Below are 113,095 nucleotides of genomic sequence, written 5' to 3' on the forward strand. Positions count from 1 at the left end.
ACCTGGCAACCATTATTAACGGATGCCAAAATCAATCACAATTGGCACTGGCTTATCAAACACCCTGTTGAGTTCTCAAAGAACAAACACACACCGAGTTCGCGACCGATTCTCTCGATCCCGTCCTGCGGGGCACAACTTGTCCAGCTTACTCGGTCGTTTTCGCGCTGTCAAGCCGGTATTTTCGGCTTTCTTTCGCTTCGCCCGAGATCCAGCAACTTGGACGCGATGACTCGCTTCCGTTTCTTGCTAGGAATCCTGCAGACCGGCCGGATTTCCGTCGCTCCCGTGAGGGGCTCTCGGATCATCCCGCCCGGCTCCTGCCGGCTTGGTTACTTTACCCGGTCGGCTTCGCAATCTCAAATCCGGTCTAGCCGGTAGATCGCACCGCCCGAACCCTCCACCAGCAAACTGCCTGGTAGTGGTGCCTGCGTCCCCCCGGTCGTTTTGTCCGGTGTTCCGCTTGCAGAGAGAAAGTTACGTTGGACGTCCCCGAAACGCAAATCAGGGTTGGTCCATGTCCACTTGCTCCGCTTGTGGCGGACGCCAGCAGGGTGAGTGCCCACGTCGTGGTCGCCCTGGAGCAGGACACCGACCTTCCAGGACGATCCACGTCCTGACCTGCTCTTCCACCCCGGAGCCGTCCACTTCGCCGCCGGATCGTCGGGGCGTTGAAGGCGGTTCGTTGCCCGGGGGTCGCAGACGCGGCGGCAGCGGAATTACTACCTGAGCGAGTTCTCCGCGCCCCGCAAGCCTTGAGTCGCCGAACCCTCCGAACGCTGGACGAGCTGGAGCCGACTCGCCGCTCATCGCAAGGTGCAGGGGCCCTCTGGGTGAACCACGTCGACGCGATTGGCCCGTGCGGCGGTCACTGGGAGCCGAGGCACGCAGGGTGATCCGCAAAGGGCTGCCCCACGATCTAAGGAGGGGCGGCGCCTACCCAGCAGCGATCAGGAGGCTGCCGCGGGGTTCTCTGTGGTGTCGGCTGCTGACCCAGCGACCTGAGCAGGGCGGCGGGTCAGGACCTGGGGACCGGAGTCCGTGATCGCGACCGTGTGCTCCGAGTGCGCGGTGCGGGAGCCGTCGGCGGACCGGATCGTCCAACCATCGCGGTCGTACATGATTTTGTCCGTCGAGCGGCAGAACCACGGCTCGATGGCAATCGTGAGGCCAGGCTCGAGTCTCATGCCGCGCCCGGCGCGCCCATCGTTGGAGACGTGCGGGGACTCGTGCATGGTGCGACCGATCCCATGGCCACCGAACTCGCCGTTGACGCCGTAGCCGTACGAGCGGGCGACCTCGCCGATCGCATTGGAGACGTCACCCAGTCGACCGCCGGCTTGGGACGCGGCGATGGCGGCCTCCAGCGCGACCTCGGTGGCCTCGATCAGCTTGAGATCGGCCGGATCGGGGGTGCCGACGATGACGGACACCGCGGAGTCGGCTACCCAGCCGTCGACGCCGACCGCCATGTCGATGCTGAGCAGGTCACCGTCCTGGAGGACGTAGTCGTGCGGGAGCCCGTGCAGCACCGCGTCGTTGACCGAGAGGCACAGCACGTTGCGGAACGGACCGCGGCCGAACGAAGGCGCGTAGTCCCAGTAGCAGGACTCGGCGCCGCGTTCCTTGATCCGCCGGCGGGCGAGATGTTCGAGGTCCATCAGGTTGACGCCGACCGCGGCGACGCCGCTGAGCTCGCCGAGCAACTCCCCGACGAACTGGCCGGTCACCGCCATCCGCCTGATCTCCTCGGCGGACTTGAGCTCGATCACGAAAGCCTCCCTATCGATGTGCGGTATTTTTATACCACGCTTCCAGAGGGCTATCCTGCTCGCATGGTTCGCCAGCCGCTCACCCCCGAACAGATCGCAGCGGGCCAACGTCTCGGAGTCGCCCTCCGGGCCGCGCGCGCCGGTCGAAGCCTCGTCGAGGTGGCCCTGGCAGCCGGCATCTCCCCGGAAACGCTACGCAAGATCGAGGCAGGCCGCCTCCCAGCGCCCGCCTTCGGCACGGTCGTCGGCCTCAGCCAGGCGCTCGACGTACCCCTGAGCGATCTTGCCGAGGTCTGGCTCGCCGATCTGCCCGTCCGTCAGGCGTCCTAGCGACGAGTCGTGCTGCGAATCAGGTGGACGGATTGACCGAGCACCTCGCGCAGCACCCGGAGTTGTCTAGGGCTCCAGATCGGGCTGTAGGACTCCATCTTGTAGACCCACGGCACCACGGCGGCGAAGAGTTTGTCGTGGCATGTCGCCCCGACCGCGCCGCCGCCGTTCCATGGGAGGGACGTGCTGTGCGCGACGTCGGCTCCCCAGTTCCACAGGTCCAGGGCCGCCTGTGGGTCGATGGCCATCCGCTTTCCGCGTAGCCAGTCCTGCGCCGGCTCCAGGTCCGTGACCTCTACTACGCCGTCGTCGCCGTCCGCGCTGGGCCAGTCGCGCGCGGACGCCATCGCGCGGCAGGCGTCCTCGGACGCGAAGGTGTGCAGCTGGCCGGCTCGGCCCGCGATGCAGTCCTGGCCGGCGGGGTCTGAGCCGTACCACAGGTAGACCAGGCGTCCGTCGAACTGGATCCCGGTCACCCAACCCTCGACCGGGACGAGCTCGGCACCGCGTCTCGACAGATCCAGTCCCACGATCTACGACACTGCCACACCTGGGCACGCGCGTACGCGTACAACACAGCGCGAAAGGCCCGGCCCCCACGTGGCCGGGCCTTCGTCGAGAGCTGTCAGGCGGCGGTGCGGCGGAGCTTGATGATGCTCTCCGCGAAGTGCCAGAGGACGATCACGATCGTTGCCACGATGGTGACGGTGGCGACCGTGTCGAGGTTGTCGGGCTGGCTGAGCCAGTCGAAGCGGGCCACGAGCTCGGGGCTGAGCAGGCGGTCGTTCTGCATCAGGAAGATGACTGGGATCGCGAAGGCCAGGTCCAGCACCGCGCTGGTCACGACCAGGGGGAGGGTCCAGCGGCCGACGCGGTACTTGGCGATCTCCAGACCCACCGTCGCGATCAGGACGACCATCAGGAACGGCAGCCAGAAGCTCCACAGCGCCGGGTTGAGGATCGGCAGGTGGCCGTCGCCCGCCCGGGCCGGGACGAAGGACAAGAAGTGCTGGAGCGGCAGGTACGCGGTGAAGATGACGAGCCAGCCGATCGAGACCGCTGCGTCCGCGAGGGTGATCTGCCGCTCCGGGCGGTCCTGCGGGAGCTGGTCGACCGTCCACGCCGGGAGGTCGAGCTTGGTGTTGGTCCGTTCCAGCACCGCGAAGACCAGCGTGACCCAGAAGGCGATCTGCACGGCGGTCTGGATCGCCGCGCCGATGCCGGCACCGACCGCCCCGCCGACGTTGTCGCCGTCGGTGGCCTGCACCAGGCCGGCCACGACACCGACGAGCGCCGGCACGAAGCTGAGCAGGAGTTTGAGCAGCCGCCACCAGGCCAGGTAGTAGGTCGGGCCGATCAACTGCAGCCGGCGGTCGGCATAACGCGCGGCGAGCTGAGCCGGGTCGCCCAGCTCGGTGAGCACCTCCCGCTCGGCGGCGGTCGTGTCCTCGCCGCCGGCCGCGCGGCCGTCGATCATGTCCTCGATCGAACCGCGCAGCTCGGCCGCGATCTCCTCGCGGCGCGCGGCCGGGACGGTGCGCAGGGTCGCCGCAACGTAGCGGTCGGTGAGGGATGTCATCGTTCCACTCCTTGGATCAGTGCGGTCATCGAGGTCTGTACGGCGGCCAGGTCGGCGATGAGCAGGGTCAACGTGGACTCGCCCTCCGCACTGGTCCGGTAGAACTTGCGCGGCCGGCTCTCTTCGGTGTTCCACTCGCTGGTCAGCAGCCCCTGCTCCTCCAGCCGGCGAAGCAGCGGGTAGAGCGTGTTGGCATCCACCGGGAAGCCGTGGGCCGCGAGTCGTTGCAGCAGGGCGTAGCCGTAGTCGGGGTGGCGCAGGGCTACGAGGCTCGCCACGACGACGGTCCCCCGCCGCAGCTCTTGGAGGTGGATCCGCAGGATCTCATCGCTCGCCATGCGTCACACCATACTGTGTGGCACACACCAATGTCTAGAGGCACATCATCGTGCCGGTCAACCATGTTGTGTCGGGCCGATACCGTCGGGGCCATGCGAGTAGCGATGGCGACCGCCGCGGCCGAGCCCGGCCGGGTCAACGAGGACTTCTTCGCGGCCGGCCCGACGGCCGCCGTGCTGCTGGACGGTGCCGGGATCCGAGGGATCGAGGAGATCTGCCGGCACGGCGTGGCCTGGTACACGACGCGGCTGGGCGGCGAGCTCGTCGCCCGGTTGGCGCTCGCCGACGGACGCGACCTGGTGTCGCTGCTCAGCGAGGCGATCGACGCGGTGGCCAGCTCCCATCGCGACACCTGCGACCTGACCGACCCGAGCAGCCCCTCGGCCACGGTGGCCATCCTGCGGCTGACCGGCGACCGGGCCGACCACCTCGTACTCGGCGACTCGGTTCTGGTGCTCGATCGCGGCGACGCAGGCCTGGCCGTCGTGCACGATCGCCGGGAGCTCGTCGTGCGGGAGCGCTTCGGCTCGGCCTACGAGGCCGCACCCGAGGGCAGTGCGGAGAAGGACCGCGAGCGCGAGAGGTACGTGACGGCGTTGCGGGCCAACCGCAACCAGCCGGGCGGCTTCTGGCTCGCCAAGGATGACCCGGCGGCGGCGGCCGAGGCGATCATCGGCAGCGAACCGATCCTCGACCTCACCGACGCCACGCTGCTCACCAACGGCGCCAGCCGCCTCGTCGACCGGTTCGGCGCCGCCGACTGGCCGAGCGCGCTGGCGATCGTCCGAGCGCACGGGCCCGCCGAGATCATTCGCCGGGTACGCGCGACGGAGCAGGCCGGCGGTATCGCCCGCGACGACGCGACGGTCGCGCATTGCGCCGGACTGGCCGACTGACCTACCAGATCACCACTGACCCGCCGGCCGAGCGGGCTCGGTTTATGGCGTCGGCGATGTTGGTCAGGCGTTGGGTGAGGAAGTCCGGGTCGCGACCGACCGACGCGGAGACGTAGCCGAGGTTGTCGAGGAGCAGGACACAGTCGGCGTCGAGGGCGTCGAGTTCGGCGGCCGTCTCGGCGTACACGTCCTGTGTCGCCAGCATCGGCAGCATCCTCGCTCCCAGCGCCACCACGCAGGGCGCGCCGTAGATGCCGGTGCGTGCGGTCGTCGGGCCGGCCAGGTCGGACCCGGCCGGACCGTCGAGGAACAGCATCTCGCCGGCCGGGCCGCGGACGTACGCGTGCACGAGGAGGCTCATCATCGTCGATCGTTACACATCGACGACGCTCCGCGTACACAACTAAGAGGTTGTGCAACTGATTGGTTGTGGATATGGTCGCAGGGTGACCACCGACGAGCTCAGCCTGGTCTTCGCCGCTCTGGCCGACCCGACCCGCCGCGCCATCCTGGAGCGGCTCGCGCGCGGCGACGCCACCGTCAACCAGCTCGCCGAGCCGTTCGCGATGAGCCAGCAGGCCGTGTCGAAACACATCAAGGTGCTGGAGAAGGCCCGCCTGGTGCAGCGCACGCAGGTCGCGCAGTCCCGGCCGTGCGTGCTCGACACCGTGCGCCTCGACGCCGCGGCCGGCTGGATCGCCGAGCACCGGCGGGTCTGGGCCGAGCGCTACGACCGCCTCGACGAGCACCTCGCGCGCTTGCGCGTTGGAGAGGAGTCCCGATGACCGACACCGGCGAGCTGACCTACCGCCGCGTCCACGACGCGCCGCCGGAGCTCCTCTTCGACTGCATGACCCAGCCCGCGCACCTGACGCGTTTCTGGGGCCCGACCGGCATGACGACACCGCTCGACGGCATCGTCGTCGACCTTCGGCCGGGCGGCGCGTTCGAGACGACGATGGTCAACGATCGCGACGGCAGCAGCTACACGATGCGCGCGACGTACGTCGAGGTCTCGCGGCCCCACCGGCTGGTCTGGATCGATCCGGAGTCGCACGGCGGAATGCGGACCACGGTCACCTTCAGCGCGCTCGGCGACGGCCGCACCGAGGTGGTCACCCACCAGACCAACGTGCCGGAGGCATACCGCAGCGCCGAGGCCCAGGCTGGGTTCCAGACGAGCCTGGACCGCTTCGCGGCCTACATCGAGGGGGGAACGTCATGAGCAAGGTGATTTCTGACGACGGCACGACCATCGCGTACGAACGCAGCGGCACTGGGCCACCGGTGATCCTGGTCGACGGCGCGATGTGCCACCGCGCGTCCGGGCCGATGCGCGGCTTCGCGGCGGCACTTTCGGAGCATTTCGCCGTGTACGCGTACGACCGGCGGGGTCGGGGCGAGAGCGGAGACACGCAGCCGTACGCGGTCGAACGGGAGCTCGACGACCTGCGCGCGCTGGTGGCCGCGGCCGGCGGGACCGCTTACGGCTTCGGCATCTCGTCGGGCGCCGCCCTGCTGATCGCCGCGTCGGCGGCCGGGATCGAGTTCGGGCGGCTGGCGCTCTACGAACCGCCGTACGTTTCTGACCGGGACCCGTCCTACGCGCCACGGCTGGCCGAGCTGCTGTCCGCCGGCCGCAACGGCGACGCGATCGCGCTGTTCATGACCTCGATCGGAATGCCCGCCGACATGGTGGCCGGGATGCGGACCCAGCCGTTCTGGCCGGTGTTCGAGGCGGTCGCGCCGACGCTGGCCTACGACAACGCGGTCATGGGCGACAGTTCGGTTCCCCTGGTGGCCGCTGGGTCGGTGACGGTCCCGACGCTGGTGGCGGCCGGAGGGGCGAGTCCGGCCAACCTGCGGGCCGCGGCCAAGGCGGTGGCGGAAGCGGTGCCGGGTGCCGAGCACCGCGAGCTGCCGGGCGAGACGCACGACGCGTCCCCGTCGGTCCTGGGTCCGGTGCTGGTGGAGTTCTTCCGCGGCTGACGTCAGAGGTGTTCGGGCCGGACGCCGAGCCCCACGACCCGCGCGGCCAGGCGCTGCAGCCTAGGCGTGCGGTCGAGCAGGCGCATCGGGCCGGGGATGTTGACCGGGCCGGTCAGGTGCAGCAACGGATCGACGATGCGCCGTTGCGCGAGACGCTGGCCGGCCTGGGTCACGGCAGTCGGGAAACTCCGCCGGCGTTGCACCCTCGCGAGGTCGTTGTCGCTGAAGGTGCCCGCGGCGAGCGCCGGGCCGAGTATCCGCGCTGTCGCCACGGCGTCCTGGACGGCCAGGTTGATGCCGACCCCACCGATGGGCGACATCGCGTGCGCGGCGTCGCCGATCAGCAGCGCACCGGGCACGGACCAGTCGCGCAGCCGATCCAGCCGCACGGTCAACAGCCGCACGTCGTCCCAGCTCGCGACCTCGCCCACCCGGTCGTGCAGATGCGGAGCCCGGGCGGCGATCCGGTCGCGGAAGGCGTCGAGGCCCTTTTCCCGCACCTCGTCGTAGCCGCCCTTGGCGATCACGTACGCGCACTGGAAGTAGTCGTCCCGGTCGATGCAGAGCATCAGCCCACCGGCGCCGACCCGCATGTCGAGCCCGACCGGATCGCCGGGCCGCCGGGAGACCCGAAACCAGAGCACGTCCATCGGCGCCCCGAACTCCTGGGACCGCAGGCCGAGCTTGGCGCGGACCACGGACCCACGCCCGTCACAGCCGACGGTGAGCCGCGCGCGGACCTCCTGCCTGTCTTCCGTGCGAACGCCGACGACTCGACCGCCGTCGCCCCGGAGCACATCGACCACCTCGGTCGACCGCACCAATCTGAAGGTGGGCAGCTTGGCCGCTTCGTCGGCGAGCAGGTCGAGAAAATCCCACTGCGGCAGGAAGAGGACGTACGGGTGAGCGCCCGGCAGCCGACTGAAATCAGCGACCCGCACGGTCCCGTCGTCGAAGGTGGCCCGCAGTGCGTCGACCTTGCGCCCAGGGCGCGCGGCCAGCGCCGCTCCTAGGCCGAGCTCGTCGAGCAGGTTCAGCGTCGACGGATGAACGGTGTCGCCGCGGAAGTCCCGCAGGAAATCGGCGTGCTTCTCCAGGACGACGACGTCGACACCTTGCCGGGCGAGCAGCAGCCCGAGCACGACCCCGGCAGGCCCGCCACCCACGACACAAACGGTTGCCTCGACGTTGACCCTCCTCGATGGAAGCCAGCCCCAGGCTATGACCCACCCGGCCCCAAACACAACGAACTTGCGGAGAGCCCCGCAGACTCGCGTGATCCACTCGCGATTGGATGGCCACATGATGATTCCGTCGCTCGCGTTCAAGCTGCTCCATCGCATGCGCAGCGTCTACTGGCGGATCGCCAAGCCGACCACCTACGGCGTGAAGGCGCTGATCATCCACCCAGCCGACACAGACCGAGTCCTCCTCGTCCAACACAGCTACGGCGACACGTCCCTGTGGAGCCTGCCCGGAGGCGGTTACAAACCAGCCCGAGAGACCCCGGAGGAAGCAGCCAGACGGAGTGCGTCGAAGAGCTACGCATCGAGTTGGACTCGTCGGCCCTTGTTCTGGAGGAACACCTAACCGACACCCACGGCAAACAGGGCCATCTAAAGATCGTCCGCCTGCACGCGACCGCAGAGTCGATCAACCCAAACGGCGAGATCTCCAGAGCCCGCTGGGCGGCCGCCGACCTCACGGACCTACCGGACAACGCAACGGTCTCCAAGTGGGTGCACTCAGCCCTGAAGCAACATCACCGCGGCCTCAGCTAGTCGGAAGCCTTGGTTGGCAGAACCCCTCGGTCACGCAGCCAGGCTTCGAGTTCCTCGGCGGTGCCGCTCAACGGCGGCGCGTCGTCGGTGAAGTACGAGTAGGGCGCGATGGCCACGCCCTCAACGATGCGACGCGGATCGTCCTCGGGCGCGGCCGGGTCCAGTCGGTGCGCGGACAGCGACGCCATGGAGAAGATGGTGAAGCCGGCCCGCAGGTTGAACCCGATGTCGGACGGAGTTCCGGGGTGCCCTTTGGCGGCCAGGTCGGCCGTCACCTCGGCCCTGAATCGGTAGGTCAGCTGCACCCCGTCGAAGAAGACCTGGTCGTGTTGGCCATAGCCGACTTCGATGAGCTCAACAGCGTCGTCCTGGTCGTACGTCAAGACGAGCGTCGGGTCCACCGAGTCGTAGACGGCTCTGGTGTGAACGCCGGCGTGAGCTGGCGACCCGAGCCGCCGCTCAACCACCTCGCGCGGGTCACCGATCTTCGCCGCGTCAACGCCGACCCCAGGGATGATCTCCATCCCCCGAGTATCAGTCGACAACTGCCAGCGCAACCCAGTCGTGGCCGCCGTGGAGGATTTCCTCAACGCTATTCGCTGGCCGCGTTGACACCCAGGAAGTGAGTGAGGTGGGCGGCCAGGCGGGTCATCTCCTCGCCCGCTTCTAACACGAAGACCGCCCTGGCGGACCAGGCCGTGCCCTCCAGGTCGAGACCCCGTGGCCGAAGGCTGACGCCCAGCGACACATACCCTCGCCCGTCGTGCCGGGCATCGAGTTCGAGGCACGAACCCCGCCCCAACCCCGCCAGTCAGCCGCGAGCCCCTGAACAAACCCGGACAGCGTCGTAGCCGGATCGGCATAACAGCCATCGATCTTGGCCGCCGTCGAAGCCGTCATCCCCAGCTCATGCAGCTCAACGGCAACTGCGAAGACGTAGCCATCGCCATAGGGATCCCGCGGCGGATGAACGCTCTCGCTCAAAGGGCCCGCCGCAACCACTGGAACGTGGGGTGTCCGGGGCTCGGCCCCGGAGCCGGAATGCGGAATCGCTCATGTCCGCGGTCTAGGCGGACATGAGCGATGGAGCGGGTGACGGGAATCGAACCCGCACTGTCAGCTTGGGAAGCTGATGTTCTGCCATTGAACTACACCCGCGAGCCAGGCCACTCTACCCAACGTGCGCAGGTTGCGCACCAACCCCCTCGGTGAGGGGCGTGGCAAGGGCCGGGGCGAGGGTTTCGGCCGTTCCTTCACATCATGCTCATCAGTAACGTCCTTCACATCTGTTCCACGGGGAGGAAGAGGTGAGCAATGACGCTTCAGGGAACACGTTGGGCGTGGCGGGCGGCTACGACCGCGGGTGCCGCGCTCGCGCTCGTGCTCAGCGCCGGCGCTTCCGGGGTCGCCAGCGCTAAGAGCGCCGCGCCGGCGGGCGACGTCTGTGTCGCCGGGCAGGGCAGCAGCAGCGGCAGCAACCTCAAGGTGCGCAAGGGCGCGCAGCGGCACGACCCCAACGACCTGTCGGCGGCCGAGGTCGCCGCAGCAGAGGTCGAGTTCGACGCGGCCGCCGCGGCGCGCAGTGGTGGGGTTGCCGACGAGCGGGCTAAGAAGGTCACCGTCCCGGTTGTCGTCCATGTCGTGTCCGCCGACGGCACGCGGGCGACCGGCAACATCCCCCGGTCGATGATCGACGCTCAGATGAACGTGCTCAACCTTGCCTACGGTGGCTACACCGGCGGCGCGGCCTCGTCCTTCGCGTTCAAGCTGAAGAAGGTCAACCGGGTGGTCAACCCCGCCTGGTCGCCGATCCTCGCGGAGACTCCCGCCGAGGTGCAGATGAAGAAGAAGCTGCGTGAGGGCGGGCCGGAGACGCTCAACATCTACATCGGGATCGTCGACCCCGGGCTGCTCGGCTGGGCGACCTATCCCGAGCGGAAGATCACGAAGTATGACGGTGCCGTGATTCTGTCCGAGTCGCTGCCCGGTGGGACCGCCGTGCCCTACAACGAGGGTGACACCGCCACCCACGAGGTCGGGCACTGGCTGAACCTCATGCACACGTTCGAGAACGGGTGTGAGGGCAAGGGCGACCACGTCGCGGACACTCCGGCCGAGGCCGACGCTCAGTTTGAGTGCCCGATCGGCGCCGACACCTGTGCGGCACCGGGGCTGGACCCGATCCACAACTTCATGGACTACACCGACGACGTCTGCATGTATCAGTTCACCGCGGGCCAGGTGAAGCGCATGAACCGCGCCTGGAACGCCTTCCGCGCACCATAAGGCGTAAGGAACGAGACCGCCGCCGGCGCCGCGAAAGATGAGCGGCGCCGGCGGCGTCTTAGTTGACCGCTTCGGCGAGCGCCAGGGCGGGTGTGCGCAGCGCCGGCCTCGCACCGGAGCGGCGCGGGGATGATCGTCGACGCTGGCCCGACGGGTCGAGCCAGATGCGCACCTCAGGAGCCGTGCCGCGCTGGGACAGCATCGCCGCCTCGACGGTGAGCTCGAAGAGCCGCCAGTCGACCCGGGGCTCGGCACGTAGGTTGACGGCGATGGCCTGGATCCGACGCGGATCGGTGACCGGCTTGGCCCGCCCGGCGACATAGGCCTCGTCGTCGCTGTCTTCGGGTGGGAACGAGTGCAGCGCGTAGCGCCCATCGCGCTCGAGGTCGCGCCGTTTGGGTGAGTCGACGACGAAGCAGAAGAGGCCGTCATCGGTGATCACCGGTGAGACCGGGTGCACCCGTGGACCACCGTCGGCCCGGACGGTCGCCAGGTAGCCCAGGCCGGGCCCGTATTGGTGCAGGAGGGCGTGGATCGCCCGCGCAAGTCGCGGCTCATCGGACGCGAACTCAGACCAGGAAGCCATGGAGTGATTCTATCGTACATACGTACGAACCATAGGGTGATTCAATGCTGCTCTCCGACCGTGACCTGGTCACGGAGATCAAGTCGGGCGCGTTGACGCTGGAGCCGTTCGAGCCCGCGCTGGTGCAACCGTCCAGCATCGACGTGCGCCTTGACCGGCTGTTTCGGGTGTTCAACAACCACCTCTACACCCACATCGACCCGGCCACCCAGCAGGACGAGCTGACCTCGCTGGTGGAGGTGCCGGACGGTCAGCCGTTCGTGTTGCACCCGGGCGAGTTCGTGCTCGCCTCGACCATGGAGGTCATCTCCCTGGGTGACAACCTCGCCGGGCGGCTGGAGGGCAAGTCGAGCCTCGGCCGGCTGGGCCTGCTCACGCACTCGACCGCGGGCTTCATCGACCCGGGCTTCTCCGGCCACGTCACGCTGGAACTGTCGAACGTGGCCAACCTGCCGATCATGCTCTGGCCGGGCATGAAGATCGGGCAGCTCTGCATCTTCCGGCTCTCGTCGCCGGCCGAGCACCCCTACGGCGCCGCGGTCTACGGCTCGCGCTACCAGGGCCAGCGCGGCCCGACGCCCAGCCGGGCCTGGCAGAACTGGCGCACCTGGCCAACCGCGCCAGGCGCGTAAGCGAGAACACGAAAGCGGGGGCCCCGAAGGGCCCCCGCTCCGAAAGAAAGCCGCTAGCGCTTCTTAACCGACCGGTATCCCGTGATCGGCATGTTGCTGACGCTGGACACCTGCACCGGCTCGCCGGCCCGTGGCGCGTGCACCATCTTGCCGTTGCCGATGTAGAGCCCGACGTGGCTGATCGGACTGTAGAAGAAGACCAGGTCACCGGCCCGCGGACTGGATACCGCATAGGTCTCGTCCCACTGGTCACCGGTGTAGTGGGTCAGCGACACACCAGCCTTGCCCCACGCGTAGAGCGTCAGGCCGGAGCAGTCGAAGGTGCTCGGCCCGTCGGTGTTGAAGACGTAGGGCTTGCCGACCTGCTGACAGGCGGTCCGGACCGCGGTGCCCTCGGCCGTCGTGACAGTCGTGATCTTCGGGCAGTTGGCCACGTTGACCCGCGTCGGCGGCAGCGAGGCCTCGAGCTTCTTGATGTCCGCGGCGATCGTCTTCTTTCGCGCGGCCAGCTCGGTGTCGGTCTTCTTGTTCTCGGCGACCAGGGCGTCGAGCTTGACCTTCTCCGCGTTGAACTTGTCGCGGGCGGCCACGACGTCGGCGATCTGCGCCTGCTCGTGCCGCGCCAGCATGTCGATCATCGCGAGCTGGTCGGTGATGTCGCTGGTGTTGCCGCCGCTCAGCAGCATCGTCAGCTCGCTGCTCGGGCCGGCTTTGTAATGCTGCGCCGCGATAGCGCCGATTCGATCGAGTGCGATGTCGGCCTGCAGCGACAGCGGGGTGATTTTCTTTTGCAGGTCTTTTGCTTTCCTTTGGTTTTTCTCAAGTTGCGAGTGAACCTTGTTGTACTGCTCGATGACGGGCTCGAGCTGCCGCCATTTCTTGTCGATTTCGGCCTCGATCTGCTGCGGGCTCGGCTCGGCAGCAGCGAGACCTGCCGGGAGTACGGCAGCGACCAGGCCGAAGCAGACGGCCAGCAACACGTGGACAAACGGCCGGGACGCGCGCAAGGCGATTGCCTCCCGTAGTGAGACGAATGGGCGTGGGGGGTACGCCGCCGAGGAAAGACATTAGAGAGAAGCGAAAGCGCCCGCAAGGCCGCATTCGCTGTGCTGTCAGGCGGGTACGGGCGGTGTAACACCAACGCCGGGAAAGCCCGAATTGCCCTGTCCGACAACCGCATTCAATACATCGTCGAGAGTCACTACTCCCAGCGGCGCCCGACCGTCACTGACCAACACCATGTGCTGTCGCTCACGCCGCATCGACAACAACAGGTCGGCCAGAGAGCGATCCGGCGGTACGACGGTGAGCCCTCGCACGACCTCCACCGGCACCGGCGCGGTCCGGCTGGCACCCGCGTACCCGAGGATGTCCTTGACGTGCACGAAGCCCAGCACCCGACGCGTGCTGCGCTGCACGACCGGGAAGCGCGAGCGCCCGGTGTGGGTGGCCAGCACCTCCAGTGACGCCGGCGACACGTCCTCGGCGACCGTGGTGACCGACGACCACGGCCGCATCGCGTCGGAGGCGGTGCGGTCGTGCAGGGCCAGGGCGCCGGTGATCCGGGCGTGCTCCTCCGAGCCGAGCAACCCCTCCGTGCGCGCCTGCGAGACCAGTCCGGCGAGCTCCTCGGCGGTGAACACGGTCTTCACCGCGTCGGCCGCCTCGATCCGCCACAGCTTGAGCACGAGCCGGGAGACCCACTTCAGCGCGACCAGCAGCGGCTTGGTCGCCACGCAGAACGCCAGCATCGCCGGGCCGAGCCAGAGCGCCGAGATCTCGGGTCCGGCGATGGCGATGTTCTTCGGCACCATCTCGCCGATGACGGTGTGCAGGTAGACCACGATCATCAGCGCGATGACGAACGCCACCGGGTGCACCGCGGCCTCCGGCAGCCCGACCGCGTGGATCGGGCTCTCCAGCAGGTGCGCGATCGCGGGCTCGGCGATCGCACCGAGGCCGAGCGAGCAGATGGTGATGCCGAGCTGCGCGCCGGCGATCATCAGCGGGATCTGGTTCATCGCCGAGAGCGCCAGCCGGGCCCGCCGCGACCCGGCGGCCATCGGCTCGATGACGGTCCGGCGCGACGCGATGAGGGCGAACTCGCTGCCGACGAAGAACGCGTTGCCGAGGATCAGGACGGCCGTGACCAGCAGATTAAGCATGATCGGCCTCCGGGCAGACCACGCGTACCTGCTCGACCCGGTGCCGTTCGACCTCGACGACCGTGAACTCCCAGCCCGTCTCGTGGATGGTCTCGCCGGCCACCGGGATGTGCCCGAGCCGGGCCATCAGGAAGCCGGCGAGCGTCTCGTACGGGCCTTCGGGCAGCCGGAAACCGGTCATCTCGGCCAGCTCGTCCTCGCGGAGCATGCCGTCGACCAGGAAGGTGCGCTCGCCGCCCGGCACGGTGAGCTCGACCGCGCCCGTCTCCTCGATCACTTCCAGGTCGAACTCGTCGGCGATCTCACCGACCAGTTCCTCGACCAGGTCCTCGACGGTCACCACGCCGTCGGTGCCGCCGTACTCGTCGACGACGATCGCGAGGTCCGCGTCCGCCGCCCGCAGCGCCGCGAGCACGCCGTCCAGGTTGAGGCTCTCCGGCACGTACACGGGTTCGCGGGCGACCGCGGACACCGACGTGGTCGCGCGCCGGGCCAGTTGCACGCCGAGCGCGTCCGGCACCGCGGCGACGCCGGTGACCAGGTCGAGGGTGTCCTCGTAGACCGGGAACCGGGTGCGCCCGGTCTGCCGCGCGGCCTCGAGCAGTTCGGCGACGGTGGCCGTACTCCGCAGCGCGATGACGTCGACCCGGGGTGTCATGGCCTCCGCCGCGCGCTTGTCGCCGAACCGGATGGTCCGCTGCAACAGCATCGCGGTGTCGCTGGGCAGGGCGCCGGCCCGGGCGGAGATCGCGGCGAGCAGCCCGAGCTCCTCAGGCGAGCGGGCGCTGGCCAGTTCTTCCTGAGGCTCGACGCCGAGGCGCCGGACCACCCAGTTCGCGGAGGCGTTGAGGCCCGCGATCAGCCATCTGCAGCTCGCCGAGAACATCCGCAGCGGGACCACGGTGCCGAGCACCACGGACATCGGCCGGGCCAGCGCCGCATTCTTCGGCACCAGCTCGCCGAAGAGCATGGAGAGCAGGGTGGCCAGGGCCAGGGCGAGGATCGTCGTCACCGTGCGGGTGGATTCGTGCGCCAGTGGCTCGATCACCGGCCGGAACAGCTTGGCCAGCGCCGGCTCGGCCAGATAGCCGGTGAGCAGCGCGGCGATGGTGATGCCGAGTTGGGCGCCGGAGAGCTGGAAGGACAGTTCGGACAGTGCCCGGCGCACCGTGGCGGCGCGCCTTTCCCCGCCGGTCGCGCGCCGGGCGATCTCCGCCCGGTCGACGGTGACCAGGCCGAACTCGGCTGCGACGAAGAACGCGTTGGCGCCGGTCAGAAGCACGAACCCGACCAGCGGAAGGATGGTGGTCAGTACGACGTCGATGATCGGTTCACCTCGGCCGGGATTGTTTCACGCTTGCCTTCCTGAGGTTTTCCGCAGTGCGGCCGGTGGTCCGCCGCATGGTGAACGGCCGGTGGCGTCCATAGCGTCGATCGCATGATCATTGCCAGTGCCCCCCAGCCCACCGACGGAATCGCCGGCTGGGCCGTCGACCTGATGGACCGGCTCGGCGCACCCGGCGCCGGCCTGGCCGTCGCCCTCGAGAACCTGTTCCCGCCGCTGCCCAGCGAGATCATCCTGCCGCTCGCCGGCTTCACCGCCAGCCGCGGCGAACTCAGCCTGCTCGCGGCGCTGTTCTGGACCACCGCCGGCTCGGTCGTCGGCGCGCTGGCGCTCTACCTGGTCGGCGCCGCGGTCGGCCGGGAACGCGTCCGCGCGATCGCCACCCGGTTGCCGCTGATCCGGCTGCACGACATCGACCGCACCGAGGCCTGGTTCGCCCGGCACGGGACCAAGGCGGTGTTCCTCGGACGGATGATTCCCATCTTCCGCAGTCTGATCTCCGTGCCGGCCGGCGTGGAGCGAATGCCGGTGCTGACCTTCCTCGCCCTGACCACTGCCGGCAGCCTGATCTGGAACACCGTGTTCGTGCTGGCCGGCTACCAACTGGGCGAATCCTGGTGGCGCGTCGAGGCGTACGCCGGCGTGCTCCAGAAGGTCGTGATCGGGGCCGTCGTCGTGCTGTTGGCCTGGTTCGTCGCGACCCGCCTGCGCCGCCCGATCGGCCGCCACGGCAGCCACTAGGGGTGTCTCGTGGATCGGGGTGGTGCTGCGGCGAGGTCCAGGCGGCGTCCGACCGTGCGCGGAGGCCGGTCGGATACCGGTGTTGTATCTGGCCGGTCACCGCGTGCGGTCGGTCGTCGTCTGGGCCCGGCGCGGTGCCGCCCTGATCCACGAGACACCCCTGGGGGGACGCAAGATCGGCGCCATCGACGTACCCTTTCGGCACCGCTACCGTAGGTGCGCTCTGCTCTCTTTTACCCTTGGGGAACAACCGATGGCGACCACTCCCCGTCTGGTTCTACTGCGCGACAGCCGGTGGCCCGACGTGCCCGGCGTGTGCTGCTGGCGCGCCGCCGCCGAGGCCGCGTTCGGCGCCGCCGGCACGGCCGTCGCGGATGCGACCTGGGAAGGTCCGAAGTACTTTCCGCCCGGTTCCGAGCCACCGAAGCCACCGCCGCCCCCGCCGGTCAAGGGTCGCGCGGAGTGGCTGCCGATGCCGGTGCGGCGCGGCGTGCGGCTGGTGCGGAAGGTCGTCCGCAAGGTTCACCGGCTGGTCACCCCGCCGCCGCCACCACCCCCGCCGCCGCCCCCGCCGCCGCCACCGGCGGTGCCCGGCCTCGAAGGTGCCGCGATCGTGGTCGCCGAGTCGCTGGCGGCCGCCGTCGCCGCGCTCAAGGGCGGTGCGCCCGGCGACCGGCTGTGGGCTCTCGCGCTGGCGCCGACCCGCACGGTGCAGGGCGGCTCCACGTCGTTCGGCACCTTGGTCAACGAGCTCGCCGACCGGGTCGCCGGGTTCGTGACCGACAGCGAGCTCGGGCGGGACGCGGTCGAACGGGCCGCGACCAGCGGACGCCCCCGGGTGGTCGTGCTGCCCCCGCTCGCGGCGGACCGGGCCTGTCCGTCATGTGCCGACGCGGCAGTCCCCGCGCTGCCCGAGCTGGACCCCGACACCACCGCCGCCGTCGCGCAGCTCGCCGCCTGGCGCCACCCGAGCGACACCTACTCGGGCCCGATGGCCCGCCGCCGGGGTCTGGCCGCCGACTGGGGGCCCACCGGCTGGCTCGACTGGAACCAGGACGGCCGCAGCCTGCCCCGGCCGGGCCTGCCCGACGCGCAGCCGGACTGGACGGCCGCCGCCCAGGATCGCGGTGCCCGCGAGGTTGTCGCGGCGACCCTGCCCGTCGACTCGGCTTCCGCTCGCGCGGGGCGGAACGTGCTGATCTCCGGCTTCGACCTCAAGTTCATCCGCGAGCTGGGCAGCCGGCTGGACCAGCGCGGCGACCTGGACGTCTCGCTCGACGAGTGGCGGATGATCCGCACGCAGCAGTCGCCCTCGGAGCAGACCGAGGACCTGCTGCTCAAGGCGGACACGGTCGTCGCCGAGTGGGTCCGCCCGAGTGCCGTCTGGCTGACCGAGCGCAAGCAGCCCGAGTCGAAGCTCATCCTGCGGCTGCATCGCTTCGAGCTCGACACCGCGTACCCGAGCAAGATCGACATCGACAAGGTTGATGCTGTGGTCTACATCGCTCCCGCGCTCGGCCCGCGGATCCGCGACGAGATCGGGTGGCCCAAGGAGAAGCTGGTCTACATCCCGAACTACCTCGACATCGACTGGCTCGACCGGCCGAAACTGCCCGACGCCCGGTTCGCGATCGGCATGGTCGGCACCGAGCGCTTCCTCAAGCGCCTCGACCTCGCCCTCGACGTGGTGGCCGCCGTCCGCCGCGAGGACCCGCGGTTCGCGCTGCACATCCGGTCGATGAACCCGCAGGACAACCAGTACGTCTGGGCCAGCCGGGACGAGCAGGAGTACGCGGGCTGGTGCCAGGACCGCATCGAGCGCGACCCGCTGCTGCGTGGCGGGGTCACCTTCGAGGCACCCGGCCGGGACATGGCCCGCTGGTACCGCCGCGTCGGCGGTTTCCTTTCGATGAGCGACATCGAGGGCGTGCACCTGGCCGCGGCCGAGGCCATGGCCTCCGGCGCCGTCCCGGTGTTCCGGCCCTGGCCCGGGGTTCGCGAGGTGTACGACGACCACTGGATCCACCCGTCGGTCGACGAGGCGGCCGCCGCGCTGCTGGCCAACGCCGACCCGGACGTCTGGGCCGAGCGGTCGGCCGCGGCCAAGGCCGAGATGCGCCGCCGCTACGACCCGGCCGCCGTCCTGACCGCCTGGACCGACCTGGTGCACGGCGACGTCGACAAGGCCCGCGAGCCGTTCGCCTCGTACGTCCGGATCTGATTGACGGGCTCCTGACCCACGGGTCAGGAGCCCAGGTAATGCAGGACCGCCAGCACCCGGCGGCTGTAGCCGGTCGTGTATGACAGGCCGAGCTTGTCGAAGATCGCGTTGACGTGCTTCTCCACCGCGCTCTGCGAGACGTGCAGTGCGGCGGCGATGCCGGCGTTGGTGTGGCCCTGCGCCATCCGGTCGAGCACCTCGGCCTCGCGCGGGGTCAGCCGGCGCAGCGGGTCCGTGTGCGAAGTGCGGGCGAGGAGTTGGCGGACCACCTCCGGGTCGAACGCGGCCCGCCCGGCGGCCACCCGGTCCAGCGCGTCGAGAAACTCGCCCACCTCCGCGACCCGGTCCTTGAGTAGATAGCCGACCCCGTCACTGCGCGTGGTCAGCAACTCGACCGCGTACCGGCGCTCGACGTACTGGGACAGCACCAGCACACCGACGGACGGCCAACGGCCGCGGATCTCGACCGCGGCCCGCAGCCCGTCGTCACGGTGCGTCGGCGGCATCCGGACGTCGGCCACGACGACGTCGGGCTGATCGGCGGCGACCGCGGCCAGCAACGCCGGCGCGTCGCCGACCTCGGCCACGACCTCATGACCCTCGTCGGTCAACAACCGCGCCAGGCCAGCCCGGAGCAGAACAGAGTCTTCCGCGAGGATCACGCGCATGGCAGCACCGCTGTCACAGTGGTCGGACCGCCGGGTGGGCTGTCAACGATCAGCGATCCGTCGAGGGCCGCGGCCCGCCGGGCCAGCCCGGACAGGCCTCCACCGGACGGGTCGGCACCGCCGGGTCCGTCGTCGGTGACGGTCACTCGTACCCCCTGCTCGATCCGCCCGACGGTGACAGTGACCCGGCTGTCGGGCGCGTGCTTGGCCGCGTTGGTCACCGCCTCGGAGACCACGAAGTACGCGGCCGTCTCGACCGCGGACGGCAGCCGGTCGACCGGGCAGTCTACGGAGACCGGCACCCCACCGCGCTCGGCCACCCGGGACAGCGCCTCGGCGAGGCCGAGGTTGTCGAGGTCGGCCGGGTACGCGCGCCAGGCCACGTCGCGGAGTTCCGCCAGGATCTCCCGGGCCTCGTCGTGCGCCTGCCGGACGAGCTCGTCGGAACGGTCGCGGTCGGTGCCGCGCCGGGCCTGACCGAGCAGCAGGCCGAGTGCGACCAGCCGCTGCTGGACCCCGTCGTGCAGGTCACGCTCGATCCGCCGCCGCTCGGCGTCGACCGCGGCGACCACGCCCGCGCGGCTGGCCGCCAACTCGCTGATCCGGCGCTCGTAGCGGGCCCGGTCGCCGGGCACCAGCAGCCGCCCGGCCAACCACCGGTCCAGCGCGGCCACGCCGAGGAAGCCCTGCACGGCCAGGAAGAGAAGCACGAGGCCGCCGACCACCTGGGCGCCGACCAGGAGCGCGCTGCTGCGGCCGACGAACAGGTCGCGGGCCCAGACCGCGCCGGTGCCGAGCCCGTAGAGGAAGAGCAGCGCGACGAACCCACCGAGCAGACCGACAGCCCAACGGATCGCGAGGTACGCGACCGCGCGGCGCTCGGTGTAGTCGTCCAGCGCGTCGACAGCGCCGCCACCGGGCAGGAACGCGGCGATCCGCCAGCGCTGAACCTCGACCAGGTGGCGGGCGGGCCGCTCGATGGCGGTGGGCCGGCGGCCGCGGGTCAACTCGATCAGGACGACCAGCGCGGCCCAACCGAGAAAGGCGAGCTCAGCGACGGCGGTGGCAGCGCCGACGACCACGCCGACGAACAGCCGCCCGCCCGCGCTCAGCACCGCTCCCATGCGCTGCACGCTACCGCTGCGGTTTTCCACACCCCCTGGGCTGTGGAATTCACTCAGGTGTGTAGGCCAGCAGTTTGAGGTCGTTGACCGCCGCGGGCTCGTCCACCTCCGCCTTGACCGTGAAGTCCGGACCGAGCAGCGTCAGCTTGCCCGAGGTCCGCACCAGGATGTCGCCGTTGGGCTGGAAAAGGATCGCCTCGACGTCACCCCGGACCGGCAGGCCCACGTTCTCGCCCGTACGCACGTCGATGATCGTGTCCGCGATCAGATCCCGGGCGATGTCGGAGTCTTCCTCCTGACCCTTGCGCTGCCATACGGAGATCAGACCGCCGTCCGCCGACATGCTGTACGGGTCGCAGCTACGTCGCTGCGCGTAGTTCGCCTGCACGTCGTCACTGCCGAACCCGGGGACGACACGGACGTTGCCCCCGTCGGGATCGGCCGTCGCGAGCTTGCAGTCGCCGGTGGCGTACCCGATGTGTTTCCCGTCGGCCGACCACATGAAATGGATCGCCGACCGCTGGTCCTCCAGCGCGGTGAAGCGGCCCGTCGCGATCGTGACTATGCCCTTCGTGACCTCTCCGTCCGGGCCCTTCGCCAGCAGCAGCCGCTCGGAGTCCGGCGACCACGCCGGCTCGTACCCGTAATATTTGGCGCCCTGGAACACGGTGCGACGGTTCTGACCGTCGCGGTCGGTCACGACCACTTTCCCGCTCTTGTCGACGAAGGCGACGCGCGCACCGTCCGGCGACACGCTCGACGCGTAGGCGTCCTTCTCCAACACCGTGTCCACACCGGACTTCGTGACCCGGACCAACTGCTCGGAGTTGGCGTAGTACAGCCAGCCGGGCAACCCGGCGATCGAGCTCGCGGCCGGAGTGGCGCTGGGAGAAGGCGAAACGGACGGCAGCGACGTCGGGACGGTGGCCGGCGAGGGCTGGTCCGGCCCGGTCAGGCCCACTTGCCAGGCCAGGCCGCCGGCCAGCACCAGCGCGCAGGCCGTGGCGGCACCGCTGATGAGCGCCCGGTTGCGGCCGATCCGCTTCGAGCGGGCCAGCGACCGGTCGACGAAGTCCACCGGCTTCGCCCGGTCACCGATTTCCGTCAGGCTGTCCCGCAGCAGGTCGTCGTCGTCGTTCATCTTCCGGTCCCTTCCGTGGTCCGGAATCGCCTGAGCTCGGGTACGAGCTTGCGCAACTGCTCGAGTGCCCGCGCGGTCTGCGTCTTGACGGTGCTGACCGATACGCCGAGCAGCTCCGCCGCCTCGACCTCCGTGTGGTCCTCGAAGTAGCGAAGCACGACGACGGCGCGTTGCCGTGGGCTGAGCGACCGCAGCGCCCGTTCGACGGTCATCCGCCGCGTGATCGACTCTGAGTCGTCGTCGCCGCGGCGGTCAGCCGGTTCGGGAAGGTCGCCGGAGAGCACCTCCGTCGTCCTGCGCCGTCGCCACACGGAGACCTGTTGGTGATACATGACCCGGCGGGCGTACGCCTCGGCGTTGCCTAGCTCGTGGAGTCGGGACCAGGCCCGGTGCGTACGCGCGAGGGCCTCCTGCACCAGGTCCTCGGCCAGGTGTTGGTCACCGGTGAGCAGATAGGCCGACCGCAGCAGGGCATGGCTTCGGGCTCGCACGAACGCGACGTACTCGTCCTCGGCGACAGCCACGCTCGATCCGATCGACGACGAATGATGTGCGGGCCAGGATTCTAGCCCCGCCAACGCCGTTGTCTGGACCTGCACCGGATCTCCCCTGGTCGAGGCTGCCCCGCAGCGCCCCCGTGTGCGCTGCGGGGCAGCGGGCTCAGTTGGACCTGTAGGTGAGCAGTTCGAAGTCCTTGACCTCGGCGGGCTCGGCCACCTCCGCCTTGACCTTCCAGTTCGGACCGAACAGGGTCAGCTTGCCGTTGGTACGCACCAGGATGTCGCCGTTGGGCTGGAACAGGATCGCCCTGATCTCGCCCCTGACCGGCACACCGACGTTTTCCCCTGTGCGGGTGTCGACGATCGCGTCCGCGATCAGATCGCGGGCAATGTCAGAGGAATCCTCGTCGTTCGTGCGCTGCCACACCGAGATCAGACGACCATTGGCCGAAATGCTGTACGTGTCGGAACTCCGCCGTCGCTGCGGGTTCAGCCGCCTGTCGTCGCTGCCGAACACCGGCACGACCCGAGCGTTACGCCCGTCCGGATCAGCCAGCACGAGCCGATAGCCATCCACGTACCCGACGTGCTTTCCGTCAGCCGTCCACAGAAACCCCTGCCCGAGGCTTTGACGCTCCCAAGGTGTGAAACGGCCCGTCGCGATCGTGAGGACACCGACCGTGCGCAGCCCGGGGCCGCGGTTCTTCGCGATCAGCAGTCGCTTCGAGTCCGGCGACCACGCCGGCTCGAACCCGGCGCGGTCGGCACCCCGAAACACCGTGCGACGGTTCCGGCCGTCCCGGTCGGCGACCACCACGTTCCCGGCCTCGATCGGGCTCCCGTCGATGAAGGCGATATGCGCACCATCCGGCGATACGTTCGCCGCATACGCGTCCTTCTCCAACACCGTCTTCACATCGGGCCCCGTGACCCGAACCAACCGCTCGTGTTCGAGGTAGTACAGGCGACCCGGGATGGCAGCGGCCGGCGACGACGCGGTCCGTGACTGGGCCGCCGAAGTTGGGGCCGAGATGGACGGTGCTGAGGACACCGGTCGACTTCCGGCGGGCGTCGGGGTGGGCTCGCAGGCGGCGGTCAGTGCGACCGCGGTGGCAAGGACGGTCCAGCGGGCAATACTCCGCGAAGAGATCGCGTTCATGAGGGCACCGTTTCTGAGAAGAGAAAGGCGTCGCCGGCCGGGCGTCGTGCACATCGTGTGCACACACCAAGACGCGACCTCGTTCCCAGAAGGACGACGGGCCGTTCGGCTCGCTTTCGCTCAACCGAAAGGTCAGCCCGCGGCGGCGGCCTCCGGCTGGGCCGCGGCCGGGCTTTCCGGCTTGACCGAGCGCAGCAGCACCGTGGCCACGTCGACGACCTCGACGCCGTCGGTGGCACCAGACGCCTGCTTGGCCGTGACACCGTCGCTGATCATGGTGAAGCAGAACGGGCAGCCGACCGCGATCGTGTGTGCGCCGGTGGAGATGGCTTCCTCGACACGCTCGATGTTGATCCGCTTGCCGATCCGCTCCTCCATCCACATGCGAGCGCCACCGGCGCCGCAGCAGAAGGACCGCTCGCTGTTGCGGGGCATCTCGGTCAGGTCAGCGCCGCCGGACGAGGCCTCCAGCACCTCGCGCGGCGGGGTAAAGACCCGGTTGTGCCGGCCCAGGTAGCAGGGGTCGTGGTACGTGACGCCGCCGTCGACGGGCTGCACGGGGGTCAGCTTTCCGGACGCGACCAGGTCGGCCAGGAGTTGGGTGTGGTGCACGACCTCGAAGCTTCCGCCCAGGGCGCCGTACTCGTTGCGCAAGGTGTTGAAGCAGTGCGGGCAGGACGCGACGATCTTCTTGACGCCCGCCTCGTTGAGCGTCTCGACGTTCTGCTGGGCCAGCATCTGGAAGACGAACTCGTTGCCCATCCGCCGGGCCGGGTCGCCGGTGCAGGTCTCGCCCTCGCCCAGGATCGCGAAGTCGACGCCGGCCTCGTGCAGCAGCGTCGCGACCGCCCGGGTGGTCTTCTTCGCCCGGTCCTCGAAGGCACCCGCGCAGCCGACCCAGAAGAGGTATTCGAAGTCGTCGCCCGCGCCGGCCCGCTTGACCTCGAAGTCCAGTCCCTTCGTCCAGTCCTCGCGGGTGTTCGGCGGCGCGCCCCAGGGGTTGCCCTTGTTCTCGAGGTTGCGCAGCATGACGCCGGCCTCGGACGGGAAGGACGACTCGATCAGCACCTGATAGCGGCGCATGTCGACGATGTGGTCCACGTGCTCGATGTCGACCGGGCACTGCTCGACGCACGCGCCGCAGGTGGTGCAGGACCAGAGCACGTCGGGGTCGATCACACCGCCGTCTGCCGCGCCGCCGATCAGGGGCCGGTTGGCCTCCGCCATCGCCAGCACGTCGACGCCGACCAACTGCTCCGCGGCGGCCTTCTCCTCGCCGGTCAGGTCCTTGCCGCCACCGGCCAGAAGATAGGGCGCCTTCGCGTACGCGTGGTCGCGCAGCGAGAGGATCAGCAGCTTGGGCGAGAGCGGCTTGCCGGTGTTCCACGCCGGGCACTGCGACTGGCACCGACCGCACTCCGTGCAGGTGGAGAAGTCCAGCAGGCCCTTCCAGGTGAACTGCTCGACCTGGGCGACGCCGAACTGGTCCTTCTCAGGGTCGGCCTCCTCGAAGTCGAGGACCGCGCCGTTGGAGGTCATCGGCCGCAGCGCACCGAGGCCGGAACCGGCCGGCTTGGCCGGGTCGCGCTTGAAGAAGATGTTCGGGAAGGCCAGGAAGCGGTGCCAGGCGACGCCCATCGTCACGTTCAACGAGATCACGATCAGCCAGGTCATCGAGATGACGATCTTGATCGCGGCGACCACCGGAGCGCCGGACTCCCACGCCGGCAGCACCGAGCCCAGGCCGTGCGAGAGCGGCGCGGCCCAGGTGGGGAAGTCGAGATGATCGTTGGCGGCCTTGAAGCCGCGGATCAGGAACCCGCAGACCAGGACGCCGACGATGATCCACTCGACGAAGTAGCCCTGCCACATGGTCGAGCCGGTGAATCGGGACAGGCCACGCGCCTTGCCCGGCCGGTTCCGCAGCCGCACCGAGATCAGGTAGAAGATGCCGATGATGCCCAGGATGCCGAGGATCTCGGTGACGAAGCCGAACACCACCCAGTTCGACAGCCACGGAATGTGGCCTGTCGGCGAGGCCACCTCGAAGTAGGCCTCCAGCACGAGCAGGGAGAGCACGACGAAGGCGACCATCACGAACCAGTGCGCCGCACCGATCGCGGACCACTTCAACATCCGGGTGTGGCCGGCGGTCTCCTTGAGCATGACCTTGGTCCGGGCGCCCCAGGAGCCGAGCCTGGCCGGGTCTGGCTGGCCGAGCCGAACGACGGCCAACATCCGCGTGACAGCGCGGACCGCGAGCGCGACCGCGACGAGCGTGATGAGACCAGCGATGGTCGTACAGATGATCTCGACGACGCCCATACGCGCAGCCTCCGTTGGCCTAGGTGTGGCTGAGGACCAGGCTACGGCACTAGTTACTTGTCAGTAACGTGAGGTGTGCCGCACCTGGTCTTCAGATCACCTTAGTAAATCGGAGATCAGCGCCAGCGGCTGAACACCGCGAGCGAGGCGACCATCGCACCGAACCCGATCGCCAGGTTCCAGTAGCTCCACGACGCCACGGGGTAGTCGGTGTCAGAGAGGTAGTAGACCACCAGCCAGGCGATGCCGAACGCGATCAGTGCGACGCCGGTCACCGGGAGCCACCGCGGGCTGGGCTTGCGGCTCGCCGCGACCGACGACGGGCGTACGTCGGTCGGAGGGGTGTAGACCTTCTTCTTGCGAACCTGCGACTTGGGCACGACGCTCTCTCCTGGTTGTGGTCCTCGCTCGGGCCTGTCAACCGGCGACGGTCCATGGCCAATAATGTTCGCCAGCTAGCGTAATCAACGCGGCGCGTCGCGGCCATGCACGGGCGGCACCGGGTTATGGGAATAATCCCGGCAACCGGATCGATCAGCGTGTACGGAGGAGGAACCGGTGCGGAACTCGTCTGTCTGGCGGGCAGGTCTGCGCCGGGTGGCGCGGGTCCGGAAACCCCGCAACGTCTGGTCGGCCCTGGTGCCGCTGATCGCGCTGGCCGCCGGGCTGCTTTTCACCACGACAGCCCGCACCGCCGACGGTACCGCGCTGCGCGAGGATCGCCGCCCCCGGCTGGCCCAGGTGGTCAACGAGGAGCGCGACCGGGTCACCGCCAGCCAGCAGCAGGCTCGCGAGCTCGCCGAGGCGGTCAAGACCCAGACCGACTCCCTGGCCCGCACCGACGGGCCGATCCGGGCGGAGAGCCAGCGGGCCCAGGGCATGGAACCTGCCGCCGGGTTCACCGCTGTGCACGGCCCCGGGCTGACGGTCCAGCTCGACGACGCGCCCCAGCGGGCGGGCGACCGGCCGAACGGGGTCCGCCCCGACGATCTGGTGGTCCACCAGGGCGACGTGCAGGCCGCCGTCAACGCGCTCTGGGCCGGCGGTGCCGAGGCCATGTCGATCATGGGGGTCCGGGTTTTGTCAACCAGCGCGGTACGCTGCGTCGGCAACACCTTGCTCCTGCACGGACGTGTCTACTCACCACCGTTCGTGATCACGGCGATCGGTGATCCCAGCGCGATGCGACAGGCATTGGGAGAATCCGACGGCGTACGTCTCTTCAAAGACGCTGTGGACCACTTCCAGCTGGGCTATCAAGAGACGGTGGAGAAGGACGTGACGATACCCGCGTTCGAGGGGTCTAGCGCCCTCCGATCAGCGAAGGTGACTTCATGAGGCTTTTGCCGTCATGACGGGCGATCAGAACGGCCGTCACCGTGCGCCTGACACCAACGACGCCACCGCGGTCATCCCCCGCATCACTGAGCGGCCCAAGGACGCTCCGGTGCGCCCGGCACCGACCGCGCGGCCGCACCCCCGCCCGCTCGACTTCCCGGCCGACGCCCGCAATCCGGTGCGGGATGTCCCGGTAACCCCCGGCCCGACGCTGCGCCCGCCGGCACCCGAGCCCGGCCCGGACGTGACCGCGGTCATTCCCAAGGTCATGCCGCCGGCAGCGACGCGGGTCACAGCCCCTGACGCGACGGCGGTCATCCCAAAGGTCACGGTGTCGCCGGCGCCCGCGCGGGTCGTCGCGCCCGACGCGACCGCGGTGATCCCCAAGGTGGTCGACGAGACGGCCGTCATACCCAAGGTGCCGAGCCCGAAGACGCCGGCCACCCAGTCGCCCGACATGACCACCGTGATGGGCGCGGTGCCGCCGGCCCCGGCCAAGCCGGACCCGGCCGACCTGCCCGCGCCGGTGGCGCCGCGCCGGGGCGAGCGCGTGGTGCGCCTGCGGGCGGAGAACGTCGGCGACGACTACAAGAGCGTCTACTCCGAGCTGACCCGGCCGACCGTGTGGTCGCGAATCCGGTCCGGCATCCGGGTCGGCGGCGAGCTGATGATCACCTTCGGCCTGGTGGTGCTGCTCTTCGCGGCGTACGAGGTCTGGGGTGTCGGAGTCGTCCAGGGCGGCAAGCAGGACTCCCTGGCCAACGCGCTCGAGCAGCAGTGGGCCAACGAGCCGGGCGACGACCCCACGGTCGGCCCGACCGCCGGCACCGGCGGCCTCGGCTCCAAGATCCACGGCATTGCGAAGCTATACATTCCGGCCCTCGCCCAGGAGTGGGTGGTGGTCGACGGGGTAACCCAGGCCGACATCCGCTACGCGCCGGGCCACTACCCGGACACCGCGCTGCCGGGCCAGATCGGCAACTTCTCCGTCGCCGGACACCGCAACCGGGCCACCTTCTGGCGGCTCGACGAGCTCAACAACGGCGACTCGATCGTGGTCGAGGACAAGGAGAACTGGTACGTCTACCACGTGGTGAAGACCCGGATCGTCAAGCCGACCCAGGTCGAGGTGGTCGCGCCGGTGCCGATGCTGCCAGGCTCGAAGCCGACGAAGGCGATGGTCACGCTGACCACCTGCAACCCGAAGTTCGACAACTACCAGCGCCTGATCGTGCACGGCGAGCTGGTGCGCAGCCAGCCGAAGTCGCAGGGCGACCCGGCCGAGCTGAAGGGCTGAACGATGTACGCGTGGATCTGGCGCAAGCTGCCGTTCGACGGCGTCTTCGGCAAGCTGCTGACCTCGCTCGTACTGATCACGGGCATACTCGCGCTGTTCTGGTTCGTCGTGTTCCCGTGGGCCGAGCCACTATTGCCGTTCGACGACGTGCAGGTGACCCAGGAGGGCGGCGTGCCGGGCGCACCGGGCGCCGGCGACCCGGGCCTGATCGGCCAGTCACCCGACCCGCGCGAGTCCGGCCTCGACGACCACGACATCCCGTACTCGACCGCGACCGACAACCCGCTTCCGAGGTAACGCCATGCGCGTGCTGGTGATCGACAACTACGACTCGTTCGTCTTCAACCTGGTGCAATATCTGGGCCAGCTCGGAGTCGAGTGTGACGTGCGCCGCAACGACGAGCTCGACGTGGCCGATGTCGGCCGCTCCGGCGCCGCCGGCGTGCTGCTCTCACCCGGTCCGGGCACGCCCGAGCGCGCCGGGATCTGCATCGACGTGATCAAGGAGTACGCGGGCGAGCTGCCGATCTTCGGCGTCTGCCTCGGCCACCAGGCGATCGGCGCCGCGTTCGGTGCGACCGTGACCCGGGCACCGGAGCTGCTGCACGGCAAGACCTCGCTGGTGCACCACGGCGGTGTCGGAGTGCTCGGTGGGCTGCCTGACCCGTTCACCGCCACCCGCTACCACTCGCTCGCGGTGCTGCCGGAGACGCTGCCCGACGAGCTCGAGGTGACCGGCACCACCGAGTCCGGGGTGGTGATGGCCATGCGCCACCGCACGCTGCCGATCGAAGGTGTCCAGTTCCACCCCGAGTCGGTGCTGACCGAGGGCGGCCACCTGATGCTCGCCAACTGGCTGGCGGCGTGCGGCCACCCTGAGGCGCTGGAGCGGGCACCGGAGCTGTCGGCCGAGGTCGACGCCCGCCGTCGGGCCGCGTTCGCCGCCGCCTGACCGGCGGCGGCGCGTGCCGCTCAGTTCCTGTGCGCCCGGTCTTCGCCGATGATCGGGTTGCCGCCGCCGATGCCCGGCAGGATGTCGCCGATGCCACCGTTGTTGCCGCCCGGGGGGTTCGAGGTCGGGTCGCCCGACGGCTCGTTGTCGGGCTCCTCGAACACCGTCACGGTGATGGTCACCGTGTCGTTGAGCTTGGCTTCCTGATCGGCGTTGGGGTCCTGGTCGATCACCTTGTCGGCCAGGTTCTCATTTTGAACCTGCTGGCCTTCCTCGACGTCGACCTTGAAGCCGGCCTGGCCCAGCAGGGCCTCGGCGACCTCTCGGGACTTGCCGACCACGTTCGGCACCTTCTTGAGCTGACCGTTGGAGATCTCGACCTTGATCTTGGTGCCGGGCTTGACCGAGGTGCCGGCCTTGTCGACGCGGAGGACGGTGTTCTCCGGCTGCGAGCTGTTCACCTCGTCGAAGTCGGCCACGAGTTTGCGGCTCTCGAACTCGCGCTCGACGTCGGCCTTGGTCTGGCCCTTGAGGTTCGGCACCTCCACCGTGCCGGGACCGGCGCAGACGGTCAGCGTGACCCTGCTGTCCTTCGCCGCCTTCGCGCCGGCGGCCGGGTTCTGCTCGATGACGGTGTTCTCGCGGCACTCGGGGTCTTCCCGCGGCGTGGTCTGCACGTCGAAGCCGGCAGTGGTGAGCGTCTGTTGGGCCGTGGCGACCGGCTGGCCCAGCACCGAGACCACCTCGATCTTCTCGCCCCGGGCATTTTGCACCAGCAGGCCGGCCACCAGCGCGATCACGGCGAGCACGCCGAGCACGCTCAGCACGGCCAGCACCCAGTTGGAGCGCTTGCGTCGGTGCGCGTCGCCGACCGCGGCGGCCGGGATCGTGCGCGTCGCCGCGCCCTGCGGCCCGCGGACCACGGCCGTGGCGGCGTTGGCCCCGCCCATCGCCATGGTTTCCTGGTCACGCATCACCGGGGTGGCCATGACCGGCCGCCCGGTGGCCGCGCGCAGGACGTCGGCACGCATCTCGCCGGCACTCTGGTAGCGGTTGAGCGGGTTCTTCGACAGCGCCTTGAGCACGATCGCGTCGATCGGCGGCGTCACGTCGCGGTTGATCTCGCTCGGCGCCCGGGGGTCTTCCCGCACATGCTGGTAGGCCACGCTGACCGGGCTGTCACCGACGAACGGCGGGTGCCCGCAGAGGAGCTCGAAGAGCACGCAGCCGCCGGCGTAGACGTCGGAACGGGCGTCGACCGGCTCACCGCGAGCCTGCTCGGGCGACAGATACTGCGCCGTCCCGATCACCGCGCTGGTCTGCGTCATCGTGGTCGCGCCGCTGGCCAAGGCCCGGGCGATGCCGAAGTCCATGACCTTGACCTGGCCGTTCTGCGTGAGCATCACGTTGCCGGGCTTGATGTCGCGGTGGATGATGCCGTGCCGGTGGCTGAACTCCAGCGCGGCGCAGATGTCGGCGGTGATCTCCAGAGCCCGGCGCGGCTGCAACCGGCCCTCGGCGGCCAGCACCTCCTTGAGGGTGCGGCCGTTGACGAACTCCATGACGATGAACGGCAGGGTCTCGCCCGTGGGGGCGATCTCCTCACCGGTGTCGTAGACGGCGACGATGGCCGGGTGGTTGAGCGAGGCGGCGTTCTGTGCCTCACGCCGGAACCGCATCTGGAACGTCGCGTCGCGGGCGAGGTCGGTGCGGAGCATCTTGATCGCGACGTCCCGGCCGAGCCGGAGGTCACGGCCACGGTGCACCTCGGCCATGCCGCCGTATCCGAGCAGCTCGCCGACCTGATACCTGCCACCCAGCAGGCGGGCCTGCGTCATCTCGTCAACATTCCTTCGCTTGTCATCCCGATGTGGAGGATTCGCTCTGCAAGACGGTACGGGGCATTTGCCGCCTCGGTTCCACCGACCGGTAGATGAAGCGGGGTCGTTACCTTCCCCGCGGGAGCCATCGGGGGGGCGCCGTTGTTTTCCGTGCTGTTCTTTTGGCTGAGCTGGTAGGAGATGACACCGGCACAGATCAGCACCAACGCGCCGAGTATCACCGCCAACACGATCAGTAACCGCCGCCCTCCGCTGCTTGGTGCAGCGGCAGAGGGCACCGACGCGTAACCGTATCCTGCGTGAGCTTGAGGCCGGTTTGCCGGCACGCTCGGGTAGCCACCGCGCGCTGCCGGGCTATTCACAACGGGTGACGCGGGTCGGTGCGGCGGGACCGGGTTGCCACCGCGCGGCGCGGCCGGTTTGACCGGGCCGGGCACGGTGGCCCGCCCGCTCGGTGCCAGCGCGGGCGAGGAGGGCGCGCCCGAGATCGGCCCGACGGTGGGCGGGGACGCCGGCGTGAGCGGTCGGTGCACCTGGTTGTGCTGGGCCGGGGCCGCCAGGGTCGTCGCTGCCTGCCGCGACACGGCCGAGAACGCCGACGCGCTGGGCCAGCGGGCGGTCGGGTCCTTGGCCATCGCCCGGTCGACGATCGACCGGATCGCCGGCGGGATGTCACCCGGCAACGGGCGAGCGGTCTCCCGGACGTGCTTCATGGCGATCTCGAGCGGGTTGTCGCCCTCGAACGGCCGGCGCCCGGACAGGCACTGGTAAGCGACCACGCCCAGGGCGTACACGTCGGAAGACGGGGTGGCGATCGCGCCGGCCGCCTGCTCCGGAGAGATGTAGGACGCGGTGCCGAGCACCGAGCCGGCTGCGGTGAGTTGGCCGACGATGGCCGAGCGGGCGATGCCGAAGTCGGTCAGCACCAGCGTGCCGTTCGGCCGCACGAGCAGGTTGCCGGGCTTGACGTCGCGGTGCACGATGCCCTTCTCGTGCGCGGCCTGCAGCGCGTCGGCCGCCTGGGCGACGAGGGCCATCGTGCGGGCCGGGGTGAGCCGGCCGACCCGGCTCAGGGTGCGGGACAGCGCGTCGCCCTCGACGTATTCCATGACCAGGAAGGCGATCTGCTGGTCGCTGCCGTAGTCGTAGACGTCGACAACACCGGGGTGGTTGATCGTCGCCATCGTGCGGGCCTCGCCCCGGAACCGCTCGGCGAAGCCCGGCTCGTCGAGCAGCGCCGGCAGCAGGATCTTGACCGCGACCGTGCGGCCGAGCACCTCGTCGGTGCCGCGCCAGACGTCGCCCATGCCGCCGCCGGCGATGCGCTCGTCGAGGCGGTACCGGCCGCCGAGCATGACCCCGGGACTGATCACCTCAGCTACCCTCCGCGTCGGTGACCACCGCGCGCATGATCTGGCCGGCGATCCGGGCCGCCTCGCCACTGCCGCCGCTGCCGGCCTCCTGGAGGAAGACGGCGACCGCGCTGACCGGCTGGCCGTCCTTGATCGCGAAGCCGATGAACCAGCCGTGGTCCTTGCGGTCCGGCGCGGACTGGGCGGTGCCGGTCTTGCCACCGACGACGATGTTGTCGATCTGGGCGTTGCGGCCGGTGCCGTTCTGGACCACGTTGACCATCATGTCCCGCAGCTCACCGGCCACATCGCTGCTGACGACGGAGCCGTTGAGCTCCTTCGGCGTGGCCGTGTAGTGCGAGGTCGTGCGGTCGGGGCCGAGCAGCTTCTGCACCAGGTACGGACGCATCTGCCGGCCGTTGTTGGCGACCGCGGCGGCGATCAGCGCACCCTGCATCGGGGTCATCCGGACGTTGTTCTGGCCGATGCCGCTCTGCGCCAGCGCGGCCGGGTCATCCCCGCCGTCCGGGTTCTTGATCTCACCGGTCTCGCTGGTGGCGACCGGCAGGCCCTCGGCGTTGAGCCGCCCGCAAGTGAGGTCCGTCTGACCGAAACCGAACTTGCGCGCCTCTTCCTTGATCTTGTCGGCGCCGAGCGTCACCGCGAGTTGGGCGAAGCCGGTGTTGCACGACTCGGTCAGCGCCTCGCGCAGGGTGACCTGGGACTCGGGGCAGATCGACGCGGCCGCGTTCCGGATGTCGGTGCCGGACGTCGGCGCGCGGTAGACCGGGCCGGCCGGGATCTGGGTCTGCTGGGTGTAGCCGTTCTCCAGCGCCGCCGCGGCGTCGATCACCTTGAACGTCGAACCGGGCGGGTACGTCTCGCTCAGCGCGCGGTTGATCAGCGGCTTGTCGGGGTCGCCGTCGAGCTTGTCGAAGGCGGCCTCGGCTGCATCCGTGTCGTGGCTGACCAGCGGGTTCGGGTCGAAGCTCGGCATCGAGACCAGGGCCTGCACCGCGCCGGTCCGCGGGTTGATCGCAACCGCCGCGCCCTTCTCGGCACCGACCCGGTTGTTGGTCATCTCCTTGAACGCCGTCTCCTGCGCGCGCTTGGAGAGGCTGAGTAGCACGCTGCCGCCCGGCGTCTTCTCACCCGTCCACAGGTCGGAGATCCGGTCGGCGACCAGCGCGTCGGAGGTGCCGGCGAGGAACTCGTCCTCGCTGCGCTCGATGCCGGTGGCCGCCAGGTTGACCGGGTTGTAGCCGACGACGTGCGCGTACGCCTCGTCCGCCGGGTACTGCCGAACGTATTTGAGCTCGCCGTCGGTCGGCTTGCTGGTGGCCAGCGCGGTGCGGCCGGCCTCGATCACGCCGCGCTCCCGCTCGTACTCGGCGATCTGCACTCGGCCGTTGTAGTCGCTGTTGCGGTATTCGTCCGCCTTGTAGGCCTGAACCCAGTTGAGGTTGGCGAAGAGCAGCGCGAAGAGAACCAGGACGACGACGCCGACCCGGCGCAGCGGTGCGTTCACGGCTTGATCACCTCCGTGGGCGCCCCGTGCAGTTGCGCGGGGGCACTCGCTGTCGCGCCGCTGGGTCGGGCCGAAGCCGACCCGTCGACCGGCCGCCGTGCGGCGTCGGAGACGCGCAACAGCAACGCGATCAGCATCCAGTTGGCCATCAGCGACGAGCCACCGGCGGACAGGAACGGCGTGGTCTGGCCGGTCAGCGGGATCAACCGGCTGATTCCACCCACGATGACGAACACCTGGAGGCCCAGCGTGAAGGCCAGGCCGCCGGCGAGCAGCTTGCCGAACGAGTCCCGCACCGCCAGGCCGGCCCGCAGGCCGCGCTGGACGATCAGCAGATAGACGATCAGCAGCGCCGAGAGCCCGAACAGGCCGATCTCCTCACCGAGCCCGGCGAAGATGAAGTCGTTGTGCACCTCGGGGATGATCGTCGGCTGCCCACCGCCCGGCCCGGTGCCGAACAGGCCGCCGCTGCCCAGGCCGAGCAGCGACTGCACGAGTTGGAAACCCCGCTCGTACGGGTCGGAGAACGGATCGAGCCAGATCTGGGCGCGGTCGTAGAAGTTGGCGAACGGACCGCCGACCGAGGCACCGAGCAAGTAGGCGCTGTAGGCGCCGCCGAAGAAGAGCAGCAGGCCGATGATCAGCCAGCTCACCCGCTCGGTGGCGATATAGAGCGTGACCACGAACATGCCGAAGTAGAGCAGCGAGGTGCCGAGGTCCTTCTCGAAGACCAGGACCAGCAGACTGACGGCCCAGACCGCGAGCACCGGACCCAGGTCGCGGCCGCGCGGGAAGTCGATGCCGAGCACCCGCTTGCTGGCCAGCGAGAGCACCTCGCGCTTACGCACCAGGTAGTAGGCGAAGAAGGCGAGCAGTGCCAGCTTGGCGAACTCGCCGGGCTGGATCTGGAAGCCGCCGACCCTGATCCACAGCTTGGCGCCGTTGATCTCCGAGAACCGCCCGGGCAGCAGGGCCGGGATCAGCACCAGGACGATGCCGCCAAGGCCCAGCGTGTACGCGTACCGGGAGATCGCCCGGTGGTCCTTGATGACCAGGAGCACGATCGCGGCGAACAGGACCGCGATCAGCGTCCAGGCGAGCTGGCGGCCACCCGTGCCCGCGAAGATGGGGTACGTGAGCCGCTCGGCGGCCGGCGCCTCGGCCAGGTCGAGCCGGCGCAGGAACGCCACGCCGATCCCGTTGAGCAGGGCGACGGCCGGGATGAGGGCCGGGTCGGCGTAGGGCGCCGTGTATCGGACCACCAGATGCAGGCCGAGGAACAGCGCGCTGAGGATCGCCGCCGGCACCCAGAAGTTGCCGGTGATCGTGTCGAACATGGTGACCTGGATGGTCGCGCTGTACGCGGCGACCAGCGCCATCGCAAAGCCGAGCAGGGCGAGCTCGGCGTTGCGACGGGTCTGGACGTCACGGACGCGCGGAAGCTCACCCGTCGCCGCGGGTGTGTTAACCGAACCGGCCTGCGAACTCACGATGTCAGTTGGACGGCCGGCAGTCCGCCGGATCGATGACCGGCGGGACGGTGTCGGTTGGCGTCCCGTCCGGCACCGCGGTAGCTGAGCCGACGCCGGTCGGCGGAGTGGTGGTCGGCGCCGTCGCGACGACCGTCGGGGTGACCGGCGGAACCGTCGGCGTGTTCAGTTGCTCACCGGCGACGCCCGGGGTCGGACAGGCCGGCTTGAGGTTCGGGTTGGTCGGGTCGTCGGTCGTGAGCTCCGACAGCCGGCGCTGCGCGTCGGCTTCGCTGTTGGCCTGGATGCCCTGCTTGACCCGCTCCTGCGCGACCGAGGTGAGCTCGTTGAGGCTGGTGGCGCTGGTCGACTGGACGCTCGACAGGTCGACACCCGCGATCTGGCCCGGCACGCCGCGGAACACGGCGAGCTGACCTTCCTCGGTGGCACCGACGTAGAACTGCTGCTGGGTGACTCGCCAGCCGGCCCAGAGGCCGCCGCCAAGGATGATCAGCAGCACCCCGAACAGCACCGCGGTGCGCAAAGGCCGTCGGCGACGCCGGTCGGCATCGTCTTCGTGTGCGCCGCCGCGGCCGTTGGCCTCGGCCGGAAGGTTCTGGTCGGGCACCGCCGCCCGTGGAGCCGAGAGCGCCGCCGAGGCGCGAGCGGCCGGGGTGTCGGGGCTGGCCGAGGTGGTGTTGCCCCGGTCCCGGGCCGCCGCACCGCCGACGATCGGCGCCTGCTCGACGATGTCCTGGTCGGTCGCGTCCGCGATGACCACGGTGATGTTGTCAGGGCCGCCGCCGCGCAGGGCGAGCGCGATCAGTCGTTCGACGCACTGCTGCGGGTCGACGAAGTCGCGCAGCGACTCGGCGATCGTCTCGGCGCTGACCACGCCGGAGAGCCCGTCGCTGCAGATCAGGTAGCGATCACCGCGGAGCACCTGACGGACGGAGTATTCAGGGTCGATGTCGCGGCCGTCGAGCGCGCGGGTGAGCAGCGACCGCTGCGGGTGGCTGCTCGCCTCCTCGGCGCTGATCCGACCCTCGTCGACGAGCATCTGAACGTACGTGTCGTCCTTGGTGATCTGCGCGAACTCGCCGTCGCGGAGCATGTAGGCGCGCGAGTCACCGATGTGCACCATGCCGATCTTGCTGCCCGAGAACAGGATGGCGGTGAGCGTGGTGCCCATGCCCTCTAGCTGCGGGTTGGCATCGACGGTGTCGCGCAGTTGTTGGTTGGCGGTATCGACAGCCGTGCGCAGCGCGTCGACGAGAGCGTCACCAGGGACGTCCTCGTCGAGCGGGGCCATGGCTCCGATGACGATGTTGCTCGCGACGTCACCGGCGGCCATGCCGCCCATGCCGTCGGCAACGGCGAGCAGCCGCGGTCCGGCGTAGACGGAGTCTTGATTTCCGTCCCGGATCAGACCGCGGTCACTGCGGGCCGCGTAACGCAGTGTCAGTGTCATGGCCGTAACTCGAGTGAAGTGCGGCCGATACGGATCGGCACGCCGAGGGGGACGGGGGTCGGTCCGGTGACCTTAGCGCGATCGAGATACGTCCCGTTCGTCGAGCCCAGGTCTTCTACGAACCACTGCCCTGACCTGGGAACAAGCCGGGCGTGACGCGCCGACGCGTAATCGTCGGTGATCACCAGTGTCGAGTCCTCGGCGCGGCCGATTGTAATCTGGCCGTCACCGAGCGTGATTCGTGTGCCGGCAAGCTGGCCCGCGGTCACCACTAGCTGGTGAGCCGCGCGGCCCCGCTTCACCTTCGCCGGCCGCGTTTGGCCGGTCGACGCACCCACCCCGCGTGGTGCGGCGACCAGCCTGCTGGATCGGGCCCCGGCGAAGAGGTCACGCCGGATCACACCCACGACCGTGAACACGAAGATCCACAGCAGAATGAGAAATCCGATCCGGGCGACTTCGACGACGAAATCTCCGGCCAACGGGCTAACCGTCCACGCGGAACGTCAGCGTCGTCGTGCCGAGCTGGATCATGTCGCCGGGGTTGAGCGCCACGGCCGAGACACGCTGGCCGTTGACCATCGTGCCGTTGGTCGAGCCGAGGTCCGTCAGGACGACCTGCGCACCGTCGAAGTCGAGTCGGGCGTGTCGCCGCGAGATCCCGACGTCGGGGAGGCGCAGGTTGGCCTGGTCGCCCCGGCCGATCACGGTCGAGCCCATCTGCAGCGGATAGGTTCGTCCATCGCCGGAGACCAGCCGGATGTTGCGACCACCGGCGCCGCCACCACCGCCATGCATCGGCGGCTGCCCGTAGCCCTGGTCGTACGGCTGCTGATAGCCGCCACCACCACCGCCACCGGGCGCGTCGTAGCCCTGTTGCACCGGGGCGACGTCGCCGCCGGTGTAGACCTCGGCCGTGACCCGGAACATTCCGGTGTCCAGGCCGTCGCCACGCTCGATCTCGACGATCACGTCGCCGTAGACCGTCCACGCCTGCTCACCGATGAACTCAGCCTGCGACTGCGCGAGTTCCTGGGCGAGCGCGGCCGCGTAAGGCGCCAGCCGGCTGTGGTCATAGGGAGATAGGTCAATCACGTAGCGGTTCGGCACCAGAGTCCGCCCGCCGGCCAGGATAGCCTTGTGCGCCTCCGCCTCCCGCTGCATGGCGTTGAGGATCTCCACAGGGTGGACGACCCCCTTGAACACCTTGGCGAAGGCCCCTTCGACCAGGCCTTCCAAACGCTTCTCAAAGCGTTGCAGCACGCTCACCGGCTCCTCCTCGGGTTCCGAGGCCATGATGGTATCCGGCCGGGGCACATGCAGTCCGCATGGCGACCGACCGACTGTCTACGCCAGTCTCCGCAGAACGCCGTGGGAGCGCTGCCGCGCGTGGCGTCTGGGCGACCGTAACCCGCCACCGGAGTGGCGGGCAGCGTCGTGTTAGTCTTCCCAGGCGCCGCGAGCGGTAACCGCCCACGGCCACCGGCAGGCATAGCGTAATATGTGCCGGCAGCTGTTCCAGGGGAAGTGGCGGAATGGCAGACGCGCACGGTTCAGGTCCGTGTGCCCGAAAGGGCGTGGGGGTTCAACTCCCCCCTTCCCCACCATGACGTTTGGGCTCCGCGATTCGCGGGGCCTTAACGTTATGCACCCCCATTGCCGAGCAGCACCTGGAGTTGGCGTGTCCGTCGCGTTGGTGACCGGTTCCGGAGGCTTGATCGGCTCGGAGGCCACCCGGCACTTCGCCGGCCTGGGTCTCGACGTCGTTGGCATCGACAACGACATGCGGCGCTACTTCTACGGCGAGGACGGCTCTACCGCCTGGAGTGTCGCGAGCCTTGGCAAGGACCTCGGCACCGCCTACACGCACTACGAGACCGATATCCGGGATCGCGCCGGGCTCGAGCAGATCTTCAAGAAGTACGGCTCCGACATCGCTGTGGTAATCCACACCGCCGGCCAGCCCTCGCACGACTGGGCCGCGAAAGAGCCGTTCACCGACTTCGACGTCAACGCCGTCGGCACCCTCAATGTGCTGGAGAACACCCGCGCGCACTCGATCGACGCGCCGTTCATCTTCTGCTCGACCAACAAGGTCTACGGCGACCGGCCCAACAGCCTGCCGCTGGTCGAGCTCGAAACTCGTTATGAAATCGCGCCCGACCACGCCTACGCGGACGGCGTGACCGAGGACATGTCGATCGACGACTCCATGCACTCGATCTTCGGCGTGAGCAAGGTCGCCGGCGACGTGATGGTCCAGGAGTACGGCCGCTACTTCGGCATGAAGACGGCCGCGTTCCGCGGCGGCACGCTGACCGGCCCGGCCCACTCGGCCGCCGAGCTACACGGCTTCCTCGGCTACGTGATGCGCTGCGTGATGGAAGAGCGGGTCTACAACCTCTTCGGCTACAAGGGCAAGATGGTCCGCGACGCCATCCACTCCCACGACGTGCTGACGGCGTTCGAGGCGTTCTTCCGGGCCCCGCGCTCCGGCCAGATCTACAACCTGGGCGGCGGCCGGCACTCCAACACCTCGCACATCGAGGCGTTCGCCCTCGCCAAGGAGATCTCCGGCCGAGAGCCGAAGATCAACTACGTGGAGCAGGCGCGGATGGGCGACCACCAGTGGTGGATCAGCAGCATGGCCCGCTTCCAGGACCACTACCCCGACTGGACGCAGACGTACGACGTGCCCATGATCCTTCGCGAGATCCACGACGCGAACGTCGACCGCTGGGTGCCCGGGTCGTGATCGACAAGGGCCGGCACAGCGTCCTCGGCGTCCTGGTGGACGCCGTCGACTACGAGACCGCGACCGCCCGAGTGATCGAGGCGGCGCACGAACGCCGGCCCATGGCGCTCACCGCGCTGGCCGTGCACGGCGTGATGACCGGCGTGCTCGACCCGCCGCACAACGCCCGACTCAACTCGTTCGACGTGGTCACGCCCGACGGGCAGCCCGTGCGCTGGGGCCTCAACCTGCTGCACGGCACCGGGCTCACCGACCGGGTCTACGGCCCGACGCTGACCCTGCGGGTGCTGGCCCGCTGCGCGGCCGAAGGGTTGCCGGTCTACCTCTACGGCTCGACCGACGAGACGCTCGCCCGCCTGGTCCCGGCGCTGGAGAAGATGTTCCCGGCGCTCAAGTTCGCCGGCCACGAGCAGTCGAAGTTCCGGATGGCCCGGCCCGGCGAGGCCGTCGAGATCGCCGACCGGATCCGCGCGTCCGGCGCCCGGGTCGTGCTCGTCGGGCTCGGCTGCCCGCGGCAGGAGATCTTCGCGTACGCCATGCGCCCGCTGCTCGACATGCCGCAGCTCGCCGTCGGCGCGGCCTTCGACTATCACGCCGGGCTGCTCCGCAAGCCGCCCGAGTGGATGCAGAAGGCCGCCCTGGAGTGGCTCTGGCGACTCGGCCTCGAGCCGCGCCGGCTGTGGCGCCGCTACGTGATCCTCAACCCGGCCTACCTGAGCCGGCTGTTCGCGCAGAAGCTCGGCATGTGGAAAGCGACCCCGCCGCCACCGGCGACGGAGCCGCTCTCCGAGTTCCCTGTCTAGAGCGTCAGCGTCCAGTTGTTGATCTGGCCGGCGTCGCCGGCCAACAGGTCCTGCACCCGCAGCTTCCAGTTCCCGTTCGCCGACTCACCCGACACGTTGACCGTGTAGGTCTTGGTGACGTTGGGGACGGTGTCGTACGGGCTGGCGGCCTTGAGGCGGTACGACGTGCCGTCGGGAGCGACCAGGTCGATCAGCAGGTCACCCCGGAAGCCGTGCACGATGTCGACGGCCACGCCCGACGTCGCCGACGCGTTGCGGTCGCAGCCCAGGATCCAGTTCGAGCTCGTCACCGCGCCACCCCGGTCGGGGATCGCCACGTCGACGCCGTTGCTGTTGGAGCAGCCGCCCGACCCGGCGACGACCGTCAGCGTGTAGGTCGCCGAGCGGGTGCCTGACGTGCCGGTGCCCGTCACCGTCACCGGGTACGTGCCCGGCTCGGTGTCGGCCGAGGTGCTGATGGTCAGCGTCGACGAGCCGCCCGAGGTGACCGTGGCCGGGTTGAAGCCGGCCGTGGCACCGGTCGGCAGGCCGCTCGCGGTCAGCGCGACCGACTGTGTGGGACCGGTGTTGCTGGTGCCGACCGTGACGGTGGTCGAGCCACCGGCCAGGATCGCGCCCGAGGTCGGCGTGGCCGAGAGCCCGAATTCGCTGGCTGGCGGCGCGTCCTTGATGAAGAGCAGCCGGTTCGGCGTGCCGGTGCCGATGTTGGTGATGAGGTCCGGCGTCGAGTTGCTGACCAGGTAGTCGCGGACCTGCTGGTTGTTCCAGGTCGGGTTGGTCGAGAGCACCATCGCGGCCGCTCCCGCGACGTGCGGGCTCGCCATCGACGTGCCGCTGATGGTCTCGCTCGCGGTGTTGCCCGTCGCCCAGGACGAGGTGATGTTGACGCCCGGTCCGAGGATGTCGACGCAGTTGCCGAAGTTCGAGAACGAGGCGGCGCCGTCGTTGATCTGCGTCGCGCCCACCGTGATCGCGTTGGGCGTGCGGGCTGGCGAGTAGTTGCAGGCGTTCTGCCGCCGGCCGAAGAGGTCACCGTTGCCGGCCGCGACCGCGAAGGTGATGCCGGAGTTGATCGCGCCGTTGACCGCCGCGTCGAGCCCGGCGCTGGCTTCGCCACCGAGGCTCATGTTGGCCACCGCGGGCTTGACCGCGTTCTCGGCGACCCATTCGATGCCCCTGATCACCTCGGCGTCGGTGCCGTTGCCCTCGCAGTTGAGCACCCGCACCGCGACGAGCTGGACGCTCTTCGCCACGCCGTAGGTGCTGCCACCGACCGTGCCGGCCACGTGCGTGCCGTGCCCGTGGCAGTCGTCAGCCGTACCACCGTCGACCGCGTCGAACCCGCTCTTGGCCCGCCCACCGAACTCCTGGTGGGTCGTCCGGATGCCGGTGTCGATGATGTAGGCGTGCACGTTGGCCGCGCCGTTCGGGTACGTGTAGGACTGGTTCAGCGGCAGGTTCCGCTGGTCGATCCGGTCCAGCCCCCACGACGGCGGGTTGGCCTGGGTCCCGTACGCCCGCACCGTGTGGTTCTGCTCGACGTAGGCCACGCTCGGATCGGCCGCTATCTTCTTCGCCTGCGCCGCGCTGGCCTTCAACTCGAAGCCGCGTAGGGCGGTGCGGAAGGTGTGGAGCACCGTGCCACCGACCCGGAGCGTCAGCTTCTTGGCCTTGCCGGCGACGGCCGTCGGCGCAACCGCGTTGTCCTTCAGGACGACGATGTAGCTGCCGGCGACGGCGGTCGCCCCGCCCGCCCGATGCACGATTCCGGTCGGGTCCGCGGCGGCCGCGGGCGCTGCGAACGCGACCACAGTCATGGCGCTCACCGCGACCAGAATGGACTTGCGTGGGAGTCTCATCTCCCGTTCTCCCCTCCTGTCCGCAGACTGGCCGCCCCGTTTGTGACATGGCTGTCCGCAGACCGATGCTGAGGCTATGCGGCAGAGGAAGACATGAACAGATGTCTGTTAGTCAAGATCGGGCAACTCTCGGCCAAAGAAAAGCGGCCCCGGCCGCCGGAGCCGCTTTCCCTTGTGCGCGGGTATTAGAGGGTCAACGTCCAGGTGTTGATGTAGCCGGTGTCGGCGCTGTAGACGTCACGCACCCGAAGTTGCCAGTTGCCATTGGCGGATTCACCGGACAGGTTGACGGTGTACGTCGCGTTGACGTTGTCGGCACTGTCCAGCGAACTGCTGTTCTTCAGGCGGAACGCGGTGCCGTCCGGAGCCACCAGGTCGATGACCAGGTCGCCGCGGTACGTGTGGACGATGTTGACGGCCACGGTCGACGAGCTTGACGGAGCCCGCCCGCAACCGGAGACGGCGATCGTACTGGCCACATTGGAGTTGTTGTCCGGGATGGCCACGTCAGTTCCGTTGGTGCCCGAGCAGCCACCACCCGTGCCACCTGTCACCGTGAGCGAGTAGGTCGCGGTCCGCGCGCCGGCGGCGCCCGTGCCCGTGACCGTCACGGCGTAGGTCCCCGACGGTGTCGAGGCCGAGGTGGTGATGGTCAGCGTCGACGAGCCACCCGACGTGACGGAGGTTGGGCTGAAGCTCGCCGTCGCGCCGGACGGGAGGCCGCTCGCGGAGAACGAGACGGACTGCGCCGAGCCGGACGTGGTGGCGGTGCTGACCGTCGTGCTCGCCGCGCTGCCCGCGGTCACCGAACCGGCGGCCGGTGACACCGAGACGCCGAAGTCGTTGGCCGGCGGTGTGCCGTCGTTGACCACGAAGAGCAGCCGGTTCGGGGTCCCGGTGCCGGGGTTGGTCACGACGTTGGGTGTCGAGTTGTTGACCAGGTAGTCGCGTACCTGTTGGTTGCTCCAGCCGGGGTTTGCCGAGAGCACGAGGGCGGCAGCTCCGGCGACGTGCGGGGTCGCCATCGACGTACCGCTGATGGTGTTCGTCGCGGTGTTGCTCGTCGACCAGGCCGAGGTGATGTTGACGCCCGGTCCGAGGATGTCGACGCACGTGCCGAAGTTCGAGAACGAGGCCGCGGCGTCGTTGTTCTGGGTGGCGCCGACGGTGATGGCGTTGGGCACCCGGGCCGGCGAGTAGTTGCAGGCGTTCTGCCGCTGGCCGAGGGCGTTGCCGTTGCCTGCCGCGATCGCGAACGTGACACCTGAGTTGATCGCACTGTTCACGGCGTTGTCGATGGCGGTGTTCGCGCCGCCGCCGAGGCTCATGTTGGCCACCGCGGGCTTGATCGCGTTGGCGGTCACCCAGTCGATGCCGCCGACCACCTGCGCGTTGGTGCCGCTGCCCTGACAGTTGAGCACCCGCACCGCGACCAACTGCACGCCCTTGGCCACGCCGTACGCGCCGCCGCCGACCGTGCCGGCCACGTGGGTGCCGTGCCCGTTGCAGTCGTCGGCCGCACCGCCGTCCACGGCGTCGAAGCCGCTGGTCGCCCGCCCACCGAAGTCCTGGTGGGTGGTCCGGATGCCGGTGTCGACGATGTACGCGTGCACGTTCGACGCCGTGTTCGGGTACGTGTAGGACTGGTTCAGCGGCAGGTTCCGCTGGTCGATCCGGTCCAGCCCCCACGACGGCGGGTTGGTCTGCGTGCCGAACGCGTGCACCGTGTGGTTCTGCTCGACGTACGCGACGTTCGGGTTGGCCGCGATCCTCTTCGCCTGCGCCGCGCTGGCCTTCAACTCGAAGCCACGCAGAGCGGTGCGGTACGTGCGCACCACACTGCCACCGTGCCGGCCGGCGAGGGTCGCCGCGTTGCTGTCGACCGAGGCCCGGGCGACCGCGGTGTCCTTGAACACCACGATGTAGCTGTCGGCCACGGCGGTGTCGCCGCCGACGTGCAGGACCGTTCCACTCGGTTCGGCGGCGGCCGCCGGCGAGGTGAACGCGAACGCGGTCAGGGCACCTACCCCGACCAGGATGAACTTGCGCGGGAGACTCATCTCCCTCCTCCCCTCCGATCGGCGGACCGGCCGTCTCGCTCGTGGCGAGATATCGGCGTTCACCGATCGATGGTGAGGTTATTCGGCTTGGGGCGAAGTAGACAGATGTCGAATTTTGCTGGCCCCTACGGGGCGCTTCTGCGGGTCGGCCCCGGGTGCGGCCCGGATGTGCGCGATCCGCTGATCGGCGAGCCTCTAGGCATGGGGACCGAACTGGCGCTGACCGCCACCATCGCGACCGCCGCGCTCGCCGCGGCCGGACTCGTCGACCTACTACCGCGGGCCACCACCGCCGCCGTCCTGCGCCGCCGGGCCGCCCGCCTCCAGCTTCTGGTCGGCACGCTGCTCGCGGTGCTGGCCGGCATCGGTCTGGCCGGGCTGGCCGGCTACGGCGACCTGGTGCCGGCGGTCGTGCCGTTCGCGGTGCCGGCGCTGGCCGTCGCCTTCGTCTCGATGCGCCGGCTCGGCCGGGTGCGCCGCGGCGCCGCCGCGTTCGCGACGGCGCCGCACACTCCCACGCCGCCCGGGCTGCGTGCCACCGCGGCGCACCCGTTGCTCGCGCTGCCGATCCAGATCACCGCGCTGGCGGGCGTCGCGGCCGTGTTGGCCGCGGCCGGCCTGGTCGCGCTGACGGTCCCGGCCGTGCTCGGCGCGGTGTTGACCGCGGCCGGCCTGGTCGTCGCCGGCATCGGTGTGCGGGACGCCCTGCGGCACAGCCGCCTCGCCGAGGGTGCGGTGGCGCGGCCCGAGCGCCTAGCGCGGCCGGTTGGCGTCCTGTAGGTAGAGCAACTCGAGGATCGACCGGGCGGCCTCGAACCAGCGGTCCAGCCAGCCGGCGGTCGGGATGCTGCCCTTCGGCGGCAACTCCAACAGCAGGCCCCGCAGCAGCGGGTGGTCGGCGATCAGCGCTTCCTGCTCGGTGCTCCACTGTGGCTGGTAGACGGCCTCCAGGGCGGGCAGCCCCGGCCGGTCCGCGGCGCCGTTGCCACTGTTGAGATCCGCCGGAAGCCCCTGGCGCACCACCCGGTCCGGCTCGCGATCCGCCGGCGCCTCGATGGTCAGGGCCGCCTCGCGCCGGGTCTTGCGGTACGGCCCGGTGAACCGCTCCTGCGCCGCCGAACCGTTTCCGAGGTTGTCGGGCATGGTCATTCGTCTGTCGCCTGCCTGCTCGTTCGGACTAACCCGCTCGGCGGGTTGACCTGGCATTTGCCGTGTCTTCTGGTACAACGACCCGGCGCGGCGACAGCGACGGGCCCTTCGACGAAAGCAGGCGCCCTCCGGGGCGGAGGGCGCCTGTCTTTGGGGCTTGGGGCACTACAGGTCGAACTCGCCGTCCTTGGCACCGCCGACGAACGCGTCCCACTCGTCGATGGTGAACAGCAAGGCCGGTCCGGTCGGGTTCTTCGAATCCCGGACGGCAACCGCATCCGGTACGAAGGCGACCTCGACGCAGTTGTCGCAGTTGGGCCCGCTACGGGTGCTCTTCTGCCAGACCGCGCCGGTCAGATCGACATGAAACCCCTTGGTCGCGCCTTCCACAGTGGCTCCTTAGCTAGCTTGGCGATGTAGGCGACCGACTCCTCGGGGCGGAGTGCGGCCGCACGGATGTGGTCGAAGATGAAGACGTACTTCCGCAACTCATCGCTCTTCTCGATGAAGAGGCCCCCGGTGGCGTTCTCCGCGTAGACCACTTCAGGGTCACTCGGTTCGGGGAACTCCAGAATCGCGAACGTGCCGTCCATGCCGGCATGAGCACCTGCCTCGAAGGGCAGGATCTGCAAGGTCACATTTGGGGACTCTGCCGCCTTCACAAGCCTTTCCAGTTGGGCCCGCATGACGGCATCACCACCTACAGGCCGGCTCACCACAGCTTCATCAAGAACGAACCACAGGTCGATCGGGTCGTCCTCTTTCAATAACGATTGACGAGCGCGACGGACACTCACCCGTTTGTCTACATCTTCGGCGGTGAAGTCCGGCCGCGCAGCGCGGATCATGGCTTTCGCATAGTCCTCGGTCTGCAGCAGACCGGGCACCACTTGGTGTTCGTACGCGCGGATCGAATGGGCCGCCGCTTCGAGCCCGACATAGGCGCCGGCCAGCACCGCACCGTACGGATGCCACCAGCCTTTCTGTCTCGCCTCGCGGGCGATCTGCACGAGCTCTTCGCACTCCGGGCCGGTGATGCCATAGATGGCGAGCATGTCCCGGACGTCGCGCGGGGTCGCGGAGGTGTGGCCGGTCTCGATGCGCGAGATCTTCGACGCGGAGCATTCGAGCCGCTCAGCGACACCGTCGATGGTGACGCCCGCCCCCTCTCGACGGCGGCGTAGCTCGGCGCCTAGTCGCCGACGGCGGATGGTCGGGCTCCGGCGCTCGGTCACCGGGTCACCTCCGGACAGGTGCGGAAAGACGTTGGCGTCCGCACCCGCCGCGGGAACGGACCAAATCGGACGAACGCGGCGAGCTGCGCGAAATGCAACGGTCGCTGGGTGATACGGCTTCAGTCTGACGCGCTAATCGGTTGGACATCAAGGACCATTGCGGCCGCAAGTGGCCACGAAAGCACTACCAAAGTGCAACTTGCATTGATCATGTTGTTGGTGCACTCTCTACGTATGCCACGGGTTACTCAGCGTTTCTGAAAGATCAGTTCTCCCCGACGGCCTTTCTTGAGTCCTCCCCGATTCTGAGTTACCTCGATCAACGGCTTCGGAACAGGAGTTGATGTGCTTCCTCGCTCCGGTGACGTCCTGCACGTGACGCGCGCGGCGAGCGTCCAGTTCATCGACCCGCTTCTCTTCCGCGTAATCCGCGTCCACGACTGGCCGACCTACGACGGCTGGGTCTGGCTCGACGGCTACGAGCTCAACGCGGCAGGCGACGCGGTCGAGCGGCGCTCGATCTTCGTGCAGGTCAGCGGCCTACGCCAGTTGCGCTCGCCAAACGACCTACGCAACGCGCCACGCCGCATCGGCGTCCAGGCGATGCCGCTCGCGGCGCGCGCGGGCTGACCGTTCCGCGTTCCCGTGATGCACGGGCCTTCCCGGCTCTAGACTCGACATACCCACCGAAAAGTTCTGCCCGGGCGTGACCAGGACCCCTATTCCTGGGGGTCACCCATGGTCAAGCCACCGGCGCGACCGCTGATCCGCTGTGCCCCAGTGTGTCTCGCGGCCGCCGCGTTCCTAATCGGCGGCGTCGCGCTACCGGGCGTCGCCCTACCCGGCGCCGCGCTGGCCGCACGCGGCGCGGCGTTCGCCGAGCCGGCCGGGCTGCCGGGCGTGCCCGGGATCCCGTCCGTCGTCATGCCCGACGTGCCAGGGTTGGCTCCTGGGCTGTCCCTTTCCGAGGGTCTGCTGCCCGGCATCGTTCTGCCGACCCCGGTGTGGCGACACCTGGACCCGTTGCGCGCGCCGACCGCCATGCCCGGGATCGGCGGCATCGCCCAGCCGGGTGACCCGGACGGGTGGTTCGACCGCCCGGACGATCCCGCGGCGCCCGAAGAGCCGGCACCCGACGAGGAGGAGCCGGACGTACGGCCTCCCGCCGTGCCGGAGGTGCCCGCCCCACCGGTGGAGCCGATGCGACCGACCATCGCTCCGCCGCCGCCACCTACCGCCGCCGCACCCCGTCCCGCACCGGCCAGTCCGGCGGCGCCACGGCCGTCACGCACTCCGAAGGCCACCCCGTCGCCAGCCGACACCAGGGGTCTGGACGAGCTCTTCCCCGACCGCCCGTCGACCGACACGCCCGAGGCCGGCGCACCGCACGGCTCAGCGGGCAAGGCGGAGCCGGTGGGCTACGGCCCCCCACTGATCTACTCAGGAATCGCCGGCATGCTCATCTCAGCGATCGGCATCGGCGTAGTCCTCAACCGCCGACGCGGCTGGTGACCCTCCGGGCCGTCAGGGACCAGGCGGAACGCTCGGTGTGACGGTGGGTGTCGGCGTTGGCGTGGCGGTCGGAGTGGGCGCACCGGACGAGACGTCCAGGGTGACCGTGGACCCCGGTTGCACCTGGGTACCCGGGCCGGGATCGGAGTCCACCACGGTGCCGGTCGGACGGTCGGACTCGACGAAGTTAAGCCGAGCGCCCAGCCCAAGCTCCGCCAGGCGCTGCACGGCCGCGTCCTGGGTCAACCCTTCCAGGATCGGCACGGCAACCGCCGCCGGCGTCGTAGGAGTCGGAGATGGCGACCTGCTAGTCGGCGCCGCGCTGGTAGGTGCGGGTGTGGTCGCGGCCGGCGTGGTGCGGCTCGGCTCCGGCGTAGGGCTGCCGTCGCCACGCAGAATCAGCCAGAGACCGAAGGCGAGAACACCGAGCAGGATCAACGCGATGATGCCGATCAGGATCGGCATCCACCACCGCCGCCCATCGGGTGGCCCGGGCTGCCAGTTGTCCGGCGGTCCGTCGTCAGGCGGCCCACCCGGCCCGCCGGGCTGCGGTATGCCAGCGCGGCCGGCCCAAGCCCGATCCACCGGCGGCGTGGCGTTGCGCGGACCGTTCTGCTGGATCTGGGTGGTCCGGTCGTCGTCGCGGGGCCGATCACCACGGTCAGCCGCCGAGATCTGAGTCGTGCGGTCGTTGGCGCTCGCCCGCTCGATGCGGGCCGTGCGGTCCGGATCCTCCGGGAGCCGCTGGGTCGCGTCATGCCCATTCGAGGGCAACGCCTGCTGGTTCGCATCGGGCCTGTCCTGGGTCGCCGCCTGCTGCGTCGCGTCAGGCTCGGCCGGCGGTGGCACCCGCTGCGTGGCGTCGGGCTCACTCGGGGGCGTCACCCGTTGGGTTCGCTCCGCATCGTCGGGGTCCTCGTCGCGGATCGGGTCGAACGGCGCTGTCTGGTCGAGCGGCTGGTCGGGGTCGTTCGAGCCGGAGCCGTCCCGCGCACGCGGGTCTTCGGGCTGGTCGGCCATCCTCGATCCCTTCGCTGCCTGGAAGATCCGGACCGACCCTAGCCTGCCCGGGTGGATCACGCTCCGTACGAGCCGGCCCCGGGGGCCAGCAAGACTCGCCCGCGTCGCGGGCGGACGCTACGCTGCCCGGCATGGCCGTACGAGGCTGGGGAGGATCGATCGCTGCGGCGATCGGTATTGCTGCCTGCGCTGGTGCCGCGCAGCTCGGTCTCGGCTACGGCCTGGGCATCATCACCTGGCTGCCGGCGTCCGACCGGGTCGGCGAGGCGGCCTGGGCCGCCAGCCTGTCGTGGGCCGCGTGGATCGCCGCGACCTCGACGGTCGCGGGCGCGATCGGAGCGCAGCGGCTCACTGAAGCCGCCGACACCGACGATGACGAGCCACCAGGCGCCACGTTCCTCGGCCGCATCTCGCTGGTCGTCGCCGCCGCGGTCGGTGCGCTGGTCACCGTCGCACTGGTGGCCGTGCCGGCCCGCGCCGCGGTCCGCGCCGACACGTTCTCGCCGCAGACGATCGCCGCCGGCTACGCGGTGATCGGCGTTCTGCTCGGCCTGGTCTTCGCGACCTGGTCCCTGTCGTCGCGTGCGGCGGCGAGCAATGTCATCGCGACGGTTGGCTGGCTCTGGTTGCTCGCTGTGGTCTCGGTGACCGAGGGGGTGGTCTCGGGCGGCGACCAGCCGCCGGCCCAACTCGGCGTCTGGCAGATCACCACCGGCAGCGACGCCTTCTGGTTCCGGGACTATCTCTACTGGCCCGGCGCGGCGCTCGCACTCGGCGCGGCGTTCGTGATCGGTGCCCTGGTCGCCCGCCGCCCGGCCCGCGACCCCTTGCACCGGGTCGGCGCCGCGGTGTCCGGCATCGCGGGTCCGCTCGTGGTGGCGTCCGCCTACTTCCTGGCCGCGCCGCGGCTGTCCGGCATCCGTGCCGAGCAGGTCTCGGCGCATCTGCTGGCGCCTTATGCGGTGCTGGCCGGCCTAGCCGGCTCGGTCCTCGTCACCACCCTGGCGCAGCGCGCCGACCGGTCCCTGGTGACGGTGCCGACACAGCGCGCGCACACCGACGACCCAACCCGCGAGCCCGCCACCGCCACCGCCAACGTCGCACGGCCGGAGCCGACGACCGGCGGCGACGGCACGGAGACCGCACGCGCCACTCCATTGTGGCCAGAGGGCACCGCACCCGGCGAGACCCTGACGCCCAAGCCCGAACGCAAGCGCCGCTTCGGCCGCCGCAACAGCAGCGACGCCGAAGACAACGCTTAGGGCGCGGCCCTGGCCATCAACGCGGCCTGCGACGGGCCCAGCCGCCTCGGCTCACGCCAGGCAGGACACGCGCTAGTCGATCGGCCAGGTGTGCACGGGATCGTTGGTGCGCTGTAGCTCCGCGTAACGATCGAGCATGTGGTGCAGCGCCGTGGTGCGGTCCAGTCCACGCTTGCGTTCCGCTGCCCGCACCATCGCCGTCTGCCAGGCCGCGCCGTTCTGGCCGGTGCGGCAGCGTTCGGCGATGATGCCCAGCAACCGGTCGCGGAAGTGCGGTGCGACACCGAAGCGGTCCAGCCCCGCCGCCGCCCGTGGCAGCAACACCTCGGGCACCAGGTCCGCGATCCGCACCTCGCCGTGCCGGGGCCAGTAGACCCGGGCATCGAGGCCGCGCCGGGCCGCGGCGTGGAAGTTCTCCTCCGCCTTGGTGAACGGCAATTGGCTCCAAATCGGACGGTCTGCCTCGGCGAGATCGCGGACGAGTCCGAAGTAGAAGGCCGCGTTGGCCAACATGTCGATCACAGTGGGGCCGGCGGGCAGGACGCGGTTCTCGACCCGCAGGTGCGGCCGACCATTGTGGATGTCGTACACGGGCCGGTTCCACCGGTAGATCGTGCCGTTGTGCAGCCGCAGCTCACCCAGGTGTGGCACGCCGCCGCTGTGTAGGACCTCGACCGGGTCCTCGTCGTCGGTGATCGGCAGCAGCGGTGGGAAATAGCGCACGTTCTCCTCGAACAGGTCGAAGATCGAGGTGATCCACCGTTCGCCGAACCACACGCGAGGCCGTACCCCCTGTGATTTCAGCTCGTCCGGCCGGGTGTCCGTGGCCTGCTCGAACAGCGCGATGCGGGTCTCGGCCCAGAGCTGTTTCCCATAGAGATAGGGCGAGTTGGCCCCGATGCCGACCTGGATGCCGGCGATCGACTGCGCGGCGTTCCAGTAGTCAGCGAACGTGTCCGGCGAGACCTGCAGGTGGAACTGCACGCTGGTGCACGCCGACTCGGGCGCGATCGAGTCGGTGAAGGTCTGTAACCGTTCCACACCACGGATGTCGAGCCCGATGTCCTCACCGCGGGCCGCGACGATCTGCTCGTTGAGCGCCCAGTAGCGCTCGTTGCTGGAGAGGTTGGCGAGCACCAGGTGGCGCGGGGTGAGGGTGGGCAGGATGCCGATCAGCACGATCGTCGCGTCGGCCTTGTTGGCCCGGTCTTCCGCGCGGCCAAGGCTGGCCTGGATGTCGTGCTGGTAGTCGGCGAACCCGTCGCCCTCGATCAGCCGCGGTCGGGCGTTGAGCTCGAGGTTGAACAGACCGAGCTCGGTCTGGAACGTCGGATCCGCGAGGCTGGCCAGGATTTCCGCGTTGCGCATGGCTGGCTCGGCGTCTTTGTCGACCAGGTTGAGCTCGATCTCCAGACCCGTCGTCGGCCGCTCGGCGTCGAACTCGAAGTCATCGAGCATCAGCGCGAAGACATCGAGACATCGCCGGACTTTCTGCCGATAGCGGACGCGGTCCTCGCGGGAGAAAAAAACCGGCGACACATCCTTGCCCATGTGTGCCCTCCCCGGCGCACGGCCCCGTATGAGTGGCGAGTGGACCCTTCACGGTAGGAGGGCCGAGGCCGCTCGGCCAGAGTCAAACCAGATACTTATCACCCTTTGTAAGCGGATCAAAGCGTTCAGTCCACCATACGTCAAGGCCCCGGCAGCCAGTGATCGCTGCCGGGGCCTTGAAAGAGGCGGTTGTCACGCCTGGCGAACAGCTTCGCCCTCGAGCTCGATGCGGACCTTCTTGCCCACCAGAACGCCACCGGTCTCCAGGTTGACGTTCCAGGTCAGGCCGAACTCCTCGCGGTCGATCTCGGTGTGCGCCGAGAAGCCGAAGATGTCCATGCCGTACGGGTTGCGCCCGGCACCCTCGAACTCGACCTTGAGCTCGACCTTGCGGGTGACGCCGCGGATGGTCAGCTCACCAGGGAGCACGAACTCCGTGCCGTTGACCTTCGTCACGCCACCGAGGCTCTGGAACTCGATGGTCGGGAACTCCTCGGACTTGAGGAAGTCGGGGCTGCGGAGGTGGGCGTCACGGTCAGCGACACCAGTGGTGATGCTGGCGGTCTTGATGGTGGCCGAGACGCTGGACTCGGTCGGGTCCTCGGCGACCGTAATGGTCGCGGCGGCCTCGTCGAAGTGACCGCGAACCTTCGCGACCATCATGTGACGGGCAACGAAACCGACCAACTTGTGCGCGGGGTCGAGTTCGTACGTGCCGGGGGCCGGGATGGTCACGCCGTTCCAGACGCGGGTGTTGTTGGTAGCGGTGTCGCTCATCGCGGGGGTGCTCCTTCAAGAGTCAGCGGTTTGCCTGATCAGTTGATGAAGCAACTATATCGTCAGCAATATTCCGCGTGTCAAGGACTGCTATAGTAGGCCTCGTGAGTGAGCTGCACGACGACCCCCGGATCACCGCGATCGGGCTGCTCGCCGAGGCCTTTACCGGGCTCTCGGCGCGGTTCGACGCGCATCTGGCCGGCCACAAGCTGTCCGGGGTCGAGTTCGAGGTGCTGATGCGCCTGGCGCGCTCGTCGGGGCACGAGTTGCGAATGACCGATCTCGCCGCCCAGACCTCGCTCTCTACCAGCGGCGTTACCCGCGTCGTCGACCGCATGGAGCGCGACGGCCTGCTCCGTCGTCGAGCCTGCCCTACGGACCGCCGCAGTTCCTATGCCGGTGTGACGACCGCCGGTATGACACGGCTCACCGAGACGTTGCCGGGCCATCTTGAGCTCATCGACCAGTGGTTCACCACCCAACTGGCACCCGAGGAGCTCGAGCAGTTCCTCGACTACGTGCGGCGGATCCGCGACGCGGTCAACCCCTGCGCCACGGCCGGGGCCGACCGCAATCCCGAGTCCGAGTCGCCCGACGCGGTCAGCGCCTGAGGTTCGTCCGGGTTACCGGCAGAAAGACCGGCAGAACCGTTCGCGTCTTATCGCCAAAAGCCACATTTGGTACGCCGGGCGCTTGACCCCCGATACGGTACTCACGAACAACGATCCACGGGGGCAAGGCGTAAGCGCTACGGGGGCGCGACGCGGATGTTCCGAAGGTCCGTCGGGGGGCGGGCCAGTCCGCGTCGAGCGGGGGTGGAAGGCAGCCGGTGCTGACCGATTGGGAGGGCGGTCAGCGCCGGCTGTCTTCATGTTCGGCCTGCGCCCGCTCCGCCGGCAGCAATGTGATTCCGCCTTCTTTGCAGACCGCCTCGAGCCGCATGGCCACCGCGGCGCGGCTGGCCGTGTCGTCCGTCGCCGATGCCAGCCCCACCAGTGCCTCTGCCACGTCCCGCAGGTCCCGCCCGCCGGCGAACGACTGCACCGCGACGCCGAACCACTCCGCCGCCAGCACCCGGTCGCCCCGCTTGGCCGCCAGCGTCGCCTCGATCATCGCGCTCGGGCCCTGCACGTCGTTGACCGGCGCGTCACCGATGCCCGGATCCGCACCGACCGCGGCTTCGCGCAGTTGCGCCAGCACCGCGAACGCGTCATCGGGCCGGTCGGCCAGAGCGAGCGAGAGCCCGATCGTGCCCAGCACGCGTGCGCGATGGCCGGGGTCGCCGAGCCGCTCCAGCGCCACGATCGCCCGCCGGCCCATCTTCACGGCGTCCTCGTAACGGCCGTCGAGTCGGTTGACCTCGGCGACGTTGGCCAGCGCCAGCGCACGCAGCCGGTCATCGCCACACTGGGCGGCCAGCCGGTCCACCGCGGCCATCCGCCGCCGGGCCGCGGCCAGCTCGCCGGCCCGGATCTCGTGCCAGGCCAGGTTGCTCTGAGCCACCGCCATGTCCCGGGTGCGCCCGGTGCGGGTGGCCAGCGCCAACGCCGCCGCACCGTGCCGGCGCGCCTCGTCGTAGCCACCCGTCGACATCCACAACCCCGAGAGTTGGTTGCGCGCGGCCAGCTCGCCGGAGACGTCGCCCTGCTCACGGAAGGTCTCCAGCGCGGCCTCGGCGGCCGGCAACTCGGTCGGGCCGGCGCTGTGCTCGGCGGCGAGCTGGGCCACGCCGAGCTGCGCCCAGGCCCGCAGGACTGAGTCGGCACTGGCCGTACGCGGGTCGTCGAGCAGCCGGCGCAGCCACTGCCGCCCAGCCGCGTCCCGGCCCCGGAACCGCCACCAGCGCGGCAGGTTCGCGGCCAACAGCAGTGCGGTGTGTGGGTCGTCGATCGCCGAATGGGCCAGCGCACCCCACAGGTCGCTGGTCAGCTCGTCGAGCCGGGCCACCGCGCCGGGCAGGCTGCCGCCGGCGAGCTCGGGCGCCACCCGCGCGGCGAACCGGGCCATCACCAACGCGTGCCGGCGGCGGATCGCGGCCAGCTCGCCCTCGGCCGCGGCCTGCTCCTCGGCATAGTCGCGGACCACGTCGAGCAGGCGGAACCGCATCGAGCCGGCGCCCCGCATGCCGAGCAGGCCGAGCGCGACGAGCCGGTCCAGCAGCGGCACCGGGTCACCGTCGAGGGGGCCACCGGGAGCGTCGGGGTCGGCCAGCATGGCCTCGCCCAGCTCGACCGACCAGCGGTTACGGAAGGGCGAGAGCCGGCGTACCGCCACCTGCTCCTCGGGTTCGAGCAGTCGGTAGCTGGCCGCGACCGCGTCACGCAGGCTCACGGCGACCGCCTGGTACGCACCGCTCTCCGGGCCGGCGAGGTCGAGCAGCCGGTGCCCGTAGCGGTCGAGGATCTGGTTCATGTCGAGCACGCGGCCGCGGGCGGCGGCGAGCTCGATGGCCAGCGGCAGCCCACCCAGCCGGCGGACCAGCCGGACCAGCGCACCGACCTCGCCCGGCTCGAGCGGGTCCCGCCGCACCCGGCGCAGCCGGTCGAGGAAGAGCGCCACTGAAGGGAACCGCGACACGGCGGCCAGGTCGAGGTCGTCGGTCGGCGGCACCTCCAACGGGACCACCGGCCAGACCCGCTCACCGGGCAGGCCGATCGGGTGCCGACCGGTGGCCAGGATGCGCAGCGACGGCGCCACGCTGGCCAGCCGGTGCAGGGCCTCGGCAACAGCACCCGGCGCCCGCTCGACCGCGTCGACCAGCAGCAGACTCGGTGCGCCGGCCAACCGTCCGGCCAACTCGTCGGCCCGGGCCACACCCAGCACGGTCGCCGCCGCGGTCAGCACGTCGCTCTCGGTCGAACCCTCGGTGATCAGGATGCCCGCGACGCCGGCCGGGTGGCGTTCCTTGACCCGTTCGATCACGGCGAGCGCGACGCTGGTCTTGCCGACGCCGGCGAGCCCGACCAGGGTGACCAGCCCGTCGCCACGCAGCAGGGTCAGCGCCACCTCGGCGACGTCGAGGTCGCGACCGACGAGCTGACCGGGCGGCGGCAACCCGCGACCACGGGCGGTCGAGATCGACGCCGACGCGAGCGAGGTCATCGCCGGCGGCTCCTCGGGCGCGGGCCCCGTCGGCGTGCCGCGTGCGACCGCCAGGAACTCGACGCGGGCGGCGCCGGCCAGGTTGAGCGCGGTGGCCAACAGGTCGACGGTGGTGCGCTGGGGCCGGGACGCCCGACCGCGCTCGAGGTCGCGAACGGTCCGGACACCGATGCCGGCCCGGGACGCGAGCTCGTTCTGGGTCAGACCGGCTTCCTGACGGCGGGCTTTGAGCAGGGCGTCGAAACCCTGGTCAGCGCCGTGATCCGCGGTCATGGCCAGGAAGGTTACGCAGCGCGGGCCCGAACCGGGAGCACAACGTCGCGTCACTGACCGGTTAACGCCCGATTCCCGACAGAGGAAGACTGATTGTCAGGTGGAAATCGTTGTCTTGGGTGCAGAATCGGCCCTCGGCGCGGACACCGCAGCCGTGGCGCGAACGCGGGCGCCGCTGGCGAACCAGCGTTGGTGCAGCCGACGCAGGGGCGCCGGCGCCCACCAGTTCCACTCGCCGAGCAGGCTCATCAGCGCCGGCAGCAACAGGCCGCGGACCACGGTCACGTCGAGTACGACCGCGACCACCATGCCGAAGCCGATCTCCTTGACCGCGGTCAGGCCGCCGAGCAGGAAGCCGAGGAACACCACCGAGATGGACAGGGCGGCGGCGGTGACCACCGGGCCGGTCTTCGTGATGCCGGCGAGCACGGCCCGATCGCTGGCCGCGGCGTCGTCACTGGACCGGCGACGGCGTACCCGCCGATCCCATTCCTCCTTGATCCGCGCCAGCAGGAAGACCTCGTAGTCCATCGAGAGCCCGAAGATGAAGACGAAGAGCAGCACCGGCGTGGTCACGTCGATCGCGCCCCACGAGTCGAAGCCGAGCAACACGTCACCGACACCCCACTGGAACACCACGACCAGCACACCGAGCGTGCCGAGCAGCGTGAGCGCGTTCATCAGCAGGGCCTTGACCGGAATCACCAGCGAGCCGGTGAGTACGAACAGCAGGATCGCGGTAACCAGGAACAGCACGAGCACGGCGATCGGCAGCCGGCCCGCGACCGACTCCTGATAGTCGACCAGTTCGGCCGCCGGCCCACCGACCAGCAACGACACCGGGGTGTTCAGCGCGCGGATCTGGCGCACCAGGTCGCGCGAGGTCTGGTCGCCCGTCGCACCCTCCGGCGTGACGTCGATGATCGCGGCCCGACCCGGCACGTCGGGCCGAGGCTGCATCAGCACCACGCCGGGCATCGAGTTGAGCTGGTTGAGCAGGTCGCGCACGGCGGCCGTGGCCGGGTCCGCGTCGACCACGACCACCACCGGCTCCGCCCGGCCGACGTTGAAGTCGCGCTGCACCACCTCGTAGAGCTGGCGGGCCTCGGCCCGCGCGGGCAGCGCCCGGGCATCGGAGTTGGCCAGGTTGGCACCGAGCACGAACGGCAGCGACAGCACGATCAGGCCGACGGAGACGGCCAGCGCGACCGGGCCGGGCCGCGCCTGCGCGACGACGGCGAGCCTCGGCAGCAGGGCTTTGCGTGGTCGGGGCAGCCGGTCGAGAATCCAGTGGCGGGTGCCCTCGGCCGGTATCCGCCGGTGCGCGACAGCGATCAGCGCCGGCACCGCGGTCAGTCCGGCGGCGGTGGCCAGCACGACGACGACCGCACCGCCGAGGGCCATGCTGGCCAGCAGCGGTTCCGCGAAGGCGAAGAGCCCGAGCATCGCGGCCGCGACGGCCAACCCGGAGATCAAGACGGTCCGACCCGCGGTCTCGGTGGTACGGGCGAGCAGCTCGCCGGGTGCGGCAGTCAGGTCGTTCGCCCGCTCCTCGCGGAACCGCGCGATCATCAGGAGCGCGTAGTCCACCGCGAGCCCGATGCCCAGCAGGGTCACCACGTTGACGGTGAACTCGCCGACGTCGCCGAACGCGGTCAACAGCAGCAGCCCGAGCAGCGTCGCCGCGACGGACGCGAGGGCGGCGGCCAGCGGCACGAGCCCGACGACGAACCCGCCGAGGGTCAGGACCAGGACGATCAGGAGTACGGCGAGCGCGATGCTCTCACCGACAGCGGCGTCCCGGATCGCCTGCTCCTCGAACTCCCGCTCGGCGAGCTTCTCGCCACCCACCAGCACCTGAGGCGCGTCGATCCGGTGCAACGCGGCGACCACCAGGTCCTCTGTCCGCTCACGCTGCGCGTCGGCGAGCCCCGGCCGAAGCTCAACCTCCACAAGGGAGCTTCGGTTGTCGGCGCCGATCCGCCCACCGGGTGCGCTGTAGAGGTCGTCGACGGTCTTGACCCCGTCGATGCCACGGATCTCGCCGGCGATCTTCTGCACGTTCTCGACCAGCGGCGGGTCGTAGATGTCGCGATCCCGGATGACCGCGACGACCTTGTCGCCCTCCGGCTTGAGCTCCTGCACACGCCGATCGGCCTGCTGCGACTCGGAATCAGGCCGCAGGTTGTCGGTGCTGGCCAGCCGATCGAAGACCTGGCCGCCAAAGGCCGCACCGACGACGACCAGCACCAGCCACCCGGCCAGCACCGCCCACCGCCACCGCGCCATCGCCCGCCCGAGCGCACCGAACATGAGACCTCCCCGGATGGATACCGAGGAATGCAAACACCTCGAATTCCTCCGCACCACCCGGCGTTTGGCCGGGCTTTACGTCGGATATCCGCGCCGGCCGGCCGGATGCGGGCGAACGAAAAGCCCCCAGGCGAAGCGGCCGACGACCGTCAAACCAACCCGCGAGCATGCGTCCACTGCGTGAGCAGCGACCGGCCGGCGGCAACCAGCGGTGAACGAGCCGACCAGCCCTTGCCCAGCACCGCGGTGAGACGGAGAACCGCAAACCGTGGCGACCACGGCGACCAAGCGCGTCGCCGGCACACGCGAGGGAGCGTAGTGGCGCGGTCGTGTCGCGCGGTGTCGGCCGGCCGAGCGAAGCAAGGGCCGGCCGGCGCCGCGCGACACGACCTTAGAGCGCCACGAAGCGACTGAGCCCAGAAAACTAGAGTCCGAGATCCCGCGCGATCACCATGCGCTGGATCTCGGACGTACCCTCGCCGATTTCGAGGATTTTGGAGTCGCGCCAGAAGCGGGCGACGGGGAACTCGTTCATGAAGCCGTAACCGCCGTGGATCTGGGTGGCGTCGCGCGCGTTGTCCACCGCGCTTTCGCTGGCGTACAGCTTGGCGATCGCCGCCTTGCGTTTGAAGTCGCGGCCGGCCAGCATTTCGGCGGCGGCGTCGTGGTAGGCCAGGCGGCCCAGGTGGGCGCGCTTCTCCATGTCCGCGATCTTGAACTGGATCGCCTGGAAGCCGGCGATCGGCTGGCCGAAGGCGTGGCGCTCCTTGGCGTAGCGCACGGACTCGTCGACGCAACCCTGCGCCAGGCCGACGGCGAGCGCGGCGATCGCGATGCGGCCCTCGTCGAGGATGCGCAGGAACTGGGCGAAGCCTCGGCCACGCTCGCCGAGCAGGTTCTCGGCGGGGACGCGGACGTCTTCGAAGCTGAGCTCGTGGGTGTCGGAGGCGCACCAGCCGACCTTCGAGTAGCCCGGCGCTACCGTGAAGCCGGGCGTGCCCGACGGCACGATGATGGTCGACAGTTCCTTGCTGCCGTCGGGGCGGGTGCCGGTCACCGCGGTCACCGTGACGAACGACGTGATGTCGGTGCCCGAGTTGGTGATGAAGGCCTTCGCCCCGTTGATCACCCACTCGTCGCCGTCGAGGACGGCGCGGGTGGCGGTGCCGCCGGCGTCGCTGCCGAAGCCGGGCTCGGTCAGGCCGAAGCCGGCCAGTGCCTCGCCCCGCAGCAACGGCGGGAGCCAGCGGCGCTTCTGCTCCTCGGTGCCGAACCGGTAGATCGGCATGGCGCCCAGCGAGACCGCGGCCTCAAGGGTGATCGCCACGCTCGAGTCGATCCGGGCCAGCTCTTCGAGGGCCAGGCAGAGGGCGAAGTAGTCGCCGCCCATGCCGCCGTGCTCCTCGGCGAACGGCAGGCCGAACAGGCCCATCTTGCCCATCGCCGCGACGATGTCGTACGGGAAGGTGTGGTTGTCGTAGTGCTTGGCGATGACGGGCGCGACCACGTCGTTGGCGAACTCGCGGACGCTTTCCCGCAGCGCCTCGTGCTCTTCGTTGAGCATGGCGGGCTCCTTGTGGTTAGACGGGTGTCACGCCGTGGCGACGGCGGGAGAAGTGGCGGTCCTTGCCCTGGGCGGCCGCGTAGCGGGCGACCAGCTCGGCGCGCAGCAGCTCGGGCGGCACGATCGCGTCGATCACGAGCTCGCTCGCGAGGTGGACGATGTCGATGTCCCGCTCGTAGGCCTCGCGCCGCTCGCTGACGAAGGCGGCCCGCGCCTCCGGGTCCTCGATCGCGGCGATCTTGTTTGCGTAGACCGCGTTGACGGCGGCCTCGGCGCCCATCACCGCGATCTTCGCGGTCGGCAGGGCGATGGTCGCGTCGGGCATGAAACCGGGGCCGGCCATCGCATAAAGGCCGGCACCGTACGCCTTGCGGACCACGACGCAGATCTTCGGCACGGTGGCCTCGGAGATCGCGGTGATCATCTTGGCGCCGTGCCGGATGATCCCCTGCTTTTCGACGGCGGTGCCGACCATGAAGCCGGGCACGTCGGAGAGGAAGAGCAGCGGCACGTTGAACGCGTCGCAAAGCTGGACGAACCTGGTGGCCTTGTCGGCGGAGTCGACGAACAGCACGCCGCCCTTGAACATCGAGTTGTTGGCCACGACGCCGACCACCTGGCCGTCGAGACGGCCGAACCCGATCGTCAGCTCCTTCGCCCAGAGGGCCTGGATCTCGAAGAACGTGCCCTCGTCGAGCAGCCCCTTGGCGAACTTGCGCATGTCGAAGGCCTGCCGCTCGCTGGGCGGCACCATCGCGGCGAGGTCGGCCTGCGGCGGGGCGACCGCGGCAAGAGCCGGCGGCTGCTCGGTGTAGTTGGCCGGCAGGTAGGACAGGTAGCGGCGGACCGTCTCGAGCGCCTCGTCCTCGGTCTTGCAGAGGAAATGGCCGACGCCGGACTCGCGGGTGTGCACGGCGGCGCCGCCCATCGCCTCCAGCGTGGTCTTCTCACCGGTGACCATCTCGACCATGCGGTCGGAGCCGAGGTACATGCTGGCGTTGCCGTCGACCATCGCGACCACGTCGCAGAACGCCGGGATGTAGGCGCCGCCGGCCGCGGACGGGCCGAACAGCGCGCAGACCTGCGGGATCGAGCCGGAGGCGCGGACCTGGTTCCAGAAGATGTGCCCGGCGCCGCGGCGGCCGGGGAACAGGTCGACCTGGTCGGTGATCCGGGCGCCGGCCGAGTCGACCAGGTAGACCATCGGCAGGCCGGACTGATAGGCCCGCTCGATGATCCGGATGATCTTCTCGACGGTACGCGCGCCCCACGAGCCGGCCTTCACGGTCGAGTCGTTGGCCATCAGGCAGACCCGGCGGCCGTCGATGGTCGCCTGGCCGGTGATCACGCCGTCGGCCGGCAGGCCCTCGGCCAGGGCGTTGGCGTAGAGCCCGTCTTCGACGAAGGAGCCCTCGTCGACCAGATGGGCCACCCGCTCGCGGGCGAACATCTTGCCCTTGGCCGCGTTGGACGCGTGGTAGCGCTCCGCGCCACCGGCCCGGACCCGCTTGCCGAGCTGCTCGAGATCTTCGTCGTCGAGTGCCACACCGACCCCTTCGCCAACGCGACTGAACTATCGTTAAGGTACTACATCCGAATACGAAAGGGCCCCCGCAGGTCGCGGGGGCCCTTTTTCGTGCGGGTCGTGCGGTCGTGCGGTGGATCAGTTGAGGGCGAGCGCCCCGCCCTGGCTCTGCGCGAAGGCGACGCCACCGGCGGCGGCGATCGCGTTGCCGCTGATGTCGACCGGGATCTGGATCGGGGTGTACACCTGGGTGCCGTTGCCGATGCCGTAGTTCCCGGTGGTGATCAGGTTGGTGCCACCGCCGTTGGAGGCGACAGCGCCGCCACGCGGACCGCGCTGGTCGTGCTTCTTGCCGTGCTTGCCGTGACCACGGTCGTCGTCGTCGTAGTCGTCACCCTCGGTGGCACCGGCCGAGCGGGCGCCCGGCGCGTCGGCCATCTTGGGGGCGGCGGCTGCGGGGGCGGTGTTCTGCCCCAGCGACCCGACGACCGGCAGGCCGGCGACGACGGGGAGCGAGCCGAGAACCGGCAGCGCCTCGTCGCGGGCACCCTCGGAACGAGCGCTCTCGTTGAGAGCGATCGCGCCACCGTCGCACTGCGCGAACGCGACAGCCGCAGCACCGGCGATCGAGTTGCCGCAGACGTCGATCGGAATCTGGATCGGCGCGTACACCTGGGTGCCGTTGGCGATGCCGTAGTTGCCGGTCGTGATGACGTTGGTGCCCTCGGAGCGGGCGCTCTCGTTGACGGCGACCGCGCCACCGTCGCAAGCCGCGAACGCGACACCAGCGGCGGCGGCGATGCCGTTGCCGCAGATGCTGATCGGCGCCTGGATCGGCGCGTACAGCTGGGTGCCGTTGCCGATGCCGAAGTTGTTGCCGGTGAAGAGCGTCGTGCCGCCGTTGCCGCCGTTGTCACGGTGGCCACGGCCGTCGTGGTCACGGCCGTCGTGGCCACGACCGTCGTAGTCGTCGCCCTCCGCGCGAGCGCTCTCGTTGACCGCAGCCGCGCCGCCGTCGCACGAGGCGAAGGCAACCGCGCCGATCAGCGGGATCGAGTTGCCGCAGATGCTGATCGGAACCTGGATCGGCGCGTAGACCTGGGTGCCGTTCAGGATCCCGTAGTTGCCCGACGAGACGATGTTGGTCGCCTGGTCGTTCCAAGCACCCTTGTTCTTCTTGTGCTTCTTGCTGCCCTCGGCCATCGCGAGAGCCTCGTCGGAGGCGTCCTTGTGGCTCTTGTGGTAGCCACCGTCGTTCTTGTCGCTGCTCTCGCCGCCACCGTTGACGGCCAGGGCGCCACCGTCACACGCGGCGAACGCCACGCCGGCCGCGGCCGCGATGCCGTTGCCGCAGACGTCGATGACGGCCTGGATCGGCGCCACGAGCTGAGTGCCGTTGCCGATGCCGAAGTTGCCCGACGAGACGATGTTGCCGCCGCCGCCCACGCCGTTGACTGCGGCTGCGCCGCCGTCACACTGCGCGAACGCGACGCCGCCGGCGCCGGCGATGCTGTTGCCGCAGATGTCCGCGACGATCTGGATCGGCGTCACGACCTGGGTGCCGTTGCCGATGCCGAAGTTGCCGTTGGTGATGACGTCGGCCTGAGCCGCCGCCTGCGTCGCGAGCAGACCACCAGCCGCCATGACGCCAACGCTGATGGACTTGCGAACCCAAGTCTTCATTGGGTGAAGTGACCTTTCAATAATGTCAGTAAGAGGGTGTTGCCGTGGTGTCGCTGTCCGGGCGCGACGGTGCCGTGAGGTGCCCTGACTCCGCCTGTCGACGTGCGCCCAGGTGTGGTTCGTGATGTCCGGCCAGGGTTTCGCCGCTAGTGCGAGCGGTCATCGGAATCCCTGATCTGCCGCGCTACGCGGGCCGGGTGGCCCGGTGGGGCTGGTCGGCTCCTGCCCGTCGCCGGTGCAGGTCCTTCATCACTAGTCAGGTGAGACGGTCGGTTCCTCGGCGTCACGCCGCGGTACCACTGTGTCGGCCGATTTCGGCAGCAACTGGTAGGCCAGCATGCTGTCTGCGACCGACGAGGGAACGGTGGCGAACGCACCACCGCCCATCGGCGAACCCGCCGCATTGGCCGGGGTCCCCGAAGCACTGCCTTCACCCCGTGTGGGCACGGGATACGGCAGGCTGGGCGCATCGCCCTTGTTCCGGGACGACACGGTCTCGACCGCGCGTTCCGGCCGGCCGGCGTGCTGCCGGACGGTGCTCGTCTCGGTGTGAGCGGCCCGAAGTGTGGCCGGTGTGGCCGCACCCGGAGCGGTCGTGCCGGTCGTGCCGGATGACACGCCTCCGTGCACGCCGACGAGACCGTTGGGCGTGACAACCGAGGTTGGCCGGCCGCGGGGGCCGGGCAGAGTGCCGGTCACCGTCCTGGCCACCACGCCGACCGTGCTGAACAACGGCACCACGGCGAACCGCAGCATCGAGGTCATCGGGCGGAAGAACGCGGTGACCGGCGCGAGGGCCGGCAGGGCGACCTGAGCCACCGGGGTAAGCAGGGCGCCTGGGACGGCCAACGCTCGGGTGACCCCGAGCGGAGCGACCAGTCCGATGCCGGCCAACCCGCTGACGCGGGCTCCGGGCCGGTTCGCCGAGCGGTTCGACGACCCGTCAGGGACGCCGGCGCGGTCGGCCGTACGGACGGCGGCCTGGTCCGACCCGAGGGCCGGCGCCGCGTCCGCGATGGAGATGGAGCGTTTCGCCGTCGTACTGGGTGCGACAACGGCAACGGCGGGATCGGAGCTCACCCGCCGCATGGCGGTCCGGCCGGTCGGCACCGGCTGCTCGACGGGCGCGTGCGTCAGCACTGACGCCTTGGAGCCGTGCGTCGTTGCCGGCGCCAACGCTCCCCCGAGCAGACCTTCTGCCGTGCTCAACACCGGCTTCGCGGTTTCCAGCACGCCGCCCAGCGGCACGAGGACGGACCCCGTGCTCCGGTCGACGGGCTCCGCGGCAGCGGCTTGCGCCGCTGACGCGGAGAGCAGCCAGGCCGCCCCCGCGAGACCACCGACGACGAGCGTGCGGACCAGAACCCGGCGCGAGGTCTGGCGCTTGACGCGCGCGACTCCCGACCGAATCATGGGCCCGCCTTCCCGCTCGCCGGTTCGTTAGCGGTGGCGGTCCGGCCTGATTTGACCGGTTATGACCGCCACTGCCTTAGGTAACGAACTGGCCTGAACGGGGTCACGCAGGTGAATGGGAAAAAATGGTCATCTAGCCACTTATCGCATGCGTGCCACGATGCCGGTGTCGTAGTCGCCGGAGCGGAACTCGGCGTTGTCCAGCAGCTCGGCGAAGAACGGCAGGTTCTGCTTCGGACCCACGATCTCGAACGCGGCGACCGCGGCCCGCGCCCGTTCGAGCGCCTGCGCCCGGTCGTCGCCATACACAACGAGCTTGGCCATCAATGAGTCGTAGAACGGTGTCACGGTCGTCCCTGCGGCGTACCCCGAGTCGACCCGGACTCCCTCGCCGGCCGGCTCGACCCAGGTGGTGACCGCGCCGGGGCCGGGCAGGAACCGCTTCGGGTCCTCGGCGTTGATCCGCAGCTCGATCGCGTGTCCGCGGGGTGCGAGCGCGGCCGGGTCGAACGCCGGTGGCAGGCCGGACGCCACCCGTAGCTGCTCCTCGACCAGGTCGACGCCGTAGACGAGCTCGGTCACCGGGTGCTCGACCTGCAGCCGGGTGTTCATCTCCAGGAAGAAGAACTCGCCGGTCGCGGGCTCCAGCAGGCACTCGACGGTGCCCGCGTTGCGGTAGCCGACCGCCTCGCCGGCCCGCACGGCGGCGGCCAGCAGCCGGGCCCGCAGCTCCGGTGAGACCGCCGGCGACGGCGACTCCTCGGCGAGCTTCTGGTTGCGGCGCTGTACCGAGCACTCCCGCTCGCCGAGCGCCACGACGGTGCCGTCGGCCAGGCCCAGGATCTGCACCTCGACATGGCGTACGCGGGGGAAGTAGCGCTCGATCAGCACGGCGCCGTCGCCGAACATCCGCTCGGCGAACGCGCGGACCTTGTCGTACTCGGTGCGCAGCGCGGCCTCGTCGACGGCGACGCCCATGCCCATGCCACCGCCACCCGCCGCGGCCTTCACCATCACCGGGTAGCCGATCTCGGCGGCGGCCGACACCGCGGCGTCCACCGACGCGGCCGGGTCGGTGGTGCCGGGAGCGACCGGCACACCGGCGGCCGCCATCAGGTTGCGCGCGTTGATCTTGTCGCCCATCGCGCTGATCGCCTCGGGACTGGGACCGACCCAGATCAGGCCGGCCGCCTCGACCGCGCGGGCGAACTCGGCGTTCTCCGAGAGGAAGCCGTAGCCGGGGTGCACCGCCTGCGCGCCGGTGGTCTTCGCGGCGGCCAGGAGAGCCTCGACGTTGCGGTAGCTCTGCGCCACGCTGGCCGGACCGATCAGCACCGCCTCGTCGGCTTCCGTCACGAACGGCAGGTCCGCGTCGGCCTCGGAGTAGACGGCGATCGTGCGCACGCCGAGCCGGCGAGCGGTGCGGATCACCCGGCGGGCGATCTCGCCCCGGTTGGCGACCAGCAGAGACTCGATCATCAGAACTCCCCTCTCGGCGGGCGACACTGCCCGCGAACCATGTTTACCTGAGGGGTCGTTCAGCGTGGTGGCGGGTCAGGGTGTCGGGCGCAGGGCGGCCATCGTCGCGGCGCGGAGCAGCTCGGCGAGCCGGACGCGGTCGACCTCTCCGCCCAGGAACGGGGTGGAGTTCATCAGGCCGAACGCGGCGTGCGCCAGGGCCCGGGCCTCGGGCGCGGTGAGGTCAGGGCGGATCCGCAACAGCACCTTGACCCACTCTTCGACGTAGAGCCGCTGGAGCCGGCGGATCTGGCGGCGCGGGTCCTCCGGCAGCCGGTCGAGCTCGTGCAGGTGCAGGGCGATCACCGCGGGGTTGGCCAGCGCGAAGTCGACGTGGAACTCGACCAGCGACGGGAGGGCGGTCTCGCCCGGATGCCGTGCGACCCGCTCCCGGCCACCGGCCAGCAGCCCTTCGCTGACCGGGATCAGCGCGGCCACCAGCATGGCTTCCTTGCCGGCGAAATGGTGGTAGAGCGCGGGGCCGGTGACCCCGGCCGCGGACCCGATGTCGTCCATCGAGACGCCGTGATAGCCGCGGGAGGCGAACAGGCCGACCGCGATCTCGAGGATCTCCTCACGCCGCGACCGGCGCTTGGGCGGTGTGGACGCGGCGCTCAGGGCGGGGTCCGCTTGTTGTTCCAGCGTCACGTGGCCAGCCTAGCCAGCTGTCAAGACCAACAAGATGTCGCGATCTTGAATTTGGCCTAGTAATTGGGGGGGTTCTAGGGTGATTTGTCCGGCAGTTTGGCGTGCTGGACGTCACGTTCAGCGTTTGAGCGAGCCGGGCTTCTCGCCCTTGGCGATCGGCGACCGCACCAGATTGCCCCACTCGGTCCACGAGCCGTCGTAGTTGCGCACGTGGGTGAACCCGAGCAGGTGCTGCAACACGAACCAGGTGTGGCTGGAGCGCTCGCCGATCCGGCAGTACGCGATGACGTCGTCCCCTTCGGACAGCCCGAGCTGGTCCTCGTAGATGGCCCGCAGCTCGTCGGCCGACTTGAAGGTGCCGTCGTCGTTGGCCGCCGACTTCCACGGTTTGCTCACCGCACCCGGGATGTGCCCGCCGCGCAGCGCGCCCTCCTGCGGATAGGCCTCCATGGCCAGCAGCTTGCCCGTGTACTCGTCGGGCGAGCGCACGTCGACCAGCGGCCGGCCGGCCTGCACGTGCGCCAGCACCTGTTCGCGGAAGGCCCGGATCCGGGCGTCGTCGCGACGCGGCACCGGGTACGGGGTCGGCGCCCGGTGGGTCCGGTCCCGGGTCAGCTCCCGCCCCTCGGCGACCCACTTCTGCCGGCCGCCGTCGAGCAGCCGCACGTCCCGGTGGCCGAAAAGCGAGAACACCCAGAGGGCGTATGCCGCCCACCAGTTGAAATTGTCGCCGTAGAAGACCACGGTGTCGTCGCGGCTGATCCCCTTGGCGGCGCACAGCGCGGCGAAGCCCTCCGCGTCGACGTAGTCGCGGCTGACCTCGTCGTTGAGGTCGGTGTGCCAGTCGACCTTGATCGCGCCGGGGATGTGGCCCGACTCGTAGAGCAGCACGTCTTCGTCGGACTCGACGACCACCAGGCCGTCGCGGCCCAGGTTCTCCGCCAGCCACTCCGTGGTGACCAGGGACTGCGGGTCGGCGTACGCCTGCAGCCGAGGGTCCGGGTCCTTCGAAACGGGCATAAGACCAACGCTATACCCGTAACTCTCACACCAGGTCGCGAACGGCGCGCAGCGCCGCGTCGATGTGCTCCTCGCTGTTGGCGATGCCCGGGCCGAACCGCACGTACGTGGTCCGGTACGGCGTCGCGCTGGCCACCACCTTGGCCGCGGCGAGCCGACCCACCACCTCGTCGACCTGGAGGTTGCCGATGCGGCAACAGATCACGCCGGCGGACAACTCCGGGTCGCGCGGCGTCGCCAGCTCGACCCCGCCGATGCCGGCCAGCCCGTCCTTGAGTCGGGTGGCCAGCTCGCGGACCCGACCGGCGACCCGGTCCCGGCCGATGTTCTCGTACAGGTGGAACGCCTCGGCGAGGGCCCACCGGTGCTCGAAGCTGTGATAGCCGCCGGGCGTCGCGGCCGGGCCGGGCGGTGTCAGCGCCTTGCCCGCGGTCAGCCAGGCGACCAGGCTGCGCCCGTCGAAGGACGGCACGCTCGGCGCGAACCGGGACCAGCCGCGATCGGAGCCCCAGATCAGGCCCGTGCCGCGCGGGCCGTGCAGCCACTTGTGGCAACCGGACACGAGGAAGTCGCAGCCCAGGCTCTCGGGTGTCGCGTCGACGGCACCGAACCCGTGCACCCCGTCGACGCAGAGCAGCACGTCGCGGCCGGCCAGGGCATCGGCGATCGCCCGGATCGGCAGCCGGACCCCGGTGCTGGAGTGCACCCAGGTCACCGCGACCACCCGGGTACGCGGCCCGACCGCGGCCGTCAGCTTGCCGACGATCTCGTCGACGGACGCCGTGGCGGGGTCGGAGTAGAGCTCGATCTGCCGGACCGCGACCCCGTCGCGCAAGGTGCGCAACCGCAACGCCTCGTGCGTCGCGTAGAAGTCGTGCTTGGTGGTCAGCACCTCGTCGCCCGCGCCGAGCCGCAGGCCGCCGTAGAGCAGACCGAGCCCGAGCGTCGTGGAGTCGGTGAACGCCACCCGGTCGCTCCCGTTGCCGAGGTAGTTCATGACCGCGCTGGCCACCCTGCGGTCGGCTTGCGCCTCGTGCGCGTGCAGGTAGCCGATCGGGTCCCGGTCGAACCCGGCGCGGTGCTGCTCGATCGCGGCACGGACCCCGGCGGGATGCGGTGCGAAGACGAAGGTGGACAGGTGCGCCACGGTCGGGTCCAGCGCGAACTGGGCCCGGACGCTCGCCCAGTCATGCGGGTCGAACGGCGGTGTCGCGGCCGGCTCACCACCCTCACACGCCGCGACGCCCAACAGGCCCACGGCGGCGGTGGCGCCCAGCAGACCTCGGCGGCTTAGCTGTGCCATGCGGGACAGTGAACACCGTCGAGGTCACACGTGGGTCAACCAAGCTCGCCGAACGGGGACAACTCCGGGCGCTTCGCCGTGACCAGGTCGCCCGACGAGCGGCCGGTCAGCCGACGCTTGACCCAGGGCGCGAGGTGCCGGCCGGCCCAGAGCGCGTCGGCCGCGCGGGCCTTCAGCCAGCGCGCCGACGGCAGCCACGCCTGCGGGACCAACCATTCCGGATCCGCCTGTACGCCCAGCGCGGTCAGCACATGCCCGGCGACCCGGCGGTGCCCGGCGGCCGACAGGTGCAGCCGGTCCTGGCCCCACATCACCGGGTTGTGGAACTCGTCGTCGGCGAACAGGTCGATCATGTGCGCGCCGTAGCGGTCCGCGGTCTCGCCGACGGCGCGGTTCAGGACGGCCGCCCGCGGACCGATGATCCGCTGACCGGGCAGCCGCGAGGTGACGTCGGCGAACCGGAAGACGATGACGTCGGCACCGGTCGAGCGCAGCTCACGGACCACCGAGTCGAACCGGCCCATCAGGCTCTCCGGATCGAACGAGCGGCGCAGCACGTCGTTGCCGCCGGCGGCGAAGCTGATCAGGTCCGGCTTCATCGCCACCGCGGCCGGCACCTGCTCGTCGACCACGTTCGGGAACAGCCGCCCCCGGATAGCCAGGTTGGCGTAGCGGAAGTCGGGCCGGTCGGCCGCCAACCGCGCCGCGACCAGGTCGGCCCACCCGCGATAGGTGCCGTCCGGGTAGGGATCGTCCATTCCCTCGGTGAAGCTGTCCCCGACCGCTACGTAGCTACCCCAACGCACATCGCGCATTCTGGCACTGACTGCAGTGAACGACACCCGTACGTGTCGGCAACATCACCTCGCCACGAAGGAGACCTGGTTGTCGTCCGGTGTGGCGTCTCCGGTGGCGCCCATGGACAGGATTCCGCCGGCCGGTCGCATGCCCCGCGGGTAGACCAGCCGCATCGTCACCGTCGTGCGGTCGCCGGGGAGCAGCGGCTTCAGCGTGACCTCGAGCCGCAGCGGCGGGTCGGCCCACTGGACGAGATCCGGGTGATCGGTGGCGGCCCCGATCATCGACCGGACCGTCATCGGGACCGGCGTCTCGAGCGTCACCTTCGCGGCGCCGAGGGTGATGGTGCCCGCGTTCTCGACCGTGAGCTCCAGGTCGCCGGCCCGGTCGCCGGCAGCGTTGCTGACCAGCCGGACCGGCTTGGCCGAGATCCGCACGTCGTACGCCGCCGGTGGGAACGACTTCGGACCGCTGGTCTGACTGAACCCGGTGCCGTTCCACTCGTACGTCCGTCGTTGTCGCTCGGCGGTCGCGACCGCCCCGTCGCGCCAGATCACCTCGACCAGGCCAGGAGGGCCGACCTGGGTCTCGGCGATGAACGCGCCACCGACCACCGGCCGGTCCGTCACGACCTGGCCCAACGTGGCGACCGTGCCGTCCGGCGCCCGGTGCAGGGCCAGCACCTGGTTCTCCCCAACCTGGCAGCGCAACACCACCAGAGCGTCGCCCGTGCCGTCCCGGTCGACGTCGCCGAGCGTCACCGGACCCCACCTGGCCAACTCCGGGCCCGGGTCGGACAGCCGGACGTCGCCGGCCGGGCACCCGGCGGTCTGCCAGACCGGCACGCGCACGGTCGCCGCTGTCACCTCGCCCTCGGTGAGCGGGTTGCCGGTGCGTTCGTCGGCGGGTCCCACAGGCCTGCGGTCGAACCCGGGTTGTCCGGCGAAGGCGAACCCGCCGGCCGTCAGCACCACCGCGACGGCCGTAGCCGTGGCCGCCACCTGCCGCCGCGCGGTCTGCCGCGAGGTGGCCCGGGCCCGATCGCTCAGGTCGACGGGGCGCACCTCGTCAGCCAGGTCGGCCAGTGCGGTGCGAAGGTCGTCGGGGTTCATCGCGTTGGTCCTTTCGCGTGCACGACGTAGAGGTCGGAGAGCTCGGGCGCCACGGCGCGGAGCCTGGCCAGCGCCCGCGCGGTCTGGCTCTTCACCGTGCCGATCGAGACGCCGAGCAGGTCGGCCGCCTCGGCCTCGGTGTGGTCCTCGAAGAAGCGCAGGACGAGGACCGCCCGCTGGCGGTTGGTCAGCCGCATCAGCGCGTTGCGGAGGGTGATCCGGACCGCGGCCTGGTTGGCGTGGTCGACGCCGGCCGCTCGGGCACGAGGCTCGGGGAGGTCGCCGGTCAGCCACTCGGGCCGCCGACCGTGCCGCCGCCACCAAGAGACCTGGAGGTGGTACATCGTGCGGCGGGTGTACGCCTCGGCGTTCTCCGACGCGTCCAACCGGCGCCACGAGCGATGCGTGCGGGCCAGTGCGGTCTGGACGAGGTCCTCGGCCAGATGCTGGTCACCGGTCAGCAGGTACGCGGATCGGAGCAGGGCCGGTGTGCGCGCCCGGACGAAGTCGTCGAACTCGTCCACCCTGGTTCCTCCTCGCGTCGTCACCCCAGACGAAGAAACAGCCGTGAATGGTTGCCGGTCGGGCCAAAGTCGTTCGACTCTCTTTCAGAGTCCGGCCTAAGCTGCGCGAATGCTGCTCCGTATGGCCACGTTGTTCCTGCGCACGCTGCGCGAGGATCCGGCCGACGCCGAAGTCGCCAGCCACCGCCTGCTGCTGCGGGCCGGATACATCCGGCGGGCCGCGCCAGGCGGGTTCACGATGCTGCCGCTGGGCAAGCTGGTGCTCGACCGCGTCACCGAGGTGGTCCGGTCGGAGTTGGCCGAGGTCGGTGCGCAGGAGGTGCAGTTCCCGGCGCTGCTGCCGCGCGAGCCCTACGAGACAAGCGGACGCTGGGTCGAGTACGGCGACGGCATCTTCACCCTGGCCGATCGGCGGGGTGCCGAGTTCCTGCTGGCGCCCACCCACGAGGAGATGTTCGCGCTCCTGGTGCGCGACCTGTTCAGCTCCTACCGCGACTATCCGGTGCTGCTCTACCAGGTGCAGACCAAGTTCCGTGACGAGGCGCGGCCCCGGGCCGGACTGCTGCGCGGCCGCGAGTTCCTGATGAAGGACGCCTACTCGTTCGATCTGGACGACGCCGGTCTCGCCGCCTCCTACGCAACCATGCGCGCGGCGTACCAGCGGATCTTCGACCGGCTCGGGATGAGCTACACGATCGTCAAGGCGATGTCCGGGCTGATGGGCGGCTCGGCGTCCGAGGAGTTCCTGGCGACCGCGCCGGCCGGCGAGGACACCTACGTGGGCTGTGCCGCCTGCGCGTACGCCGCGAACACCGAGGCCGTGGTGACCCCTGCGGTGGAGGCCACCGACCCGGCCGCGCGGCCCGCGGCGACCACGCACGACACCCCGGAGACGCCGACCATCGAGTCGCTGGTCGCCCTGGCCAACGCGCGTGGGCTCGGCGGCCGCACCGACTGGACCGCCGCCGACACCCTCAAGAACGTGGTCGTCACGGTGACTCCCCCCGGTGGGAAGGGTGCCCCGCTGGTGATCGGCGTGCCCGGCGACCGGGAGGTCGACCTCAAGCGCCTGGCCGCCGCCCTCGAGCCCGCCACGGTCGCGATGTTCGACGACTGGGCCGCCCACCCCTTCCTGGTCCGGGGTTACATCGGCCCGCAGGTGCTCGCCGGGCTCGGCATCCGCTACCTCGTGGATCCCCGGGTCGCCGTCGGCACCTCTTGGCTGACCGGCGCCAACGAGGCCGGCCGGCACGCGATCGACGTGACGCACGGGCGGGACTTCGTCGCCGACGGCACGATCGAGGCGGCCGAGGTGCGCGCCGGCGACCCCTGCCCCGCCTGCGGCGAAGGCACCCTGACCATGCGCCGGGGCATCGAGATCGGCCACGTCTTCCAGCTCGGCCGCCGGTTCACCGACGCGTTCTCGGTCGACGCGCTGGGTGCCGACGGCAAGCCGGTCCGGCCGACGATGGGCTCGTACGGCATCGGCATCTCCCGGGCGGTCGCGGCGATCGCCGAGCAGCACCACGACGAGCGCGGCCTGGTCTGGCCGGCCGCGGTGGCGCCGGTCGACGTGCACGTGGTCGCCGCGGGCAAGGGCGACCAGATCGCCGGCGCGCTCGCGCTCGGCGAGCGGCTGCACAGGATGGGCCTGCGGGTCCTGGTCGACGACCGCGCCAACGTCTCGCCGGGGGTCAAGTTCACCGACGCCGAGCTCATCGGCGTCCCGGTGACGGTCGTGGTCGGCCGCCGATTCGCCGAGGGATACGTCGAGTTGCGCGACCGGGCGACCGGTGAGCGAACCGACCTCTCCGTCGAGGAGGTCGCTGACGCGATCGCGACTCGCACGGCGATTTCCGGCGTACCGTCGGCTTAGCTGAGCGAAGGCTGGGAAGGTTCCGGCGGCACGACGGGGAGCGGGAGGGGCCGTGGCCACTGTGCGAGTTGCGGACGTCATGACCAAGCGGATCGTTTACCTGCCGGCGGAGACGCCGCTCGACGAGGCCGCCCGCGCGATGGCCGAAACCGACATCGGTGACGTGGTGGTGACCGACGGAGCCAACCTGGCGGGGATGGTCACCGACCGCGACATCGTCACCCGGTCCGTCGCGACCAACCGCAAGCCGTCGTCCGTGACGCTCGGCGAGGTGGCGGTCCGCGAGATCGTGATCATCGAGCAGTCGGCCACCCTCAAGGAGGCGGCCGAGCTCATGCGGCGGCGATCGGTCCGCCGGATCCTGGTGGCCGACACCGACCGCCAGCTCGTCGGCATCATCGCCATGGGTGACCTGGCCCTCATCCACGAGACGGCAACCACCGCTCAGCGCAACTAACGTAGGGGTCATGCCGCCGAAATTGGCCGAGATCGTCGACGAGTTCCGTTCCGCACCGCGCGACGTGGTGCTGGAGATGCTGCTCGAGTACTCGGACGCCGTGCCGGCGTTGCCGCCCGAGATGGTGGGCCACGCCGGCATGGAACCCGTACCCGAGTGCCAGACGCCGTTCTTCCTCAAGGCCGTGGTGGCCGCGGACAAGACCGTGACGACCTGGTTCGACTGCCCGCCGGAGGCGCCGACGACGCGCGCCTTCGCCGGCATCCTGGCCGAGGGGCTCTCGGGCGCCAGCGCCGACGAGGTGCTCTCCGTGCCCGACGACCTCTACCAGCAGATGGGCCTGGCCCAGGCGATCAGCCCGCTGCGGGTACGCGGCGGCGGCGCGATTCTGGCGCGGCTCAAGCGGCAGGTGCGGGAACAGATCGCCTGAGTCGCGGGTTGGGGCTGGCGTGGAGATCGAAATCTACGCCGATGTCGTGTGCCCCTGGTGCTACATCGGCAAGCGGCGGCTGGAAAAGGCGCTCGACTCGTACCCCGGTGACGTGACCATCCGATACCGGCCGTTCCAGCTCGACCCGTCCCCCGTGCCGCACCCGGTGCCGACCATCGAGGCGCTCGCGCACAAGTTCGGTGGCCCCGAGCGAGCCCGCCAGATCACCGAGCACACCGCGCAGACCGCGGCCCGGGATGGTCTGGACATCGACTTCGCCCGGTCGCTGGCGGCCAACACGTTCGACGCGCACCGCGTGGTTCAGCTCGCCGACCAGGTCGGCAAGTCGGGCGAGATGGTCGAGGCCCTCTACGAGGCGCACTTCGTCGACGGGGTGGACGTCGGCTCGCACAAGGAGCTCGCCCGCCTGGCCGGCACGATCGGCCTGGACGAGGCGGAGGCAGCGGAATACCTGCAGTCGGGCGGAGGCGCCGAGGAGGTACGCGCCGCGCTGGCCGAGGCCCGCGAGCTCGGCATCACCGCGGTGCCGATGTTCATCTTCGCCGGCAAGTACGGCGTGAGCGGCGCGCAGGAGGTGGCCACCCTGCTCGAGGTGCTGGCCGAGGTCGAGAAGCGCGAGGCGGCCGCGACTAGTTGATCTTCATGTTCCACGTGGAACATGAGTGATCAGCGCGCCAGATCCTCGACCACCTGCGCGTTGGGCAGCAACGCGAGTGCGGCACCCGGCAGCTCGATCTTGCTGTGCCGCACGCCCGACCCAATGATCACCCGCGTCGTGCCGGCGACGCGGGCGTCGACCAGGATCGGCCAGTCGGCCGGCAACCCGATCGGCGTGATGCCCCCGTACTCCATCCCGGTCAGCGTCACGGCCTCGTCCATCGGCGCGAAGCTGGCCTTGCGGGCGTCGAGCAGCTTCCGCACGATGCCGTTGACATCGGCGCGCGTGGTGGCGAGCACCAGACACGCGGCGTAGCGGACCTCGCCACCGCGCTTGCCGGCCACGATCACGCAGTTGGCCGAGACGTCCAGCCCGACCTCGTACGCCTCGCAGAACGCCGCGGTGTCCGCGAGGTCGGCATCGATCGGCGCGACCAGGATGTCCTCGACCGGCACGGCCGCGTCACCAGGCCACCGCTCGAGAGCCTCGACTACCGGCTTGGCCAACAGGTCGGTCCGGCCGAGCGCCGGCTCAGTCTTGAGCGTTCCCATCACAGCGCCGATCCTCGCACGCGGCCATCCAGAGTCGGACCTTCCGCGCCACCTGTCTCACCCACCGGCCCTCACCAAGCCAAGCTCCAGCCGGCGTAGTGGCCACGAGCGCACACAGGGCGACGCCATCGATCGGGCTCGCGAAATCGTCGGGAACTCCGGCGGAAGCGTTGATCTAGGCGCGCGGTAGCTGACCGAGTCGACGTGCCTGCACCGTCGACTCGGTCATCGTTGGACCTCACGTCCTGCCAGGCAGCGGGTCAAAGTCCGCACCGCGCGAGAGAGGTTCGGAGGCGCGGACGTCGGCCAGGGCGTCCTCGAAGGTGGCGGTCACGGCGTCGAAGGCGGCGCTGCCGAGGACCAGGCGGTGCGGCGGCGCCTCTTGGGCCATGGCCGCCAGCACAGCTTGTACGCCGCGCCGGGGGTCGCCGGGCTGGTTGCCGTCCTGGTCGACCATCGTCGCGCGTACGCCGTCCAGCATCGGCCGGTAGTCGGCGATCTCCTCCTCGACCGGCTCGTCGGCGAACCCGGCGTAGGCCCTGGTGCGGAACGCTCCCGGCTCGACCGCCAGCACCTTGATGCCCAGCGGAGCCACCTCGGCGCGGAGCACCTCGGTGATCGCCTCCACCGCGTGCTTGGCCGCGCTGTAGTAGCCGAACCCCGTCACCCCGCGCACCCCGGCCACGGACGACATGTTGACGACCCAGCCGCTGCGCCGCGCCCGCATCCCGGGCAGGACGGCGCGCAGCACGGTGAGCACGGCGAAGAAGTTGAGTTCGAGCTGCTGCCGGACGGCCGCGTCGGAGGAGCCCTCGACCGACCCGTACCAGCCTCGCCCGGCGTTGTTGACCAGCACGTCGATGCCGCCGAAGCGCTCCTCGGCCGCCTTCACGGCCGCCTCGACCGCGGCCGGGTCGGTGACGTCCAGCGGCAGGACCAAGGCGCGGCCGGAGTTCGCCCGTTCCCAGTCCCGCAGCGCATCGGTGCGCCGGGCGGTCAGCACCACCTGATCGCCGAGCTCGAGCGCCGCCTCCGCGTACGCCATGCCGAACCCGCCCGGTGTGCCTCCGGTGATGAACCAGGTTTTGGGCGTCACGGCTCGATCACCAACTCGGACACGGCCGGGCCGCGCAGCGTGAAGCGGTAGTGCAGGTCGACCACCCCGCCTGGGAAGTCCCCCGCGAGCCGCTGGCGCACGTCGAAATGCTCGGCATCGACCTCACTGGCCCCGGTCAGCTCAGTGGTGAACGTGTACTCGGCGCCCGCGCCGCCCAGCCAGTCCCGGATCTCGGCCGTACCCGTGTAGGTATGGCCGTCGTCACGCACCAGCGCGTCGACGGTGAAGACCGAGAGCGCGGTCTCGACATCGCGGGCCTGGTGCGCCTTCAGATAAGTGGTGATCGTGGCAGGAAGATTCATGGACCCACCGTGACCCCTCCCGCCGAGAGAGGGTCAAGTCGTGGACCCTCCCCCAGGGAGAGGGAGCAAACTGGTCCAATGCGCCCAGGATTGACGATCGGCGAGTTCGCCGCGCTCACCCACCTGAGCGTGCGCACACTGCGTCGCTATCACGAGGCCGGCCTGCTGGAGCCCGCCGCGGTCGACCGGTTCACGGGCTACCGCTACTACTCGGCCGACCAGATCCCGCCCGCGCAGGTCATCCACCGCCTCCGGGAGCTGGACGTGCCGCTGGCCGAGGTCAAGTCGATCTTGGCGACCGACGACCCCAAGCGGCGCACCGAGCTGATCGCCGGCCACCTCCAGCGCCTGGAGGAGCAGTTGGACCGCACCCGGTCCGCGGTCGTGTCGCTGCGCCAACTGCTGCGCCCCGACCCGGCGGACCTGAAGGTCGAGCTCCGCTCGGTGCCGGCCCGGACGGTCGCCGCCGTCTCCGACGGGGTCACCCTCCCGGACGTGCTTCCCTGGTACGCGGCCGCGATGGCCGAACTGGACGCGGTCTTCCCGCCGGCCGAGCACACCGGACCACCTGGCGGCCGCTACGCCAACGAGCTGTTCACCGAGGGCGCCGGTGCGGTGACGGTCTTCCGGCCGGTCCGCTCGCCACACCGTGCGGGCCGGATCGAGGTCCTCGAACTGCCGGCGATCGACCTCGCCGTGGCCGTGCACCACGGCCCGCACGACGACATCGACGTCACGTACGGCCGGCTCGGCGCCTGGGTGGTCGAGCACGCGCTGGCCGTCGACGGCCCGATCTACGAGACCTACCTGGTCGGCCCCCGCGACACCGACGTGCCCGACGCCTGGCGCACCGAGATCGGTTGGCCGGTCTTCCGCGTCACCCCGGACTGAGCGACCGGGTCAGTCTCCGACGAACCACAGATACAGATGCGGGCCTGCCACCGTGACCGCAGCGGGTCTGCGAATCTCGGCGACCGCCGGTTCGGGGATCACTCCGGGCGGGAGCCGATCGAGGTCGGCCAACAGCAGCGGAAGCTGGCGCCGGTTGAAGCTGGTGTCGTAGTAGGCGCAGAGACCGAAGAGCATCGGATAGGCCGACGGCGGCGCGGTAACTAGGTTGTTTCGCTATCTAGATAGCCGTGCTAGCGTCCCCGACTGTGGATCAGGATCGCCGGGCGCAGTGGTTGCGAGGTGTGCTCGACTTGTGCGTGCTCGGGCTGCTCGCGCGCGGCGACTCCTACGGCTACGAGCTGGCCCAGTCGCTGGAGGCCGCGGGCCTCGGCACGATCCAGGGCGGCACGCTCTACCCCGTGCTGTTGCGGTTGCAGCGCTCCGGCCTGGTGACCGTCTACTGGCGTGAGGGTGGCAGCGGTCCGGCCCGCAAGTACTACACGATCAGCGCTGCGGGCCTCGCGGTCGTGGGCGACGCCGCCGGCCAATGGGCGGCGTTCGCCGGCGGGGTCGGCGCGATACTCCAGGAAAGGACGGCCCGGTGAGACACGAGATCTGGCTGGCCGCACTCACCGACGAGCTCCGGCGGCACGGCGTCGGACCCGACCTGGCCGCGCACGTGGTGGCCGAGGCGGCCGGGCATCTGCGCGACAGCGGTGAGCCGCCGCTGCGGGCCTTCGGTCCACCGTCCGCCTATGCCGCGGCCGTCGCGGACAGCGTCGGTGGTCCTGTCACTGTCGCCGGCTCCGCGCCCGGCCCGGTGCGGTTGCGAGCCGTTGACATTTTCAAGCGTTATGGCCGGCGCACGGTGCTCTCCGGCGTCTCGCTGACCGTGCACGCGGGCCAGGTCGCCGCCGTGGTCGGCGCCAACGGCTCCGGCAAGTCGACGTTCCTGGGGATCTGCGCGGGGCTGGTCGGTGCCGACGGTGGCCACGTCGAGCTGCACGGCACGGTCGGCTACTGCCCCCAGGCCGGCGGCACGGCCGACTTCCTCCTCGCCGACGAGCACTTCGCGCTGATCGGCGCCGGTCGCGGGGTGCCCCGGGCCGCCGCCGTGCGGGAGGGTGCCCGGCGGGCGGCCGCGCTCGACTGGGTGCCCGGCAACGCGCAGGCCCGGCACCTGTCCGGCGGCACCCGGCAGAAGCTCAACCTGGTGCTCGCCGGGCTCGGCGACCCCGACGTGCTGCTGCTCGACGAGCCCTACCAGGGCTTCGACCGGGGCACGTACCTGGACTTCTGGCACGAGGTGTGGCGCTGGCGCGACGCGGGACGGGCCGTCGTGGTGGTCACCCACCTGCTCAACCAGCTCGACCGGGTCGACATCGTGCTCGACCTGTCGGCCGGCTCCACAGGGGTGGCGGCATGAACCGGACCATGACGATCGCCGAGATGACGCTGCGCGAGACGGTACGGCGACGCGGCGTACTCGTGCTGCTGCTGGTCCTGCCGTTGGCCTTCTATCTGGGTCGGCGCGGCGACCACCTGGGCCAGTCGATCCGGTTCGTGTGTCTGGGTCTGGCCTGGGTGCTCAGCGCGGCGGCGCTGTTCGTGGGCTCGGCCGCGCGGTCGCTCGAACCCCGGCTGCGGCTGTCGGGCTATCTCACGCACCAACTCTTCCTCGGGCGGCTGCTGGCCCTCTGGACGCTCGGCCTCGCCCTGTCGGCGCCGTACTTCCTGCTGATCCGCTTCGACCAGCACCACGTCCGGTACGGCGCGATCGCGGTCATCATGCTGCTCGGCGTGCTGGTGGCGCCGCTGCTCGGGCTCGCGCTCAGCGCGCTGCTCCCCCGCGACCTCGAGGGGATGCTGGTGCTGATGACCGTGGTCGGTCTGCAGATGATCCTCGACCCGGCGGGCAACGCGGCCCGGCTGCTGCCCTTCTGGTTCAGCCGGGAGATCGGCACCTACGCCATCGACCACACGTCGGTGGGGTATCTCGACCGGGGACTCCTCCACGGAGCGGTGACCGCTCTACTGCTGCTCGTGCTGGTCGCGGTCGGCTTCGGGGTCCGGCTGCGCCGGCGGTCGCACGTCAGAATTGTCGGAGGCCTGTCCTAACCTCCCCGCCATGGACTTCGTTCTCATCCCTGGCTTGTGGCTCGACGGTTCCTCGTGGGACGAGGTCGTGCCGGTGATCGAGAAGGCCGGGCACCGCGCGCACGCGCTGACGCTGCCGGGCATGGTCGCCGGCGCCGCTCGGGCCTCGATCACCATCGGTGATCACGTCGATGCGGTTGTCGCGGTGGTCGACGACCTGGACCCGGCCGACGGCATCGTGCTGGTGGGCCACTCCGGCGGTGGGGCGATCGCGCACGCGGTGGCCGATGCCCGGCCCACGCTGGTCGACCGGGTCGTCTATGTCGACGCGGTGCCGGCCTCCGACGGCGACTGCATCAACGACAGCCTGCCGGCCATTAACGGCGAGGTGCCGCTACCCGCGTGGTCGGTGTTCGACGACGAGGACCTGGTCGACCTGTCCGAGTCGCTACGCGCGTCCTTCCGGGCCCGCGCCATCCCATCGCCACTGCTGGTGGCCGCCGGCCCGATCTCGCTCTCCGATCCGCGCCGCTACGACGTGCCGGCGACGGTGATCGCGTGCGAGTTCCCCAGCGTGGAGTTGCGGTCACTGATTGAGCAGGGTTCGCCCTACACTGCCGAGCTCGCCCGCATTCGTGATGTCTCTTACATCGACCTGCCGACGGGGCACTGGCCGCAGTTCACCCGCCCTGTCGAGCTCGGGGAGGTGATTCTTACCGCTCTCCAAGAGGCCTGACGACCGGTCGGCTGGTGCGGTCGCTGATGGGCCCTGTCAGGATGGGTTGCCATGGTGGTGGCGATGGCTTCAACGAAGGATTTGACCGACTGGCTGCGCGGCAGTGGGTTGTTGGTCGTCCTGTTCGTGGTTGGGGCGATCCTGCTGTCCCGACTGACCCGGTGGATCAGCGGACGCATCTATCAGCGGATCGACGCCCATCCGGCGAGCACCGGGCAGATAGCCGACGAGGGAGCCAAGCACCGCCACGTCGTGACCCAGGGCCTGACCTGGCTCATCATCGTGGCGATCTACTCGATCGCCGCCGTGCTCATCCTGCAGCGCCTGAACGTCCCGGTGACCGGCCTGGTCGCGCCCGCCGCGGTGCTCGGCGTCGCGCTCGGCTTCGGCGCCCAGCGGATCGTGCAGGACATCCTGGCGGGCACGTTCATCATCTTCGAGCGCCAGTACGGCTTCGGCGACACGATCCGGATCGGCACACTGGGCTCGGAGACCGGCGTGACCGGCACAGTCGAAGAGGTAACCCTCCGGATCACCCGCCTGCGAACCCTCCAGGGCGAAGTGGTGATGATCCCCAACGGCCAGATCGTGCAGGTCATCAACATGTCCCGCGACTGGGCACGGGCGGTCATCGACGTGCCGGTGCCGACCAGCGTCGACCTGACCCGGGCCCGCGAGATCCTCCAGGAGGTCACCGTGGCCGCGGTCGAAGACCCGAACCTGGGCGCCCTGCTGCTGGACGCGCCGACGGTGCTCGGCGTGCAGAGCCTCGAAGTCGACTCGGTGCACCTGCGGATCGTGGCCCGCACACTGCCGGGCAAGCAGTTCGACGTCGGCCGCGAGCTACGTTCCCGAGTAGCCATCGCCTTCCAACACGAAGGCGTCCGGGTAGCCACGGCCCTGGACACCGCCGAGCCGATGGCCGCCTCATGAGCCGCTTGAAGCTGGGCAAGATCCGGCTCTCCACCGTCGTGCTCCTGGTGATCTTCTTGCTGGCCTTTGTCGGCTACTTCCTGCTGCGCCCGGAGCAGACGAACGCGATGGGCGGCGAGCAGCCGGGCTCCAACTCCCAGCAGCGAAACAGCCCGCCACCCTCGCCCACCCCGACACCACGCGAGACCCACTCGACACCGACGCAGTCGACGCCACCGACCCGCTCGACGACACCGACGCCGCGGTCGACCACACCGACAACCCCGCCTTCGACGACGCCAGAACCACCGTCGGAGAGCCCGTCCGGCCCACCGTCGCCGACGCTGGCCCCGCAGGACCCCTCCGAGGCCCCAAGCAACTAGAGCCTTTCTTCACTTCCGATCACCATGAGCCAGGCAGTCGTCACCGCCAGATGACCCGGAGGTGCCCGGATCCCAGCCACCGCCAGCCGACCTGGCCTCATCGCCAGTGCCCCGACCCCGGCCATCGTGATCGGAGGCCCGCGATGATCGGCAGGACAGGTGCTAGGCGTCGGTCGGGTCGAGCATGCGGGCGTAGTACGTGACGTTGGCTACGTGCTCGACGATTTTGCGGATCGACCAGGCGCCGTCTTCGGGTTCGTGGTCCAGGGCCTCGGTGTCGAGCTGCCCGAGCCTCGCCCGGTAGCAGGCGGCGAGCCGGGTCAGTCGGCTGCGTGCCTCGTCGAGGTCGACCTCCGTGAACCGGGCGAAGTCGGCATGGGTGGTCACCGTCCGGCCGTGCCACTCGTCGGGGATCGTCGGCAGGCCGGCGAGCCGGCAGTCGATCTCGGCGAGGTGGTCGACGAGGTGATCGGCGACGCGGCGGATCGCCTTGTGCGGCGTCCAGGCGTTGCCGTCCCGGTGCACGGGACGCCCGTCCCATCCGAGCCAGCTTTCGGCCCGGCCCAGCACCTCGTCGACCGCCGCCGGAATCAGTTCAATGATCATGGGCCGAAGGTAGGAGCCGAACAGTTCGGTCGGCGCCGAAGTGTCGGCGGCCTACCGTTGGGCGATGACCACCGATGTCGACCTGGCCGCGGCCGCGCGGCTGATCGCCGAGCCGGCCCGCGCTGCCATGCTCGACGCGCTGCTATCGGGCCAGGCGCTGGCCGCCGGCGAGCTCGCCCGGGCCGGTGGTGTGCGGGCCTCGACGGCCAGCGGCCACCTGTCCCAACTCGTCGAGGGCGGTCTGGTCGCGGTCACCCACAGCGGGCGGCACCGTTATTTCCGGCTGGCCTCGCCCGACGTGGCCCACGCACTGGAGGCACTGGGCGCGATCAGCCCGCCACGACCGATCCGCTCGCTGCGCCAGTCCCGCACGGACGAGGCGATGACGCTGGCGCGCACCTGCTACGACCATCTGGCCGGCGTCGTGGCGGTGTCCCTCGTCGACGCCTTCGTAGCCGACGAGCTCCTGGCGGCCGGCGGCGACGGGTTCACCCTGACCCCGACGGGCGCCGAGGTGCTGGCCGACGCGGGCGTGGACGTGGTGGGCGCCAAGACCAGCCGGCGGGCCTTCGCCCGCTCGTGCCTCGATTTCACCGAACGCCGCCCCCACCTGGCCGGCGCCCTCGGCGCGGCGCTGTGCGCCCAGACCCTCGCGGACGGCTGGTTCGTGCGGCGCGCGCCCGGCCACCGCGCCCTCCGGATCACCGACGAGGGCCGGCGTCAGCTCGCGAAGCGCTGGAACATCACGGTCTAGCCGCTGGGCTTGCTGAGCATCCGGGCGACCATCTCGAACGACGCGGCGCCCAGGTCCAGATTGGCGGCGGCCGCGCGGATCGGCTGCTCGAGCTGCGGGTCGTAGCCCTCGAGGCCCGTCTCCTCCTCGACCACCTGGCCGAGCAGGAACATCGTCCGGAGTACGGCGGTGGCGTCCTCGCCGGTGTCGCCGTAGGGGACGTTCATCTCAGCGGAGTCCGCGTAGAGCGAGAGCTGGATGCCGGTGCGATCGTGGCTGATCTCGCCGCCGTCGTCGGTCAGGCTGGCCTCGACCTCGCCCAACAGCAGCTTTGCCCGGGTGACCACCTGCTGCCAGACCTGCTTGTCCGGCCCGGCACCGAAATCCTGGTAGTCCTCGGCGGCTTCCAGCGCCTCGTCCCAGCTCTGCTCCGGCTGCCGGCGCAGGAACAGGAGGTCATAGCTCACGGGCGCAGCGTACCGGCGACGGTCGACGCATGGATGAGCGTGAACAGGTGCCGTTGGTGGCCGTTAGACGGATCCGCGATCGTCTCTTCGCGGCCAGTCCAGACCTGACCGGCCGGCACCGCGGTGAAGCTTGCCGGGCTCGAAACCCACGGGGATCAGCATTCGGTGGAGCCGAGGGGACTTGAACCCCTAACCCCTGCCTTGCAAAGGCAGTGCTCTGCCAGTTGAGCTACGGCCCCGACGGCGGGTGGAGCCGCCAGATCGGAAAACTATCGGAGGTCGGGAGCGGTGGTCGCCTCGTGCCACAGGGCCCGCTCGTCGCTGGACGCCTTGACCTTCTTGACGACCAGGGCGGCGACGCCTACGACTCCGACGATGATCAGGAGCTTCTTCAACATTGGGGGAATCCCCTCACGCTCGCAACCGTCTGAAGTGGGGCTAGCTGGAATCGAACCAGCGACCTCAGAGTTATCAGCTCTGCGCTCTAACCGACTGAGCTATAGCCCCGTGCGACCGGGCAAGGTTACCGTACCGCCCTGGCTTCCCCCAACTTGGATACCCGGCGCGGCGCTGGGGGGTGACCGACAAGGAGGCGCGACGCCGAAGCGTCACGCCTCCTCGCTGTAGAACAGGGCCTAGTCGCGCTCGGCGAGCGTGAGCTCGACGCCGCCGACCAGGTCGGCGCAGACGTTGTAGATGAACGCGCCCAGGGTGGCCAGTGCGGTGAAGAGCACCACGTTGACCACGCCGATCAGGGCCGACGTGCCGATCACGCCCTTGGCCGTGATCTTGAACGTGCTGCCGTCGCTGCCGCCGCTGGCGCTGATCAGGTCGCCCAGGCTGGTGTTGACCTTCTCGAAGACGCCCATCGCGTCGAGTGCCAGGTAGAGCACCGACGTCGCGACGATGACCACGATGAAGAGCACCAGAGACACGGCGAACGAGAACTTGAACACCGACCACGGGTCGATCCGCTTGACGTTGAGCCGGGCCCGCCGCGGGCCACGCGCGGCCCCGCCGGCCACCGTCGAACGCGCGGTGCGGACCGCCTCGGTCACCCGGGCAGCGCCCACCGCGGAAGCGGGAGCAGCGCCAGCGGCACCGGCCGCGCCGGCCGCACCAGGCCGGGTCGCGGTAGCGGCGGCCTGAGGCGCGCCGCCACCGAGACCACCAAAGCCAAGGCCCGAACCGGCGTCACCGGGACGCTCACCCGGGCGCGACGCACCCGGACGCGTGATGGTCGGAGGCACGGACCCGCCGCCCGACAGGCCACCGCCGACCGAAGTGCCGACGGAGACCGGCGGCTTCGGACCGGACCCGGAAGCTGCCGCGCTGGCGGCACCGGACGACTCGGAACTCCCGTCGGGCGCGTTGCCACCCTCGCCGGGAGTTTCCGGCGGCGGTGTCATGCCCGGTGCACGGGTGAACTTGGGCGACGGTGCGTCGGCGGGGACTACCGCCCGGCCTACTGCCGCACGGCCGGTCGCAGACGAGCCGCTGTCCGCGGTCTCGCCTTCGGCCGGGGTGGTCGAGGCCCCCGCAGTCCCCGACTTCGCCTGTGTCTCCGTCATCAACTAGTCCTGTTCGTCGGGCTCGTCGGCATTGCGAGCGATGGCCACGATGGTTACGCCGTCCGGAAGGTCCATGAGCTTGACCCCCATTGTGTTCCGATCGCGCGTTCGGCGTACAGGCTTCACCGGAGTCCGGATAACACCACCATTGCTCGTTATAGCAAACAGCTCATCGTCGGGACTGATCACCACCGCTCCAACGAGACCGCCCCGACGCTCGGTGAGCTTAGCGGTCAGTACGCCCTTTCCGCCGCGCCCCTGCACCGGGTACTCAGAGATAGGCGTGCGCTTCGCATAGCCACCATTGGTGGCCACCAGCACGTCCAAATGCTCCATGCCGTCCCGGACAACCTCCATGGCCAGCAGTTCGTCCTCGCCGGTGAACCGCATGCCGATGACACCGGAGGTGGCCCGGCCCATCGGGCGCAGCGCCTCGTCGGTCGCGTTGAACCGGATCGCCTGCGCCATCTTGGACACCAGCAGCAGGTCGTCCCCGATGCCGGCGAGCGCGGCGCCAACGAGCTCGTCCTCGTCGCGCAGGTTGATCGCGATGATGCCGCCCGAGCGGTTGGAGTCGAACTCCTCCAGCTTGGTCTTCTTGACCAGGCCGTTGCGGGTGGCCAGGACCAGGTAGGGCGCCACACCGTAGTTGGCGATCTCGATCACCTGTGCGATGTGCTCGTCCGGCTGGAACGCCAGCAGGTTGGCCACGTGCTGGCCGCGGGCGGTGCGACTCGCCTCCGGCAGCTCGTACGCCTTGGCGCGGTAGACCCGGCCCTTGTTCGTGAAGAACAGGATCCAGTCGTGCGTCGAGCAGACGAAGAAGTGGCTGACGATGTCGTCCTGCCGCAACCCCGCTCCGCTGACACCCTTGCCGCCCCGCCGCTGCGAGCGGTAGAGGTCGACCTTGGTGCGCTTCGCGTACCCGGTGCGGGTGATCGTCACGACCACGTCCTCGCGGGCGATGAGGTCTTCCATCGAGACCTCGCCGTCGAACGGGATGATCTTGGTGCGGCGCTCGTCGCCCCACTTGGCGACGATCTCGCTGAGCTCGTCGGCGACGATCTTCCGCTGCCGCTCCGGCTTGGCGAGGATGTCGCGCAGGTCGGCGATGTCGATCTCGATCTTCGCCAACTCGTCGATGATCTTCTGCCGCTCCAGGGCCGCGAGGCGGCGGAGCTGCATGTCGAGGATCGCGGTCGCCTGGATGTCGTCGATGTCCAGCAGGGTCCGCAGCCCGCCGCGGGCGTCTTCGACGGTGGGCGAGCGCCGGATCAGGGCGATGACCTCGTCGAGGGCGTCCAGCGCCTTGACCAGACCGCGCAGGATGTGCGCGCGCTCCTCGGCCTTGCGCAGCCGATAAGCGGTGCGGCGCTGGATGACGTCGATCTGGTGCTCGACGTAGTAGCGGATGAACTGCGCCAGGTTGAGCGTGCGCGGCACGCCGTCGACCAGCGCCAGCATGTTGGCGCCGAAGGTCTCCTGAAGCTGGGTGTGCTTGTACAGGTTGTTGAGCACGACCTTCGCGACCGCGTCGCGACGCAGCACGATCACGATCCGCATGCCCGTGCGGCCCGAGGACTCGTCCCGGATGTCGGCGATGCCGCCGATCTTGCCCTCGCGGATCAGTTCGGCGATCCGCTCGGCCAGGTTGTCGGGGTTGACCTGATAGGGCAGCTCGCTGACGACGAGGCAGGCGCGACCCTTCTTGTCTTCCTCGACCTCGACCACCGCGCGCATCCGGATCGAGCCGCGACCGGTGCGGTAGGCGTCCTGGATCGCCTGCTGACCGACGATCAGGCCGTAGGTCGGGAAGTCAGGACCCTTGACGATGCCCAGCAGCGCTTCGAGCGTGGTGGCCTCGTCCTCCTCCGGGTTGTCGAGGCACCACTTGACCGCCTCGGCGACCTCCCGCAGGTTGTGCGGCGGGATCTTGGTGGCCATGCCGACCGCGATGCCCTCGGCGCCGTTGACCAGGAGGTTGGGGATCCGCGACGGCAGGATCACGGGCTCCTTGGCCCGGCCGTCGTAGTTGTCCTGGAAGTCGACGGTGTCCTCGTCGATGTCCCGGAGCATCTCCATGGCCAGCGGGTCGAGCTTGCACTCGGTGTACCGCATGGCGGCGGCCGGGTCGTTGCCCGGCGAGCCGAAGTTGCCGTTGCCGTCGACCAGCGGGTAGCGCAGCGACCAGGTCTGTGCCATCCGGACCAGCGCGTCGTAGATCGCGGAGTCGCCGTGCGGGTGGAACTGACCCATCACGTCGCCGACGACCCGGGAACACTTCACGTAGCCGCGGTCGGGCCGGTAGCCCGAGTCGTACATCGCGTAAAGGATCTTGCGGTGAACCGGCTTGAGACCATCGCGGACGTCCGGAAGCGCACGCCCGACGATGACGCTCATCGCGTAGTCGAGGTACGAGCGCTGCATCTCGACCTCGAGCCCGACCGGCTCGATGCGGTCGCGACTGCTTACCGCGGCCGCCGCCGCCTCAAGATCCGGCTCGTTGGCCTCGGGGATATCCGTCACAATTAATCCTTTTTCGCCCTAAATGCCGTCTTTGTCCTGTGGATAACGGCTGTGGAAACCGACCTGTCTGTGGATAACTTCAGCGCTCGCTCAGTCCCGGGGCCGACTCATACACGCGAGCCGACCCCCGAACGGTTGCGTCAGATGTCGAGGAACCGCACGTCTTTCGCGTTGCGCTGGATGAACGAGCGCCGGGCCTCGACGTCTTCGCCCATCAGCACGCTGAAGAGCTCGTCGGCGGTCGCCGCGTCGTCGAGCGTCACCTGGCGCAGGGTGCGGGTGCCCGGGTTCATCGTGGTCTCCCACAGCTCCGGGTAGTTCATCTCGCCCAGACCCTTGAACCGCTGGATGTCGTCCGGCTTGGCGTTGGGCTTGGTCTCCTGGCGGAGCCGGATCAGCCCGTCACGCTCGCGGTCCGAGTACGCGTACTGCGCGTCGTCGCCCTTCTTGTTCCACTTGATCTTGTAGAGCGGCGGCGACGCCAGGTAGACGTGGCCGAGCTCGACCAGCGGACGCATGAAGCGGAACAGCAGGGTGAGCAGCAGCGTCTGGATGTGCTGGCCGTCGACGTCGGCGTCGGCCATCAGCACCACCTTGTGGTAGCGCAGCTTCTCCAGGTCGAAGTCGTCGTGGATGCCGGTGCCCAGCGCCGTGATCAGCGCCTGGACCTCGTTGTTCTTCAGCACCCGGTCGATCCGGGCCTTCTCCACGTTGAGGATCTTGCCGCGGATCGGCAGGATCGCCTGCACCCGCGGGTCACGGCCCTGCTTGGCCGAGCCACCGGCCGAGTCACCCTCGACGATGAACACCTCGGACTCGCGCGGGTCGGTCGACTGGCAGTCGGCCAGCTTGCCCGGCATCGAGCCGGACTCCAGCAGCGACTTGCGGCGGGCCAGCTTGCGGGCCTGCTGCGCGGCGATCCGGGCGCGAGAGGCCTGGGTCGCCTTCGTGATGATCGTCTTGGCCTCGCTGGGGTTGCGCTCCAGCCAGTCGTTGAGCCACTCGTTGCAGACCCGCTGCACGAAGCTCTTCACCGGGGTGTTGCCCAGCTTGGTCTTGGTCTGGCCCTCGAACTGCGGGTTGGCCAGCTTGACCGACACGATCGCCGCGAGGCCTTCCCGGATGTCCTCACCGGTGAGCTTCTCGTCGCCCTTGAGGATCTTCTTCTCGGCGCCGTACTTGTTGACCACACCGGTCAGCGCCGCGCGGAAGCCCTCTTCGTGGGTGCCGCCCTCGTGGGTGTTGATCGTGTTGGCGAAGGTGTAGACCGACTCGCCGTACGACTCGTTCCACTGCATGGCGATCTCGACCGCCATGCCCTCCTCTTCACCACCGAACTCGATCACGGACTTGTGGATCGACGACTTGGAGTTGTTGAGGTGCCGGACGAAGTCGGCGATGCCGCCCTTGTAGAGGAAGGTCACCTCGCGCGGCTTGCCGTCCTCCTCGTTGCCCGCACGCTCGTCGCGGAAGTGGATGGTGAGCCCGCGGTTCAGGAACGCGTACTCCTGGAGACGCCGGTAGATCGTCTCGAAGGTGAACTCGGTCGTCTCGAAGATCTTCTCGTCGGGCCAGAACGAGACCGAGGAACCGGTCGTGTTGGTGGTCTCACCCTTCTCCAGCGGCCCCGGCTTGGAGTTGGTGTAGCTCTGCCGGTACACGTTCCCGGACTTGTGGATGACCACCTGCATCCGGGTCGACAGGGCGTTGACCACGGAGACGCCGACGCCGTGCAGGCCGCCGGAGACCGCGTACGCCTTGCCGTCGAACTTGCCGCCGGCGTGCAGGACGGTCAGCGCGACCTCGACACCCGGCTTCTTCAGCGTCGGGTGGAGGTCGACGGGGAAACCACGGCCGTTGTCGACGACGCGCACGCCACCATCGGCGAGCAGCACGACGTCGATCGTGTCGCAGTAGCCGGCCAGGGCCTCGTCGACCGCGTTGTCGACGACCTCCCAGACCAGGTGATGCAGGCCACGTTCACCGGTCGACCCGATGTACATACCGGGGCGCTTGCGGACGGCCTCGAGCCCCTCGAGCACCTGGATCGATGCGGCGCCGTACTCCTGCTTTTTCTGCGTTGCCACTCTGGCCACTTTCTCGCGCCGCCCCGGCGTCCTGCGACGCTCGGTGCGCGGGTATGGCGGGACGGCCACCGACGACCGGCGCGACCGGGGTCTGGGCGCACCGTTCGCCGCGCCTTCCCGCGGTCACGATCGGCTGGACAAGACACGCGGGCGGCCCCGGGCCGGGGAGGACCCGATTCGGTCGTCCGCGCGTCGTCCTTCGTCTGCCACCAATGTTACCGGGCCGGAAGCGTGAACACCCATCCGGCGCACCCCAAAAACGGCGCTAGAAGCGCCACAGCGGCTCGAACCCCGGTATCCGCGACTCCCCCCACACGAATGCCCCTTGCGCGAGTGCCAGCCCGCCGTCGACCCCTTTTCCCCGTCGATCATGAGCTGGCTTCGGTGGCCGGTGTTGCCGCAGGGAGCGATGGTCCGGGCAAATCGGAAATCCGGGCCATGATCCCCACTCCAAAGGTGACCCTTCGGGGGTCGCGCGAACGGGCAGCCGTGCCGTAGTTTCTGCGGCGCGATCCGATCGGGGCAAGCCCCCCGCCGCGGGATACCCCCTCGCCGGTTTCGGGCCTCGCCGGTTTCGAGATCTTGCGGAACGGAGAAGGGTGACCCGATGGGTCTGGACAACGTCGCCGTCCACTGGCCGCGCACCGGCCGCTTCTACGACCCGGTCGCCCCGGCCGAGTTCGTGGACTTCGCCGACCTGGCGGACGCGCCTGACGTCGCCGCGCCCACCGCGGCCCTCGCGGGCCACGTCGCCAAGACTGGCACCGTCCGCGCGACGGCCTACACCGAGCTGGTCGATCTCCTCCTCGGGCTCGAAGGTGTGCTCTACGCCACAGAGGCCGCGGCGGAAGACGAAGACCCGGTGATCGACCCGGACGGGTGCGCCTGGATCGCGGGTGGGTTGGAGCGCTTCGTCGAGGGTCACCGACCGCACGGCGAGGTTGTCACGTTCGACACGGTCGGTGCCGTGCTGCACACCGCGCTGTCGGGCGGGCGGCTGGCCGACCAGCAACTGCGCTGGCTCGACGGGCGGATGGACGCACTGCTCGACGAGTCGGGCGACGCGCCGCAGTGGAGCTTCGCCCGCAGCGAGCTCGCGGTCCTGTCCCGCTTCTACCGCCGCTGCGCGGACCGCGGCTTCGCCGTCTACGCCGACTACTGACGCATCGTCGCCGGCAGGTTCACGAGCTTCTAAAGACACTGACCGCTTTACGCGCGTCCGCGGTGGTCCGGACCGCTTGCTCCCGCGCGCACCGGTCAGGGCCCCACTTCGTGGGCCCTGCCCTGCCGGGTCCGCGATACACAACCCGAACGGGTGTCGGGGCGGGTCAGCCGTAGGTGTCGCGGGGGCCGCGGCCCTGGACCCGGCGGGGACCCTTGTTCCACGACGGCGCGGCCGGGCCGTGGATGTGCAGCTTCTTGACGACGTTGTGGCCCACCTCGCCGGCGATCCGCTTGAGCAGCGACGCGGCCAGCAGGCGGAGTTGGGTGGCCCAGGCTGTCGACTCGGCCTCGACGGTGAGCTCTCCGTCGGCGAGTTTGATCGGGCGGCAGTGCGAGGCGACGTCCGGGCCGACGACTTTCTCCCAGGCGCCGAAGACCTTCGCCTCCGCTGCCGGCTTCTGCCAGCCGCGGGCCTTCATCAGGCGCTCCAACACCGCGCCGAACAGTTGCGGGTCGCGTGGGTCCGGGCCCGGGCCGGAATAGCCGCGGAGCCGCTTGCCCCGGCCGCCACCGTCACCGCTGACTGCGGATCGACGCCGGGGCGCGGTCGCGGCGCGCTTGGCCAGAGCGGCATCCAGCGCCGCCCGTGCCAGTTCCGGTCCGCGCGGCCCGTCCGCCGGTCCGCTCGCACCGGCATCGACTGCCGACGGCGGCGTTCCGTGGCCGGCCGTCGCGGGCGTTTCCTTGCCGGGCGCAGGCGTTGCTTTGGCGGACGCGGGCGTTCCCTTGCCGGGCGCGGGCGTTCCCTTGCCGGACGCAGGCGTTCCCTTGCCGGACGCAGGCGGCGTACCGGGGTCGGGTGTCGCCTTCGGCTCGCCGCGCCTGGCGGGCACGCGGCGGGGGCGGTCGCCGGCGGGCTGGTCAGTCGGCACGGCGGATCGTCCCCTCGGATACCTCGTAGCGGGCGCCGCGCAACGCGGCCGGCACGTCGTCCGGCACCGCGCAGGTCACCAGGAGCTGGCTCGCGCCGCCGACCAACTCCGCCAGTCGTTCGCGCCGACCCGCGTCCAGTTCGGCGAACACGTCGTCGAGGGCCAGCACCGGCTCGATGCCGTCGGCCCGCAGCAGGTCGTAGGCGGCGAGCCGCAACGCCAGCGCGTACGACCAGGACTCGCCGTGGCTCGCGTAGCCCTTGGCCGGCAGCGTGCCCAGCGTCAGCGTCAGGTCGTCGCGGTGCGGGCCGGTCAGCGTCACGCCGCGATCCACTTCGGACGAACGTCCGGCGGCCAGCGCCTCCAGCAACGCCTGCTCCAGCGTGGCCCGATCCCCGGCACCGACCTCGACGCCGGACCGGTAGGCGATGCCCGCCGCACCCCGGCCGGCCGCGACGGCGTCGTACGCCTTGGCCACGAACGGCCCCAGCGCGTTGACCAGGTCCAGCCGGCCGGCCAACAACTCCGCGCCGTGCCGGGCCAGGTGCGTGTCCCAGACATCCAGTGTGGACAGATCACCGCCGCGGGTGCCACCGGTCTTCCGGGACAGGTAGGCGGTGCGCAACAGCGCGTTACGTTGCTTGACCACGCGGTCGTAGTCGGCGCGCACGCCGGCGTACCGGGGCTGGCGCGCGACCAACAGGTCGTCGAGATAACCCCGGCGGAAAGCCGGATCGCCGCGGACCAACTCCAGGTCCTCCGGTGCGAACAGCACCATCCGCAGCGCGCCGAGCACGTCACGGGCGCGGCGGACCGGAGACCGGCCCAGCCGCGCCCGGTTGGCCTTGCCGGGCACGATCTCCAGCTCGACCAGCAGCTCGCGTCCATCGTGGACGACCAGGCACCGGATCACCGCCGCGGCGGCGCCGGCGCGCACCAGCGGGGCGTCCGTGGCGACCCGGTGACTGTCCAGGGTCGCCACGTAGCCCAACGCTTCCAGCAGGTTTGTCTTGCCGACCCCGTTGGGGCCGACCAAGACACTCGTCCCAGCGGACAGGTCGACCGCCACCGCCTCGTACGAGCGGAAGTCGACCAGCTCGAGCCGCTGGACGTACACCGTCAGCTCTTGTGGACGGGGTGCCCACCGAACTGGTTGCGCAGTGCGGCCACCGCCTTCATCGCGGGCGAGTCGTCTTCGCGCGACTCGAAGCGGGCGAACAGCGACGCGGCGATGACGTGCATCGGCACCGCGAGCCGGATCGCCTCTTCGACCGTCCAACGACCCTCGCCGGTGTCGTCGGCGTAGCCCTTGATCGCTTCCAGCGCCGGGTCCTCGTCGAGCGCCCGGTCGAGCAGGTCGAGCAGCCAGGACTTGATGACCGTGCCCTCGCGCCACGACTTGATGACGCCGGGCACGTTGGTCACCAGCTCCGAGGCGCCGAGCAGCTCGTAGCCCTCGGCGTACGCGTGCATCAGGCCGTACTCGATGCCGTTGTGGACCATCTTGGCGTAGTGCCCGGCGCCGACCGGCCCGGCGTGCACGAAGCCGAACTCGCCGGCGGGCTTGAGCGCCTCGAAGATCGGCATGAGCCGCCCGATGTGCTCGTCGGAACCGCCGGCCATCAGCGCGTAGCCGAGCTGGTTGCCCCAGATGCCGCCCGAGACGCCGACGTCGACGTAGCCGATGCCCTGCGGGTCGAGCCGCTCCGCCCGCGGGCCGTCGCTGCTGAACCGGGAGTTGCCGCCGTCGATGATGATGTCGCCGGGGCTGAGATGGGTGGCCAGTTCGTCGATCGTGGCCTCGGTGACGCCGGCCGGCACCATCACCCAGACGGCGCGCGGAGCGGACAGCTTCGCGACCAGGTCGGCCGTTGATGTGGCGTCGGAGATCTCTTGCTTATGGTCGAATCCGACGACCTCGTGGCCGGCGGCGCGCAGACGTTCGCGCATGTTGCCGCCCATCCGGCCCAGGCCGATGAGTCCCAGCTGCATAGCGGGTTCCCCTCCCGTTGACGTGCCCTTTGCTCGTGCCGTACCCGCCGGTCAGCGAGTTACCCGGATCGGCATGATCAGGTACCGATATCCGGAGACGATCTCGCCGTCGTCGCCGGCGGGCGAGATCACGGCAGGCTTGAACGCGTCGACGAAGGAGAGGAGGGCCGTCGGCGCGAGTAGGTTCTGCAGCCCGTCGATCAGGTACTGCGGGTTGAAGCCGATGGTCAGCGGCTCGCCGCTGAAGGTGGCCTCCATCGCCTCGCTCGCCCGCGCCTCTTCGCTGGCGCCGGCCTCGACGACCAGGCCGTCGGGGCCGAAGCTGAGCAGCACCGGGGTGGTGCGCTCAGCGACCAGGGCGACGCGCCGGACGACCTCGATCAGCGCCGGCACGGAAACCCGGGCCTCGGCGTTGTGGCTGGCGGGGAAGAGCGAGCGCACCGGCGGGTAGTTGGCACCGTCGAGCAGTCGGCTGGTGGTGCGCCGCGTGCCGGCGGAGAAACCGATCATGCCCTCACCGGCGCCGCCGTGCGCCAGCGACATCGTGACGTCGCCACCGAGCGGACCCAGGGTCTTGGCGGTGTCGTTGAGCGTGCGGGCCGGCACGAGGGCGTTGAGGCTGATCTCGGGGTCCTCTGGGCGCCACTCCAGCTCGCGCATGGCCAACCGGTAGCGGTCGGTGGCGAGCAGGGCGATGTTGCCGCCCGAGAGCTCGAGCCGCACGCCGGTCATCATCGGCAGCGTCTCGTCACGGCCCGCGGCGATCGCGACCTGGGCCACCGCCGTAGCGAAGGCCGCGGCGTCGATCGTGCCGGCGCTGGCGGGCATCGCCGGGAGGCTCGGGTAGTCCTCGACCGGCATGGTCGGCAGGGTGAACCGGGCGCTGCCGCAGACGAGCTCGAGGTGCGAACCGACAGCGGCGATGTCGACCGGCTTGCCGGGCAGTGCCTTGGTGATCTCGGCGAGCAGGCGGCCGGAGACCAGTGCGGCGCCGTCGGCGTCACCCTGGATGTCGACGGTCACCTGGCTGGAGACCTCGTAGTCGAAGCCGGAGACCTCGAGGCTGCCGTCAGAGACACGCAGCATCACACCGGCGAGCACAGGGACGGACGGGCGACTGGGCAGGCTCTTCGCCGTCCATGCCACAGCGTCGGCGAGCGCGTCGCGCTCCACACGGAACTTCATGCGTTGCCTCCGGGTCGGCTAGGACGGGGCCGGGTCAGATACAAGATGCCCCAAGGCACCTTAAGGCGAGGCTCGGCCTGCCGTGCGCCCGACCCCGGTGATTTCTGGCGAGGTTCTACGGCCATGCACAAATCCCCAGACGTGATGATTGGTTTTGTTCTCTCTAAAGAGATAAACAGTCGTCTTCATCGGTCCTGTGCGAACTGTGGAGAACCCGAGTTTTCGCAGCTCAGACACGTTATCCACCGGTGTCGAACATGTGGAGGAACCTGCGGGTAACTCGCCCGCCGATCCACAGGCTCGTCTTCGCACACAGCGACGCGAAGTTGTCCACCGGTTGTCCACCGGGTTTCCCAAGGGTTTCTCCCCAGGCCTTGGAGATCATCTTCGGGCTTTCCCCAGAACCTTCAACACGGTGCGCACAAGTCGGCCGCCGCTGTGGATGCTCGGCCCCGCGTCCACAGCACTGTCCCCAGCCCTCATCCACAGGCTGTGTGGATATCGACGGGCACGACCACGACGCCGTCCACGACAGTGGACAGCGGCTGTGGATTCGATGTGGGAACTGTGGATAGGCGCGAGTCACCTGTGTGTTCGGGGGATAACCGCTCCTTACATGTGCAGAAACCTGGGGACGCAGAATGATCCAGACTAATCCTAGTAAACAACCTAATCCGGACAATACTGGAAACGCGGGCAGCAACGATTTTTCGTTGTGTGGACACCGCTGGGGGTATGCCTGTGGGCAAGCTGGGGAAAACAGTGCCGGTCTGTGGATAGACGACGGCCTGTGGACGGAGCCAGGTTTTGTGGATCGAGCGAGGCCGGGTTGTGAATACCCGGGTGCTATCAGGAGCTTTGCTTGATCCGGTTCGTCAGCTCGGCGATCTGGTTGTACAGCGAGCGCCGTTCGGCCATCTGCTGGCGAATCTTCCGGTCCGCGTGCATCACCGTGGTGTGGTCGCGGCCGCCGAACGCCTGCCCGATCCGGGGAAGAGACAGGTCGGTCAACTCACGACAGAGGTACATGGCCACCTGGCGGGCGTTGACGAGCACGCGCGAGCGGGAGTGGCCGCGGAGGTCTTCGAGCGAGACTCCGAAGTAGTCGGCCGCGCCCACCATGATCTGGTCGGCGGTGATCTCCGGGCCCGAGCCGTCCGGGATGAAGTCGCGGAGCACCTCTTCGGCGATCGCGAGCTCCACAGGGGAGCGGGTCAGCGACGCGAACGCGGTCACCCGGATCAGCGCGCCCTCGAGCTCGCGGATCGAGTTGGAGATTCGGGACGCGATGAACTCCAACACGTCCGGTGGCGCGTACAGCCGCTCCTGCGCGGCCTTCTTCTGGAGGATCGCGATGCGCGTCTCCAGATCGGGCGGCTGGATGTCGGCGAGCAGCCCCCACTCGAACCGGGTACGCAGCCGATCCTCCAATGTGGCCAGCTGCTTCGGTGAGCGGTCGGACGTGATGACGATCTGCTTGTTCGCGTTGTGCAGGGTATTGAAGGTGTGGAAGAACTCTTCCTGCGTACGCTCGCGGTTCTCCAGGAACTGGATGTCGTCGATCAGCAGGATGTCGACGTCGCGGTAGCGGCGCTGGAACGCACTGGTCTTGTCGTCCCGCAGCGAGTTGATGAAGTCGTTGGTGAACTCTTCGGTCGAGACGTAGCGCACCGAGCGGGCGTTGCCGAGCGTCGTGGCGTAGTGGCCGATCGCGTGCAGCAGGTGCGTCTTGCCCAACCCGGAGCTGCCGTAGATGAACAGCGGGTTGTAGGCCTTCGCCGGCGACTCGGCGACCGCGACCGACGCGGCGTGCGCGAACCGGTTGGACGAGCCGATGACGAACGTCTCGAACATGTACTTCGGGTTCAGCCGGTTCCCGCCGCCGTCGGCACCGCCGCGGCGGTCGTCGCGGCGCGGGTCGCCGGAGCGACCGGGTCCGCTGTCGGAACCGCTGTCCCGCCGCATCGGCTGGGTCGGCGGCTCGTCGTAGGGATGGACACCGCGGTTGTCACCGCCCGGGCGGCCGTCGCGGCGGTCCGGGGGCTGCGACTGCGGACGCGGGGAGTACGGCGTCGGCGTGCCGTAGGTCGTGCCGCCCGTCTGGTAGCCAGGGGTGGCCGAGGGCGGGGCCGGCGGGTACGGGGTGGCGAAGAGCACGTCCTGCCGGTCGCGGTCGACGTCACGCGGCTGTGGGTTCGCCGACGGGACGGTCGGGCGGGCCGTGCCGACCGCGCCGGTGCCCGCCGGGCGAGGTGCCGGGGCGGCGGGGCTGCTCGGCGCCGGGTCGATCGGGTCCAGCGGCGGGTTGGGCTTGGGTTGGATGATGCTGTGCAGGGCGGTCGGCGCGTTGAGCGCGCTCACCTGCTCCTCGGGCCGTGAGTCGGCGCCGCCGGGTTGCGGTGTCGAGCTCGGCCGCTGCGTGGGGGGCTGCGGGGCCGGCTGAGCGGCGAGCGCCGGGCGGGGTGCCGGCGGCGCGGCCGGGCTCTGGGGCTGCGGGAGGTCGAGCTGGCTCAGCGTCTGTGCCGGCGCGAGATGCGGCCGGTCGGTCGAGGTGTCGTCCGGTGCCGTGCTGCGCTGTTGCGGCGGGAACGGCGGGGCGGCGTAACCGCCGGGGTTTTCCGGTGCGCCGGTATAGACGGTGCCGACCGGGCGGCCCTGGCCGTCCTCGGGCGGGCGGACGGTGACCGCGACCTGGATCGCGCGGCCCATTCGGCGGGACAGCGCCTCGGTGATCGCCGGGCGGAGCCGAGACTCGATGACGTCGCGGGTGAAGGCGTCGGGCACGGAGAGCAGCGCGGTGTCCTCGACGATGGCCCGGAGCCGGGTCAGTCGGAGGTAGGCACGCTGCTGGGCGGAGACGATCTCATCCGCGAGCTCGTCCGTCGCCGCCATCCAGACGCCGGCGAGATCGATCGTCTCGGACACCCCGTTGCCACCCCCCTCGCTTCATGTGCTCGGCCACTGGCGGGCCGTATTCAAACCCGCCTTGACCTGGCACAACCCCCGCGTACGGGCGGCTGGCCTGACCGCTGTCCACAAGTTGTCCACAGCCTGTGTGCTGGCCGATCGTGGTGCCGTTACCCATCCGAACGCACGACCGGGTCTCAGCCGATCCGGCATCGGTGTGGTTACACCGTGCCGAACGATTGACCACCTCGCCCGGTTTTGCCCCGTATGGCAGTCGTGAGCCCCCCAGATCGCCGACCAGCAACCCGGCACGCTAACAGCGTTGTCCACACCCCTACAACCGTTGTACACAGAACTGCCTTCTCGGTATACGCAAAAGGGGGCAGGGGGCGGCCGCGTCGTACCCGCCGCGGCCTGCGGGGACGTGGCGTTTCCCGGTGTTTGACGGTCATTGCGTCCGTGCGTAGGCTTGAGCGGCCGCTCCGTCGCCCTCTGGTAGGGTGGCGGATGTTTGCTGCGTAGGTGTGTGAACGCCTCTCGCGCATGCCGGCTCGATGCGCTCGCAAATTGACGTTGTGTCTCGGCGCATCGACCACCACACGACTCGGCCCGTCTCCTCATGGGCCGCCCGACGACGGAGAGCCTGACGTGAGCAAGCGCACCTTCCAGCCGAACAACCGCCGGCGTGCCAAGACCCACGGCTTCCGGCTGCGCATGCGCACCCGCGCCGGCCGCGCGATCCTCTCCGCCCGCCGGTCGAAGGGCCGCAAGGAGCTGTCGGCCTGACCTCAGTCCGGCACCGGGATGGAAGTAGGGCAGCGATGCTGGCCGCCGCGCAGCGACTTCGGCGCCGCGCCGAGTTCTCCACCGCAGTCCGCACCGGCCGCAGCGCCGGTCGCGGTGCGGTGGTCGTCCACCTGACGCTGCCCTCCCAGCCGACTGTGCAGTCCCAGCAGCATCCCGAGTCCCACCCGCACGATCTCGACCAGCCGACGTCCGCCTCCGGTGCGGCCACCGCCACACCGCCGGCGCGCGTCGGCTTCGTCGTGTCCAAGGCAGTCGGGGGTGCCGTCGTCCGCAACCAGGTCAAGCGCCGGTTGCGGCACCTTGCCCGGGAGCGGCTGGAGACTCTGCCGGCGGGCACGACGCTGGTGGTCCGCGCGCTGCCCAGGGCGGCCGACCGCTCGTACCAGCGGCTGGGTGTCGATCTGGACAAGGCGATCGCTCTGGCGCGCGACCCGGCCCAGGGCGACGGGCGCCGCCCGCGGCGATCCGGGCGGGAGCGGTCATGAGTTCTCAGGAAACCATCAGCAACTCGACACCCAAGAACATCAGCATCCCCGCCCGCGTACTGGCTTTTTGCATCATCGCGTACCGTCGTTGGATAAGCCCGGCACTGCCGGCTCGCTGTCGGTTCTATCCGTCGTGTAGCGCCTACGCCCTCGAGGCGGTGTCGCGGCATGGCGCGATCCGTGGAACCGGCCTGGCGATCTGGCGGCTGCTGCGCTGCCACCCCTTCCACCCCGGTGGCTACGATCCGGTGCCGGAACCGCGTCGTCGTCGCCCCGCCAACACGGCGGAACCCCTGGCCGAGTGACGGGAGCCCTTGGTGCACATCAGTCTCGACTGGATCTACTACGGCATTTCGTGGATCCTGCTGCGCTGGCACGGGGTGTGGGACGCCATCGGCGTGCCCGACAAGGCGGTGCTCGGCACCACCTGGTCGTGGATCCTGGCGATCTTCTTCCTGGTCGTCACCGTCCGCGTCATCCTGTTCCCGATCTTCGTCAAACAGATCAAGTCGCAACGCGCTATGCAGGCCCTGCAGCCCAAGGTCAAGGAGCTGCAGGAGAAACACAAGGGTGACCGGGAAACGCTCCAGAAAGAGATCATGGAGCTGTACCGGACGGAGAAGGCCAACCCGCTCATGGGCTGCCTTCCGATGTTCCTGCAGATCCCGGTCTTCCTGGGCCTCTTCCACGTCCTGAAACGGGTAAACCCCAACAACCAGGCGAAGGAGCTGTACGGCTGGACGGCCGCGCAGTTCGACAGCGCGTCGCACGCGACCCTGTTCACCGCACCCATCTCCGGCCGGTTCGGCTCGAGCGCGACCGAGCTCGCCGCCTTGGACGCCAGCGTCGTCACCGTGAAGGTCATCGCGGCCATCCTGGTCGCGGTCATGATCGCCACGACCTACCTGACCAGCCGCCAGATGATCCTCAAGACCGGCTGGGCCGAGGACCCGCAGCAGCGGATGCTCCAGCGGATCATGCTCTACGGCATCCCGGCGTCGCTGCTGATCTCCGGTGCGATCTTCCCGATCGGCGTGATCATCTACTGGGTCACGAACAACCTCTTCACGCTCGCCCAGCAGCAGTGGGTCCTGCGCAAGTTCCCGCCACCGCCGGTCAGCAAGGCCAGCACGGTCAACCGCTACTCGGAAGCCGGCGAGAAGGCCCGCACCGCCGCGGCGGCCCGCGAGACCCAGTCGCAGCCGAAGTCCGGTGGCCTGCTCAGCCGCCTCACCGACGCCGCCAAGTCCGCCGCTGCCCCGCAGCCCGGCGCGACCCCCAAGGCGGTCGGCAAGGGTGCGGCCAACGGCAAGCCGGCGTCCCGGCAAAACGGCAAGTCCAACGGCACTTCGCCTGCCGAGGTCAAGCCCGCGGCCGACGGGAAGGCGCTGGCGCCCAAGCCGGGCGCTAAACCGGTCAACCCGAAGAAGGCCGGCGGACGCCGGCCGGCGAAACGCAAGTGAGCGCTGCGGCCGGTGACTCCTCCACCGGCCGCGCCTCGCGAACACAGACGTGCCCGGCCGCGGTGACTGGCTCATCCGCCCGGGCTGACCAGCGGACCCAGTGGTCCGGCGACAGACATACGGAGATGACACCGTGACCGAGACCAGCATCCCCCGCACCGATAAGCCGCTCGAAGAGGAGAACGACGAGGCTGCTGAGCGTGCGGACGAGGCTGACGTGACCGACGAGGCGGAGCTCACCGACTCTCCCGCTGAAGCCGACGAGGCTGACGAAGCCGATGAAGCTGACGAGGCTGGCTCGGTTGTCGCCGAGACCAAGGAGACGAGCGACAGCGACCTGTTCCGGCAGAGCGAGATCGCCGCGGACTACGTCGAGGGCCTGCTCGACATCCTCGACTACGACGGCGACATCGACGAGCTCGTGTCCGGCGGCCGCCCGATGGTCGAGGTCGTCGGCGGTCGTCTCCAGCCGCTGGTCGGCCAGCGCGGCGCCACGCTGGAGGCGCTGCAGGAGCTGACCCGCCTGGCGGTCTTCCGCGAGACTGGCTCGCCGAGCCGGCTGCTGCTCGACGTGGGTGGCTACCGCGCCAACCGCCGCAAGGAGCTCGCCGCGGTGGCCAAGAACGCGGTCGAGAAGGTCAAGGAGTACGGCGAGTCCGTGCGCCTCGAGCCGATGTCGGCGTTCGAGCGCAAGTGCGTACACGACGTGGTCAACGCTCTCGCCGGTGTGGAGAGCGAGTCCGAGGGCGTCGAGCCGCACCGCCGGATCGTCGTACGCCCGACTTCCTGATGGTGGATGAGTCTTTCGGCCCGGGCGGTACACCGCCCGGGCCGTTCCATGAGCTGCCCCCGCCGCCGCCCGCCGCTCTCACGCTCTTCGGTGACCGTCTCCCCCTCGCGGTGCGCTTCGCGGAGCTGCTGGTGACCGACGGAGTGGTACGTGGCCTGATCGGCCCGCGCGAGGCCCCCCGCATCTGGGACCGCCACCTGCTCAACTGCGCCACGATGACCGAATTGATCCCGTCCGGCGCTTCGGTGGTTGACGTGGGGTCTGGGGCGGGTTTGCCCGGTATCGTGCTTGCGGTGGCGCGGCCGGACCTTTCCATGGTCTTGGTCGAGCCACTGGCACGACGGACCGCTTTCCTGGCGGAAGTGGTGACTTCGCTCGGCCTGGACGACACCGTGACAGTCGTCCGTGGCCGAGCCGAGGAGGCACGGGACGCGGTTGTCCCCGCCGACGTGGTCACCGCTCGGGCGGTCGCGCCGCTCGACAGGCTCGCCGGCTGGTGTCTCCCCCTCACCGCACCCGGCGGACGGCTGCTCGCCCTCAAGGGCGCGTCGGCCTCCGACGAGATCGCGGAACACCAGACGGCGATCGGTCGACTGGGTGGTTCCACGCCGGTCGTCCGGCTGTGCGGGGTCGGCCTGGTCGACCCGCCGACGACCGTCGTGGAAATCGTCCGCGAGCGCGTAGTCGAGCCGGTACACCCCCGGTCGGCGGACCGGGGTCGCCGACGGTCCGCTCCGGACGGCGGTGGGCGCGGGAGAACGCGGAGGGGTTAGATGGGCCGGCGGGGACCAGCACCTGGGTTTGAGACCTCTTCCCCGCCGTCTACGGATGATCCACCTGCCGCGTCGCCGCCCGGCCGTGGCCGCCGCGCGTCCTCGTCGGCGGCTGTGCCCGCGAGTTCGTCGCGTCGTTCGCGGGGTGCGGTCTCTGCCTCCGCCTCTGCCGATGTGGGTTCTGCGAAGAGCGCGCCGGCTGGTAGTCGGCGGAGTGGCGCCCCCGCTCAGAAATCCGTCGACGCGCCTGTTCGTGTGCCGCGGGCCGTCTCAGCTCCGCGCAAGTCGTCCACGCCTGCGGTCGACGGTGGTCGGCGTGGTGCACGCTCGGTGGTCGACGACGAGTCAGCGGTCAGGGATTCCGGACGGGCGTCCCGTCGTGGGTCCGCGGCAGGAGCGGGATCCGATTCCGCTCGTGCGAAGTCCGCAAGCCCGGCGCGGTCGACCGGGCGTGCCGCGAAGGCAGTGAGTAAGGCCAGCGCCGAGGCTGCGCCGCGTTCTGCCTCGCGTGGTGCCAAGGCTGCGCCGAAGTCCGCTCTGCGTGGTGCAGGTGCTGCGCCGCGTTCTGTCCCGCGTGGTGCTGACGCTGCACCGCGGTTGGGTTCGCGCGGTGGTGTGGACGGCCGGCGGTCGGTTTCGCGCAGCGCGCCTGAACCTCAGCCGGTGGCAGCGGCTGAGCCCGCGAACCGTCGTCGTAAGACAGCAGCTACGAAATCCGTCGACCCTGGAACCTTGCCGGAGTCCGGAACCGCGTCTGGTCGCAGGAAGCCGGGAGACAAGATGGCGCAACCGGACCAGGCCGAGCCGGTAGCCGGCGGTACCGGCCGTGCCGCACGAAAGTCGCCAGCGCGTCCTGATGCCGCCGTGAGCGGTCGCCCCGACTCGAAGGCATCCGGCACAGCGGTCCCGGCTCCCACGCGGAAGCGAGCCACGTCTGTGCCTCGCTCGTCCATGAAGCCGCCGAAGCAACAGGCCACCCTCGCGGACCCCGTTCCGCCGGCGCCCGGCCCGTCGGCGTCAGGTCGCAGACGATCGGCGATCGGGACATCAGCAAGTGCGGGACCGGCTGTTGCGAGATCGGCGTCGGCGTCGGCGTCGGCAGCGCCAGCGACCGCGGAGGCGGTGGTGGCGGCCGCGGCATCAGCGGCCGCGGCATCAGCGGCCGTGGACACGGTGGCAGCGGTCTCGGCGGCTGCGGCATCAGCGACCGCGGACACGGTGGTGGCGGGATCGGCGTCCGCGCGATCCAAGGCCGGGCGTCCGGTGCGCGCACGATCGAGTTCTGCGCGCGCCAACGCCTCGGAGCTGACCCCAGAACCGCAGACGGTCTTGGTAATTCCGGTCGGCGAACCCGACCCGGCCGCTGTCGGGAAGGGCCGGTCACGATCGAAGGCCGGCACAAAGTCAACGCCCGCGGCGCGACGCCGGCCCACCACGGCCCAAGCGGATCTGCAGCTTCCACTCGACCTTCCTATTCCGGGCTCCCGAAGCCCGGAGCAGCAGGAATCCTCGGCGGCTTCGGATGCCCCGCGTGCCCGCCCGCCCCGCGCGCGGCAAGCGTCTGAGCGGCCCGGCGCGACAGCGGCCGTCGTCCCGCGTGCACGCCGCAAGAGCACCACGTCGCCACGCACCACTTCCGATGCACCTGACTTCGTGTCAGATGCGCGCGGGACGTCCTCGTCTACCAACAAAGACGAGGAGGACCGCCCCGCCCAGGACCGTTCGGTCGCAAGTGGCCCCGTCCCAGGTGAGCCGGTTTCAGGTGGCCCAGTTCCAGTTGGCCCGGTCGCAGATGAGTCGGTCCCAGGTGGCCCGGTCGCAGGTGAGCCCGTCCCAAGTACCCCGGTCCCAGCTGGCGCGGATCAGGCTGGCGCGGACCAGGGCGGCGCGGACCAGAGCGGCGCGAATCAGACCAAGCCAACCCGGGCGGCTCGGCGCCCAGCTGCTACCCCGCGACGCGGCCCAGCTCGCGGTGGCGCGACGAAAGATCGCACCGGCCGTACTGCCGTAAACAAGAGCGAACCGACCCTTCGAGGTACAGCGGCTTCCGACTCGGACGGTCCCGACTCAGTCGATGCGAGTCCGGCTACCTCTGGCTCGGGTGATGCTGAGCCGGCTGGTTCGGGCTCCGCGAGCTCTGGCCGCGGTCGTGCCAGGTCGAATGGCTCTGGCTCGGGTGGCACTGACTTGGCTAGTTCCGGCTCGGCCGATGCCCGCTCAGCTGGTCCGGGCTCGGGTCGTGCCAGGTCGAACGACCTTGGCTCGGGTGGTGCGGAGCTGGCTGGTTCCGGCTCGGCGCGCTCTCGCCGTGGTCGTGCCAGCTCGAACGACCCTGGCTCGGGTGGTGCGGAGCCGCCTGGTTCCGGCTCCGCGCGCTCTGGCCGCGGTCGCGTCAGGTCGAACGACTCTGGCTCGGGTGGCGGCGACTCGGTTAGCTCGGGTTCGGCTGGTGTCCGCTCAGCAAGTTCGGGCTCGGGTCGTGCGAGGTCGAACGACCTTGGCTCGGGTGGTGGGGAGCCGGCTGGTTCGGGCTCCGCGCGCTCTGGCCGCGGTCGCGTCAGGTCGAACGACTCTGGCTCGGGTGGCGGCGACTCGGTTAGTTCGGGTTCGGATGCTTCCCGCTCAGCAAGTTCGGGTTCGAGTCGTGCCAAGTCGGGCGACCCTGGCCCGAGTGGCGGCGACTCGGCTAGTTCGGGTTCGGCTGGTGTCCGCTCAGCAAGTTCGGGCTCGAGTCGTGCCAGGTCGGACGACGCTGGCCTGGGTGGCGATGACTCGGCTGGCTCTGGCTCGGGTGGCGTGCGTTCGGCTAGCTCTGGCTCGCGTGGTGCCCGCTCAGCTACCTCTGGCCGGCGTGGTGCCAGGTCGGACAGCTCCAGCTCGGGTCGGGCTGGCTCGGGGAGTTCGGGACCGAGTGATGCCGACTCGGATAGCACCGGCTCAGGCGATCCTGGCTCGGGTACCGCCGACTTGGTCGGTGCTGGCTCGGACGCTTCCGGCCCGACCCGTTCTAAGGGTGGCCGGAAGGCGGTGGCGGCAACGCCGGTTGGTGGGCAAGCCCCCGAGCCCAAACGCCGGGGTACACGCGCCAAGCGGCCGAGCGCTGACAGCGTCTCGGCTCGTCCTGAGGCAGGCGAGCCGAGTGGATCGAGTAAGGGCAGAGGATCGCGCGATTCGAGTCGAGGTTCTGCGGTGTCTGGTTCGGTTATGCGGGGTGGTGAGCCGGGTCGGAATGACTACCGGCACACATCGGGCGGGGCTGGTCGTAAGGCGGCTAAGTACGTGGAACGGGCTAACGAAGCAAACCAGGAAGACCTGACTGGCCGACGATCCGGTGCGCAGCCGGCGCCGATACAACAGGGCGGGCGGGGTGACCAGTCAGCGGCGTCCGACATGAGGCGAAAGGCCAAGAATCAGCCACCTGGCGAGGTCGGTGGGCGGACGTCCAGGCCTAACAGCAAGGTCCAGCGCTCGGCGTCCAACGCGGACGTCGACCAGGCGGACGAGGTCGATGCGGAGGCCTCGGAGCAGACCGGGAAGAACGCCAACCGGCGTGGCGCCGTGTCAGGTTCCCGTCGTGTCCCGGTGGGTGGCACAGGCTGGCCGCCGGTTGCGACGCCGCGTCGGGGCGGCTACCTGCGACTCGTTGACGGGTTCCTGGTGTTTGTCCCTCCACACTCGGGTACCGAGACCATCGACGGGCCGAACAGCCGTGGCCCCGAGCGGAGTTCGGCCGTAGGCTGGCCGCGCGGCAATAGTGCGGAACGCGTGGAGGGACCCCACTCCCCTGCGTCGGCCGACCAGGAACGCAGTGCCTCGGCTGGGCCGGCCGGAGCGATGTCGCCGCCATACGCGATCACCTCGAGCTTCGGCGAAGCCGATACACCCCGAGCGGACAGGGACGACACCGTGCATGACAACGGCAACCACGACCCCGGCGTGACGGCGCCTCATGTTTCACGTGAAACCGGGCCCGATGGTTGGGCCGTCGGTAGGCGGGCGCCGGTTCCCGACCCGCGAGTCGAGAGTGGACAGTCAGAACAGGTCGCTCACGCAACTGACGGGTCCGGGTCAGCAACGCGAGTCCCTCTCGCCGTACCATTCTCTAGCCCGGAGGGCGGTGGCAACACCGCGCATCCGGGTCGGTCCGACGTGACTGAGCGCCACCCGGCTCCGGCTCCACGTCCGCAGCCGGCAACTAGCACGGATCGGGTCGATGTTGCCCCGCCCCGGCCTGCCCAGCCTCGGACGGACGCACCCACCGTGGCACCCGAGGCGACCCCGGAGGAAGCGGTGACCGACGCGTACGTTTCACGTGAAACCCCGACGCGCGAAGAGGACGACCCACCGTTGGCCATGGAGGCACTGCGCGCCGTGCAGATCCTGAACCCGAGCGGTGTGATCACCATGCCGCGTCCGGATCACACCAGGATCATGTGCGTCGCCAACCAGAAGGGTGGCGTGGGCAAGACCACGACCACCGTCAACCTAGCCGTCGCGCTCGCGCTGCACGGCAACCGTGTCCTGGTCGTCGACCTCGACCCACAGGGGAACGCGTCGACCGGTCTGAACGTGCCGCATCACGCCGGCATTCCGGACGTGTACGACTGCCTGATCGACAACGTGCCGCTCTCGGACGTCGCCCAGGCGGTCGAGGGCATCCCGAACCTCTGGTGCGTACCCGCGACGATCGATCTTGCCGGTGCTGAGATCGAACTCGTTTCGGTGGTCGCGCGTGAGTCGCGCCTGTCAAGGGCGATCGCCGCGCACCCGGGCACCTTTGACTACGTCTTCATCGACTGCCCGCCCTCCCTCGGCCTGCTGACGGTCAACGCGCTCGTCGCCGCCCAGGAGGTGCTGATCCCGATTCAGTGCGAGTACTACGCGCTGGAAGGGCTCAACCAGCTGATCAACAACATCAACCTGGTACGCCAGCACCTCAACCCGACGCTCGACGTCTCGACCATCCTGCTGACCATGTACGACCGCCGCACTCGTCTCGCCGACGCCGTCGAACAGGACGTGCGCAACCACTTCGGCGACAAGGTGCTGCGCGCGGTCATCCCCCGCAACGTCCGAGTCTCCGAGGCGCCGAGCTATGGCCAGTCGGTCATGACTTACGATCCGGGGTCGCGAGGCGCCACCAGCTATTTCGAGGCGGCCCAGGAGATCGCTGACCGTGGCGTCAAGGGAGGCAAGGCATGAAGAACCGTCCGCGGGGCGGTCTTGGACGAGGGCTGGGTGCGCTGATCCCCACCGCTCCAGCTCCGGCGTCGTCGGTGGCGGTTGCCCCACCCCCGACGGAGGCCCAGGCACCGGCGGCCCCGCCGGCGCCGCCCGTCGTGAGCGCGCCGCCGGCACCCGCCCAGGTGTCCGCTCCCCCGGCAGACGAGCCCGCGCCGCCCGTACCCGCTGAGGTGTCTGAGCCGGAACCGGTGGTCGAGGCCGCCGCACCGGTGTTGACCGACACCGGTCCGGAGCTCGCGCCCGTTCCGGGTGCCCGGTTCGCTGAGCTACCTGTCGACGCGATCGTGCCCAACGCGCGGCAGCCGCGGTCGGTCTTTGACGACGAAGCGCTCGACGAGCTCAAGATCTCGATCCAGGAGGTCGGCTTCCTGCAGCCGATCGTGGTGCGGGAGACCGACGAGGACGGCCGCTACGAGCTCGTCATGGGCGAGCGCCGGTGGCGGGCCGCTCAGGCCGTCGGGCGGACGACCATCCCCGCGATCGTGCGCTACACGCGTGATGACGCGATGTTGCGGGACGCCCTGCTGGAGAACATCCACCGGGCTAACCTGAACCCGCTCGAAGAGGCGGCCGCGTACCAGCAGCTGCTGGAGGAGTTCGGCGCGACGCACGAGGAACTCGCGCGGCGGATCGGCCGGAGCCGCCCCCAGATCTCGAACACGATTCGGTTGCTCAACCTGCCGGCCGTCGTACAGCGTCGGGTGGCTGCTGGTGTCCTGTCGGCCGGGCACGCGCGCGCGTTGCTCGGTCTCGACGACGCCGACGCCCAGGAGCAGCTCGCGCACCGGGTCGTGGCGGAGGGTCTGTCGGTGCGGGCCACCGAGGAGCTGGTGACCCTCGCGCTCGCGGACGGTCCGACCAAGTCGGCGTCTCCGGCGAAGCGTCGCGTGCGGGCGGTCGCACCTGCTCTCACCGACCTGGCCGACCGGCTATCGGATCGCTTCGACACGCGCGTCAAGGTCGAGCTCGGCCGCAACAAGGGCAAGATCTCGATCGAGTTCGCCACGGTCGACGACCTGGAGCGAATCGTCGGGATCATCGGCATGACCGAGGCACCTCCGGAGGGGTAGCCGGTGTTTGGCTCGACGGCCGCGAACCCCACTCGGGTTCGCGGCCGTTTCACGTGAAACCCCCGACCCACGAGGGGTGGAAGTTTTACACAGGCGTTGTCCACAGGCACCCCCTCAAAAGAGCGAAACCCCGTGTCGGAGGCGTTGTGAGCCTGTGGATGAACAAGGGTCCAGCGGGCCTCGACCGCCCGAAATGGGGAAGGACGGCGGCCCGCATCCTCCGATAGGGTCACCCTCGTGCCTCACTCCGCCGACTCGGTCCCCGCATACACCAAGTGGCCTTCATTCCCGTTCGAGGGCGATCTGCGCGTCAAGAGCCTTGCCGACCCCGTCGACGCCGAGCCCCGTCGAAAGGGCGAAGACGCAGCCGACTGCGTCGCCTGTAACACCCCGGACGACGCCTACATCTGGGTGAGCGAACGTTGGCGGGTACGCGCGATGGAACGGCCGACCGGCCTGCCCATGGTGCTCATCCTGGAGGTCCGATCGCACCTCGACCTCGGCGACCTCCCAAACCTCCTGGCAGCCGAGCTCGGGGTGATGACGGTCCGCCTCGAGCGCGCCGTCCGCTCCCTCGACGGCGTGGCCCGGGTGCACGTGAACCGGTGGGGCGACGGCTCAGCACACCTGCACATGTGGTTCCTGGCGCGGCCGTACGGGCAGCTTCAGCTCCGCGGCACTTTCCTGTCGCTGTGGGACGACATCCTGCCGCCCATCCCCGAGTCGGTGTGGCGGGAGAACCTGGCGCTCGTAGCAGCGTGGCTCGCCGAGTTCGGTGGCACGCCGATCGCCGAGCCCCCTCACATCCAGTGGCAGGCGCCGTCCAGCCTCACCCCACAGTCGACCCCGGCCGCGGTTGCCGCGACCGCTGAGGTGGCCGTGGAGCCGCTGTCGGTCGCGATCGCAGAGGCTCCGGAGGGAGTGACGGATGGGGCGTCGGAAGCTGTCGCCGCTCCGAAGGCCGCCCAGCCGTTCGACCCGGCTGACGTAGCCGTTGCCCCCGCCGCTTGGGCCCCGCCCAGGGTGGCGGGCGTCAGCGAGTCGCCTACGGGTGCGGAGAAGGCGTCGGCTGGAGCACGCGGCCACGGGCCGGCTGACGGCGCCCAGAACACGGCGGGCGGTGACGGTGAAGCGGTCGCGGTCCTCGAGACGGCCGAGCGGAAGCCGGCTCCGGTGGTCGTTGCCGGCGCGACGAAGCCCACGACGCCCTAGCTCCTCTCAACGCGAACATCTGAGCGCACTGGGTCCCTGTGACCCAGTGCGCTCATTGTTTGCCGTGAAACATGCCGCGGGGCGCGCGCGACGGCGGCTGGTGCCTCGGCTCGCGATTCCTGGGCGTAGGGCGTCGGCGGGGTCCGCGGCCGTGCACGGCTGTGTTGGTGGGGTGTTCGCACTAAGCGCGCCCGACCGACCGGGGCTGCGGGTGGTGGCGGCGGGAACGCCCCCGGCGCCCCGACGTGGGTCATCAGAATTGCCTACCGACGTTGCGGCGAAGTTCGGCCCTGGGCGAGCCTTCCGGATCGGCGCTGCCTACGAGCGAACGCTGGAGATCGTGCAACAAGGCCGACAAGCTCGTCGACGGCGCCGCCGACCCGTGGCGCTCAAATCTCGAGTCGCCTGGGCCGGTCGCCCGCCTGAGCGATACCACCGTTACGGACCAGCGGCGCCGGATCAGCACACGACGCTAGGACTGCTTCGGTCATCACTCCGACTAGCCGGGTGATCGGTCGCCCTCGGATGGTGGCGGTCGTGGGCTGAGCCGCCGCCGAGTGTCGCGGTGGGGGTCGGGCGGCGCGTCGGGCGGTTCCTGCGCCTGACAGCCCGTCTCATGGAGGCCCCTTGTTAGTCGGTCGCTGTCGGGTTGTTCAGCCGCAACAGTGTGGGGAGCTTCGCTTGCCTGCGCCGGCAGGCGAGGCTCATCGCGGCTTAACCTCGGGCGGCCTCGCTTCGCGATCTTCTGGTTCCCGTGAAACATCGCCCCGGGAATGAGCCGGGCACAACGAGTCGGGTCGCCGCCCCTCCCCCGCCGCGGCCCAGGGTGCTGCGCCTCGTCGACCTGACCGCCCCGGCCCGCGGCACGACCTGCCAACCCGGCCAACTGGTCCCGGCCGAGCACGTCCTGCGGCCGGTCCAGCAGGTCGCTGGCCCGGGCCACGATGAGCTCGCCATGGCCTAGCCGCATCCCCATCGCCGGCAATGGGCACGGCTGGGTTCGAGGCCGTCGCCGGTCAGCGGCTGTGGTGAGCCCCGCAGCACCTCGACGAACGGCTGGCGCGCGTGGTTGCCGTCGGCGCTTCTGCTGGCCGGGCTCGGGGCGTGCAAGGCGGTGCTCGAGCAAATGGACGGCCGCCTAGCGGCTAGCCACGACGGACTGAGCGACCGGCCCGCTGCGAGCGATCACCGGAGTTTGAGCGCAGGTCCAGCGCGACGGCTTCGGCGGGTTGTTTCCCGTGAAACACGTGGGTCGGTCCTCGTCGGACCAAGCGGGCATGGTTGGTCGCGCCGGATCGCCGAACGGTTCCAGATCGCGCGGGCTGTACCCGGGCAGAGGCATGCGCACGCCGATCTCGTGGGGGCGAGCGCGCCAAAACGTTCGTCGGGGCGTGGCAGCCAAGAGCCTCACCGGGTCTGTCGTCGGGTAGGGCTGATGAGCCCGAGCTGGAACCTTCGGGGGGCAGCCATTCGAGATGTGCAGACAGGCTGACTGGCACGCCGAGTTCGTCGACGCCGTTGGGCGCATGGGCATTTCTACGGAGATGCCGCCGACGGCGTCGGGCGGGCGTGCATGGTCGAGTCCGCAAGAGCTCGCACGGAGTCGAGCGTGAGCGGCTCGCCGCCGTTGCGCACACCGCGGCCTGATAGCTCCTCGCGATGACACCTCGCAGGCGTAGCGCCAGTTCGATCTTTAGGTTTCCCGTGAAACATGCTCGGCCACGGCGGACCGAACACGACATCACAGGGTGCCGCTCATTGCTTCTGGACCTATCGCTCAGAGGTCGCGCCTCCTGGCCCACCAGCGCCCGGCTGCGCCCGAGAACGGCGACGGTGACTCAGCACGTGACATACGCCGAATGGAGGCCCGGGTGGTCGGCCGCTCGCGAGCTCGCCCCAACTTCGAGGATCGGTCCGCACTCGAAGGTCCCAGCGTCCAAGGGAACTGTCGCTCGTCGCGATTGGAACCTCAGACCACGACGAGCCAGTGAGTTCCTGGGCGACGTTTGGTTTTCCGTGAAACATGACCTGCATCACGCGGACGAGGGCAATCGGTGCCCTCGACCGTCATCCGCATCAGACGACTCCCTGCTGACGATGCCGACCCAGGCGGCTTGTCTATGCCGAGATGCTTAGGCCCACGCCGAAGCCGTCGCGTGATCAAGGACGGGCCGACGGTGCCGGCACGGCTGTCGAGGCAAGTTCGGTGACACGTTCAGGGCGAAGCCCGCTGCGAGCTGAAGGCGTCAGCATCCTTAGTTTGCGTGACCTGGCGCACTCTCAGATTCTCCTGGCACGCGCGGCCACCCACGCCGTTGCTCTCGCGTCGCTGGGATCTGTGACGCCGAGGGTCGATCGTGAGATCCCAGAGTCCAGCACCGAGCTGCGATGCGTTTGCCTGCAACCTCAAATCACGACCTGACCTAGCAGCGCGACTGGGACACACCGGGTCGGCCGGCGCAGGCGTCGTGGGGCCTAGGACGCCTTGCGACGGGCTCAGCCGCCGCCTGGCGGCGGTCACTCACCAACAGCGATAACCGAGCACTCGCCGGCTACCTCGTGGTGACCCCGGCTCGGCTCACGATGTCCGGCAAGACACGCATTGGGCGCCCACGCGGGATTCCGCCGACCAACACCGATCGCGTCGCCGCGGTCAGCGTTCACTCGCGCGGCTCGGCGCTCCAAGAAAGGTGGTCGGTGGCCGGCACAACTTTGGACGACCACCGCGCTCCACGTGCACCGGACGAGCGCCGGGTGTGGCTTGCGCAGCCAGATACATCGCGTTTCCTGGAGGTACGTCTGGGCGGCGTAGCTCGGTACCACCAGTGCCAGTCGAGGTTCGCGCCTTGAGGGATGCCGTAGTGGTCGGAGGCGGGCGCTGTGGTGCCGGAAGGGCTGCGAGTTGACGCGCGGCCGTGCTGGCGGCGTTCTGGTCGGTGTCCGCGCGGCTGCCCACGAGCACCTGTGCGCGAAGGGGCACCAGTTCGAGGTGCCGTTCGCCGTCGACGCCGAGGTCCCGATGACCTGGGAGTCCAAGTTCGGCG

General features: G+C 69.8%; 105 protein-coding genes, 4 tRNA genes and 2 pseudogenes (1 of these 111 cut by a window edge). 46 read left to right on the forward strand and 65 right to left on the reverse strand.

What is annotated here, in order from left to right; all coding sequences use genetic code 11:
- Positions 1–950 precede the first annotated feature (950 nt).
- Positions 951–1,772 (reverse strand): type I methionyl aminopeptidase, encoded by an 822-nt coding sequence (map, locus tag BLV39_RS00005; RefSeq protein WP_090785790.1) that lies wholly within the window; start codon positions 1,770–1,772, stop codon positions 951–953.
- A 63-nt stretch (positions 1,773–1,835) separates the two neighbouring features.
- Here map and BLV39_RS00010 point away from each other — a divergent pair, with 63 nt between their 5' ends.
- Positions 1,836–2,102 (forward strand): helix-turn-helix domain-containing protein, encoded by a 267-nt coding sequence (locus BLV39_RS00010; protein ID WP_090785792.1) that lies wholly within the window; start codon positions 1,836–1,838, stop codon positions 2,100–2,102.
- Here the strand turns inward: BLV39_RS00010 and BLV39_RS00015 are convergent.
- The 3 genes from BLV39_RS00015 to BLV39_RS00025 form a co-directional block, all read right to left on the reverse strand.
- Positions 2,099–2,632 carry a hypothetical protein gene (locus BLV39_RS00015; RefSeq protein WP_090785794.1) on the reverse strand — a complete coding sequence of 178 codons (534 nt, stop codon included), beginning with the start codon at positions 2,630–2,632 and terminating at the stop codon, positions 2,099–2,101. The two genes, BLV39_RS00010 and BLV39_RS00015, sit on opposite strands and share 4 nt — an antisense overlap.
- A 95-nt stretch (positions 2,633–2,727) precedes the next feature.
- Positions 2,728–3,681: an HAAS signaling domain-containing protein gene (locus BLV39_RS00020; protein ID WP_090785797.1), complete on the reverse strand. Its 954-nt coding sequence runs from the start codon at positions 3,679–3,681 to the stop codon at positions 2,728–2,730.
- Positions 3,678–4,019, reverse strand: a complete 342-nt coding sequence (locus BLV39_RS00025; protein WP_090785799.1) for a PadR family transcriptional regulator — start codon at positions 4,017–4,019, stop codon at positions 3,678–3,680. Before BLV39_RS00025 ends, BLV39_RS00020 begins: the two co-directional genes overlap by 4 nt.
- Before the next feature lie 93 nt (positions 4,020–4,112).
- On the opposite strand from BLV39_RS00025, the gene BLV39_RS00030 reads away from it, so the two are divergent.
- Positions 4,113–4,916, forward strand: a complete 804-nt coding sequence (locus BLV39_RS00030; protein ID WP_176984713.1) for a protein phosphatase 2C domain-containing protein — start codon at positions 4,113–4,115, stop codon at positions 4,914–4,916.
- Between the two features lies 1 nt (position 4,917).
- Here the strand turns inward: BLV39_RS00030 and BLV39_RS00035 are convergent, their stop codons facing one another.
- A complete protein-coding gene (locus tag BLV39_RS00035) occupies positions 4,918–5,280 on the reverse strand; it encodes a hypothetical protein (RefSeq protein ID WP_090785803.1) in 363 nt (120 codons plus the stop codon).
- An 82-nt stretch (positions 5,281–5,362) separates the two neighbouring features.
- Here BLV39_RS00035 and BLV39_RS00040 point away from each other — a divergent pair, with 82 nt between their 5' ends.
- From BLV39_RS00040 to BLV39_RS00050, 3 genes are read left to right on the forward strand one after another with little or no spacing between them, the layout of a single operon-like run.
- Positions 5,363–5,701 carry an ArsR/SmtB family transcription factor gene (locus BLV39_RS00040; protein ID WP_090785805.1) on the forward strand — a complete coding sequence of 113 codons (339 nt, stop codon included), beginning with the start codon at positions 5,363–5,365 and terminating at the stop codon, positions 5,699–5,701.
- Positions 5,698–6,141: an SRPBCC family protein gene (locus tag BLV39_RS00045; protein ID WP_090785808.1), complete on the forward strand. Its 444-nt coding sequence runs from the start codon at positions 5,698–5,700 to the stop codon at positions 6,139–6,141. Before BLV39_RS00040 ends, BLV39_RS00045 begins: the two co-directional genes overlap by 4 nt.
- Positions 6,138–6,905 carry an alpha/beta fold hydrolase gene (locus BLV39_RS00050; RefSeq protein WP_090785810.1) on the forward strand — a complete coding sequence of 256 codons (768 nt, stop codon included), beginning with the start codon at positions 6,138–6,140 and terminating at the stop codon, positions 6,903–6,905. Before BLV39_RS00045 ends, BLV39_RS00050 begins: the two co-directional genes overlap by 4 nt.
- A 2-nt stretch (positions 6,906–6,907) precedes the next feature.
- Here BLV39_RS00050 and BLV39_RS00055 read toward each other — a convergent pair whose 3' ends face one another.
- Entirely contained in the window at positions 6,908–8,128 is a 1,221-nt protein-coding gene (locus BLV39_RS00055; protein ID WP_275414366.1) for an FAD-dependent oxidoreductase, read from the reverse strand.
- A 118-nt stretch (positions 8,129–8,246) separates the two neighbouring features.
- On the opposite strand from BLV39_RS00055, the gene BLV39_RS45035 reads away from it, so the two are divergent.
- Positions 8,247–8,495, forward strand: a complete 249-nt coding sequence (locus BLV39_RS45035; RefSeq protein ID WP_425304688.1) for an NUDIX hydrolase — start codon at positions 8,247–8,249, stop codon at positions 8,493–8,495.
- Positions 8,496–8,682: 187 nt separating this feature from the next.
- Here BLV39_RS45035 and BLV39_RS00065 read toward each other — a convergent pair whose 3' ends face one another.
- From BLV39_RS00065 to BLV39_RS00070, 3 genes and pseudogenes are all read right to left on the reverse strand, one after another.
- Entirely contained in the window at positions 8,683–9,243 is a 561-nt protein-coding gene (locus BLV39_RS00065; protein ID WP_239084144.1) for a hypothetical protein, read from the reverse strand.
- Between the two features lie 35 nt (positions 9,244–9,278).
- Positions 9,279–9,688: pseudogene (locus tag BLV39_RS45040) on the reverse strand (DUF6228 family protein).
- Positions 9,689–9,770: 82 nt separating this feature from the next.
- Positions 9,771–9,844 (reverse strand) — tRNA-Gly (locus tag BLV39_RS00070).
- A 156-nt stretch (positions 9,845–10,000) separates the two neighbouring features.
- Here BLV39_RS00070 and BLV39_RS00075 point away from each other — a divergent pair.
- Complete coding sequence (locus BLV39_RS00075; protein ID WP_090785816.1) at positions 10,001–10,972, forward strand: zinc metalloprotease; 972 nt, start codon at positions 10,001–10,003, stop codon at positions 10,970–10,972.
- A gap of 58 nt (positions 10,973–11,030) precedes the next feature.
- Here the strand turns inward: BLV39_RS00075 and BLV39_RS00080 are convergent, their stop codons facing one another.
- Positions 11,031–11,558 (reverse strand): pyridoxamine 5'-phosphate oxidase family protein, encoded by a 528-nt coding sequence (locus BLV39_RS00080; RefSeq protein WP_090785819.1) that lies wholly within the window; start codon positions 11,556–11,558, stop codon positions 11,031–11,033.
- Between the two features lie 44 nt (positions 11,559–11,602).
- Here BLV39_RS00080 and dcd point away from each other — a divergent pair, with 44 nt between their 5' ends.
- Positions 11,603–12,190 carry a dCTP deaminase gene (gene dcd, locus BLV39_RS00085; protein WP_090785821.1) on the forward strand — a complete coding sequence of 196 codons (588 nt, stop codon included), beginning with the start codon at positions 11,603–11,605 and terminating at the stop codon, positions 12,188–12,190.
- Between the two features lie 53 nt (positions 12,191–12,243).
- On the opposite strand, the gene BLV39_RS00090 is transcribed toward dcd, so the two are convergent.
- From BLV39_RS00090 to BLV39_RS00100, 3 genes are all read right to left on the reverse strand, one after another.
- Positions 12,244–13,170 carry a C40 family peptidase gene (locus BLV39_RS00090; protein WP_239084143.1) on the reverse strand — a complete coding sequence of 309 codons (927 nt, stop codon included), beginning with the start codon at positions 13,168–13,170 and terminating at the stop codon, positions 12,244–12,246.
- A gap of 132 nt (positions 13,171–13,302) precedes the next feature.
- On the reverse strand, positions 13,303–14,355 hold the full coding sequence (locus tag BLV39_RS00095) for a hemolysin family protein (RefSeq protein WP_090785823.1): 1,053 nt from the start codon (positions 14,353–14,355) through the stop codon (positions 13,303–13,305).
- Positions 14,348–15,637 (reverse strand): hemolysin family protein, encoded by a 1,290-nt coding sequence (locus BLV39_RS00100; protein ID WP_373315465.1) that lies wholly within the window; start codon positions 15,635–15,637, stop codon positions 14,348–14,350. The genes BLV39_RS00095 and BLV39_RS00100 overlap by 8 nt, the downstream gene beginning before the upstream one ends.
- Before the next feature lie 156 nt (positions 15,638–15,793).
- Between BLV39_RS00100 and BLV39_RS00105 the strand changes: the two genes are divergently transcribed.
- Together BLV39_RS00105 and BLV39_RS00110 are read left to right on the forward strand one after the other, a co-directional pair.
- The gene (locus tag BLV39_RS00105; RefSeq protein WP_090785826.1) at positions 15,794–16,441 is read left to right on the forward strand and encodes a DedA family protein; all 648 of its coding nucleotides are present in this window, start codon (positions 15,794–15,796) and stop codon (positions 16,439–16,441) included.
- A 253-nt stretch (positions 16,442–16,694) separates the two neighbouring features.
- Positions 16,695–18,662, forward strand: coding sequence for a glycosyltransferase (locus BLV39_RS00110; protein ID WP_090785828.1), 1,968 nt, complete (start codon positions 16,695–16,697; stop codon positions 18,660–18,662).
- 23 nt (positions 18,663–18,685) lie between these two features.
- Here BLV39_RS00110 and BLV39_RS00115 read toward each other — a convergent pair whose 3' ends face one another.
- The 7 genes from BLV39_RS00115 to BLV39_RS00145 all read right to left on the reverse strand — a co-directional run bounded on the left by BLV39_RS00115 (position 18,686) and on the right by BLV39_RS00145 (position 25,959).
- Positions 18,686–19,330: a response regulator gene (locus BLV39_RS00115; RefSeq protein WP_090785830.1), complete on the reverse strand. Its 645-nt coding sequence runs from the start codon at positions 19,328–19,330 to the stop codon at positions 18,686–18,688.
- Complete coding sequence (locus tag BLV39_RS00120; protein WP_090785832.1) at positions 19,321–20,454, reverse strand: sensor histidine kinase; 1,134 nt, start codon at positions 20,452–20,454, stop codon at positions 19,321–19,323. Before BLV39_RS00120 ends, BLV39_RS00115 begins: the two co-directional genes overlap by 10 nt.
- 49 nt (positions 20,455–20,503) lie before the next feature.
- Positions 20,504–21,595: a TolB family protein gene (locus tag BLV39_RS00125; protein WP_090785834.1), complete on the reverse strand. Its 1,092-nt coding sequence runs from the start codon at positions 21,593–21,595 to the stop codon at positions 20,504–20,506.
- Positions 21,592–22,119, reverse strand: a complete 528-nt coding sequence (locus BLV39_RS00130) for a SigE family RNA polymerase sigma factor (RefSeq protein WP_090785836.1) — start codon at positions 22,117–22,119, stop codon at positions 21,592–21,594. Before BLV39_RS00130 ends, BLV39_RS00125 begins: the two co-directional genes overlap by 4 nt.
- Before the next feature lie 136 nt (positions 22,120–22,255).
- Positions 22,256–23,254 (reverse strand): TolB family protein, encoded by a 999-nt coding sequence (locus tag BLV39_RS00135; protein ID WP_176984715.1) that lies wholly within the window; start codon positions 23,252–23,254, stop codon positions 22,256–22,258.
- A gap of 132 nt (positions 23,255–23,386) precedes the next feature.
- Positions 23,387–25,579 (reverse strand): (Fe-S)-binding protein, encoded by a 2,193-nt coding sequence (locus BLV39_RS00140; RefSeq protein WP_090785841.1) that lies wholly within the window; start codon positions 25,577–25,579, stop codon positions 23,387–23,389.
- 116 nt (positions 25,580–25,695) lie between these two features.
- Positions 25,696–25,959 carry a cell division protein CrgA gene (locus tag BLV39_RS00145; protein ID WP_090785843.1) on the reverse strand — a complete coding sequence of 88 codons (264 nt, stop codon included), beginning with the start codon at positions 25,957–25,959 and terminating at the stop codon, positions 25,696–25,698.
- 178 nt (positions 25,960–26,137) lie between these two features.
- Here BLV39_RS00145 and BLV39_RS00150 point away from each other — a divergent pair, with 178 nt between their 5' ends.
- From BLV39_RS00150 to BLV39_RS00165, 4 genes are read left to right on the forward strand one after another with little or no spacing between them, the layout of a single operon-like run.
- Entirely contained in the window at positions 26,138–26,917 is a 780-nt protein-coding gene (locus BLV39_RS00150) for a DUF881 domain-containing protein (protein WP_090785845.1), read from the forward strand.
- Positions 26,918–26,930: 13 nt separating this feature from the next.
- Positions 26,931–28,214: a class E sortase gene (locus tag BLV39_RS00155; RefSeq protein ID WP_090785846.1), complete on the forward strand. Its 1,284-nt coding sequence runs from the start codon at positions 26,931–26,933 to the stop codon at positions 28,212–28,214.
- Between the two features lie 3 nt (positions 28,215–28,217).
- The gene (locus tag BLV39_RS00160; RefSeq protein ID WP_090785848.1) at positions 28,218–28,511 is read left to right on the forward strand and encodes a hypothetical protein; all 294 of its coding nucleotides are present in this window, start codon (positions 28,218–28,220) and stop codon (positions 28,509–28,511) included.
- Between the two features lie 4 nt (positions 28,512–28,515).
- Entirely contained in the window at positions 28,516–29,166 is a 651-nt protein-coding gene (locus BLV39_RS00165) for an aminodeoxychorismate/anthranilate synthase component II (RefSeq protein WP_090785850.1), read from the forward strand.
- Positions 29,167–29,186: 20 nt separating this feature from the next.
- On the opposite strand, the gene pknB is transcribed toward BLV39_RS00165, so the two are convergent.
- From pknB to BLV39_RS00200, 7 genes are all read right to left on the reverse strand, one after another.
- Positions 29,187–31,004, reverse strand: a complete 1,818-nt coding sequence (pknB, locus tag BLV39_RS00170) for a Stk1 family PASTA domain-containing Ser/Thr kinase (RefSeq protein WP_090785852.1) — start codon at positions 31,002–31,004, stop codon at positions 29,187–29,189.
- Positions 31,001–32,380, reverse strand: a complete 1,380-nt coding sequence (locus BLV39_RS00175; protein WP_090785854.1) for a serine/threonine-protein kinase — start codon at positions 32,378–32,380, stop codon at positions 31,001–31,003. The genes pknB and BLV39_RS00175 overlap by 4 nt, the downstream gene beginning before the upstream one ends.
- Position 32,381: 1 nt before the next feature.
- Entirely contained in the window at positions 32,382–33,887 is a 1,506-nt protein-coding gene (locus BLV39_RS00180) for a peptidoglycan D,D-transpeptidase FtsI family protein (protein ID WP_090785856.1), read from the reverse strand.
- On the reverse strand, positions 33,884–35,266 hold the full coding sequence (locus BLV39_RS00185) for an FtsW/RodA/SpoVE family cell cycle protein (RefSeq protein WP_090790966.1): 1,383 nt from the start codon (positions 35,264–35,266) through the stop codon (positions 33,884–33,886). The genes BLV39_RS00180 and BLV39_RS00185 overlap by 4 nt, the downstream gene beginning before the upstream one ends.
- A 115-nt stretch (positions 35,267–35,381) precedes the next feature.
- Positions 35,382–36,827 (reverse strand): PP2C family protein-serine/threonine phosphatase, encoded by a 1,446-nt coding sequence (locus tag BLV39_RS00190; protein ID WP_090785858.1) that lies wholly within the window; start codon positions 36,825–36,827, stop codon positions 35,382–35,384.
- Positions 36,824–37,309: an FHA domain-containing protein FhaB/FipA gene (locus BLV39_RS00195; RefSeq protein ID WP_089255710.1), complete on the reverse strand. Its 486-nt coding sequence runs from the start codon at positions 37,307–37,309 to the stop codon at positions 36,824–36,826. Before BLV39_RS00195 ends, BLV39_RS00190 begins: the two co-directional genes overlap by 4 nt.
- A 4-nt stretch (positions 37,310–37,313) precedes the next feature.
- The gene (locus BLV39_RS00200) at positions 37,314–38,123 is read right to left on the reverse strand and encodes an FHA domain-containing protein (RefSeq protein ID WP_090785860.1); all 810 of its coding nucleotides are present in this window, start codon (positions 38,121–38,123) and stop codon (positions 37,314–37,316) included.
- A 225-nt stretch (positions 38,124–38,348) separates the two neighbouring features.
- On the opposite strand from BLV39_RS00200, the gene BLV39_RS00205 reads away from it, so the two are divergent.
- The 3 genes from BLV39_RS00205 (at position 38,349) to BLV39_RS00215 (ending at position 40,385) form a co-directional block, all read left to right on the forward strand.
- Positions 38,349–38,434 (forward strand) — tRNA-Leu (locus tag BLV39_RS00205).
- Between the two features lie 74 nt (positions 38,435–38,508).
- Positions 38,509–39,582, forward strand: a complete 1,074-nt coding sequence (locus BLV39_RS00210; protein ID WP_090785862.1) for an NAD-dependent epimerase/dehydratase family protein — start codon at positions 38,509–38,511, stop codon at positions 39,580–39,582.
- Positions 39,579–40,385: a WecB/TagA/CpsF family glycosyltransferase gene (locus BLV39_RS00215; RefSeq protein WP_373315463.1), complete on the forward strand. Its 807-nt coding sequence runs from the start codon at positions 39,579–39,581 to the stop codon at positions 40,383–40,385. The genes BLV39_RS00210 and BLV39_RS00215 overlap by 4 nt, the downstream gene beginning before the upstream one ends.
- Here the strand turns inward: BLV39_RS00215 and BLV39_RS00220 are convergent.
- Together BLV39_RS00220 and BLV39_RS00225 are read right to left on the reverse strand one after the other, a co-directional pair.
- Positions 40,382–42,244 carry a S8 family peptidase gene (locus tag BLV39_RS00220; protein ID WP_090785865.1) on the reverse strand — a complete coding sequence of 621 codons (1,863 nt, stop codon included), beginning with the start codon at positions 42,242–42,244 and terminating at the stop codon, positions 40,382–40,384. The two genes, BLV39_RS00215 and BLV39_RS00220, sit on opposite strands and share 4 nt — an antisense overlap.
- A gap of 185 nt (positions 42,245–42,429) precedes the next feature.
- On the reverse strand, positions 42,430–44,304 hold the full coding sequence (locus BLV39_RS00225; RefSeq protein ID WP_090785867.1) for a S8 family peptidase: 1,875 nt from the start codon (positions 44,302–44,304) through the stop codon (positions 42,430–42,432).
- A 201-nt stretch (positions 44,305–44,505) separates the two neighbouring features.
- Between BLV39_RS00225 and BLV39_RS00230 the strand changes: the two genes are divergently transcribed.
- Positions 44,506–45,084, forward strand: coding sequence for a hypothetical protein (locus BLV39_RS00230; RefSeq protein WP_090785869.1), 579 nt, complete (start codon positions 44,506–44,508; stop codon positions 45,082–45,084).
- Here the strand turns inward: BLV39_RS00230 and BLV39_RS00235 are convergent.
- The 3 genes from BLV39_RS00235 to BLV39_RS00245 form a co-directional block, all read right to left on the reverse strand.
- The gene (locus BLV39_RS00235; RefSeq protein WP_090785871.1) at positions 45,058–45,453 is read right to left on the reverse strand and encodes a hypothetical protein; all 396 of its coding nucleotides are present in this window, start codon (positions 45,451–45,453) and stop codon (positions 45,058–45,060) included. The two genes, BLV39_RS00230 and BLV39_RS00235, sit on opposite strands and share 27 nt — an antisense overlap.
- A 165-nt stretch (positions 45,454–45,618) precedes the next feature.
- A complete protein-coding gene (locus BLV39_RS00240; RefSeq protein WP_090785873.1) occupies positions 45,619–45,843 on the reverse strand; it encodes a DUF397 domain-containing protein in 225 nt (74 codons plus the stop codon).
- Positions 45,807–46,688 (reverse strand): helix-turn-helix domain-containing protein, encoded by an 882-nt coding sequence (locus tag BLV39_RS00245; protein ID WP_090785875.1) that lies wholly within the window; start codon positions 46,686–46,688, stop codon positions 45,807–45,809. The genes BLV39_RS00240 and BLV39_RS00245 overlap by 37 nt, the downstream gene beginning before the upstream one ends.
- Before the next feature lie 345 nt (positions 46,689–47,033).
- Between BLV39_RS00245 and BLV39_RS00250 the strand changes: the two genes are divergently transcribed.
- Both BLV39_RS00250 and BLV39_RS00255 read left to right on the forward strand, forming a co-directional pair.
- Complete coding sequence (locus tag BLV39_RS00250; RefSeq protein ID WP_090785877.1) at positions 47,034–47,318, forward strand: hypothetical protein; 285 nt, start codon at positions 47,034–47,036, stop codon at positions 47,316–47,318.
- 108 nt (positions 47,319–47,426) lie between these two features.
- The gene (locus tag BLV39_RS00255) at positions 47,427–48,200 is read left to right on the forward strand and encodes a hypothetical protein (RefSeq protein ID WP_143049592.1); all 774 of its coding nucleotides are present in this window, start codon (positions 47,427–47,429) and stop codon (positions 48,198–48,200) included.
- Positions 48,201–48,212: 12 nt separating this feature from the next.
- On the opposite strand, the gene BLV39_RS00260 is transcribed toward BLV39_RS00255, so the two are convergent.
- A complete protein-coding gene (locus BLV39_RS00260; protein ID WP_090785881.1) occupies positions 48,213–49,220 on the reverse strand; it encodes a PASTA domain-containing protein in 1,008 nt (335 codons plus the stop codon).
- Between the two features lie 131 nt (positions 49,221–49,351).
- Here BLV39_RS00260 and BLV39_RS00265 point away from each other — a divergent pair, with 131 nt between their 5' ends.
- Positions 49,352–50,482: a hypothetical protein gene (locus BLV39_RS00265; RefSeq protein ID WP_090785883.1), complete on the forward strand. Its 1,131-nt coding sequence runs from the start codon at positions 49,352–49,354 to the stop codon at positions 50,480–50,482.
- A gap of 72 nt (positions 50,483–50,554) precedes the next feature.
- On the opposite strand, the gene BLV39_RS00270 is transcribed toward BLV39_RS00265, so the two are convergent.
- Entirely contained in the window at positions 50,555–52,033 is a 1,479-nt protein-coding gene (locus tag BLV39_RS00270; RefSeq protein WP_090785885.1) for a glutamate-cysteine ligase family protein, read from the reverse strand.
- Positions 52,034–52,225: 192 nt separating this feature from the next.
- Positions 52,226–52,810 (reverse strand): YceI family protein, encoded by a 585-nt coding sequence (locus tag BLV39_RS00275; protein ID WP_090785887.1) that lies wholly within the window; start codon positions 52,808–52,810, stop codon positions 52,226–52,228.
- Positions 52,811–52,914: 104 nt separating this feature from the next.
- Here BLV39_RS00275 and BLV39_RS00280 point away from each other — a divergent pair, with 104 nt between their 5' ends.
- Entirely contained in the window at positions 52,915–53,421 is a 507-nt protein-coding gene (locus BLV39_RS00280; protein WP_090785890.1) for a MarR family winged helix-turn-helix transcriptional regulator, read from the forward strand.
- 241 nt (positions 53,422–53,662) lie between these two features.
- Here BLV39_RS00280 and BLV39_RS00285 read toward each other — a convergent pair whose 3' ends face one another.
- The 13 genes from BLV39_RS00285 to BLV39_RS00345 all read right to left on the reverse strand — a co-directional run bounded on the left by BLV39_RS00285 (position 53,663) and on the right by BLV39_RS00345 (position 71,606).
- A complete protein-coding gene (locus BLV39_RS00285; RefSeq protein WP_090785891.1) occupies positions 53,663–56,185 on the reverse strand; it encodes an ATP-binding protein in 2,523 nt (840 codons plus the stop codon).
- A 96-nt stretch (positions 56,186–56,281) separates the two neighbouring features.
- Entirely contained in the window at positions 56,282–58,498 is a 2,217-nt protein-coding gene (locus BLV39_RS00290; RefSeq protein ID WP_239084142.1) for an MMPL family transporter, read from the reverse strand.
- Positions 58,499–58,922: 424 nt separating this feature from the next.
- Positions 58,923–60,062, reverse strand: coding sequence for an acyl-CoA dehydrogenase family protein (locus BLV39_RS00295; protein WP_090785893.1), 1,140 nt, complete (start codon positions 60,060–60,062; stop codon positions 58,923–58,925).
- Positions 60,063–60,078: 16 nt separating this feature from the next.
- Positions 60,079–61,608 (reverse strand): acyl-CoA carboxylase subunit beta, encoded by a 1,530-nt coding sequence (locus tag BLV39_RS00300; protein WP_090785896.1) that lies wholly within the window; start codon positions 61,606–61,608, stop codon positions 60,079–60,081.
- Positions 61,609–61,725: 117 nt separating this feature from the next.
- Positions 61,726–63,231 carry a chaplin family protein gene (locus BLV39_RS00305; protein ID WP_176984716.1) on the reverse strand — a complete coding sequence of 502 codons (1,506 nt, stop codon included), beginning with the start codon at positions 63,229–63,231 and terminating at the stop codon, positions 61,726–61,728.
- A 291-nt stretch (positions 63,232–63,522) separates the two neighbouring features.
- Positions 63,523–64,683, reverse strand: a complete 1,161-nt coding sequence (locus BLV39_RS00310; RefSeq protein WP_090785900.1) for a hypothetical protein — start codon at positions 64,681–64,683, stop codon at positions 63,523–63,525.
- A 141-nt stretch (positions 64,684–64,824) separates the two neighbouring features.
- Positions 64,825–66,162, reverse strand: coding sequence for an acetyl-CoA carboxylase biotin carboxylase subunit (locus BLV39_RS00315; RefSeq protein WP_090785903.1), 1,338 nt, complete (start codon positions 66,160–66,162; stop codon positions 64,825–64,827).
- Positions 66,163–66,237: 75 nt separating this feature from the next.
- Positions 66,238–66,849 carry a TetR/AcrR family transcriptional regulator gene (locus BLV39_RS00320; RefSeq protein ID WP_090785905.1) on the reverse strand — a complete coding sequence of 204 codons (612 nt, stop codon included), beginning with the start codon at positions 66,847–66,849 and terminating at the stop codon, positions 66,238–66,240.
- Between the two features lie 117 nt (positions 66,850–66,966).
- The gene (locus BLV39_RS00325; RefSeq protein ID WP_090785907.1) at positions 66,967–67,869 is read right to left on the reverse strand and encodes a sulfurtransferase; all 903 of its coding nucleotides are present in this window, start codon (positions 67,867–67,869) and stop codon (positions 66,967–66,969) included.
- Between the two features lie 25 nt (positions 67,870–67,894).
- Positions 67,895–69,172 carry an aminotransferase class V-fold PLP-dependent enzyme gene (locus tag BLV39_RS00330; protein ID WP_090785909.1) on the reverse strand — a complete coding sequence of 426 codons (1,278 nt, stop codon included), beginning with the start codon at positions 69,170–69,172 and terminating at the stop codon, positions 67,895–67,897.
- Between the two features lie 35 nt (positions 69,173–69,207).
- The gene (locus tag BLV39_RS00335) at positions 69,208–69,978 is read right to left on the reverse strand and encodes an SGNH/GDSL hydrolase family protein (RefSeq protein ID WP_090790972.1); all 771 of its coding nucleotides are present in this window, start codon (positions 69,976–69,978) and stop codon (positions 69,208–69,210) included.
- 54 nt (positions 69,979–70,032) lie between these two features.
- Entirely contained in the window at positions 70,033–71,082 is a 1,050-nt protein-coding gene (locus tag BLV39_RS00340; protein ID WP_090785911.1) for a hypothetical protein, read from the reverse strand.
- On the reverse strand, positions 71,079–71,606 hold the full coding sequence (locus BLV39_RS00345; protein WP_239084141.1) for a SigE family RNA polymerase sigma factor: 528 nt from the start codon (positions 71,604–71,606) through the stop codon (positions 71,079–71,081). Before BLV39_RS00345 ends, BLV39_RS00340 begins: the two co-directional genes overlap by 4 nt.
- 109 nt (positions 71,607–71,715) lie before the next feature.
- Here BLV39_RS00345 and BLV39_RS00350 point away from each other — a divergent pair, with 109 nt between their 5' ends.
- Genes BLV39_RS00350 through BLV39_RS00365 form a run of 4 tightly spaced genes read left to right on the forward strand, consistent with a single transcriptional unit; the run spans position 71,716 to position 75,027 of the window.
- Positions 71,716–73,482: a proline--tRNA ligase gene (locus BLV39_RS00350; RefSeq protein ID WP_090785915.1), complete on the forward strand. Its 1,767-nt coding sequence runs from the start codon at positions 71,716–71,718 to the stop codon at positions 73,480–73,482.
- A 52-nt stretch (positions 73,483–73,534) separates the two neighbouring features.
- The gene (locus tag BLV39_RS00355) at positions 73,535–73,939 is read left to right on the forward strand and encodes a CBS domain-containing protein (RefSeq protein ID WP_176984717.1); all 405 of its coding nucleotides are present in this window, start codon (positions 73,535–73,537) and stop codon (positions 73,937–73,939) included.
- Between the two features lie 10 nt (positions 73,940–73,949).
- A complete protein-coding gene (locus BLV39_RS00360; protein ID WP_090785919.1) occupies positions 73,950–74,369 on the forward strand; it encodes a SufE family protein in 420 nt (139 codons plus the stop codon).
- 19 nt (positions 74,370–74,388) lie between these two features.
- Positions 74,389–75,027 carry a DsbA family oxidoreductase gene (locus tag BLV39_RS00365; RefSeq protein WP_090785922.1) on the forward strand — a complete coding sequence of 213 codons (639 nt, stop codon included), beginning with the start codon at positions 74,389–74,391 and terminating at the stop codon, positions 75,025–75,027.
- 29 nt (positions 75,028–75,056) lie between these two features.
- Here BLV39_RS00365 and BLV39_RS00370 read toward each other — a convergent pair whose 3' ends face one another.
- The 3 genes from BLV39_RS00370 to BLV39_RS00380 form a co-directional block, all read right to left on the reverse strand.
- A complete protein-coding gene (locus BLV39_RS00370; protein WP_090785924.1) occupies positions 75,057–75,599 on the reverse strand; it encodes a YbaK/EbsC family protein in 543 nt (180 codons plus the stop codon).
- A 238-nt stretch (positions 75,600–75,837) separates the two neighbouring features.
- A complete protein-coding gene (locus tag BLV39_RS00375; protein ID WP_239084140.1) occupies positions 75,838–76,695 on the reverse strand; it encodes an SDR family NAD(P)-dependent oxidoreductase in 858 nt (285 codons plus the stop codon).
- Positions 76,692–77,018, reverse strand: a complete 327-nt coding sequence (locus BLV39_RS00380) for a nuclear transport factor 2 family protein (RefSeq protein ID WP_090785926.1) — start codon at positions 77,016–77,018, stop codon at positions 76,692–76,694. The genes BLV39_RS00375 and BLV39_RS00380 overlap by 4 nt, the downstream gene beginning before the upstream one ends.
- Positions 77,019–77,096: 78 nt before the next feature.
- Between BLV39_RS00380 and BLV39_RS00385 the strand changes: the two genes are divergently transcribed.
- Positions 77,097–77,909 carry a MerR family transcriptional regulator gene (locus BLV39_RS00385; protein WP_090785929.1) on the forward strand — a complete coding sequence of 271 codons (813 nt, stop codon included), beginning with the start codon at positions 77,097–77,099 and terminating at the stop codon, positions 77,907–77,909.
- A gap of 9 nt (positions 77,910–77,918) precedes the next feature.
- Here BLV39_RS00385 and BLV39_RS00390 read toward each other — a convergent pair whose 3' ends face one another.
- Positions 77,919–78,104: a hypothetical protein gene (locus BLV39_RS00390; protein ID WP_090785931.1), complete on the reverse strand. Its 186-nt coding sequence runs from the start codon at positions 78,102–78,104 to the stop codon at positions 77,919–77,921.
- Positions 78,105–78,175: 71 nt separating this feature from the next.
- Between BLV39_RS00390 and BLV39_RS00395 the strand changes: the two genes are divergently transcribed.
- The 6 genes from BLV39_RS00395 to BLV39_RS00420 all read left to right on the forward strand — a co-directional run bounded on the left by BLV39_RS00395 (position 78,176) and on the right by BLV39_RS00420 (position 82,037).
- Positions 78,176–78,514 carry a PadR family transcriptional regulator gene (locus tag BLV39_RS00395; RefSeq protein ID WP_090785934.1) on the forward strand — a complete coding sequence of 113 codons (339 nt, stop codon included), beginning with the start codon at positions 78,176–78,178 and terminating at the stop codon, positions 78,512–78,514.
- Entirely contained in the window at positions 78,511–79,335 is an 825-nt protein-coding gene (locus BLV39_RS00400) for an ATP-binding cassette domain-containing protein (RefSeq protein WP_204083059.1), read from the forward strand. The genes BLV39_RS00395 and BLV39_RS00400 overlap by 4 nt, the downstream gene beginning before the upstream one ends.
- On the forward strand, positions 79,332–80,027 hold the full coding sequence (locus tag BLV39_RS00405) for a hypothetical protein (protein WP_090785938.1): 696 nt from the start codon (positions 79,332–79,334) through the stop codon (positions 80,025–80,027). The genes BLV39_RS00400 and BLV39_RS00405 overlap by 4 nt, the downstream gene beginning before the upstream one ends.
- Positions 80,028–80,037: 10 nt before the next feature.
- A complete protein-coding gene (locus BLV39_RS00410) occupies positions 80,038–80,742 on the forward strand; it encodes an alpha/beta fold hydrolase (protein WP_090785940.1) in 705 nt (234 codons plus the stop codon).
- 63 nt (positions 80,743–80,805) lie between these two features.
- Entirely contained in the window at positions 80,806–81,675 is an 870-nt protein-coding gene (locus BLV39_RS00415; RefSeq protein WP_204083058.1) for a mechanosensitive ion channel family protein, read from the forward strand.
- Entirely contained in the window at positions 81,672–82,037 is a 366-nt protein-coding gene (locus tag BLV39_RS00420; RefSeq protein ID WP_090785944.1) for an Rv3103c transmembrane domain-containing protein, read from the forward strand. The genes BLV39_RS00415 and BLV39_RS00420 overlap by 4 nt, the downstream gene beginning before the upstream one ends.
- Before the next feature lie 162 nt (positions 82,038–82,199).
- Here the strand turns inward: BLV39_RS00420 and BLV39_RS00425 are convergent, their stop codons facing one another.
- Positions 82,200–82,643, reverse strand: coding sequence for a DinB family protein (locus tag BLV39_RS00425; RefSeq protein ID WP_090785946.1), 444 nt, complete (start codon positions 82,641–82,643; stop codon positions 82,200–82,202).
- Positions 82,644–82,707: 64 nt separating this feature from the next.
- Here BLV39_RS00425 and BLV39_RS00430 point away from each other — a divergent pair, with 64 nt between their 5' ends.
- Positions 82,708–83,397 carry an ArsR/SmtB family transcription factor gene (locus BLV39_RS00430; RefSeq protein WP_090790975.1) on the forward strand — a complete coding sequence of 230 codons (690 nt, stop codon included), beginning with the start codon at positions 82,708–82,710 and terminating at the stop codon, positions 83,395–83,397.
- Here BLV39_RS00430 and BLV39_RS00435 read toward each other — a convergent pair.
- From BLV39_RS00435 to gyrB, 7 genes are all read right to left on the reverse strand, one after another.
- On the reverse strand, positions 83,394–83,843 hold the full coding sequence (locus BLV39_RS00435) for a hypothetical protein (RefSeq protein ID WP_090785948.1): 450 nt from the start codon (positions 83,841–83,843) through the stop codon (positions 83,394–83,396). The genes BLV39_RS00430 and BLV39_RS00435 overlap by 4 nt on opposite strands.
- Before the next feature lie 166 nt (positions 83,844–84,009).
- Positions 84,010–84,082 (reverse strand) — tRNA-Ala (locus BLV39_RS00440).
- Between the two features lie 30 nt (positions 84,083–84,112).
- Positions 84,113–84,241 (reverse strand): DLW-39 family protein, encoded by a 129-nt coding sequence (locus BLV39_RS43525; protein ID WP_218137071.1) that lies wholly within the window; start codon positions 84,239–84,241, stop codon positions 84,113–84,115.
- 35 nt (positions 84,242–84,276) lie between these two features.
- Positions 84,277–84,350: transfer RNA gene (locus BLV39_RS00445), tRNA-Ile, on the reverse strand.
- A gap of 128 nt (positions 84,351–84,478) precedes the next feature.
- A complete protein-coding gene (locus BLV39_RS00450) occupies positions 84,479–85,414 on the reverse strand; it encodes a DUF3566 domain-containing protein (protein WP_090785949.1) in 936 nt (311 codons plus the stop codon).
- A gap of 3 nt (positions 85,415–85,417) precedes the next feature.
- Complete coding sequence (gene gyrA / locus BLV39_RS00455) at positions 85,418–87,940, reverse strand: DNA gyrase subunit A (protein WP_090785951.1); 2,523 nt, start codon at positions 87,938–87,940, stop codon at positions 85,418–85,420.
- Between the two features lie 140 nt (positions 87,941–88,080).
- Positions 88,081–90,027, reverse strand: coding sequence for a DNA topoisomerase (ATP-hydrolyzing) subunit B (gene gyrB / locus BLV39_RS00460; RefSeq protein ID WP_090785952.1), 1,947 nt, complete (start codon positions 90,025–90,027; stop codon positions 88,081–88,083).
- Positions 90,028–90,634: 607 nt separating this feature from the next.
- Between gyrB and BLV39_RS00465 the strand changes: the two genes are divergently transcribed.
- Positions 90,635–91,189, forward strand: a complete 555-nt coding sequence (locus tag BLV39_RS00465; RefSeq protein WP_090785954.1) for a hypothetical protein — start codon at positions 90,635–90,637, stop codon at positions 91,187–91,189.
- Positions 91,190–91,355: 166 nt separating this feature from the next.
- Here the strand turns inward: BLV39_RS00465 and BLV39_RS43880 are convergent, their stop codons facing one another.
- The 5 genes from BLV39_RS43880 to dnaA all read right to left on the reverse strand — a co-directional run bounded on the left by BLV39_RS43880 (position 91,356) and on the right by dnaA (position 98,192).
- Entirely contained in the window at positions 91,356–92,123 is a 768-nt protein-coding gene (locus tag BLV39_RS43880) for a DciA family protein (RefSeq protein ID WP_239084139.1), read from the reverse strand.
- Positions 92,113–93,240 carry a DNA replication/repair protein RecF gene (recF, locus tag BLV39_RS00475; protein ID WP_090785956.1) on the reverse strand — a complete coding sequence of 376 codons (1,128 nt, stop codon included), beginning with the start codon at positions 93,238–93,240 and terminating at the stop codon, positions 92,113–92,115. The genes BLV39_RS43880 and recF overlap by 11 nt, the downstream gene beginning before the upstream one ends.
- A 2-nt stretch (positions 93,241–93,242) precedes the next feature.
- Entirely contained in the window at positions 93,243–94,115 is an 873-nt protein-coding gene (gnd, locus tag BLV39_RS00480) for a phosphogluconate dehydrogenase (NAD(+)-dependent, decarboxylating) (RefSeq protein ID WP_090785958.1), read from the reverse strand.
- Between the two features lie 51 nt (positions 94,116–94,166).
- On the reverse strand, positions 94,167–95,300 hold the full coding sequence (gene dnaN / locus BLV39_RS00485) for a DNA polymerase III subunit beta (protein ID WP_090785960.1): 1,134 nt from the start codon (positions 95,298–95,300) through the stop codon (positions 94,167–94,169).
- Positions 95,301–96,149: 849 nt separating this feature from the next.
- Positions 96,150–98,192, reverse strand: coding sequence for a chromosomal replication initiator protein DnaA (gene dnaA / locus BLV39_RS00490; RefSeq protein ID WP_239084146.1), 2,043 nt, complete (start codon positions 98,190–98,192; stop codon positions 96,150–96,152).
- A 663-nt stretch (positions 98,193–98,855) separates the two neighbouring features.
- Here dnaA and rpmH point away from each other — a divergent pair.
- The 11 genes and pseudogenes from rpmH to BLV39_RS43890 all read left to right on the forward strand — a co-directional run.
- On the forward strand, positions 98,856–98,993 hold the full coding sequence (gene rpmH / locus BLV39_RS00495; RefSeq protein ID WP_089255422.1) for a 50S ribosomal protein L34: 138 nt from the start codon (positions 98,856–98,858) through the stop codon (positions 98,991–98,993).
- Positions 98,994–99,028: 35 nt separating this feature from the next.
- The gene (rnpA, locus tag BLV39_RS00500) at positions 99,029–99,499 is read left to right on the forward strand and encodes a ribonuclease P protein component (protein ID WP_090785964.1); all 471 of its coding nucleotides are present in this window, start codon (positions 99,029–99,031) and stop codon (positions 99,497–99,499) included.
- Positions 99,496–99,804: a membrane protein insertion efficiency factor YidD gene (gene yidD, locus BLV39_RS00505; RefSeq protein WP_090785966.1), complete on the forward strand. Its 309-nt coding sequence runs from the start codon at positions 99,496–99,498 to the stop codon at positions 99,802–99,804. Before rnpA ends, yidD begins: the two co-directional genes overlap by 4 nt.
- An 18-nt stretch (positions 99,805–99,822) precedes the next feature.
- Positions 99,823–100,962 (forward strand): membrane protein insertase YidC, encoded by a 1,140-nt coding sequence (gene yidC / locus BLV39_RS00510; RefSeq protein ID WP_090790978.1) that lies wholly within the window; start codon positions 99,823–99,825, stop codon positions 100,960–100,962.
- A gap of 133 nt (positions 100,963–101,095) precedes the next feature.
- Positions 101,096–101,752 carry a Jag family protein gene (locus BLV39_RS00515; RefSeq protein WP_373315459.1) on the forward strand — a complete coding sequence of 219 codons (657 nt, stop codon included), beginning with the start codon at positions 101,096–101,098 and terminating at the stop codon, positions 101,750–101,752.
- Positions 101,752–102,525, forward strand: a complete 774-nt coding sequence (gene rsmG, locus BLV39_RS00520) for a 16S rRNA (guanine(527)-N(7))-methyltransferase RsmG (RefSeq protein WP_090785967.1) — start codon at positions 101,752–101,754, stop codon at positions 102,523–102,525. Before BLV39_RS00515 ends, rsmG begins: the two co-directional genes overlap by 1 nt.
- A 4,260-nt stretch (positions 102,526–106,785) precedes the next feature.
- Positions 106,786–107,727, forward strand: a complete 942-nt coding sequence (locus BLV39_RS44695) for a ParA family protein (protein ID WP_373315458.1) — start codon at positions 106,786–106,788, stop codon at positions 107,725–107,727.
- Positions 107,724–108,839 carry a ParB/RepB/Spo0J family partition protein gene (locus BLV39_RS00540; protein WP_090785972.1) on the forward strand — a complete coding sequence of 372 codons (1,116 nt, stop codon included), beginning with the start codon at positions 107,724–107,726 and terminating at the stop codon, positions 108,837–108,839. Before BLV39_RS44695 ends, BLV39_RS00540 begins: the two co-directional genes overlap by 4 nt.
- Positions 108,840–109,076: 237 nt before the next feature.
- On the forward strand, positions 109,077–110,051 hold the full coding sequence (locus BLV39_RS43885) for a hypothetical protein (protein ID WP_239084138.1): 975 nt from the start codon (positions 109,077–109,079) through the stop codon (positions 110,049–110,051).
- 826 nt (positions 110,052–110,877) lie between these two features.
- Entirely contained in the window at positions 110,878–111,015 is a 138-nt protein-coding gene (locus tag BLV39_RS42785; RefSeq protein WP_176984718.1) for a hypothetical protein, read from the forward strand.
- Between the two features lie 1,992 nt (positions 111,016–113,007).
- Positions 113,008–113,095, forward strand: a pseudogene (locus BLV39_RS43890) (RNA polymerase-binding protein RbpA) (its annotated part continues 26 nt past the right edge of the window); the annotation flags it as partial.

Source organism: Asanoa ishikariensis (assembly GCF_900107455.1).
GTDB lineage: Bacteria > Actinomycetota > Actinomycetes > Mycobacteriales > Micromonosporaceae > Asanoa > Asanoa ishikariensis.

Bases quoted from the DNA above. Each gene is read 5' to 3' on its own strand.
- BLV39_RS00380 (WP_090785926.1), bottom strand. From the start codon at position 77,018: ATGAATCTTCCTGCCACGATCACCACTTATCTGAAGGCGCACCAGGCC.
- pknB (WP_090785852.1), bottom strand. From the start codon at position 31,004: ATGACGCAGGCCCGCCTGCTGGGTGGCAGGTATCAGGTCGGCGAGCTG.
- BLV39_RS00255 (WP_143049592.1), top strand. From the start codon at position 47,427: ATGGTCAAGCCACCGGCGCGACCGCTGATCCGCTGTGCCCCAGTGTGT.
- BLV39_RS00360 (WP_090785919.1), top strand. From the start codon at position 73,950: ATGCCGCCGAAATTGGCCGAGATCGTCGACGAGTTCCGTTCCGCACCG.
- BLV39_RS00330 (WP_090785909.1), bottom strand. From the start codon at position 69,172: ATGGCACAGCTAAGCCGCCGAGGTCTGCTGGGCGCCACCGCCGCCGTG.
- BLV39_RS00265 (WP_090785883.1), top strand. From the start codon at position 49,352: ATGGCCGTACGAGGCTGGGGAGGATCGATCGCTGCGGCGATCGGTATT.
- BLV39_RS00135 (WP_176984715.1), bottom strand. From the start codon at position 23,254: ATGAACGCGATCTCTTCGCGGAGTATTGCCCGCTGGACCGTCCTTGCC.
- BLV39_RS00385 (WP_090785929.1), top strand. From the start codon at position 77,097: ATGCGCCCAGGATTGACGATCGGCGAGTTCGCCGCGCTCACCCACCTG.
- BLV39_RS00305 (WP_176984716.1), bottom strand. From the start codon at position 63,231: ATGGCGGCTGGTGGTCTGCTCGCGACGCAGGCGGCGGCTCAGGCCGAC.
- BLV39_RS00350 (WP_090785915.1), top strand. From the start codon at position 71,716: ATGCTGCTCCGTATGGCCACGTTGTTCCTGCGCACGCTGCGCGAGGAT.
- BLV39_RS00235 (WP_090785871.1), bottom strand. From the start codon at position 45,453: ATGACCATGCCCGACAACCTCGGAAACGGTTCGGCGGCGCAGGAGCGG.
- BLV39_RS00410 (WP_090785940.1), top strand. From the start codon at position 80,038: ATGGACTTCGTTCTCATCCCTGGCTTGTGGCTCGACGGTTCCTCGTGG.
- BLV39_RS00275 (WP_090785887.1), bottom strand. From the start codon at position 52,810: ATGAGCGACACCGCTACCAACAACACCCGCGTCTGGAACGGCGTGACC.
- BLV39_RS00325 (WP_090785907.1), bottom strand. From the start codon at position 67,869: ATGCCCGTTTCGAAGGACCCGGACCCTCGGCTGCAGGCGTACGCCGAC.
- BLV39_RS00010 (WP_090785792.1), top strand. From the start codon at position 1,836: ATGGTTCGCCAGCCGCTCACCCCCGAACAGATCGCAGCGGGCCAACGT.
- BLV39_RS00190 (WP_090785858.1), bottom strand. From the start codon at position 36,827: ATGACACTGACACTGCGTTACGCGGCCCGCAGTGACCGCGGTCTGATC.
- BLV39_RS00125 (WP_090785834.1), bottom strand. From the start codon at position 21,595: ATGAACGACGACGACGACCTGCTGCGGGACAGCCTGACGGAAATCGGT.
- BLV39_RS00425 (WP_090785946.1), bottom strand. From the start codon at position 82,643: ATGATCATTGAACTGATTCCGGCGGCGGTCGACGAGGTGCTGGGCCGG.
- BLV39_RS00050 (WP_090785810.1), top strand. From the start codon at position 6,138: ATGAGCAAGGTGATTTCTGACGACGGCACGACCATCGCGTACGAACGC.
- BLV39_RS00045 (WP_090785808.1), top strand. From the start codon at position 5,698: ATGACCGACACCGGCGAGCTGACCTACCGCCGCGTCCACGACGCGCCG.
- dnaA (WP_239084146.1), bottom strand. From the start codon at position 98,192: ATGGCGGCGACGGACGAGCTCGCGGATGAGATCGTCTCCGCCCAGCAG.
- BLV39_RS00030 (WP_176984713.1), top strand. From the start codon at position 4,113: ATGCGAGTAGCGATGGCGACCGCCGCGGCCGAGCCCGGCCGGGTCAAC.
- BLV39_RS00035 (WP_090785803.1), bottom strand. From the start codon at position 5,280: ATGATGAGCCTCCTCGTGCACGCGTACGTCCGCGGCCCGGCCGGCGAG.
- BLV39_RS00420 (WP_090785944.1), top strand. From the start codon at position 81,672: ATGAGCCGCTTGAAGCTGGGCAAGATCCGGCTCTCCACCGTCGTGCTC.
- BLV39_RS00390 (WP_090785931.1), bottom strand. From the start codon at position 78,104: ATGCTCTTCGGTCTCTGCGCCTACTACGACACCAGCTTCAACCGGCGC.
- BLV39_RS00230 (WP_090785869.1), top strand. From the start codon at position 44,506: ATGGGGACCGAACTGGCGCTGACCGCCACCATCGCGACCGCCGCGCTC.
- gnd (WP_090785958.1), bottom strand. From the start codon at position 94,115: ATGCAGCTGGGACTCATCGGCCTGGGCCGGATGGGCGGCAACATGCGC.
- BLV39_RS00415 (WP_204083058.1), top strand. From the start codon at position 80,806: ATGGCTTCAACGAAGGATTTGACCGACTGGCTGCGCGGCAGTGGGTTG.
- BLV39_RS43525 (WP_218137071.1), bottom strand. From the start codon at position 84,241: ATGTTGAAGAAGCTCCTGATCATCGTCGGAGTCGTAGGCGTCGCCGCC.
- BLV39_RS00315 (WP_090785903.1), bottom strand. From the start codon at position 66,162: ATGATCGAGTCTCTGCTGGTCGCCAACCGGGGCGAGATCGCCCGCCGG.
- BLV39_RS00200 (WP_090785860.1), bottom strand. From the start codon at position 38,123: ATGGCCTCGGAACCCGAGGAGGAGCCGGTGAGCGTGCTGCAACGCTTT.
- BLV39_RS00105 (WP_090785826.1), top strand. From the start codon at position 15,794: ATGATCATTGCCAGTGCCCCCCAGCCCACCGACGGAATCGCCGGCTGG.
- BLV39_RS00220 (WP_090785865.1), bottom strand. From the start codon at position 42,244: ATGAGACTCCCACGCAAGTCCATTCTGGTCGCGGTGAGCGCCATGACT.
- BLV39_RS00185 (WP_090790966.1), bottom strand. From the start codon at position 35,266: ATGGCGCTGGTCGCCGCGTACAGCGCGACCATCCAGGTCACCATGTTC.
- BLV39_RS00430 (WP_090790975.1), top strand. From the start codon at position 82,708: ATGACCACCGATGTCGACCTGGCCGCGGCCGCGCGGCTGATCGCCGAG.
- BLV39_RS00290 (WP_239084142.1), bottom strand. From the start codon at position 58,498: ATGTTCGGTGCGCTCGGGCGGGCGATGGCGCGGTGGCGGTGGGCGGTG.
- BLV39_RS00225 (WP_090785867.1), bottom strand. From the start codon at position 44,304: ATGAGTCTCCCGCGCAAGTTCATCCTGGTCGGGGTAGGTGCCCTGACC.
- BLV39_RS00310 (WP_090785900.1), bottom strand. From the start codon at position 64,683: ATGATTCGGTCGGGAGTCGCGCGCGTCAAGCGCCAGACCTCGCGCCGG.
- BLV39_RS00165 (WP_090785850.1), top strand. From the start codon at position 28,516: ATGCGCGTGCTGGTGATCGACAACTACGACTCGTTCGTCTTCAACCTG.
- BLV39_RS00340 (WP_090785911.1), bottom strand. From the start codon at position 71,082: ATGAACCCCGACGACCTTCGCACCGCACTGGCCGACCTGGCTGACGAG.
- BLV39_RS00540 (WP_090785972.1), top strand. From the start codon at position 107,724: ATGAAGAACCGTCCGCGGGGCGGTCTTGGACGAGGGCTGGGTGCGCTG.
- rnpA (WP_090785964.1), top strand. From the start codon at position 99,029: ATGCTGGCCGCCGCGCAGCGACTTCGGCGCCGCGCCGAGTTCTCCACC.
- BLV39_RS00295 (WP_090785893.1), bottom strand. From the start codon at position 60,062: ATGCTCAACGAAGAGCACGAGGCGCTGCGGGAAAGCGTCCGCGAGTTC.
- BLV39_RS00095 (WP_090785823.1), bottom strand. From the start codon at position 14,355: ATGCTTAATCTGCTGGTCACGGCCGTCCTGATCCTCGGCAACGCGTTC.
- BLV39_RS00270 (WP_090785885.1), bottom strand. From the start codon at position 52,033: ATGGGCAAGGATGTGTCGCCGGTTTTTTTCTCCCGCGAGGACCGCGTC.
- BLV39_RS00120 (WP_090785832.1), bottom strand. From the start codon at position 20,454: ATGGGAGCGGTGCTGAGCGCGGGCGGGCGGCTGTTCGTCGGCGTGGTC.
- BLV39_RS00025 (WP_090785799.1), bottom strand. From the start codon at position 4,019: ATGGCGAGCGATGAGATCCTGCGGATCCACCTCCAAGAGCTGCGGCGG.
- BLV39_RS00465 (WP_090785954.1), top strand. From the start codon at position 90,635: ATGGGTCTGGACAACGTCGCCGTCCACTGGCCGCGCACCGGCCGCTTC.
- BLV39_RS45035 (WP_425304688.1), top strand. From the start codon at position 8,247: ATGCGCAGCGTCTACTGGCGGATCGCCAAGCCGACCACCTACGGCGTG.
- BLV39_RS00155 (WP_090785846.1), top strand. From the start codon at position 26,931: ATGACGGGCGATCAGAACGGCCGTCACCGTGCGCCTGACACCAACGAC.
- BLV39_RS00020 (WP_090785797.1), bottom strand. From the start codon at position 3,681: ATGACATCCCTCACCGACCGCTACGTTGCGGCGACCCTGCGCACCGTC.
- BLV39_RS00115 (WP_090785830.1), bottom strand. From the start codon at position 19,330: ATGCGCGTGATCCTCGCGGAAGACTCTGTTCTGCTCCGGGCTGGCCTG.
- yidD (WP_090785966.1), top strand. From the start codon at position 99,496: ATGAGTTCTCAGGAAACCATCAGCAACTCGACACCCAAGAACATCAGC.
- BLV39_RS00110 (WP_090785828.1), top strand. From the start codon at position 16,695: ATGGCGACCACTCCCCGTCTGGTTCTACTGCGCGACAGCCGGTGGCCC.
- rsmG (WP_090785967.1), top strand. From the start codon at position 101,752: ATGGTGGATGAGTCTTTCGGCCCGGGCGGTACACCGCCCGGGCCGTTC.
- BLV39_RS00080 (WP_090785819.1), bottom strand. From the start codon at position 11,558: ATGGCTTCCTGGTCTGAGTTCGCGTCCGATGAGCCGCGACTTGCGCGG.
- BLV39_RS00370 (WP_090785924.1), bottom strand. From the start codon at position 75,599: ATGGGAACGCTCAAGACTGAGCCGGCGCTCGGCCGGACCGACCTGTTG.
- BLV39_RS00405 (WP_090785938.1), top strand. From the start codon at position 79,332: ATGAACCGGACCATGACGATCGCCGAGATGACGCTGCGCGAGACGGTA.
- BLV39_RS00285 (WP_090785891.1), bottom strand. From the start codon at position 56,185: ATGACCGCGGATCACGGCGCTGACCAGGGTTTCGACGCCCTGCTCAAA.
- dnaN (WP_090785960.1), bottom strand. From the start codon at position 95,300: ATGAAGTTCCGTGTGGAGCGCGACGCGCTCGCCGACGCTGTGGCATGG.
- BLV39_RS00260 (WP_090785881.1), bottom strand. From the start codon at position 49,220: ATGGCCGACCAGCCCGAAGACCCGCGTGCGCGGGACGGCTCCGGCTCG.
- BLV39_RS00160 (WP_090785848.1), top strand. From the start codon at position 28,218: ATGTACGCGTGGATCTGGCGCAAGCTGCCGTTCGACGGCGTCTTCGGC.
- BLV39_RS00450 (WP_090785949.1), bottom strand. From the start codon at position 85,414: ATGACGGAGACACAGGCGAAGTCGGGGACTGCGGGGGCCTCGACCACC.
- BLV39_RS00140 (WP_090785841.1), bottom strand. From the start codon at position 25,579: ATGGGCGTCGTCGAGATCATCTGTACGACCATCGCTGGTCTCATCACG.
- BLV39_RS00075 (WP_090785816.1), top strand. From the start codon at position 10,001: ATGACGCTTCAGGGAACACGTTGGGCGTGGCGGGCGGCTACGACCGCG.
- dcd (WP_090785821.1), top strand. From the start codon at position 11,603: ATGCTGCTCTCCGACCGTGACCTGGTCACGGAGATCAAGTCGGGCGCG.